The organism is Adhaeribacter rhizoryzae (genome assembly GCF_008629685.1).
Classification (GTDB): Bacteria; Bacteroidota; Bacteroidia; order Cytophagales; family Hymenobacteraceae; genus Adhaeribacter; species Adhaeribacter rhizoryzae.
This window is the reverse complement of the sequence record NZ_VWSF01000002.1, coordinates 115,343-230,685: the sequence shown is the minus strand read 5'-3', so window position 1 is coordinate 230,685 and position 115,343 is coordinate 115,343. Positions and strand designations below refer to the sequence as shown.

The following is a 115,343-nucleotide window of genomic DNA, read 5'->3' as shown; positions in this document are numbered from 1 at the left end:
TTTTATTTGGCTATTTCCCCACACCTCAGAAAAAACGCAGCACCGGCTCGTCGGGTATTATTTTCCCTACATTTGGCGAAGCCCGCGAACAAGGCTTTTACCTGCGCCAGGGTGGTTATTATTTAGCTTTAAACGAATATATTGGCATAAGTATTCTGGGCGATATTTATTCTTACGGCAGTTGGGCGGCGCACGTTCAATCTACTTATAACAAACGCTACGCGTATCAGGGCAATTTCAGTATTGATTTTAGTGCCACCCGCTTCGCCGATGGCGGTAGTGTTCGTACGGATACTAACCCGATTGTAGGTCAGGGCCGCTTTCCGCGCCAGGAACCCCGCAGCTTTTTTATCCGGTGGTCGCATTCGCCGGCTCCCAAGCAGGGTGGTAAACTATCGGCCAGCGTGCAGGCCGGTACCAGCTTTTACAACCGCCAGAATTACAGTACCCCCAGCAATAATTTATCGGCCACGTTTAACTCATCGGTGCAGTACCAGTACGCTAACCCCAACTCGCCGGTAACTTTTACGGCTTCGATGCTGCACAACCAAAATACACTTACCAAAGTCCATAACTTTACCTTACCCGAGGCAACTTTAAGTGTAAACCGGCAATACCCGTTCCGGCTGTTCAATAAAAATGCTGCGGGCGGAAACTTTTTGCAGGATATTTCGCTGGCGTATAATTTAACGGCCCGAAACCAGATTACAAATGCCATCCAGAGCGGTACCTTACCGGGCGTTAATTTAATTGGTGGCGAGCAACGCGATACCTCGCTGGCTTTAAATGGCCGCAATATTCCTACTATTCTGCGCAATGCGCAGGTGGGTATGCGCCACTCGTTCCCGATTGCCATGAACAGCATCCGGATTCTGAAACACCTAAACTTATCGCCGAGCTTGTACTACAACGCTACCAGCTACCTGAAACAACTAAAATATACCTATGTAGAAAGCTCCAACGCCGTACGCATAGATACCATAAACCGGTTTAGCGTGGCCAGCGAATACGGCGCTGGTGCCAGTTTATCGACGCGCATTTACGGGATGGCTATTATTAAAGGTAAACGCCTGGAAGCTATCCGGCACCAGATTCAGCCGTCTATCTCGTACAACTACACGCCTAACCTGAGTACCGCCTACGGCCAGTATGTGCAGTTGAGCGATGTGGTAAACAGCACAACCGGCATGGTGCCCTACCAATATTTATCCAGGTATAACGGTTTTATGAATGCGCCCTCGGGCTCGGGTTTGCAAAGCGCCTTATATTTTACCATTCAGAACAACGTAGAAGCCAAAGTTAAAGCCAAAACCGATACCGCCGAAACCTTTGAAAAGGTGAGTATTATTGATAATTTCAGTTTTACCGGCGGGTATAATTTTGCGGCCGATTCATTTAAAGTGCAGCCCATTAACGCGCAATTCCGGACCGTACTGTTTAAACGCCTGAATATTTTTACCAGCGCCAACTTAGATCCGTACCAGGTAAATGCCGCCGGCCGCCGCCTCGATCGGTTGTTAATAAACGAAAGCAGTTTTCGGTTTGCCCGCTTAACTAATGCTAACCTGAACCTGGATATTGACCTGAATCCGGATGCGGTAAAAAGCAAAAAGGAAGCAACGCGTACTAACCGGCCTTCGCTGGAAACCGATGTTAATTTGCAGGATCAATACATCGACTTTAAAATTCCGTGGACTTTCCGGATAAATTATACCGCCAGTTATTTTGCCCAGGCCAACGGAACCTCGCAAACCACGCAATCGCTGGGCTTCGATGGCTCGCTTAACTTAACCGATAAATGGAAGGTTACTTATAACTCAGGTTACGATTTCTTAAATAAAGCTTTAACCTACACCAGCCTAAATATTCACCGCGATTTACACTGCTGGGAAATGAGTATTGGCTGGATTCCGTTTGGCGTTTACCAATCTTACTCCATAAATATTAACGCCCGCTCCGCGTTGCTACGCGACCTAAAACTTAGCCGTAACCGGAGCTGGTATAACCGGTAAGCTTAATTTATTAGGTTTAGTATTAAGTTTAGCAATTAGTGGCACGAAGTTTTTAAAACTCAAAAGCCCCATAAAAAAGCGGTTTACTTTACGAAACCTGTTTTTTTATGGGGCTTTTTGGTTAATAATACTAATATTACTTGGATATTGCGCTTAAAATATTGTAGTTATCCTGAGCTTGTCGAAGGATCTATAACAGCATTATATTACCATTATTATTTAGGTAGTGCGCTTAAAATCTAGCGGTCCTGTTGTGCCTGTCGAAATAGCTAAATCTACTTTTTATTTGGTTGTAATAGATCCTTCGACAAGCTCAGGATGACCCAGTAGCCAACACTTAAGCGCAGGGCTGTTTAATAATAGTATAATGACTAACGTTATGCAAAACGAAGGTCAGGTTGAAAAAAGCCTATAAAAAGGCAAATTATTGCTATTCAGGAGAAAACCTGTTATAAAGACACGAACTAGTTTTCTCCTGAATGACACCAGTGGATTGCTCAAAAATATTTTTTTAATATTTGCGTATCAACAATTAAATATTTGGCCTTTAATTACCTTAAGGCCGACGGGCGGGCCTGATATTCCGACTGTAATAAACATCGGCCGGAATATGATGGCCCGCATATACCCGTTCTAATATTTTGTAAAGCGTGGGATCATAAGCCTGCAAATCGTCCGGCGACTGTACCCGTGTATCTCCATCGTAAAATTCGTAGTTCGACCAAAACCACCACTGACTACCTTCGGCCCAATATTCGGCTACGGTGTTTATGGCGTATTGGCCTTTGTAGAGGCCTTTGGCTTTAGCGGCCTGGTAGGCTGGTTCAATTTCGGCAAAAAGGGCTGGATCGGCAGTACGGAGCGCGCCCATAATATTGTGGCTGAACTCGTGTACCAGAATATTTTCGCCGTAATAACGGGTATTGGGGTAGCCCAGCAAATTTTCTTCGGCACAGGACGTAACGGTTCCACCCATGCCGCGCGCGCGTTTATTCCAATATTCCCGGTCGGTCATGCTGGCAATACCGCCGGGTTTATCATAATTTTCGCGTTCGGCTGGGGTCAGGCGTTTGTCATCGCGGGTTGGTTTTTTCCAATCGCTGCGTTCTGGTAAATCTGTTTCCATTTCGGTTTCGGCCATAATGAGTACCCGCGCTTTTCGCTCCATTAAAGCCGTCCGAATATCCATGCGCTTTACCAGCATATAATTTACAATATCGCGTGCCATAAGCAGCGCAGCATCGGGCACTTTCTCCGACGAAATAATTGGTATACCAAAAGCATCGGTATATTTTTTATAAAAAGCATCAAAACCAAACGCAGTGAGCGGGGCCGTAATCATGGCATGCTCGTAACTTGGCACCAAAGCTTTGGTTACTGATTTTTCGGGCTGGATAATTATTGGTTTATCTTCCGGGGTTAGGTTGCTGGCAGTTGGGGTTTTGGTCCCGGAACAAGCCAGACACAACATGCTTATGCTACTAATCGCCAATGCTTTTGTTAATTTCATCTTTAGTTGTTGCATTAAATTTTCACTGCTGCACACGGAAACAATGCGGGTATAAATTAAAAATTAGAAATTAAACCTTAATATTACGCCGTTATTTAACCAGCAAGCTTTGCTATCAATAACGGCATTTTTATTTTTAAATATTAAAGAAATATTAAGTACTTGAAAATCCTTTTTTTCTCTTTTTACCAGTATAACAGGTACTAAATAATTTATTATTTCTAATTCATAATTTCAAAAAGCATGTCTGTACAAAAACGGGACATCAAAATTATTACCACCCACCAATTGCAAGCCATGAAAGAGCGGGGCGAAAAAATATCGATGCTCACGGCTTACGATTATTCCATGGCCGCTATTCTGGACGGGGCCGGTGTAGATGTGTTATTGGTGGGCGATTCGGCGTCTAACGTAATGGCCGGCCACGAAACCACCCTGCCCATTACCCTGGACCAAATGATTTACCATGCTTCTTCGGTGGTGCGGGCGGTAAAACGGGCCTTTGTGGTAGTAGATTTGCCTTTTGGCTCTTACCAGGGTAATTCTTCTGAAGCCTTACGTTCAGCCATCCGGATAATGAAAGAATCGGGTGCGCACGGCGTTAAGATGGAAGGCGGCAGCGAAATAAAAGAATCGGTTATTAGAATATTAAGTGCCGGTGTGCCGGTAATGGGCCATTTGGGTTTAACGCCGCAATCGATCTATAAATTTGGCACCTATACGGTGCGGGCCAAAGAAGAGCAGGAAGCAAATAAATTGGTAGAAGATGCCATGTTGCTGCAGGAAATAGGTTGCTTTTCTATTGTACTCGAAAAAATACCGTCGGCTTTGGCTCAGAAAGTAGCTTCTTCGTTGCAAATTCCAATAATTGGCATTGGTGCCGGCCCTTACGTTGATGGCCAGGTACTGGTAACCCATGATTTATTAGGTATTACCAAAGAATTTAAGCCCCGGTTTCTGCGCCGCTACGCCGACCTGCATGAAATAATGACCAACGCTGTTACCAACTACGTGCACGACGTAAAAACCAAAGATTTCCCAACCGACGAAGAGGCTTATTAATTGTTAATTGTTAATTGTTGATGGTTGATTGTTAAAACTCACTTGAAAAATTGCTTGTAGCTAATAGTTACCGGCTAAAACGAATGAAAAATAGTTTTGCAATCCAGAACAGGCATGTAGTTTATGAAGATAATCACTTGCTGGTTATAAATAAGCCGGCGGGTATTTTGGTGCAGGGCGATGAAACCGGCGACAAGCCTTTATCGGAGTTAGCCAAAGAATATTTAAAAGAAAAATACCACAAACCCGGCAATGTTTTTATGGGCGTGGTGCACCGCCTGGACCGGCCGGTTAGCGGGCTGGTATTACTAGCCAAAACTTCCAAGGCCTTAACCCGGATGAACGAACTGTTCCGGACCGATAAAATTAAGAAAACCTACCTGGCTATTACTGGCCAAAAACCGCCCCAGGATGTAGCCCGCTTGGTGCATTGGTTGGTAAAGGATGAAGCCCGCAATATTACCAAAGCCTTTCCTAACGGTAATAAAGGTGGTTTACAATCGGAATTAAGTTACCAGTTGCTGGGGCAAGAACAGGAATATTATTTATTACAAGTAAACCCCGTAACCGGTCGGCCGCACCAAATACGCGTGCAACTGGCTTCGCAAGGCTGTCCGCTCCTCGGCGATCTTAAGTACGGTGCCAAAACGCCGCTACCCGATAAAAGCATTGGCCTGCACGCTTACCAATTGCAGTTCGAACATCCTACCCAAAAAACTTTAGTGCAATTAACAGCGCCGTTACCCGAAAATGCTATCTGGCAGCCGTTCCGGAAGTTGGCGGCTGGTTTAGGCTAAAAAGATGATATCCATCAGTTTTACAGAATTTTTAAAGAATACTTGCAACGATTAAGTCTGTATATAGTAATTTTGTGAACTAAATAACCTAATCGCTGTTTTAATCTCAGCCTTAGTTTGTTTAACCCGGATTATTTAAAATCATAAAAATACTAACTGCCAATGCCTGTCCTAATATTTTTTGTTGCCCACTGGTACCTCTCCCTTTTTGTGCAAACCTTTTACCTGCACCGCTACGCCGCCCATAAAATGTTTACTATGAATAGATTTTGGGAGCGTTTCTTTTTCCTGCTGACCTACATTGCCCAGGGTTCTTCATTTTTATCGCCGCGGGCTTACGCTGTTTTGCACCGCATGCACCACGCTTTCAGCGATACCGAACGTGATCCGCATTCGCCGCATTTCTCTAATAATGCGTTTACCATGATGTGGAAGACCAAAGATATTTACAACGATGTACTAAACCGTCGGGTAGAGCCGGAAGCCCGTTTTGAAGGCAATTACCCGCTTTGGACAGCCGTTGAGAATTTTGGCGATACCTGGATGTCGCGGGTGTTATGGGGTACCGCTTATGTATTGTTTTACATTGCTTTTGCTACCCAGTGGTGGATGTTCTTGCTATTACCTTTTCACTTCCTGATGGGCCCGCTACACGGGGCTATTGTAAACTGGAGCGGCCACAAATACGGTTACCAGAACTTCGATAACCACGATAAATCGCGTAATTCTTTGTTTTTCGATTTTTTAACCGGTGGCGAATTATTTCAGAACAATCACCATAAATTGCCTAACCGGGTTAACTTTGGCGTAAAATGGTGGGAAGTAGACCCTACTTACCCTGTAATCTGGACGCTGGATAAACTCCGGATTATTCGCCTGAAAAAAGTACGGGCCTAAGTTCATAAATAGATATTATTTAAAAGTCTCCCGTTAACCGGGAGACTTTTTTGTTTTATACAATCTGAAAGCCGCATATTTGTTTTCTGAAAATAATTGAATAGAGCTTTACGCTACAAGATGCCGGACCAGCATAAATTAGAAAGTCTGTATTATTTGCTAACAGCCTTTATTTGTTTGGCAGCCCGATTTTATCTTTTGCCCCAGATAGGCCTTACCGATTATGATTCTATCCGGAGCTGGCAAATTGTGCAGGAACTGGGCCAGGGTAATTTTAAACATTTATTTCACCACGCTAGTCCCGGTTTTTTCTTGTTATACGCCGTTTTTACACCTTTTCTGAAAGGCGTACTAGGGTATATTTTGCTGAACAGCCTTTTTAATGTGGGCGCGGTATTGTTGCTTATTCGGTTTATGCGGCAACATTTAGCTGTTCCTTTGCCCGAGGCTTTCCTGACCGGTTTAATATTTGGCCTGTCGGTTTTTGCGGTAAGCACCGGCCGTAATTTTGCCACCGAATCTATTAGTATATTTTTATTTATGCTGATGCTGGAGCAATATTACCGGCGTTTGCACCATAAATCAGCGCACGCTTTTCTAAAGGCTGCCGCCTGGTTAGCATTAGGTTTAACCATTAATTACAAGTTATTGCTGGTGTTTCCCATTATTTTACTGATAGAGCTGTTTCAGCGAGACAAAGTATTATCTCCTAAATTACTGCTGAAGCTAGCCCTGATTATTCTGGCCCCGTTTGTACTTTTTGGCTTAATAGCTGTTTTGGTAAATAAACCGTTTTATCAGTTTCCGGCCACTATCGTAAGCATTAACCATTTTACGCGCCCCACTCCGGCTTTACGCACCGGCAGGTTTAACCTGGATTGGGAATATTACGGCCGCTACTTATTAGATTTTGAATGGCCGGTATTGCTGCCCGCGCTATTTTTATTTCCGTTTTTGTACCGGCAGCAACTATTTTCTTTTAAGGGCCAAAAGCTTAATATTTATCAGTTTTTATTTATTATTAGTTATCTGTACTTGCTTGGGATGCAACTGCTGGTGAAAGCGCCGCGCGGGTTAATGTTTGTGTATGGCTTATTCTACGCCCTCACTTACCTGGTTTTAAACTATATTATTCCTAAGCGGTGGGTAATTCTAGTCATCTTATTTTCCGGCATAAGTTACCAGGTATATCAACTGAATAAAAATATTTACCTGTACGCTCCTACCAACTATCCGGCGGTGGTAAAATATTTAGAAGAAAATAATATTGCTAAAGTTGTTACTACGGTTGGGTTAAATATTGTGCCGCATACAACCGGTAAAGCAATTGAGACAAAGATTATATTTTCGGAAAAAGAATTACCGGCGTTAAAGCAGGCCGGCTTTACGCATGTTTTGTTAGATGATTATTACAAAATTACCAACGTGCAGCAATTTGCGGGTTTAGAAAAAATTAAGACCGAAAAAGATTGGCCCGAACCTACCTTGCTATCGCCGTTGCTTTACCTCGATCATTCTGAATTTACCGGTTTAAGCTATACCCAAACACTGGCTAACCAGAGAAAAGCCCAAAAATCTTCTGTTCAACTTCGGCTGATTAAAATTCCTTAAACTCTCCTATTATTAAATACCTCAAATTAATTTACTTATTCAAAAAAAATAACTAGTTTTGCAGGCTCAAAAAAGACGGACGGGTTCCGTCGCGTAACAAAAGTTATTTAATATGCCTGTTAAAATCAGACTGGCCCGCAGAGGCCGCAAAAAAGCTGCTATGTACGATATCGTAGTAGCCGACTCAAGAGCACCACGTGATGGTCGCTTTATTCAGAAATTAGGTACTTACAACCCTAACACCAACCCTGCTTCTATTCTTTTTGATGAGCAGAAGGCTTTTGAATGGGTAATGAAAGGTGCCCAGCCAACCGATACCGTTAAGGCTATGTTGTCTTACAGAGGCATTTTGTACAAGAAACACTTACAAATTGGTGTAGCCAAAGGTGCCATTACCCAAGAGCAAGCCGATACCAAGTTTAACGACTGGAAAGAAGAAAAAGACTCTAAAATCCAGGGCAAACGCGATCAGTTAAGCCAGCAGCGTTCTGATGCTGCCAAAGCTGCTTTTGCCGCCGAACAAAAAGTAAACGAAGCCCGCGCCGAAGCTTTACGCAAACGCGCTGAAGAAGCTGCAAAAGCGGCTGCTCCTGCCGAAGAAGCACCTGCTGCTGACGCTGGTGAAGCGGCTGCTCCTGCTGAAGAAGCCCAGGCTTAATAAAATTACGAGCCATGAATATTGACGCTTGCTACCATTTAGGCTACATCGTCAGGACGCATGGCGTAAAAGGCCAGGTAGTTGCCTTTTTTGACGTAGACTACCCGGAAGATTACGAAGAATTGGAATCAGTTTTTCTGCAATTAAGCGGAAAACTGGTTCCTTTTTTTATTGATGCCCTCGACATACAACCCAACGGCCGCATTATTATCAAGTTCGAAGATGTGGATTCGATTGTGGAAGCCGAAAAGCTGAAAAATATTGCCTTATACCTGCCCCTCGACCAACTACCCGAACTCGACGAAGACCAATTTTATTTTCACGAAGTTATTGGGTATACCGTGGTAGATGAACAGCTGGGCGAGTTGGGTACCATCCGGGAAATTTACGAAATGCCTTACCAAGACCTCATGGCCATGGATTATCAGGGCGTAGAAGTATTAATTCCGGTTCAGGACGAATTAATTTTACGGGCTGATAAAGCGGCACAGAAACTTTTTGTAAACCTGCCCGAAGGCCTCGTAGATATTTACACCAACCCTACTGGTCCGGAGGCCGACGAGGATCGCGACAGTGACGAGGAAGAAAAAGATGCGGTTTGATATTATCAGCGTTCAGCCGGATTTACTTGTTAGTCCTTTTAGTCATTCAATTTTAAAGCGGGCTCAGAACAAAGGATTGGTAGAGATTCACATCCACGATCTCCGCAAATTTGCCATAAACAAATACGGCCAGGTAGATGATTACGCTTTTGGTGGCGGCGCCGGCATGGTCATGATGATTGAGCCCATTGCCAAATGCATCGACAATTTACAGGCCGAGCGCGCTTATGATGCGGTTATTTACATGACCCCCGACGGCGAAACCTTGCGGCAACCTTTGGTAAATCGCTTATCGTTGCTGCAAAACGTTATAATTTTGTGTGGGCACTACAAAGGTGTAGATGAACGCGTCCGGCAGAAATATATTACCCACGAGATCAGCATTGGCGATTACGTATTATCGGGTGGCGAACTAGGAGCCGCCGTATTGACCGATGCCATTATTCGTATAATTCCGGGTGTACTAAACGACGAGTCTTCGGCTCTGACCGATTCCTTTCAGGATGGTTTGCTGGCCCCACCGGTTTATACCCGCCCCGCCGAGTACGAAGGCCTGAAGGTGCCCGATATTTTACTTTCGGGCCATACGCCCAAAGTAGAGCAATGGCGTTTTGAACAAGCCGTAGAACGCACCCGCCAGCGCCGGCCCGATTTACTGCAAGAATAGCAATATATTGCCTTAATAAAGGTTTCTTTAAGGTACTGCTTTCTTATACTAATTAGCAGACTAATAACTGTAGGCTAAATACTTACACAAAAAAAATCAGACCTGCTATTTTTCTACAAAAAAAGTTTATATCTTTGCACTCCGAATTTTTGAGAAGAAGATACTATAGCAATAATTACAATAGCCATGAGCAATATTTTAGATGTATTAAACAACGAATATCGTGAACAGCGTGCCAATATTCCGAATTTTGCGGCTGGCGACACGGTAAACATTCACGTAAAAATCCGTGAAGGTAACAAAGAAAGAATTCAGCAATTTCAAGGCGTTGTAATTCAGCGTAAAAACCCAAATACTGCCGGTGAAACTTTCACCGTACGTAAAGTTTCTAACCAAATTGGTTTAGAGCGTATCTTCCCTTTGCTTTCGCCAAACATCGAAAAAATTGAACTGGTACGTCGTGGTAAAGTAAGACGGGCCCGTTTGTATTACTTAAGAGGTCTTTCTGGTAAAGCTTCGCGTATTAAAGAGCGTCGCAACAAACCAGCTTAATTTATTTAATTTTTCCTTATCTATTATTTAAAGCCAATCCTTTCCGGGTTGGCTTTTTTGTTTGCGGCGCAGTTTACATTCATTTATTTCTTTACCCCAATATTTAACCCTAAGTCATCAAATTTTAGGGAAGCGCCGATTAAGTTCTGTTTTATTTGTGCCCAAAGCTGCTCCGGAACAGAATAAACCTGGCTTTAACAGAAATAATTATTTAAATATGGGGTTTGGCAGTGAGGGCTAAATAATTTGTTTTGTGCCGCATCCGTTACTACGTATTGGCTTATGAAATATTTACTGGTACTCCTTTTATCGCTACTAATAATCCCGAAAGGCTTTGCGCAAACCTACTGGCAACAGGAAGTAAACTATACCATTGCGGTTTCGCTTAACGATGAACAGCACACCTTAACGGCCACCGAAGAAATAGAATATATTAACCATTCGCCGCATGCGCTAACTTTTATTTATTTCCACCTGTGGCCCAACGCTTATAAAAACAACACCACCGCCTTTGCCAAACAGCAGCTCGTTAATAAAAAACGTGATTTCCAGTTTGCACCCGATAGTGCCCGCGGCTACATAGATGGGCTGGATTTTAAGATAAACGGGCAAACCGCAAAGTTTGAAATTGATGAGAAAAATATTGACATCGGCAAACTCATCCTGAACCAGCCATTAACGAGTGGTCAGCGCATCCGGATTTCTACACCTTTTCGGGTGAAACTGCCTAATTCTTTTTCACGGCTCGGGCATGTGGGGCAATCGTACCAAATTACGCAGTGGTTTCCCAAACCGGCGGTTTACGACCACAAAGGCTGGCACCAAATGCCCTACTTAGACCAAGGTGAATTTTATGCGGAATTTGGTCGCTTTGATGTAAGTATTACCTTGCCAGCCAATTATTTAGTGGCAGCAACGGGTGTACTGCAAAACACTGCTGAATTAAGAAAACTGGATAGTCTTTCGGCCATAACTGCCGATAAAAGAATATTCCGGCAAACCGAGGATATTTTTCCATCTTCATCCGCAAAAACTAAAACCCTGCGCTATACCGCCACAAATATTCATGATTTTGCCTGGTTTGCCGATAAACGGTTTAATGTGCTGAAAGGCGAAGTGGAACTGCCGCATTCTAAACGTAAAGTTACTACCTGGCTATTTTTCCTGAATAAAAATGCTTCGGACTGGGTAAAGAGCCTTAAGGATATTAACGAGGCAGTGCACTATTATTCGTTGTGGGTAGGCGATTGCCCGTACGAGCAGGCCACCGCCGTAGATGGCGCTTTAAGTGCCGGGGTAGGCATGGAATACCCGATGGTAACCGTTACCGACCCCAGCGCTATTATTCACGAAGTAGGCCACAACTGGTTTTACGGCATTTTGGGTACCAACGAGCGGCAGCACCCCTGGCTCGACGAAGGCATTAATTCTTATTACGAGTTCCGGATGGGCCAGCTAACCAACCATAATTACAGCCAACTGGAGCCCTTGCTTACCCGCGACCGCATTAAAAAATACCGTTTACAAAATATTCACAGCACCGGCTTAAACCTGCTTTTGTACCAGATTGCCGCTAGTCGCGGATTAGATCAGCCTATAGAAGAGCCAGCGGCTTCTTACACGTATGCCAATTACGGCAGTATTGTGTACATGAAAACCGGCGTTATGCTGCAATATTTGGCTAATTACCTTACGCACGACAGGTTCGATAAAGCGTTTCAGACATATTTCCGGCGCTGGCAATTTAAACACCCGTACCCCAAAGATTTACAGGCCGTTTTCGAAGAAGTTACCGGCGAAAAGCTGGACTGGTTCTTTAAAGATCTTATCCAAAGTACCCAAACCGTAGATGCTGCCTTAACGCACTTACGCCAAAGCCAAAATACGCTACAGGTAAGCGTAGAAAATAAAACCAATTTATTGGCGCCAGTACCGGTATCTACCCGCAACACCAATGGCCAAATACTAGAAGTAAAATGGACCAAACCCGGCCAACGAACACAGGAACTAACCTTTAACAGCCAAGCAGTACACGATGTAGTTATAGACCCCGGCTATTTTTTACCCGAACTAAACCGCTCCAACAACCGGCTGGCAGTAAATAGCATACTTAAGAAAGTAGAACCCATTCGGCTGCAGTTTTTGGCGGGCGTAGAACAGTTCGATCGGAAGCAAATCTATTTTGTACCGGCCTTAGGGGCCAATACCTACGACCGCATTATGCTGGGCGGGGCGCTATATAACAGCTCGCTTTTTCAGAAGAAAATTAATTATTTATTCATGCCCTTATACAGCGTAGGCCAAAAAGAACTACGGGGCATTGGCAATATTAATATCCGGTTTTTACCCAAAACTTTAGCCCAGTCGGTTGTAGTAGGCCTGAATGCCCAACGGTTTGAACGATTTCAGAAACTGGAACCATCGGTAGCTATTAATTTTCCGAAACCGGCCGCCGGTGCTAGCCAGCAGCAACTACAACTGGGCTACACGGCTATTGCGCACAAAGAAGCTTTGGTAAACCCTGAAGAGAATGGGGTTTTGTTACCCATTTACCAGAACAAGGTAAAGTATAATATTCCGTGGGCCCGTTATACCTACCAGAAAAAGAATGCCTTGCAAACAGTTGGCGCCGAATTGCATTTTGATTTATTACCAACCGATACTACTACCGGTACTACCCTCTCGGGGAATAATGTGCTGGTCGGAAAACTATCCTTGGAATATGAGCGCTACTATTCAACTAAAAAACGCTTTGGGGTTAGGGTATTTGGAGGTAATTTTTTCGGGAACGCAAGCGCTATTCCTCCGCTTTTTCAGTTAGGAATGAGTAGTAGCCTCGATTACACAAAAGAAACTATTTTCTTAGACCGTTCGCAGCGCAATGATAATTTAGCGGCTTTTGTGCGGCAAACCGATGGAAAGGATGGCGCCTTCCGTAATTTTATTCCAATTTTTTCAAGTCGTTGGCTTACCGCCGTCAACCTGAATGCCGATATACCCGTGGTGCCGCTAACCGCTTACCTGGATTTGGGAACAGCTTACGGGGCAAAAGAGCTGCTTTACGGAACCGGATTAAGTGTATCTTTGGCAAAAAATTTCCTGCAGATTTACTTCCCGGTTGCCGGTAGCAATTATGCGCAAAATATTCCCGAAAGCTTCGAAAATTTTAAAAATAATATCCGGTTCCAGTTACAACTCAACACGCTTAATCCTTTCCGGCAAGTGGCCGAAATGGTGCGTTAACCAATATTTATATAGTTATGGTTTGGTTGGCCTGCTCCTGCTAGCCTCCTGCAAAACCGATTACGAAAACCTACCAACTTTCTCGGCGCACAAACAATTACAAGTAGTAATATTAACGCCGGCGGGTAGTAATCATCCGCAGGAATACGACAGTAAAACCAAAACATTTGTAAGTACGCAGGAGGCTGGCCTGCCCGCAAAAATCAACTTTTTACCTTTGCCCGGAAACTTAGGCTTTATTCCTTCTACGGCTATAAAGCACTCCGGAAACAACGAAAACGAACCATTAGCAGCCCTGGTACTCGCCGAAAGTGTACCATCGGGCACCGTAATGGAAGTAATACCGCTGGGTACTTTAGCTTTAAATATTGCCGGTGAAGCGCGATACATAATAATAGCTACTCCGTCCCGGCCCACTGACCAAATATTAGCCGCTACCGATTTTAATGAATTTGTAACAAAATATCCGGCTGCCAAAGAAATTATTCAGAAATGGTTTTTGTACCACAATCCTAACCAGAAAACCCGTTTATTGGGCTGGAAAAACGATAATGAAACTGAAGACTTAATCAGGCGCTGGCTGAAATAATAAACATGATACATGCAGTTGCCGCATTACCGGTGGTTTCTTTCTGAAGCTTAACTATAATCCGGTTTATATATTTTTCTGAATTCGGCTTAAGTTCAGAATAAAACGTATCTTAAAAATTCTTTCAGCTAATATTTTAAATGTTGGGGTAGTCCGGGTTTTTCTATAATTTAATATTTTCCCGGGGGTTTAAACAATAAGGTTGGGTTTCTACCCTAAATTTAGATATCATTCAAAAAGCACAACATATTTCAGCTACGCTTGTTAAATAGCTATGAAGGTTACCGTTTGTAGAAAAGAGCATTTTAATGCCGCGCATCGCTTGTATAATCCGGCCTGGAGCAAGTCTAAGAACAACGATTTTTTTGGAAAGTGCAGCAATCCTAATTTTCACGGGCACAATTACGAACTGATAGTAAAACTTACCGGCAGCATTAATCCCGAGACCGGGTATGTGTACGACATGAAGGTTCTGAGCGAACTAATAAAGAAGGAAATTCTTCGTAAATTTGATCATCGTAACCTAAACCTCGACACCGAAGAATTTAAAGATTTAAACCCTACGGCCGAAAATATTGCTATGGTTATCTGGGACCGGCTGCGCGGCCATATTGCACCGGAATACGCCTTATCTGTAACCTTATTTGAAACTGAACGCAATTTTGTAGAATATAATGGATAAATATAATTTAGATGCAGAGGATTTAGAACACGAAAATTCCTCGTTACACACGCCTCTGCGCGAAGATGCTTTTACCATGACAGACAGTTTAAAAATTGAACTGATTGAAAAGCATTTTAAAGAAATAATGCACATACTAGGTTTAGACCTAACCGACGATAGCCTGAAAGGCACCCCGCACCGGGTTGCTAAAATGTATGTAAACGAAGTATTTAGGGGCTTAAACCCCGAAAATAAACCCCACGCCAAGCTCTTCGAGAACCGGTTTGCTTACAACCAAATGCTGGTTGAACGAAATATTACGCTTTATTCTTACTGCGAGCATCATTTTGTACCCATTATTGGCAAAGCCCATGTAGCGTATATTCCGGATAAACACGTGGTTGGCTTATCTAAATTAAACCGCATTGTGCAATATTACGCCAAACGGCCGCAAGTGCAGGAGCGCCTAACCATGCAAATTGCCGATGAATTAAAATCGATGCTTTTTACCGAAAATGTGGCTGTTTATATTGAGGCCGATCATTTGTGCGTAATGAGCCGGGGCGTAAACGATGTAAGCAGCAGCACCATTACTACCGAATATTCCGGATTATTTCAGCAGGAACAATACCGCAACGAGTTTTTAACCTACATTCGGAAATAAACCGTTTTAAATAATATTTTACGGGTTTATACCTTTTACCGGGCTGCACGTAAAAAATCCTTTTGTATTTACTAATTGGCTCATTAATTCCAAAGTAGCAACATGTCGGGAAAAATACTAATAACAGGTGGTACTGGTTTAATTGGCAGCCGCCTCTCCGAATTGCTGATTGACCAGGGCTATGAGGTAGCTCATTTAAGCCGGCAAGCCAATCCGTATGCGCATTATAAAACGTTTCGCTGGGATTTAGACCAGGAATATATTGATGACAACGTGCTGGGCTACGCCGATTACATTATTAACCTGGCCGGCGCCAGTGTGGCCGATGGCAAATGGACTCCGCAGCGGAAAAAAGAAATTCTGGAAAGCCGGGTTAAAGGCATTAACCTTTTACAAAAATGTCTGAGCCAAACCAATCATCGTGTTAAAGCTTTTATTTCTGCTTCGGCCATTGGCATCTACGGCGATACCGGCAACCACCTGGTTATAGAAGAAAGCAAACACGGTACCGATTTTTTAGCTTCTGTTACAGATCAATGGGAAAACGCTGCTAACCAATTGCAAGAACTTCTTATCCGGACTTGTATATTCCGGATTGGCATTGTACTCAGCAACAAAGGCGGTGCGTTGCCCCAAATGGCTAAGCCGGTTAAATTAATGGCAGGTGCCCCTTTGGGCTCCGGCAAGCAATATATTTCCTGGATTCATATCGACGATTTATGCCATTTATTTATTCAGGCCATTGAAGATACCCGATACAAGGGCGTATTTAATGCGGTGGCCCCTAGCCCGGTAACCAACGAAGAGTTTACCAAAGCCCTGGCCGAAGTAATGCACAAACCCCTGACTGGCTTAAAGGTACCGGCTTTTGGTTTAAAAATGATGTTGGGCGAAATGAGCGAGGTAGTTTTGGAAGGACAACGCGTAAGCTGCGATAAAATATTAAAAATGGGCTTTACCTTCGAATACAACACGGTATACCAAGCTTTAGAATCGTTTTACTCACCCCAAAAATCTAAATAAGAGAACAAAAATTTATCAGGTTACTAAAACAAAAGCCTTCCTAATTTCTTAGGAAGGCTTTTGTTTAATCCTTGGTGTTACGCAAAGTATTCTTCTAAACAGTGATTAGCGTACGTAATCCACTACGAAACTATTAAGCAGGCAGCCAAATAGTTTCCTCCTGAATGACAAGGCTGGGTTGCTGATATCTCTTTTTAAAATTTGCGTACATCAGTTAGTAGCTTAACCGGAAAATTAACTTCTATAAATATTACTGAAGTGGCGTATCGTTTAAATCTTCCAGCAATATATCGGTTTTAATAGAATCTAAAACCGGTGGCGGTGGTGCCGGCCTTGGGGTTGGGCACAGGTAAGTTTTGGTAATCTTAACAGCAGGTTTCGGAAACGGGCCCATTTTATAGCCCAAATCCTTATTCTGATATATTTTCTCCATGTACGTGCCAAAAATAGGCAGCGCAACTTTAGACCCCTCGCCGGTATCGGAAGTACGGAAGTGAATACTGCGGTCCTCGCCGCCTACCCAAACCCCCGATACTAAATCTTTGGTAATGCCCATGTACCAGCCATCGGAATAATTAGAGGTGGTGCCGGTTTTGCCGCCAATCTGGTTGCCGTTTTTCCAAAGTTCGTATTCCCATAAAGCCTGCGAGGTTCCGCCTGGTTCTTCCATACCGCCTTTAAGCATGTGCACCATCAAAAACGCTGTTTCTTCGCTGATAACCCGTTTTTGCTTAGGCGTAAAGTTTTGGATTACGTTACCGTTGCGATCTTCTATGCGGGTTACAAACATGGGTTCGCTATGAAAACCATTATTTACAAAAGTAGCATAAGCCCCTACCATATCGTAAACCGAAACATCGCCACCGGAACCTAATCCAATGGACGGTACTGCCTGTAGCGGACCACTAATGCCCAGCTTTTTGGCATACTCAGCTACTTTTTCCCAACCAACGCGTTCAGTTAATTGGGCAGTTACAGAATTTACCGAACGAGCCATGGCATGCCGCAACGTCATATTCATACCAGTATACGACCGGGTAACATTATCGGGCTGCCAGTTCATGGGTTTACCGTTTTCTACATAATTAATGCTTACCCGCTCGTCGCGGATGCGGTCGCAGGGAGTATACCCATTATCAATAGCGGTTAAATAAACAAAAGGCTTAAACGTAGAACCCGGTTGCCGGCGGGCCTGTCGCACGTGGTCGTACTTAAAATATTTAAAATTAATGCCGCCTACCCAAGCCTTTATATGGCCGGTAAAGGGGTCCATGCTCATCATACCAGCATGCAGAAAATGCTTGTAATGCCGCAGCGAATCGAGTGGGCTAAGCGTAGTATCTTTTTCGCCTTGCCAGGTAAATACCCGCATTTTGCGCGGGGTATTCATTAATTCATCAATTTTTTGCTGATCATCGCCGTATACCCGCTTTAACTTTTTGTAATATTCGGTACGCTTGGCAATATTTTGAATAAAGTTCGGAATTTCATTATGCTTTTCGTCGGCCCAGGGATTTTTACCTTTCCAATGACGGTAAAATTTAGCCTGCAGACTTTTCATTTTTTCCTGTACTGCCTCTTCGGCCAAAGCTTGCATCCGCGAATCAATGGTGGTATAAATTTTCAGGCCGCTGCTGTATACATCGTATTTATCGAAACCAGCTTTCTCGTTTTCTTTTTCGCACCACTTTTTTACAAATTCATTTACTGCGCCTCTAAAATAGGTTGCCGGCCCATCGTAATGGTTTTCGACGTGGTATTTTAGAGCAATGGGTAACTGGCTAAGCGAATCGGCTTCGGTTTTACTAATAATATTGTACTTGGCTAATTTAGCAATTACAAAATTCCGTTTTTCCAGCGCAGCTTCGGGCCTAAACCGAGGACTGTAACGCGTGGGCGCATTTACCAAACCAACCAACATAGCGGCTTCTTCGGTTTTAAGACTATCCGGCGACACGTTAAAAAAAGTTTTAGCAGCTACCTTCACCCCAAAAGCATTCGACCCAAACTCCACTGTATTTAAATACATGGTCAGGATTTCTTCTTTGGTGTACTGGCGCTCTAACCTAATGGCGGTAAGCCACTCTTTTGTTTTGGCAATAACGGTACTAACTACCGGTATATACCCCAGCAGACCTTTGGTTTCTTTGCGGCGGGTTTTGTATAAATTTTTGGCTAATTGTTGCGTTAGGGTACTACCGCCCCGCTTATCGCCTTGCAGGGTAAAGTAAAAAACAGAGCCCAATGCTTTGGGATCAATGCCGGCGTGTTCGTAAAACCTTACGTCTTCGGTAGCCACCAATGCTTTTATGAGCATGGGCGATATTTTCTGGTAAGTAACCGGACTGCGGTTTTCGGTGAAATATTTACCAATTAATACCCCATCGGCCGTATATAACTCCGAGGCTAATTCGGTGCTGGGGTTTTCCAGTTTCTCGGTGCTGGGGGTATCGCCGAAAAGAAAAAGAAAGTTAGTGGAAACACAAAAGATATAGATAAAAACGGCCGCTAGTCCTACCGCAAATATTCGCCACATACTCCGGATAAAGGTCCGGTACCTTGTTTGTTTTTTTACCTGTGCTTTTACGGACATTCCTGCAAACTAAACCTGGAAGAACCAACCCGGCGGGCGGCTCTTTAAAACTTTACAAATATAACTTATGAGAATTATTTTAAGTTAAGATGCGCTTAAATAAAATAGTTCCCATTACATTATCTAATCCTAATAACTTAATATTTGAACTTAATAATTAAGTTATCTCTAATATTTTTAAGCCAAAACATCCTTTCTAAACGTAAAAAAGTTAAAAATATTCTTTCCTTTACCATTTGTGACGAAACGATACCATTTATTTGAATTTGAAGATCAGCCTTGGTTTCCGGACTTTCTGCGGCAAAACATGATGGATTTTTTACGGTTCTCCATCAGCAAACTGGGAGTTTACGAACCTGTTGTACCTTTATTAGCTGAGTTATTCCATAAAAGTAAGCAGCCCAGCATTTTAGATTTGTGTTCGGGTGGTGGTGGCGGCATACAAGGCATACAACAACTGCTGGCCAACCACCTGCAACAGCCGGTTAATATTACCTTAAGCGATAAATTCCCGAATATTCCGGCTTTTGAATTAATAGAAAAAGAATCTGGTGGTACCATTAATTTTATTGCGCAGCCCGTCGATGCGACCAATGTGCCGGAGGAGTTAACCGGTTGCCGTACTATTTTTTCCGCTTTTCACCATTTTAACCCAACTGTAGCACGTTCCATTTTAACCGATGCTGCCCAAAAGCGTGTACCCATTGGCATTTTTGAAGGTGCCGGCAAAAGTTACCTCGAAATTATTGCCGCGCTGCTGTTTTTTCCAGTAATATTTTTTTTTATTACTCCGTTTATGCGCCCGTTCCGGTGGAGCCGTTTATTTTTTACGTACTTAGTGCCGCTTATTCCAATTTGTACCCTCTGGGACGGCTGCGTATCTATTTTGCGGCTATATACCCCGCAGCACCTACAGCAACTTACCGCCAGTATACCGGCCAATAATTATACCTGGCAAACCGGCAAGTTGAAACACAAATCCGGCCTCAAAATTATTTACCTCATAGGATATCCTGTTTAACAGTTATTAGTAATTAGTTATCAGAAAACAGTTATCAGTAAACAGTTATCAGTAAACAGTTATCAGTAAACAGTTATCAGTTATCAGTTAACAATCAGCAGTAAACAGTTATTAGTTACGCTCAATTGTGAGTTATGAAAGAAATTCCAGAAATTAAATTAAAAACAAATCCAGACACTGAAGAAGCAAAGAAGGCCGTCGGTTATCAATGGAATGATGAGGCTGGAACACGCCATAAGCTTGGCGGGAAACCAGACGGATTGAATATAGAAGATTATCCAAACTGTAAAGATTGTGGTGAAAGAATGACTTTCTATGCACAAATTGATTCTATTGGGGACAAGTATGATTTAGCTGATTGCTGTGCGATCCATGTGTTTGTTTGCTTTGATTGTTTTACTACAGAAAGTCAATTAAATCAAATATGATGCAATTGATAACCAAAGAACATGTTAGAATATTTGATAAGTACCTTGGTGACGATGATGGGTTCGCCCGTTGTAGCACAAGTCATGAAAAAGAATACTTCCAGAAAGGAGAATGGGAATTAATTGTGAGCATTTTACAAGATTTAGCGTTGGTGAATAATGAGTTAGCATCTAAACAGTGTGAAGAAGAACTAAACATAAGACTAAATAAGCATGTTGAATTTGACGCAATTGAAGTATTAAAAAGAAAAACAAATGCTTAACCCAAGCTAAAGCGCATTAATATCTGCCAGAGCAGCGTCCTATTATAAGTAATTGATTATCAGCTAACAATAAGTTGTAGTACTTACTTGGCTCTGATTAGAGGAATTTATGCTGCCTGAAAATTCAAACTGATGAAAGCTTTAAAGCTTCTTCATCCCACATTATTTTAAAAATCGCTAATATTGATAACTGTTTACTGATAACTGATAACTGTTTACTGTATATGCGTGATGCGCTAAAATTAATGCGAATACCCTTTTCGGTGTACCTGATGCCGGTATTCTGGTTTGCTTTGAGCGTGGTTACGGATTACTCGGTAGCAAAAGCAGTAGCGGTTTTTGTAATTATTCACTTATTCGTGTACCCGGCCAGCAACGGTTACAACTGTTACTTCGATCGCGATGAAAGCAGCATTGGCGGCCTAAAACACCCACCCAAGGTTAATAAAAGCCTTTTCTGGCTGGTTTCGTTGTTCGATGGATTGGCTATTCTGGGAGCTTTGTTTATTTCGGTGCCTTTTGCTGTTTGCATTACAGTTTACCTGCTGGTTTCCAAAGCTTATAGTTACGATAAAATTCGCTTAAAAAAATATCCTTTCATCAGCACGCTGGTAGTAATATTCTTTCAGGGCGCTTTTACTTTTTTAATGGTGCAGTTGGGCATTGGCGTTAATGTGGCACAAATTACCAGTTCTACTAATTTAATATTTGCGACTGTTAGCTCTTTATTTTTATGTGGCTCTTACCCGCTTACCCAGGTTTACCAGCACACCGAAGATGCCCGCCGGGGCGATAAAACAATCAGTTTATTATTAGGCATACAAGGCACTTTTTTGTTTTCCGGCATTAGTTTATTGCTGGGTACCGGCTTATTAATTTTCGCTTATTTAAACACCCACCAGGAGATTAATATTCTTATATTTTTGCTTTGTACCGGTCCGGTTGTTTTTTTCTTTAACCGATGGTTCTGGCGCGTAAGACAAAACCGGGCTGAGGCTAATTTCGAAAATACCATGCTGATGAATAAAATCTCCTCGCTTTCCATCAGCCTGGCTTTTATGCTGATGATAATATTTTAGGCTTCTTACAAAAACTAATAACTAATTGGTATTGCGCAATATTATCTATATATCATGTATAAAGAATATTATCTATATATCATTTATAAGGCTATGGTCTCCACTATTGTCATTCAGGAGGAAACTATTTAGCAAGGAGCCAAATAGTTTCCTCCTGAATGACATGTATGGGATACTTAAACCTTTAATATTAAAGTTTTCACTATGGCGCGGAAGTTACTTCCGTGCCTTTCAAATTGAGCACGGAAGTAACTTCCGCGCTAGAAAAAGTGACACGGATGGGTTTCTTAAACATACAATATTTAAACTTTTGCCTGAACATCAGCAACCAACCAGATAAAAATTGAATAAAAAAGCCCGGCTACATTGCTGTAACCGGGCCTCTCATATATTATAATTAATATTGTAAAATATTAGCTATTCATCGAAATCAGGAATTCATCGTTGTCTTTGGTTCCTTTCATACGGTCTTTCAGGAATTCCATGGCTTCTACGGAGTTCATATCCGACATAAACTTGCGCAGAATCCAAACGCGGTTCAGCTCGTCTTTGTCCATTAATAAATCTTCGCGACGGGTACCGGAAGCTGGCACATCAATAGCCGGATAAATACGACGGTTAGCCAATTTACGATCCAGTTGTAATTCCATGTTACCGGTACCTTTAAACTCTTCAAAGATTACCTCATCCATTTTAGAACCGGTATCAATCAGGGCGGTGGCAATAATGGTTAAAGAACCACCATTTTCTACGTTACGAGCCGCCCCAAAGAAACGCTTCGGTTTGTGCAACGCATTGGCATCTACCCCACCCGATAATATTTTACCGGAACTAGGTACTACGGTGTTATAAGCCCGTGCTAAACGCGTTATTGAATCTAATAAAATTACCACATCGTGCCCGCACTCTACCATGCGCTTGGCTTTATCTAATACAATGCTGGATATTTTAACGTGGCGCTCGGCGGTTTCGTCGAAGGTAGAAGCAATTACTTCGGCCTTCACGTTCCGCGACATATCGGTTACTTCTTCCGGACGCTCATCAATTAATAAAATCATGAGGTAAACTTCCGGGTGATTCTCAGAAATAGCGTTGGCAATTTCCTGCAATAATACGGTTTTACCGGTTTTAGGCTGTGCCACAATCATACCACGCTGGCCTTTACCAATTGGGGCAAATAAATCCAGAATACGGGTAGATAAAAGTGAAGATTTGGTACTCAGGTTTAAGCGCTCTTCCGGGAATAATGGCGTTAAGTGCTGGAACGGAATCCGGTCGCGAATCTCTTCGGTGGTCCGGCCGTTTACCGATTCTACTTTTAATAAAGCAAAATATTTTTCACCTTCTTTCGGCGGGCGAATCTGGCCTTTTACGGTATCGCCGGTTTTTAAAGCAAATAATTTAATCTGCGAAGGCGATACATAAATATCATCGGGACTGGCCAAATAATTATAATAGGTAGAACGCAGGAAGCCGTAGCCATCTTGCATTAACTCCAATACACCTTCGTTTATAATTATGCCGTCAAATTCTTTAAAAGTAGCAGCATTAGGACCTCCGGATGGGCCACTGGCATTGCTTTGGTTGGTATTATTTTGGGGCTGATTAGGCCGGCGCTGCTGAAAATTGGGGTCCCGGTTTTCGCGTGGTGCCTGGGTTTGCTCGCGGGGTTGCTGATTTTGCTCCCGGCCATTTTCCCGGGGTTGCGGTTGGGCTTCTCTGGGTTGCTGTGGCGGCTGGGGCTCCCGTACTTGTTGCGGCTCCCGTGGCGGTTGTGGTTCCCGGTTTGGCTGCGGCTCCCGCGCGGGTGGCGTTTCTCTTGCCGGCACTTGTTGGGTTTGCTGGCCTTCGCGGGGCTCCCGCAGTTCCCGAGCACGTGGCTCGCGGGGCGGACGGGCTTCGTTCGTATCTCTGCGTTGCTCCTGCTGTCGGCGAACCGGCGGGCGGCTGGGCGCTTCGGCTGGAGTATCTGGCGTAATTACAACTTTCGCGAGTTCGGCAATCCGGGGTTCATCGTTAAACACAACCGAAGTTTGTACGGGTGCGGTTACTGGTTCGGGCGCAGCTTCTACGGGTTCGGGCTTACGAGCAGGAGAACGGTATTTTTTGGGCAGTTTTTCGGGGGGAGTAATCGCCTGCTGATCCAGGATTTTGTAAATTAAATCTTGTTTGCTGAGCTTGTTGAAATTGGTTACACCAAGCTCTTCAGCAATTTCTTTAAGTTCTGAAAGCAATCTGTCTTTCAATTCTTCAATATTGTACATACAGAAATTAGGTAGTTATAAATTATTTGCTTCACAGGATTGCAGGAGGCAACAGGAGTGAATGTTTCAGGAAAAAGTGGTTATAGTTCTTTAGGATGAACCAGGAAAGACGGTTCGTTCATTAATAGCACTACAATGTTATAGTAATGCAACCTAATTACCAAATAATACGCTTACTTTTATCTAAAATGTTTCAATTTTTTATTTAATATTTTCAGCGTGCAGCGGCACTATATAAAAAAGTATATTTTTGCACGCTTAAAAGTGTTATACCATGTTACAGATAGCGGTAATACGAGAACAAACCGACCAGGTTATTGCGGGCCTGCTGAAGAAAAACTATAAAAATGCGGCAGCAGAGGTGGCTGCTGTTCTGGATCTGGACCAACGCCGGCGCGCGATTCAGGCCGAGCACGATGAAGTACAGGCCCGGGCCAACGCCTTGGCCCGCGAAATTGGCGGCCTGATGAAAAGCGGCGACAAAGCCGGCGCCGAAACCCTGAAGTCCGAAACGGCTGAATTAAAGAATAAAGCCAAACAACACCAGGAAGAACTCTCCTCGCTTGAGGAAAGCTTACAGGCTGCCCTCGTAAAATTACCCAATACGCCCCACGCCAGCGTACCCGAAGGCAAAACACCCGAAGACAACGAGGTAGTATTGGAACACGGCTCAATTCCCAATTTACCCGAAGCCGCGCTGCCCCACTGGGAGTTGATTAAAAAATACGATATTATCGACTTTGAACTGGGCAATAAAATTACCGGGGCTGGCTTTCCGGTTTACAAAAACAAAGGGGCCCGTTTGCAAAGAGCTTTAATTAATTTTTTCCTGGATGAAGCCACCAAAGCGGGTTACGCCGAGGTGCAACCACCTATTTTGGTAAACGAAGCATCGGGCTATGGCACCGGCCAGTTACCCGATAAAGACGGGCAGATGTACCACGCCACCGCCGATAATTATTACCTGATACCAACCGCCGAGGTACCAATTACAAATATGTACCGCGACGAAATAATTCCGCGCGAGCAGCTACCCATTAAAAATGCCGGTTATACGCCGTGCTTTCGGCGCGAAGCTGGTTCGTGGGGCGCAGATGTGCGCGGCCTGAACCGCTTGCACCAGTTCGATAAAGTAGAAATTGTGCAGATTCAGGAGCCGGAAAAATCGTATGAGGCGCTGGAACAAATGAGCCAGCACATACAAGGCTTGCTGCAAAAACTGGAATTACCTTACCGGGTATTACGGTTGTGCGGCGGCGACATGAGCTTTACCTCGGCTATAACCTACGACATGGAGGTTTATTCGGCGGCCCAAAAACGCTGGCTGGAAGTTAGCTCCTGCAGCAATTTCGAAACCTACCAGGCCAACCGTTTAAAGTTGCGTTACAAAGGCGAAAACGGTAAAACACAGTTATTGCATACCTTGAACGGCAGTGCACTGGCTTTGCCCCGTATTGTAGCCGCTATTCTGGAAAACAACCAAACCCCAGAGGGCATTAACCTGCCCCAAGTGTTGCATTCTTACTGCGGATTTGATAGGATATAATTTAAAAAATATTCATAGTCATCTTAAAATAAAAACGCCGCTGGCACAAACCAGCGGCGTTTTTATTTTAAAATATTTTATAACAGTACCCCTGAACTAAATATTTTCAAAAATCAGGGCAAAGTAAACTCAAACTTAATTTCGCGCATACATTTAAAGTGGCCCTGCGGACAAGCTGCATAACCAATTTTAGAACAAGGCCGGCATAAAATATTCCGGTTTTCCAGCACCGTAAAATCGGTGCGGTACGGGTACATGCCAAATTCGGGTACGGTATTGCCCCAAATGCTGAATATTTTTTTCTTGAAAGCGGCCGCAATGTGCATCAGCCCGGTATCGTGGCTAAAAACTACTTCGGCTTGCCGCACCAAAGAGGCCGATTGGTTTAAATTATATTTCCCGCAGGCGTTGTAGATCGTTGTTCGTCTTTCGTTATTCGTTGTTCGGTTTTGAAAATATCTCTGGATTTCTTCGCCGGTGGTAGCATCTTCTTTGCCGCCTAGTAATATAATAGGCCGGTTAATTTTTTCGCAGAGTTCTAGCAGGCGCTCCAGGGGTAAGCGCTTGGTGGCGTGCTGGGCGCCAATGGCAAACGCTACGTAACCTTTTTGGTGACTTTCCGGCAACGAACTTAAATCAACTTCATCCGCAGCCGGAATAAAATAATCTAACCCCAGGCCATCGTTCTTAATGCCTAATTTAGCGGCCGCAGCCAAGTACCTATCTACAATGTGAACTTTGGGCAGCCGGTTTATTTTTAAGTTTACCAGCAGCCACTTCCAAATATTTAATTTATCGAAGCCTTTGGCCGGTACGCTTAGTTTAGCCCTAATTAAACGGGTACGCAAGTTATTGTGTAAATCTACAATGTAGTCAAATTTCTCGGCCTTTAACTCGGCTACTAAATCGTTCAGCTTTTCGGGCAGGTAATGTATTTTATCTATGTAAGGATTGTGCGCAACGATGGCTTTAAACTGCGGTTTGGTACAATAATGTACCTGCGCGCCGGGCACTTGTTGTTTTATTGCCCGGACAACGGGCGTGGTTAATACAATATCGCCAATAGAAGAAAAACGCAGAATTAATATTTTCATCAGGAAGCCAATATTTCCGCCGCCCGTTTTTTGCGGGCCTCAAAATGACGGGCAACTTCTTCCGCGGAAAAAGCATTAAACGTCATTTCGCGGGTTAAGCCCCCTTTGCGGCCCATAAGAACACCGTAGCGCATGTCGTCGTAGCCGGCGGTGCTGTGGGCATCGGGGTTTAAACTTAATTTCACCTCTTTCGATAAGGCGTATTCTACCCAGCGCCAATCCAGATCCAAGCGCCACGGGTTCGAATTTATTTCGATGATTACACCATGTTCGGCGCAGGCATCTATTACGGCTTTGTGGTCGATGGGGTAACCTTCGCGGCGCAGCAGCAAGCGCCCGGTAGGATGGCCCAATATAGTAGTATAAGGGTTTTCGATGGCGCCTATTAACCGGTTGGTAGCTTTGGTAATATCCATTTTTAAATTGCTGTGGATAGAGGCCACCACAAAATCGAAACTCGCCAGCACCTCATTATCATAATCCAAAGATCCGTCGGCTAAAATATCCGATTCAATACCTTTGAAAATAATAAACGGGGCTAGTTGGCGGTTCAGCTTATCTATTTCGCGGTGCTGCTCCTTCACCCGGAATTCCTGCAGGCCGTTGGCATAAAAAGCCGATTTGGAATGGTCGCAGATTCCTAAATAATCAAAACCTTTATCGCGGCAAAATATTGCCATTTGCTCCAGGGTGTGCACACCATCGCTGTAAGTACTGTGGTTGTGCAGAATACCCCGCAAATCATCTTCGGTTACTAGTTCGGGCAAAGCGTTTTCGCGGGCCAGCAATATTTCGTTGTTGCCTTCGCGCATTTCGGGCTGCACATACGCCAGGCCAGCTCTTTCGTAAATGGCTTTCTCCGTGGTAAACTGCTCTTTCCGGGTTAGCTGCACCAGGCATTCCGCGTCGTTAAACAAAGAAAATATATGCGCTTCTGAGCCGGTTTGTAAAAATAATTCGTTTGCAAAACATGCCTCGGCTACTATTTTAATTTCTACCGCTAAACCAGCCGTATTTTCCTGGCCGCGCCAGTTAAAAGGCCCGGAGCGCTGTTCGTCGGGTGCTAATTCGGGTACGGCGGCTAAAGCCTCGAATACCTGTTGCGGGTTAGCGTGGGCAACTACTAACAACAACGTTTGAATAATTTCCAGGCGTCGGCGTACTTCGCCGGCAACTTCTACCAGATTGGTATTTAGCTGAGTACGCAGGTAATCGCGCAGGTGCAAAGCCATTGGCTCTATTTGGGCATACAACACTTTACCTTTACTTTCCTGGTTGTAGAGTAAGGCGTTTTTTATGGTTTCCTGGGTTTTGGCGCCAAATCCTTTTAAGGCCGATATCTGGTTATTTTCGCAAGCCTCCAGCAAGCCTTCGGTGGTGGTGATGCTCAAATCCTTCCAGATAGACCGGATTTTTTTAGGGCCAATACCTTTAATGCGCAGCATATCAATAACACCGGGCGGGGTAGCGGCCACAAATTTATCCAGGTCGGCAAAAGAACCGGTTTGAGAGATTTCTACAATTTTGCCCGCCAGTGTTTTACCAATGCCATCAATGCGTTCCAGTTGCTCGGCGGTTAAGCCTATAAGCGGTGATTCCAATCGTTCGAGTACGGCTACGGCATTGGTATAGCTTCTTATTTTAAAAGGGTTTTCGTCGTGCAGTTCCATTAGCGAAGTAGCCAACCGGAAGGCCCGCACTATATCTTTATTTTCCAAGGATTCAGCTTAACTGTTTTTGCAAATATAGCTAATTCTGGCGTATGCGTTTATGTTGGTTAAGCATACTAACTTTCACGCGCCAGGTAGTTAAATCGGATTAAATTGCAGAAAATTTTACAATAATTGTATATTAGCAACAGAAGTAAACTTAAACCGGTTATACTTTAACTTATTCATGCGCATAAAATATATTACCGCCTCCGTTTTAGCCCTATTTTGTTTAATGAGTACCACCTGCCTCCGCACCACCGAAGAGTTTGCTTTGGTTTACAATAAAACCTGGCTACACGCCGTAGAAGAAGATAGCGCCGATGTAGAGGCTTACCGCCCCAATACTTATGCTTTTCCGCCGTCTCGCGGTCGTACGGGTTTTAGCATGAGCCCCGATGGTACTTTCCGGCTGTTTGCCATTGCCCCAACCGATGGTTTAGAAGAACACCCGGGGCGCTGGAAAAAAATTGAGAAAGATAAACTGCACATTAGTTTCCCCAACGAACCAACCGAAGGCTTCGATTTAATATTTATTGCGCAATCGGCAGAATTCCTTAAAATTAAAAAGGTACCTACCAAAGCTCCTTAATTATCGGCATATTTGCCGCCGCAAAAATTAACATTCATTTACTTACAAATTTATTTACAACATGCAATACTGGTTAGTTAAATCAGAACCGGAGGCTTATTCGTGGGCTGATTTAGTGAAAGACGGCAAAACTTCCTGGACGGGCGTCCGGAATTTTCAGGCCCGGAATAATCTAGGCCAAATGAAGAAAGATGATTTAGTACTTTTTTACCACAGTGTTTCGGAAAAAGCGGTGGTGGGCATAGCCCGGGTGGCACAAGAAGCTTACCCCGATAGCACCAGCGACGATGCCCGTTGGCTTACCGTAGATCTGGCTCCCGATACCCAATTTAAACAAGCTGTTACCCTCGACCAAATAAAAAAAGATACGCGTTTAGAAAATATTGCCTTGTTAAAGCAATCCCGGTTGTCGGTAATGCCGTTAAAACCGGAAGAATTTGAATTAATACTGGGAATAGGCAACTAAGCGTTACACCTAAAAGACAACTTTGGTCTTTTGTTAAAAATAAGTTTTGGGTCCGGGCATGAAAAAATTAGCACTAAAAAAATTAACAACCATGCTTACGCTGGGGTTGCTTTTGTTGCTTTCTTTTAGCAGCCAGGGCCAGGAACTAGACCCAACTGACCACGAACCCGATCAGTCAGTTCGGTTAGAATTAGAGGAAAAATCGTTCGAAAAAAATATTTATGTTTTTCCGTTACCCGATAGTTCGCTGCTGCTGTACAAGCAGCCTAACTTTGGTTCTTTTAAAGAAGAACATTCTTTTCAGCGATATTCCAAAGACCTGAAATTACTCTGGACGAGTGACTTGGAACTGGAAGATCAGCCCGATTTTCATCAGTTATACGCGGCCGGTAATTTTATTTATTTGTTGTACCTCGAAAATATACCCCGGAAGTTTTTTATTTTAAAGTTAAATCTGAAAACCGGCACGAACCAGCGTAATAACTATAATTTAAGAAAGCACGAAGAACTGGATGCAGACGTTAAACTCGACCATTTTAAAGTATTAAATAATAATATTTTTATTTCGGCGCAAACTTCCCGCAACTCGCTGGTTATTCATATAAACGAGGCTACCCAGGATATTAAAACCATTCCGGCCCTCTACGACCAGGAAGACGCCCTGGAAGATTTTCACATGGATACGATTAGTAACCGGGCCGAATTTATTTTATCGGAAACCAACGGTATTAAAGGCCGGCTGCAGGTGAAACGTTTTACCTCCAGCGGCAATTTATTTAGCAATACTTTGCTGCAACCGCCGTTTGGCCGCAACCTGGTATCGGCTCAAATAACGCCCGGCGACAGTACCCAAAAGTTAATTATTGGCACTTACAGCCACCGCGATACTCGCTACTCCCAAGGCTTCTTTTCAACACATTTGGCCGCGCCCGATAGCATTCAGTACGTTGATTTTATTAATACAAAGCATTTCTTTGATTTTCTCAGCAAAAGAGCTAACCGCAAAATATTCCAGAAAGCCGAGCGGTATAAAAGCCAGGACAAAGATTTGCGCCACCGGTACCGCCTGTTGTTTCACAATTTAGTGGAGCAGGATAATGTGTATTATTTATTTGCCGAAGTTTTTCAGCCCCAGGGCGGCACCAATAATTTGTACCGCTGGCCGGGCTATTACAACCGCATTTACAGCTTCGACCGTTACTTTCCGTACCCGAATGCCTTTGGCCGCAACGTCCCCAATGCCAGCGAATACCGCTACTCACACGCCGTACTTTGTGCTTTCGATAAAAACGGAAAATTATTATGGGATAACAGCTTTGTGTTAAAAGATGTGGTGCGTAACAGTTTAGGCCAGACCACCCATTATGCCTTTGCCGGCGATAAAGTAGCCATGGCTTACATGCACGAAGAAGAAATCCGTTACAAAGTTTTTACCCGCGACAGCACCTCGGCCAATGATTTAAAAGTACCGCTGGCCGGCAATAATCCGCAGGAAAAAGTTACTTCGGTAGAAGACGGTGGTTTTGTGCATTGGTACGGCCCGCATTTTTTAGCTTTTGGCTATGGGCGCATAAAACCACAAAAAGGGGCTGCCCGCGAAGTTTTTTTCCTGAACAAAGTTTCCTTTTAAACCTCTAACTGTTTTCACTTGTGTTTTTAATAGCCAACTAATATGCTGTATTAGAAAGAATACCGGCTGGAAACCTAAATAATATACGCCATAGGCCGGGTTAATTTTTAATTTAAATTTTGCCCCTGCTTTCTAATATTTATATTTGCGCAAGAAAACCGCCATGCAGAAAAGACTTATCGTAAGCGATCAATTGTTGGATATTATGCTCCAGCGGCTGGCCCACCAGCTAATTGAAAACCATGTTGACTTTTCTGAATCGGTGATATTGGGCCTGCAACCCCGCGGTATTTACCTGGCCGAACGTTTAGAACAAAAATTAAATGCAATACTGGGCTTTCCGGTTCGGACCGGAGCACTAGATATTACTTTTCACCGCGATGATTTCCGGCGGCGCGAAAATCCTTTAACGGCCAATGCTACCAGAATAAATTTCCATATTGAGAACCAGAATGTTATTCTGGTAGATGATGTGCTGTATACAGGCAGGTCGGTGCGGGCCGCGCTGGATGCCATGATAGCCTACGGTCGTCCGGCTAAGGTTGAGTTGTTGGTATTAATTGATCGGCGGTACACCCGTCATTTACCCATCGAGGCCATGTACGTGGGCAAATACGTTAACTCGTTGCCTTCCGAAAAAGTGCTGGTAGAATGGAAAGCCCCGGATAATCCCGAAGATAACGTCTGGCTTATTACTAAAAACGAAGAATTGTAAGCATGCAACAATTAAGTGTTCGGCATTTACTCGGAATTAAAGATTTAACCCCGGCCGATATTGCCTTAATATTTGAGACGGCCGATAACTTTAAAGAAGTACTCAGCCGGACCATTAAAAAAGTACCTTCGCTGCGCGATATTACCATTGCCAACGTCTTCTTCGAAAACTCTACCCGTACCCGGCTTTCTTTTGAGCTGGCCGAAAAAAGATTATCGGCCGATGTGATTAATTTCTCGGCGAGTGGCAGTTCGGTAAAAAAAGGCGAAACGCTGCTGGATACGGTTAATAATATTCTGGCCATGAAGGTAGATATGATTGTGATGCGCCACGCCAGTGCCGGCGCGCCGCACTTTTTATCGCGCCACATTAAAGCCAATATTGTAAATGCCGGCGATGGCACCCACGAACATCCCACCCAGGCTTTGCTCGATTCTTTTTCTATCAGAGAAAGATACGGCGAAGTAGCCGGAAAAAAAGTAGCTATTATTGGCGATATTCTGCATTCACGGGTAGCATTGTCTAATATTTTTGCCTTAAAAAAATTAGGGGCCGAAGTAATGGTTTGCGGGCCGATAACTTTGCTGCCGCGCTATATTTCGGAATTGGGTGTAAAGGTAGAACTGGATGTAAGAAAAGCGCTGGCCTGGTGCGATGTAGCCAACGTACTGCGGATTCAGTTGGAACGCCAACAAATGAAATATTTCCCCTCCCTGCGGGAATACACGTTGTACTACGGCATCGACAAAAAATTATTAGATAGCCTGAATAAAGAAATTACCATTATGCACCCGGGCCCTATTAACCGAGGCGTAGAACTCAGCAGCGATGCCGCCGACTCGCATCATTCTATTATTCTGAACCAGGTAGAAAACGGCGTTGCCATCCGGATGGCAGTTTTATATTTACTGGCTTCGCAGGTAGCGTAGGTTAAACAGCTTCTCTACTCCTGATTAATTTTCTTAAAGACATTTTTTAGAGCTACTGAATTCCTAGGCTCAGGTATATTATTTACTTCGGCAAACTTACTCCTACCTTGCTGGTAGCAGGCGCCCGTGTTGTGCTTCTTAATACTTAATTCCAATATTTTTAACTATTGAAGTATCTGCTGCCAGTTCAGCAATGGCCTTGCCCTAACTACCCGGTATTCATAAACCCTTTTGTAAGGCATATATTTTAATAACGAATACCCCGTAAATCAATTAGATAAATATTATCTATTGTAATGTAAAAACACCTCACAGGTTTTAAAAACCTGTGAGGTGTTTAATGTTAGCGGGTTTACTCTACTAATACTCTCCTTATTTTATTATACCAGAAAGGAAGAAGGCTCTTTCATAGCTGCTAATCGAAATCACCCCTTATCAGCTGTCATTCCGCAGGAATCTTCTGTATAGAAAGCGTTACAGGTAAATTCCAGACTTAATTTAGTACCTGTTTGTCCAACTTATGCAGAAGATTCTTTTGGAATTCTTAGAATTCTATAGAATGACTACTATGGAAAGCCTTTTGCCAAGCTGCTATGGAACAGTATATTTACTATTTGGCATAATACTCTCCTTATTTTATTAGTTCGAGTATAATTATTTTAAAATATAATAAACAAAAGAGCCGCCGGAGAAATCTCCGGCGGCTCTTTACTTGCTTAATCCTTTAATTACTGCGGATTATTTTCTAAGTTATTCTACTACGAGTTCAACCTGTGCTCTTCGGTTCAGGGCTCTACCTGCAGCAGTTTCGTTATCACCACGTGGTCTCGATTCACCGTAACCAACTGTTGTTACACGGTCTTTGGCAAGTCGGCCTCTGGCAGTTAAGTAACGGGCTACAGCAGCGGCTCTTCTTTCAGATAAGCCTTGGTTGTATTCGTCGGTACCGGTAGCATCAGCGTGACCAGAAACGTTTACAGTAAATTCTGGGTTAGCTTTCAGGAAGCGAACAACTTGGTCTAAGGTTCTGAAAGAAACTTTTCTTAATACTGCTTTGTCGAATTCGAACTGGATGTAAGTAGTATCTTTCAGGGTACCGCGGCCAACACCACGTGGGATTGGTTTACGCACTGGGCAACCAGTAGAGTCTACCTGAGTTCCAGCTGGGGTATCAGGGCATTTGTCTAAAGCATCAGATATACCATCACCATCAGCATCAAGTGGGCAACCAGTAGCATCTACCTGGGTTCCGGCTGGCGTACCTGGGCATTTATCGTTTTGGTCAGCAACACCGTCGCCGTCAGCATCTGGGCAACCTTGTAAAGCAGCAGTACCTGGTTGGTCTGGGCACTGATCCTGTGCATCAGCAACACCGTCACCGTCTTTATCTGGGCAACCATTCAGGTTAGCAACACCAGCTACATCTGGGCAATTATCTTGGTAATCTGGCACACCGTCTTTATCAGTATCAACCGGACAACCATTTTCATCAACTTTTACACCAGATGGCGTATCAGGACATTTGTCTTTTCTGTCTGGCACACCGTCCATGTCGGTATCTTTTGCTTTACCCAATGAGAAGGTTAAACCAAAGTTGTGCTGTAAGAAACGATCTGGACGCTTATCGTCAGGACGTTTGAAACCATCGTACTGGTCGGTGAAGGTATAAATTTGACCGGTTTGGATAAAAGCACCTAGTCTTTCGGTAATACGTAAACCAATACCAGCTGCACCAAAAGCAACACCGTGGCTTAAATCGCCGTCGGTACCGCGGTTAGCCGGCTGGCCATCGCCGAACATGCCGTGTGCACCTTTACCAGAGATATCTGAGAATGCACCACCGTAACCTAACATCAGGTAAGGCTGAAGAAAGGCATCTTCTTTCAGAATTTTGCCATTATTCATTTTTAACTTGAAAGCACCGATAACGTTACGTGTTTCGCCGTTAAAATACATGTTGCCAGGTCTGCCGGCCGCATAATTACCACCTTGTACGTTGTTGTTGTAGTCAATGCGGGCACCGCTGAACTGGGCCACAAAGTCAAAAGAAGGGCTTATGTAACGGGAAACGCTGAAACCGCCACCAGTACGACCCTGGCCGAACTCGAACCACTCAGTACCCAGGTTACCTTTGTACTGGTAAACGCTGGCAAAGCCCGAGAGGGCCCATTTATTGTCGGCATTCTGTGCCTGGACAGAGGTAGCCAAAAAGGCACTTAGCAAAAATGCCATTGCTACCATTTTGTTTAGAACTTTCTTCATAGTTTGTAGTTTAGTGTGAAAACTGAAAAAAAATTAAATTTAGAATTATATATTAAGTTTTGGGTATATACATCATTTACAAAAAAATGTTGCCTTTAAATCTTAATTTCATTTCATGGTTTTTATGTACGGGTAAAAAAGCAGTAAGATTTAATAATATTATGCCTTTTCTGTTTTAATTTTTAAAAACCGGATTTATAGTTCTGTTTTTTATACGCTGCTCCAATTAATTCTGCGGCGAAATATCTATTAACGGCCGCAAATATAGAAAGATAATATTTACTCAATAAGCTTTCTGTTAAGTTCTTCTAAAATTACAACTGTTAAAAAAGCGCATTCAATTTTACACTTTATACGCCCCGCCACTTGAAAATGAGTTAATTACGAGGTCTGTAAAAATCTTTTACTGATTACTCAATTCGCTTATAATAGGTTTGTTTAACTCAAAATCGTACAATGTTATGTGGCGCAGGTTGTAATAAGCCGACCAAAAACTCCGGAGCGCGCTTATATAACTGCGGGTAGCTTTATCTCTTTCTTCGGTGGCTACATTTAAATCCAAGATGCTAATTTGCCCGTCGAGGTAGCGGTCTTTGGTTAAATTGTAGCGTTTTTCGGCTATTTCATCGGTTCTTTTGGCTACGGCCATTTGGTTGCGCAGTACTTTAAAACGTTTTACATTCAGGTAAATATCCTGGTCAAAATTTATGCGTTGCTGCTCTACGTTGGCTTTAACCAGTTCCAGGTTAGCTTTAGCCGTTCCTAATCGTGAATCGGAACGCCCCCAGTCCATTACCGGAATATTAAAGCCAATCCGCAGGCGTTGCTGTTCGGAGAGTTGCTGGTACACATCCGGAATATTTTTGGCTTGCTGGGTTAAACCAAAAGAAGCAAATAAACTAGCGGTAGCGCCGGTTTCGCCTTTAGCCCGGGCCATAGTCATATCGGCTTCTACTAATTCGCGCTTAAACCCAATCATGCGCTGCCGGTATTTGTGGGCTTGTTCCAGGGCAAATTTTTCATCAACGGCAAATTCCGGAATTTCCGCAGGCGGCACCAGCGTAATGGGGTCATCGTCGGTTAAACCCAAAAATATTTTTAAGCGCAAGGTACTGGCTTCCACATCCAAGGTGGTTTGTTCCAGATTTTGCCGCGAATTCATTAAACTAAGCTCAATTTGCAGCAATTCGTTTTCGGGCATGGTGCCTTTACTAAACCGCTCCTCGGCATTTTTATACAATATTTGGTTGGTACTTACATTTTTCTCGGCAATCTGGTAGCTAATCTGGCTAAGCAATAAATTAAAAAAATGACTTGTGGCTTCTTCCGCAATACCCTCCATGCGTTCCCAATATTCACGCCGGGCTTCTTCGTAGCGGAGCGGTTGTACTTTGTTTTCCCACTTCAGCCAGCGGTAGCCAAAAAAAGGCTGATTAAAGGTAATGGTAGCCGGCACTGCTGTATAGCGGCGCGGAATTCGTTCACTGCCTTCTATAAAATCATCGAAGCGGTTAATATTGCTGTTAATGGAAATATAGCCGCCGGTAAACCAAACCTCCTGCCCCAGCGATAAAGCCAAGGCCGATGCCGCACTGTGGTTAGGTTGCGGAATAATGCTACCATTGGGTTGCAACACCGGCACAATGTTCTTGTTATATTCCGGCAAATACCCATTTAAGTTTAATTGGGGGAAAAAATTAGCTTTAAATGTTTTGTATTGCCATTGCCGGTTTTCGAACAGCACAGAAGTATACCGGTAACTGGGCGAATTTTCTTTGGCCATCCGGACTACTTCGGGCAAGGTAAAAAGCCTTATTTGGGGCTTTACCTGAGCCAACCCAGGTACCGCCCCAAAAAGCATCAACAGGAATAGAAAGAAATTAAAAAATATTTTCATGCCCCTTAGCTGCAAAGCTTTCCGGCTTGCTACTTATAGTTAAGTATTATTTATGTATCAATATTAAAGACTAAATCTGTAGAAAATCTGTAGCTGATTTTTTTTATAGAAACCAGGTAAAGTATTATAATTAGCAGGTAAGACGTTGGCAACAGCAATAAAATAAAAAACAGGTATAGCTGCTAGCCATACCTGTTCTCCAGTTTTTAAATAATCAATAAATTATTACTATGCTTGCATGATGCGCTCAATATCTTCGGGCTCCAGCGGAATATTTTGCATTAAATCTACGGGGCCGTTAGAAGTTACTAAAATATCGTTCTCCAGCCGAATGCCCAGGCCTTCTTCCCGGATGTAAATACCAGGTTCGCAGGTAAATACCATGCCGGGCTCAAACGTCCGGTATTTATTGCCTACATCGTGTACATCCAGGCCCAAGTGGTGCGAAGTGCCGTGCATGAAATATTTCTTGTACAGCGGTTTATCCGGGTCCTGGTTTTTCACGTCGCTTTCGTTCAGCAAGCCTAATTTTATCAGTTCGTTTTGCATGACCGCACCTACAAAAGAATGGTACTGATCTAGCGTATTGCCGGGTACCAGCATGTTGCGGGCCGTTTTTAGTACGTGCAGCACCGAATTATAAACTTCTTTCTGGCGCGGCGTAAATTTGCCGTTAACGGGTACGCTGCGCGTTAAGTCGGCGGCGTAGTTGGCGTACTCAGCGCCAAAATCCATTAGCACCACATCGCCATCTTTACATTCGCGGAAGTTATCTACGTAGTGCAAAATGCAGGCATTGGCCCCGGAAGCAATAATAGAACCGTAAGCCGGTCCGCGCGACCGATTGCGAATAAACTCGTGCACAATTTCGGCTTCTATTTCGTACTCCATTACGCCCGGCTTAATAAATTTAAGCAGCCGTAAAAAAGCTTGCTCAGTAATAATACAGGCCTTTTTAATTAATTCTATTTCAATATCGGATTTAATGGCCCGCAAGTGGTGCATAATGGGCGCACTCCGCTGGTACTGGTGCAGCGGGTACGTTTCGCGGCACCATTTTAAAAAGCGGGCATCGCGGGTTTCTACTTCTATTACCGCCCGCAAATGCTCGTTGGTGTTCAGGTACACGTTTTCAGCTTCGGCCATTAGCGCATTAAAAACCTGCTTAAATTCAGAAGTCCAGAAAATAGTTTTAATACCCGATACTTCGCGGGCCTGTTCTTTGGTTAATTTATAGCCTTCCCAGGTTAAAATATGATCGTTGGTTTCGCGCACGAAAAGAATTTCCTGATGCTTCACCTCTTTTGCCTCCGGAAACAACAGCAAAATACTTTCTTCCTGGTCTATGCCGCTTAAGTAAAACAAATCGCTGTTTTGCCGGAAAGCCATGGTTCCGTCGGCGTTGGTGGGCATAATGTCATTCGACTGGAAAACAGCCAAAGAGCAAGGCTTTAGGCGGCTGCAAAACTTTTTGCGGTTCTGTACAAATAAATCCGCGTCGATAGATTGGTATTTCATAGTAAGAAAAGAATTAGTAGGAAATTAGCCGACCGAATAAGCAAATGGCCGGCCAACTAAACACAGGTAAAACTAATTAACTAAATAAATATTACAGCAACTTTCAGAAATAAATATTTGACAATCGCTATAAATATTAAATATCGAGTCTTACGCTTAATTTTACCCCTTTAAACCCTAAACTACCATGAAAATAGGCCTGGATGCCAAAAGAGCTTTTAATAATACCTCCGGCCTAGGCAACTACAGCCGTTTTGTTATTTCGGGTTTGGCAGAACGTTTTCCGGCAGATGAATATTTTTTGTTTACACCCCGAGTTGCCGAAACTTTCCGGCAATTTCATTCAGCCACTAACCAGGTAAAAGTAATAACACCCACCAACTGGCACAAAGCGCTACCGGCTTTATGGCGTACCTTTGGGCTAGGCGCTGATTTAAGAAAACAAAATATTGGACTGTACCACGGCCTGAGCAACGAATTACCGGCCGGCTTACCAGCCAGCTTAAAACAGGTAGTTACCATTCATGATTTAATATTTATCCGGTACCCCGAGTTGTATAAACCCATCGACCGGCAAGTGTACCATTACAAATTCCGGTACGCCTGCCACCGGGCCGATAAAATAATTGCCATTAGTGAGCAGACCCAGCAGGATATTATCCAGCATTATAAAATTCCGGAAGATAAAATTGAGGTCATTTACCAGGATTGTAACCCCATATTCCACCAATTATTACCCGCCGAAAACCTGCAAGAAATAAGACAAAAATACAACCTTCCCGCTACTTTTATATTATGCGTGGGTACTTTAGAACCGCGTAAAAATCAGTTGCAACTGCTCCGGGCCTGGCACCGGGCCGGTCTTGCTGCCGATTTACCCGTGGTATTTATTGGCCGCGCCACCGCTTACAAACAAGAACTGGAGGCTTTTATTCAAGAAAATAACCTTAGGAATAAACTAATATTTCTGCCTTATATCCCGACTGAAGAATTACCAGCGATTTACCAGTTGGCCTATTTATTTGTGTACCCCTCGGTTTTCGAAGGTTTTGGTATTCCCATTTTAGAAGCGTTGAACAGCGGCGTGCCGGTTATTACCTCTACGGGTTCGTGCTTTAGTGAAGCCGGTGGCGAGGCCGCTCTTTACGCCAACCCAAATAATATTGACCAACTCGCCGATTTATTAACGCAAGCGGCTCAAAACCAGCAACTGCGCACCACTATGATCCAAAAAGGATTGGAACAAGCTTTGCGTTTCCGACCCGAAAAAACCATTACCCCAATTCACCAACTTTACGTAGACCTGCTCGCGGGCAAATAAGCCGGTTAAAACGGTTTTCTCTTTAATATTTCGTACCTTTGCCCTCCCAAATTTATATTGCATGCCTGATTATCAACTGCATACTTTGCCTAACGGCATTCGTATTATACATAAACAAGTTACCCATACCAAAATTGCCCACAGCGGCTTTATGCTGGATATTGGCAGCCGCGACGAAAAGCCGGAAGAACTGGGTATTGCCCATTTCTGGGAGCACATGGCGTTTAAAGGCACCAAAAAACGCAAATCATTTCATATTCTTAACCGCCTCGAAACCGTAGGCGGCGAACTGAACGCTTATACCACCAAAGAAAAGCTTTGTTTTTACGCTTCGGTATTGGATAACCATTTCGAAAAAGCCTTTGATTTACTCACCGATATTACCTTTAACTCCGTTTTTCCGGGCAAAGAAATAGAAAAAGAGCGCGGCGTTATTCTGGAGGAAATGGCTATGTACCTCGATACGCCCGAAGACGCCGTAATAGATGAGTTCGACAATGTAATATTTCAAAACCATAGCCTGGGCAATAATATATTAGGTACCCGCGAAAGCGTATCGGGCTTTAAAAAAGCTGATTTTCTGAAGTTTATTCAGGACAACATGAGCACCGACCGGCTGGTTTTCTGTTCGGTAAGCAGTTTACCTTTCGATAAAGTGCAGAAGCTAGGGCAGAAATTTTTAGCGCCTTTGCCCCGCATTGAGAGTAGCCGCGATCGGCAGCCATTTAGCCTGTACCAACCCAACCGTATAAACCTGGAAAAACCCATTACCCAGGCCCATTGCATGATTGGCTGCCCCGCCTATTCGCTCTCCGACGAGAAACGGATTCCGTTTTTTATGCTCTCCAATATTTTAGGGGGCCCCGGCATGAACTCCCGGTTAAACCTGGCAGTGCGCGAAAAGCACGGATTGGTCTATACCATCGATGCCAATTACACCACTTATATTGATACCGGCTTGTTTGGCATTTACTTTGGCACCGAAAAAAAACAGCTAAACCGCACTACCTCGCTGGTTTTAAAGGAGCTTAAAATATTACGCGAAAAGCCTTTAGGCACGGTACAACTGCACACCGCTAAAGAACAGCTCATGGGGCAATTGGCGATGGCCGAAGAAAGCAATATTGGCCTCATGATGATGCTGGGCAAAAGCATTCTGGACCTGGACAAAGTAGAAAGCCTGAACGAAATATTCGATCAAATCCGGGGCATCACTGCCCGCCAGCTCCAGGAGATTGCCAACGAGATTTTACACGAAGACAACTTAAGTTACCTGAATTATATACCGGCTAATTAATCGTTTATAAATACCTGTTATGGATTTTCTGTCGAAAGAGCTGCAGGATTATGTATTGCGGCACACCAGCCCGGAACCGGAATTGTTGCAGCAACTAAATCGCGAAACTTATTTAAAAGTGTTAATGCCTCGGATGCTTTCGGGGCATTACCAGGGCCGCGTATTATCTATGCTGTCGCACATGATTAAACCCAAGCAAATATTAGAGATTGGCACGTATACCGGTTACTCGGGTTTGTGTTTGGCCGAAGGCCTGACACCGGACGGACAATTGCACACCATAGATATTAACGACGAACTCGAAGACCTGGTCCGGAAGTACGTAGCGGCAGCGGGCCTGGAAAACCAAATTAACTATTACCTGGGCAATGCCCTCGAAATTATTCCTACTTTAAATATTCAGTTCGACCTGGTATTTATTGATGCCGATAAAATTAATTACAGCCGCTACTACGACTTGGTTCTGGAGAAAACCAATCCGGGTGGTTATATTCTGGCCGATAATGTTTTGTGGAGCGGCAAGGTGGTGCAGGAACCCGGCAAAAAAATAGATAAAGATACCCAGGCCATTCTGGATTTTAACCTAAAAATACAGCAGGACGACCGCGTGGAAAATGTACTTTTGCCGCTCCGCGATGGCTTGTTGCTAATGCGCAAAAAATAAGACAATAAATTTTATAAGGCGCTCGTTCAGAAATATATAAGAAAACCAAAGCCCTTTTCCAGGGCTGAGGTTTCACTCTCATTTCTTTTCTTTTTAGCATATTTCAACGGCTTTGCTAAAACAACTACATTTGCAACTTATTCATTCTATGCAATTTGCTCTATCAACCTTAAAGAGTTGCTTTGGATAACTTGTGGATAAATTGTAGATAAGTAATCTTCCGAAAAATTCCTGGTTCGGCACTAAATCTGCTATTTTGTCTTTCGGTTCTGCCTGTTTTCTGTTCCGGCTCAGGCAAAACCGGCGGCCCGATTGCTTTTAAATTCATTTTCAGTAATTATAATTTATTCACTTAAAGCCTGTTATTATGCGAAAAGGTACCATTTTGTTCCTCCTAAGCTGTATCAGCTTGCTGACCAATGCCCAAAACATTATTGTTCCTTCGGATATTTATTTTGCGGATCAGCACCTGCGGGTTAATAACCGGGGTCAACAGGAAATACAAAGGCAGGTAGATGCCTTAACCAAATACCCGACTTACTTTCAGGCCAAAGTAGACCGGGCCGATACGTATTTCCCGATTATTGAGCGCATTTTCCGGGAAGAAGGCTTACCCGATGATTTTAAATATTTAGCCTTGCAGGAAAGCGGCCTGGTTTCGGATGCAGTTTCGACCTCCAACGCCGTAGGTTTCTGGCAGTTTAAAAAAGAAGCCGCCTCGGACCAAAAGTTACAGATAAACCAGGAGGTAGACGAACGGAAGCATATTATAGAATCTACGCGCAGTGCGGCGCGCTATTTGGTAAAGCACAACAATGTTTATTATAAAAACTGGCACAACACCTTGTTATCTTATAACCTGGGTTTAACCGGTGCCAAAGGCTACGCCAAACCTAATGATTTCAACAAGAAAGAAATGGAAGTTACGGAAAGAACGCACCCGTATATTCTTACTTTTTTGGCGCACAAAGTAGCTTTCAGTAATTACGTGGGCCGCAACCCGGCTCCCGGCATTTTATTACAGGAAATGACCGCATCGGCAGGTAAAAGCTTCCGCGAAATTGCGATGGAAACCCAAACCGACGAAGCCGAACTCCAGAAATACAATAAGTGGTTGCACGGCCGGGCTATTCCTTACGATAAAACCTATACCATACTCATTCCGGTAACCAACCCCGATCAGCAGTCGGTAATATATGCTTCTAACCGTACCGGCAACCGTAACAGCGTTGTGGAGCAAACCGGTAAGCGCGAATTCCGAAAACAAAATAACCTGAAAGTAATTATTGCCCGCACTGGCGATACCAAAGATAAACTGGCCGCCGAAGCCGATATGCCCGCCCGGCGCTTCCTGATGTACAACGATATGTACAGTTTCGACCCGATTGTACCCGGCGAAGCCTATTATTTGGAGACCAAACACAGCAAAGCCGATGTGCCGTACCACGTGGTAAAGCAAGGTGAAACCATTCACCAGGTAGCGCAGCAACACGGCGTAAAAGTACGCTCGCTTTTGTTCTACAACCGTTTAAAAGCCACCGAAACCTTAGCCGAAGGCCGTTTGTTGTGGATGCAGCGCCGCCGTCCGGCTAATACGCCGGTTGAGTTCCAGAAAACGTACCCCGATAATGCCCCAGCTCCGGCTCAACCTGGAATTCTGGCCCAAAACGACGATCCGGCAAAAGCTAATACCGAAAACAAATCTGCTGATTCAAACCGCGACGAAGAAAAGTCGATAGCTTCGGCCTTGGAAAAACGCTTGAATAAATGGTTTGGCGTGAAAAAGAAACCGGCAAAAGTACAGGAAGTGGAAGTACCCGCTACACCTGAACCAGTAGCCGAACCCCAGGTAGCAACCAGACCAGCACCTGCGGCAACACCAACGGCAGAAACCAGCAATAATGAGGCTGCAACTACCATTGCGACTCCGGGCCCAGCCGAGCCATCGCTAGATGAAGCCATTGCCCAGACCAACGAAGAAGCCGATGAAACCGGTGATTCTTTATCTGCTAATATCGATAAGCAAATTGAGCCGGTAAATAAGCCAACCGTGCCTTTGGTTTATAGCAGAACCAAAACGCCTGCCCCGGTAGCCGAAACAACTTCACCCGCAAATAATACCCCTATGGCTGCCGATTCGAATGCGACCACAGAAACTACTGCGGTGGAAACGCCGGCTACCAAACCAGCCGTAAGATTAAAAGAACCCGTAGCTGCCGCGCCTACTAAAACTACCGCTTCGACCTCCATTTACAAAGAACCAGCGAAGGCTCCAGCGCAGCCGGTACAAAACCCGGGTGTACACGTAGTAGCGAAAGGCGAAACCTTGTATGCTATTTCCAGAATGTACCAAGTTTCTTTAGAGGATCTGAAAACCTGGAATAACTTGGGTGAAATGCCATTAGCGATTGGCCAGAACCTGAAATTGGTTGCCCCGCCGGTAACTTCAACCAGCTATTCAACGGTACCGGTAAATAAACCGCAGGCACAAGCTGCTGCAGCTCCCATTGCCAGCAATAGCAGCTACGCCAACGGTCCGGTTTCCCACACCGTTTCGGCCGGCGAATCGATGTACCAGATTTCCCGTCGCTATGGTGTTACCATTAAAGAAATAATGGAGTGGAATAACAAACCCGATTTTAACGTAAAACCAGGTGAGCGTCTGGTCATTAAAACTGCCGCCGCTACCCGTAATTAAAAATCCACAGTAGCTTAAAACAAAAAGGCCGAATATTCAAATATTTGGCCTTCTTGTTTGTAGGTGATACTAATATACAGTTGGAAGCTTATTTTTGATTATTCTGAATCATTAGTATTTATGTCATATTGAAAAAATCTATTGTATAAAGGGCTATACAGGTAAGTATCGAAATATCAATGATTACCTATTTGCCTTTCTAAGCAATAGATTCTTCCGGAATGACATGGTTTTTTCTATATAATAGTAGCTGAACAATGCTATTTAGCACTATTTCTAAAGTTAACAATTAACAAATTCACTTGTTTTTACCTTTTAATTAACATAGCTGCAAATTATTGGTCTTCCGGCGGCGTTGTTAAAGCAGTAGCCGATTGTAGGCCGGTAGCCACCTGGGGAATAATGCCTAATCGTTCGTAAATAGGCCGTACCAATTTGCGTAAGTTGGGCAACTGAATGGCAAACGGAATAATACTGAGGAAGCACATAATACCACAGCCTAAAAAAGTATAAGCCACCCCAATTTTATCGGCTACCGCCCCGGCGATTAAACTGCCAAAGGGTGCCATGCCCATAAAGGCCATCGAATAAAAACTCATAACCCGGCCCCGTTTGTCATCATCCACAATGGTTTGCAAAATGGTGTTGTTGGCGGCCATCTGTACAATCATGCCCAAGCCGGTCATAAATATAAATATTAAGGCCAGCCACAAACTTTGGGTAAACGAAAAACAAATCAACCCCAAACTCATGAGTAAGGTAGCGCCAATTATTATTTTACCCAGGCCCAAAACGGAGGAGCGCTGCGCCAGGTACAAAGCGCCCAGCAAAGCCCCAATGCCCGAAGCGCCCATTAAATAACCCAGCGTATTAGCGCCACCGTGCAATATATCGCGGGCAAAAACGGGCATCAGCACACTAAAAGGCATGCCGAACAAACTGATTAAAGCAATTAACAAAATAATGGCCCGGATAGGCGGAAAACCAAAGGCATAACCAAATCCTTCTTTTAACGAACGCCAAATTTGGGCATCTTTTTTAGACTGTACGAACGGTGTTACTTTTATTAATAGCAAAGACAAAATAACGGCCACGTAACTAATGGCATTTATTAAGAAACACATACCCTCACCTACCGCCGCAATTAATATTCCCGCTATTGAAGGCCCCACCAAACGCGCCATATTAAACATCGAAGAATTTAAAGCAATAGCATTGCTCACGTCTTCACGTTTTGGAATTAAACTTACCACAAAAGCTTGCCGGGCGCTTACATCAAAAGCGTTCACAATACCCAGAAACACACTTAAGCCAATCAGCCAACCCGTAGTGGCTCTTTCGGTTAGTACCAGGGTTGCCAGCACGGAGGCTTGCACCATTGATAAAGCTTGCGTAAATATTAAAATGCGATGGCGATTAAAACGGTCGGATAACACACCGGCAAACGGACCGAGTAAAAAAGATGGAATCTGGCTGGCGAAACCCAGAATACCTAATAAAAAAACCGAATCGGTGAGGCGGTACACCAGCCAACTCATGGCAATTTGCTGCATCCAGGTACCAATCAGCGAAATACCCTGCCCGCTGAAAAACAACCGGTAATTTTTGTATTGCAAAGCCCGGAACATTTCCGATAAAGGCACCTGGCGGCGGGTAGTGGTATTGGGAAGGGTGGAACTCATCCGGAATATATTCTTGTTAAACAATTACCTGTAGCGTAGTAAATACGGTGCTAAAACAAATCTGGTAGCATAAAATTTTATTATCGTTGTAAGCCAGATACAAACATTATTTAGCTTGGGCCTAAGCCTAATTTTTATTAATTTTAATATCCGGAAGCTTGCCCCAAGGCCGGCTCTAATTGCCCCAAAAGCAATTCATCATTCATAATTTTTAATTCTTAATTTAAGAAGCGTGCCTGATTTCTCGCATTTACACTGCCATACCCAATATTCTTTACTCGACGGCCAAGCCAGCATTAGCGCCCTGATGAAAAAAGCCCAGGCCGATGGCATGAAAGCCGTCGCCATGACCGACCACGGCAATATGTTCGGGGCTTTTAACTTTGTAGCCGAAGCGAATAAATACAACGTGAAGCCGATTGTAGGCTGCGAATTTTATTTGGTAGAAGACCGCTTTAAAAAGCAGTTCAGCAAAGAGGTTAAAGACAATCGCTTCCACCAGTTGCTGCTGGCCAAAGACCAGGACGGCTATAAAAACCTGGCTAAACTGTGCTCGCTCAGCTACATCGAGGGTTTGTACAGCAAGTGGCCCCGCATCGATAAAGAACTTTTACAGAAATATTCAAAAGGTTTAATTGCCACTTCTTGCTGCATCGGGGCTGAAGTGCCGCAAGCCATTCTTTGGAAAACCGAGGAAGAAGCCGAAGAAATATTCCGCTGGTGGCTCGATTTATTTGGCGAAGATTATTACATCGAAATTCAGCGCCACGGCCTGCAAAATATTGACAACACCGGCAAAAGTCAGGAAGACATAAACCAGGTGCTGCTGAAATGGGCCAAGAAATACAATGTAAAAACCATTGCCACCAACGACTCGCACTACGTGGAGCAGGATGATTGGAGCCCGCACGATATTTTATTGTGCGTAAATACCGGCGAAGACCAGAGTATGCCCGTTGGCGATTTCTCTACCAAATATTATCGCTTCCTGACCGACAGCAACGAGGTAATTTACGACACCCTGGATAATGTCCGAAGTAAATATTCTAATTATGCTTCGGTGCGCAGTGCTTTAAATAAGATTGATGAAATGGGTACTAAAACCCGTTTTGGTTTCCCCAACGACCAGTTTTATTTTAAGAACCAAGCCGAGATGAATAAATTATTCATCGACGTACCCGAAGCCATTGACAACACGAACGAAATCATTGATAAAATAACGCCGCCCAAACTGCAGCGCGATATTTTATTACCCAACTTCCCCATTCCGGCCGAACACGCCGGGCCCGATGCATTCCTCCGCCACCTAACTTTTGAGGGCGCGAAAAAACGCTACGTCGACATAACCCCTGAAATTGAGGAGCGCTTAAATTACGAGCTGCAGATCATTGAAACCATGGGTTTTGCGGGGTACTTCCTCATTGTGCAGGATTTCATTAACAAAGGCCGCAGCATGGGCGTAGCCGTTGGTCCGGGCCGGGGTTCGGCGGCGGGTTCGGCGGTTGCCTATTGCGTGGGTATCACCAACATCGACCCAATTAAATATTCTTTGCTCTTTGAGCGATTCCTGAATCCGGAGCGGGTAAGTATGCCCGATATTGATATTGACTTCGACGACGAAAATCGCCAGCGGGTAATCGACTACGTGGTTGATAAATACGGCAAAACGCAGGTAGCCCAGATTATTACCTTTGGTACCATGGCGGCCAAATCCAGTATTAAAGACGTGGCGCGGGCCCTGGAACTGCCTTTATCCGACGCCAACGAACTGGCCAAAATGGTACCGGATGCGCCGGGCACTACCTTAGCCAAAGCCTTTGAAGAAAGCCCCGAACTAAAATCCATCCGCGACGGCAACGACTTACGGGCCAAAACCCTGAAGCTGGCCGAAAAGCTGGAAGGCTCGGTTCGGAACACGGGTATTCACGCGGCCGGCGTAATTATTGCCCCCGACGATATTACCAATTACATTCCGGTTTCAACCTCCAAAGATTCTGATTTATTAGTTACCCAGTTCGACGGTAAGGTAATTGAATCGGCGGGCATGCTGAAGATGGACTTTCTGGGCCTCAAAACCCTGACCATTATTAAAGATGCTTTAGTTTTAATTAAGCGGAACCACGGCGTTGATATCGACATTGATGAGATTCCGATGGACGACGAGAAAACGTACGAACTCTACCAGCGCGGCGATACCATCGGCACGTTCCAGTTTGAATCTGAGGGGATGCGCATGTACCTGAAGGATTTGAAGCCGACGAATATAGAAGATTTAATTGCCATGAACGCCCTTTACCGGCCCGGCCCGATGCAGTTCATCCCGAACTTTATTAACCGGAAGCACGGCCGCGAAGAGGTAGATTACCCGCACGAACTCCTGGAACCCATCCTGAATTATTCGCAGGGTATTATGGTGTACCAGGAGCAGATTATGCAAACCGCGCAAATTCTGGCCGGTTACTCACTTGGTGGCGCCGACTTGCTGCGCCGCGCGATGGGTAAGAAGGACATGAAAAAGATGGCCCAGGAGCGCGAAAAGTTTATCAAGGGGGCCAAGGAAATTCATAAAATACCGGAGAAGAAAGCCTCCGAGGTATTTGATGTAATGGAGAAATTTGCCCAGTACGGGTTTAACCGCTCCCACTCCGCCGCCTACTCGGTGGTTGCTTACCAGACCGGTTACTTAAAAGCCCATTACCCCGCCGAATACATGGCCTCCGTGCTGACGCACAACATGAACGACATTAAAAAAGTGACGTTCTTTATTGAGGAAGCGCGCAAGCAAGGCGTACAGGTGCTGGGGCCGGACGTAAACGAATCGATCTATAAATTTAACGTCAACCAGGAAGGCGCTATCCGTTTTGGTTTGGGTGCGATAAAAGGCACCGGTGAAGCAGCCGTGGAAGCTATTCTGGAAGAACGCGAGAAAAATGGCCCTTACCAGGATATTTTTGATTTTGCCAAACGAGTAAACCTGCGGGCGGTAAACAAGAAAACCTTCGAGAGTATGGCCCAGGCCGGTGCTTTTGATTCTTTCGAAAAATACCACCGCGCGCAATATTTAGATTTAGCCGAAGGCGAAACCCAAAACCTAATTGAAAAAGCCGTCCGGTTTGGTAACAACCACCAGGCCGAAGCCAGTGCCGCCCAGCAATCGCTGTTTGGCGGGGGCGCGGCCGTAGCTGCCCCGCTGCCCAAAGTACCCGAAGTAGCCCCCTGGACGCCCACCGAAAAACTGCGGCGCGAAAAAGAAGTAGTAGGCTTTTATATTTCCGGTCACCCGCTAGATCAGTTCAGCCTGGAAATTGATTCGTACTGCACCTGCTCTTTAGATAAAGTTACGGAATACAAGGGCAAGGACGTAAACGTAGCGGGGATTGTGTCGAATGTGGTAATCCGGACTTCTGCCAAAAACGGCAACCCTTTTGCCTTGTTTACGCTCGAAGATTACGACTCTACCCTGAACATGGCTTTGTTTGGCGAAGACTTTGTAAAGTTTGCCCAGTACCTGCGCGAAGGCATGTTTGTGTTTATCAAAGGCAAAGTGCAGTTGCGTTACAAAACCGAAGACCAATGGGAATTAAAACCGGTAAATATTCAGTTACTGGGCGATTTAACCGATAAAATGGCCAACGGTGTGCGCCTGGATATCGATATTCAAACCCTAAACGACCTGCTGATTGACCGGATTGAGGAAGCCGCCCAAACATCGCCGGGCGGCAAAAAACTCGAACTAATGCTGATCGACCCGACCGAAAGGCTCTCCATCGAAATGTTCTCCCGCAAGTACCGCATCGACCCGAAAACCTTTATTCAAAAAATTAAAGAGAACAATATCGGGACTTGTAAGTTGTTGTAAATTTTGACTTTGCTGCCAGTAAGTGTCAGGTGAAAAACACCTGACACGGCGGCTATCAATATAGCACACTATGGCGCGGAAGTTACTTCCGTGACTTATTAGAGTAGCTTATTTTTTGTTATTGAAGAATTAGCTGGAGATATTATAAAAAATTCAGCTTGAGATTATTGAAAGTCACGAAAATAACATCCGCGCCAAAGTGGAAAAAACACCTAACACTGCGGGTAGTCACCTTTATCCAATACTCCTTATTTTCTTATAAATGGCAATTGCAAGTTGCTCACATGAAGTATTTTCTTTAGATAAATAACCTATTGTAGGTCTTAGCCCAGGAATTTCTGTGTTATCTAACCTAAAAGGTAATATATACTCTTCATTCTCTTGAAATGCTCTAGCTTGTGCACTTTGCCTCTCATGATTTGTCCAAAGCTTATCTTTGTAGTTTCTAGAGATAAATATTACACAAAATTTAGATTTAACTCTGTAAACCTGATCTAAATGTTCATATAGATTTTTACCCCAAAGGTTTACTTGTTCATACTCATCATAAAAGATTTTAACCCCATTATCTTTAAGTTTTGCCGCAACACATTTAACAAAGTCTCTATCTTCCCCTGCAAAAGACAAAGCGACTTCAAACTCATAAAAATTTGATAAATCAATATCCGGATTAATCTTTGAAGTGTAAGGCGCATTACTATGAAGGATTAAACCTGCCGGGCGATTAGTAGATGGATCAGCAGCAACTCTTACTTGCATATCCCCTGTTTCAATTCCACCATGTTTTGGTAATTGAATTGTAATGCTTTTACCATCCGTTTTACTATTCTCTTCTGTAACAGGCATCCATGGAGTAAAATAAGGTTTTCCTATTTCACGAAATCTAAATTCGTAATTGTATTTCACACTATATTATTTTCTGCGGTATTAGGTGTTATCTCCTGACACAATTTAATTGTTTTTTTATTTACTATGATAACAAAAAAATATATGCCGCAAGTTTAGCGACAGCGTAACTTGTGGCTTTTATACAGCCAGTTTGTAACTGGCGCAAGTTGTAAACTTGCCAACAATTCTACTCCAAGTTACCGCTGCGCTCAAACTTGAAGTATACAGATAGAATATTCTCCCATATAATGAAGATTTATCTTCTCCTTAGGCTGTGCCCCACAGAACGAAAGTAGAACCTGAGTCTAAACTTATTCTGGAGGTTCGTAAGGCCCAGATCTTATAAATTATTCTTGCTTAAGTTTAAACTTAGTTCAAAGATTTATAATTTACATTTAGAACAAGTATCTGAATAAATTTTCCTGATTATATCATTTGCACTTCCTGAAGTTTGTATATGAAAGCTTTTATTCTGCTGATGCTCTTTTGCTTCACTTTTAGCCATGTAGGTGCCCAGATAACGGATGTTTCAAAAGTAAAATACATAAGCGTCATATATCTACTCGGCAGCGCAATTCCTTTAAAAGGAGCCATAATAACTACTGGCGATTCTACCATTCAATTCATTGATAAATCTTTTTTAAAGAATAAAAATTTAATAGCGCCCAATGCAATACAGGTTATAAGAAGTGCTTCTATAAGCAGGATAGAAGTAAAAAGAAAAAATAGTGCAGGCCGCGGAGCCTTACGCGGTACATTGGGCGGCGCTGCTTTTGGAGCTATTTTTGGCTATGGGATTGCTGGCAAAGGCCAGTTTTTCTCCCGCGGCGAATTGGCCAGAGTAGGAACAGTTGTATTTACTATTCCCGGTGCTATAGCAGGTACCATTGTGGAGGCAAATAAAAAAACTAAAATTAAGATAAATGGTATTGCGGCAGTGTATGCGCTTAACAGAGAAAATTTAAAAAAATATACCTTAACTGGTAATTAAATTTTCATTCTCTCCGTGGTCAGTACTGATTAACCGGATGTAGTTTGTAACTTCAACCCACATGCCGCAAGTTTAGCGACAGCGTAACTTGTGGCTTTTATCCAGCCAGTTTGTAACTGGCGCAAGTTGAAAACTTGCCAATATTTCTACTCCAAGTTACCGCTTCGCTCAAACTTGAAGTATACAGATAGAATATTCTTCCATTACCCTTTAATTTTTTCCCTAGCTGGTTCCAATGTATATTCCGTGGTATCAAACTCCAGGTAAACGCTTACGCCTGCTCCTTTTTCGGAAGTAACATCCATGTTTCCTTTCAGCGCATTTACCCGCGAGCGCAAGCTGTTCATACCCATACCATCGCCGGAAGAATTATTACTATTTAGGCCTACGCCATTGTCTTCAATTGTGATAGAAAGCATCTTATTCTGGAGGCTTAACTGTACAATAGCTTCAGTAGCTTTGGCATGTTTAATGGTATTATTCAACAGTTCCTGCACAATGCGGTAAACCGATAACTCAAAACTGGCCGAGAACCGGCCAAGTTCGCCCCAAGAATCGTATTGCACCACCAAAAGTTTATCGTTGCTGATATTGGTACAAAAGCGGCGCAAAGCTTTATCTAAGCCATGTTGTATTAATACTTCGGGCATTAAGTTGTGCGCTGTTTTCCGTACCGAAACCGAAGCTTCGTCCAGCAAGTCTACTACCTGGTGGTAACCTTTGTGTTGGATAATTTCCTGGGCCTGCAACACCAAAGAATTCATGTGCATTTTAGCGGCAGCCAGCATACCGGCTACTTCATCGTGCAGGTCGCGGGCAATGCGGGTCCGTTCTTTTTCTTCGCCCTGCATTAAGGCTTGTAACACCTGAATTTCTTTTTCCTGCTGAACTGCTTTTAATTGTTTGTCGTAAATCTTACGCTTGTAATTAAAATACAGGTAAAGCAACGTAGCCACCAATAAAGCAATTAAAAAGGCGCCTATGCTGTAAATAATATATTGCCGGCTTTTTTGTAGTTGCAGTTGCTTTTGCGCCAGCTCCTTATCTTTTTGCACCGACTGATATTTTACCTCCAGTTCATTTATAATTTTTACCTGCTTCTCGCCCAAAATACTGTCCTGGTATTGCTGAGCTAAGGTTTGGTATTTATAAGCCGGTTTATAATCGCCGGTGGCGGCATAAAGCTTATGCAAAGAGGTATAAATAGAAGCCGAAATATCGGTTGCTTTTATCTTTTCCGATTGTTCTATGGCTTCCAAGTAAAAAGTTTTGGCTTTATCATAATTGCCAGTTTCGAGGTATAAATCGCCTAATCTTTTTTTAATATCGGCTACATCATAGGGCGTTGCCAACTTTAAGGCGTAGTGCAAACCTTTCAGGCCAAACGCTATGGCTTTGGCAAATTGTTTCTCTCGTTTATAATGGTCAGCAAAATTTATATAAACAAGCTGCAGCCCGTAATCATCCTGAATCAGTTCGGCAATTTTTAAGGCCTGGTTATTTATTTTAATGGATTTTTGAAATTGCTTTAAGTCGTTTAGCACCGTACCCTGATTTATAAGCGCCCGGCACAAAGTCAAAGAATCTTTTACCTGCGCTGCCGCCTTTTCTGATTGCGTAAAATAATCATAAGCTTTCTCGTATTGCTGCATCTGCTGAAATATACCGCCCGCATTGCCGTAAGCCATAGATAATGCATCTAGCTGCGCTGATTGTTTAAAAAAGTTAATGGCAAACTGGTAATAAGTTAAGGCGCTGTCCAGTTTACTTTGGTACCGGTATAGGTTACCCATGTTAGTATAACAGGCTCCAATACCCCGCTGGAAATTTATTTCCTGATAAAGTTTTAAAGCTTCCTGGTACCGCAATAATGCCGGCTGATATTCACTGCGGTCGGAGTAAACAATGCCGCTGTAGTGCAAAGCTTTGGCCTGGCCCAGCACATAATTTATTTTTTTACTTACCTGGTTGGCTTCGGCGTAAATTTTTAAAGCGGCCTTTGGGTTAATGCTTTCCAGTACATAACCCGAATCCAGCAATTGCTTCACCAAATTGCTGTCGGGCTGCGGGCTATTACTAATTTTGGCAAACGTAAACGCCGGCAACAAGAATAACAGCATCAATAAAACAGCCAGTAAGCGGCCATTTTGGGGGAGGAAAATATTTAAAGTATAACTCGCCTTCATATAAATAAATATCAATTCAGACTTCTAAATGGAAGATAAAACTTTCTTTCTAATTCTTATAAATTGTTTCGTAAAGTCGGTTTGGCTAATCAATCAGTAGTTAATTTATGGCTTATAAATTAATCACTGTGGCAGGTGTTATCAGTTAACACGGCAGAAACTTCCTAAAATTTAATATTTTATTTTAGTATGTTCATATAACTGATGTTAAGTAAACATAAAAAATGGAGGTTTAAGTAACCCACATCTGTCATTCAGGAGGAACCTATGTAGTAGGCAGCCAAATAGTTTCCTCCTGAATGACAGATGTAGATACCATATAAAATAAGCTATATACAAGCAAATATTGCGTAACATCAGATAAAATTATGGAATTAACAGAAATCGGAAATATCCGGCTCTACAATCAGCAAATTAGCGGTACCCCATTTACCTCTGCCCAGGAAATTGTTAGTTGGCTGGGGGCTATACAAGCCCAGGATTTTGCGATGGGTAATTGGGCCATTGGCGTTCGGCTACCCAATTCCACCGAAGCTCAGATAGAAGCCGCCCTAAACGAAGGTAAAATTCTCCGGACGCATATTTTGAGACCCACCTGGCATTTTGTTTCAGCGGAAGATATTTACCCGCTGCTGGCCTTATCGGCGCCCCAAATTAAAAGCGTCATGAAACCGTGGCTTAAAAAGTTAGAATTAACAGATGCCCTGATTGCTAAAAGCAATGCTGTCCTGGAAAAAGCCCTAGCCCAAGCCGAATGTTTAACCCGCGAAGCTTTAGCCGCTGAATTGCGCCAATCCGGAATTATTACCGATAATAATCGGGCTTCGCTTTTATTAATGCACGCTGAGCAGGACGCTATTATTTGCAGCGGCCCGGTTCAAAAAAACAAACAAACTTACGCGCTGCTGGCCAAACGAGTACCCCAAAAACAAAGCTTAACCCGCGCCGAAACGCTGGCTAAACTGGCAAATACTTATTTTTTAAGCCATGGCCCGGCCACTGTACAAGACTTTGCCTGGTGGTCTGGTTTACCTATAACTGATGCCCGAAAGGCTTTAGAAGCCGTAAAAGCTAATTTTATTGCCGAAACCATAAATGCTGGTACGTATTGGTTTAGTCCGGCCGTGGCCAATTTCACCAGCAAACCAACCTGCCCCTATTTTTTACCTGCTTTCGACGAATTTATTATTAGCTACAAAGACCGGACAGCGGTGTTACTATCCGAATATCATAAAAAAGCTATTTCGAATAATGGTTTATTCCGGCCCATGGTGGTAACGGACGGCAAAGTAACTGGCTTATGGAAACGGACTATTAATAAAGATACGGCAATAATAGAAACCGAATTCTTTGACAAACCAACTACTAATAATATTTCGCTACTACAGCAAGCCGCCCAAAAGTACAGTAGTTTTCTGCAGAAGAATCCGGATATTCAATTTTAATTAAGTAAGTAAAACAAGAGGCATAATAAGAATATTTCGGCAAAAGCAATATTTAACCACTTCTCCCAAATCAGTTGTTTACCGCTATTCAAATTATTACTTTTCTGGTTCAACGTTTTAATCAATAATTCCGCAACAGTTACAAAGCCATGGGCAAATTTCACGATTCTATTAAGCCGGCGCACCAGGCATTTATACAGCAGCAGCATATCTTTTTTGTCGGTACGGCTCCTATAAATCCGGATGGGCACGTTAATTTATCGCCGAAAGGTTTGGACTGTTTCCGGGTACTATCCGAAAGCCAGGTGGGTTATATGGATTTAATTAGCAGCGGCAACGAAACTTCGGCGCACACTTTAGAAAATGGCCGCATTACCTTTATGTTTTGCTCGTTTGCCGGCGCTCCGCTTATTTTAAGGCTGTACGGCAAAGGTAAAACCGTGCTACCGGGTTCTGAAGAATGGAAAACTTTTGCCCCGCATTTTAAAATTTACCCGAGCACCCGCCAACTTATTATTGCCGACATTAATCTGGTGCAAACCTCCTGTGGCTTTGGCGTACCCTTGTTCAGTTACGAAGGCGAACGCGATATTCATTTCGACTGGGCCCGGAAAAAAGGCCCGGCTGGCTTGCAGGCCTATGTGCAGGAAAAGAACCTGGTAAGCCTGGATGGTTTACCCACCAGCTTGGGCCTGCAGGATTAAATTCACAATTAACTGTTTATCAATTATTAACATCATTAACACCTAAAGAACATAATACTTAAAAACCGAATGCAAGCTTAATTGGCGAGGATTTTGTTAAGTTTGTATTGTACTGCTAAGGGCGTATATTGGCGTTTACGAAAGGCAAAATTTAGACAACAATACGGCTAAATATTCTGGAGTTCATGCTAAACCACTAAACCGCGCGTTTATCTAGCTAAGTGTATTGGCAGTAGTTTTATATAAAGGCTGGAAAATAATCAGGGGTTTGGTAAAAGCCGGTAACACGACAGAATGGCAGTAAACAGCAATTGGCGGCGTATTTGTATAAATTGTAAATATTAAAAGTAAAATGGTAAAACTAATTAAAACAAAAGGTAAAAAGGCAGGTTTAGTAGTAATATTGTTAGCAATAAGTGCCAGTTTGGTTTGGGCGCAAAGTTTTTCCCGGCAAGGTATTTCGTTTGTTTTGCTGGATAAAACCGGCAAACCTTTAACCGATGCCGTAATTAATAACTTCCAGTACCGGATTTATTCGTTGCGCGATCCTAAGACGGTAACCGACCCGCACCTGAGTTTTGAAAAAGATACCAATCTGTTTACTTTTACCGAATCGGCAGTATCGCCGGGCATTAGCCTGGCTTTTATTAGCCCTACCGATACCATGTATGTGCAGGTGTTTGGCCGCTCTAAGCCCGACAAAGTAATAGATGGCGTTACGGTACAAAAAGGTAGTTATGTGTTAACGTCTAATGAGTTTTCTGGTAATAAACGCCTAAAGGTTGAAAACTGGAGTGACTTTCTGGAAGACGAAGAACCCGTAGATAAACAGGACATGAATAAGTTTTCTCATATTCTGCGTGACAAAAAACCCATTTCTATCGTAAAACATAATCATTAATTTAAATCTTAAGCTTTTAGGCTTAGGCTTTTTATATTTAGTAATACAAACTTTAAACTTTAAATGTCATGGGACACAAAGCAATCGAAATAACCGATGCTAATTTCGAAGAAATAATAAATTCTGATAAACCAGTTTTAGTTGACTTTTGGGCTGAGTGGTGCGGACCTTGCCGCATGGTTGGTCCGGTAGTAGAAGAACTGGCCGGCGACTACGAAGGCCGGGTGGTAGTGGGTAAAGTTGACGTTGATGCCAACCCCCAAACTTCTGCTAAATTCGGTATCCGCAGCATCCCTACCTTGTTAGTTTTCAAAAACGGCCAGGTAGTAGATAAGCAAGTAGGTGCCGTTCCTAAAAATGCTTTAGCGCAAAAACTGGAAGCCCAATTAGCTTAATTATTTCTGTAAATTATAAAAGCCCCTATTGCTTATGCAAAAGGGGCTTTTTTATGTTTATTTTAGTACAACTAACCGCTGTAGCAACCGCACAAGGTTTTTTCGCTGGTACAAATTTCGTTAAAGCCGTCTTCAATCTGCTTCATCAGCACTTCCAGGCGGTTGTTGTAATCCGTTATATTTTCGAGCTTCTCGCTTTTCAGGCCTTCTTTCAATAAATTATTTAATTCTTCGGTTTGCTTGCCTAAATCGTTATTCTTTTGGGTAAAGCGCGCTACAAAAGCGGGTACCGCATCGGGCGCAAAGCTGCTTTTAATATTATTATCGATGCAATATTTCTTTTTCAAAAACTCGGTTACTTTCGCGTCGGCGAGTTTGCGTAGGTCTTCGGTCTTTTTTAAAGCTTCCTGGGCTTTGGTAGCTTCGTAGCGTTTGTTAAAACTCAACACGGCTTCTTTTACCAGTTCCCGGCATTTAATACATTTGGTGGTGCCCACTTTTTCTACCAAAGTGTTCCGGAAAGCCAGATTCTCGTCGGTACCGGCCAGGGTAGCTAGTTTATTTACATCTTTCTCGAACAGCTCTTTGTACTGCATGTCTTCGAGTTGGTTAATGTACCGGGTAATGGCTTCGCCCTCGATGGTAGTGGCTAAATATTCTTTGTTAGGTAGCTCCACCGCGTTCAGTTTAGCCAGGTAAGCTTCGCGTTTAGCGGCATTCAGGTTATTTTTTATTTCGGTGTCTAGTTCCAGTAAGGTTAGCACCAGTTCTTTCGAATTTTTCAGGTTGTGGTCGCCTTCCAGGTACAAATCGGCGCTGGACGCCACGGCCTGGTACTCGGGTTTAAATACGGTCTGGAAAGTACTGTTTTTGGCGAACTCTTTTTCGCGCTGCCGCTGCAAACTTTTGAGGCTGCGGTAACTCTGGATAATGGAGAACAAGGTTTTGGAGTTGGCTTCCGAAATATTATTGCGGTAGTTAAGCTTGTAATGGTTCAGGTTTTGCTTTAGTTCGGCAAAGGTACGCAGGTACTCTATGTAAAACATTTCCTGCTTAAAGGTTTCGTCTTTTACCAGGCCGGCATCGTGCGCATTGGTTATTTTTTGCTTGCGCTTTTCAATCAGTTCGGTATTAATTTCGTTGCCGCTGAGTACATCGGTTTTGTACAACGATTTATAATTGGCAATAATCAGAAAAGGATAATCTTTATAATTTACCAGTTCTTCTATTTTCCGGCGATCGAGGTTAGCGTGGCCGCCGCCCAAATATTCGGCAAAACGCGCCATGCGCAAAGTTGGCTGTTTGGCATCGGGTGGCACCAGCACGTACATACGCACCGAGTGCAAGCGCGTATCAAAATCCTGGCCTTCGTACAAACGAATGGTAGAACTAAAGCGGTATTCTTTCTTTTTAGAAGTAGAACCCAATAAATTACCAAACTCCCCTACTAGCGACAACAGCGCCCCGGACGGATTGGTTAACTTCGAAATATTGAGCAACTGCGACGACACAATATTAAACATGTCGCCGGTTTCGTCGTTGGTAATGGCTTTGGCCTGAATGGTGGCTTCAATATTTTTGCTTTCGTCGGAAACCGGCAGCTTATCTATAATCCGGATAACCTCAATATTATCGCTTACCTCGGTGGTATATTCTTTTTTATCGGTGCCAATGTTAAAATTATACAGCGGGTAAATAACGTTTTCGTTGCCAAATATTTTAATATTTTTTAGCTGCGCCGAAATAAACATGTACTCCAGATCTTTGCGGTAGTTCTTTTTGTCACGGCCAGCCCCACTTTCCAGTTCGTTTACCACCCGGGTAAATTTGCTGCCGTTAAACAAATAAATGTCCGTAGAAAGGTACTGCCACTCATCCGAAAAAGTGAATTTATCCGTGAAAGTGTACGCCAGTCGGGTTTGCACCGCATTTTGGGCTCTTGCTACATACCCAAGTAGTACAAAAAGGAAAAACAGGGTAAATTTTTTGAATTGCATATTTTAAATACCGATAGCTATATTACCATCTGAAGCAATGCAAAAATATGGTATATTTTAGATTATATAAAGAAAAACAGAATAATTAATTACATAAAAAAAACCAGATACCGGCAAACCGCCCACACACCTGGTTTTAGGGTTTCTGTATAGTATTTTATTTATATATCAGCACCTCGCTTTTGCCGTCGGCTTTAATATAGCCCCGGTACATACCCGCCGAATTAAAAGGCATGGCAAAGTTACCGTTCCGGTCCAGGGCAATCACGCCGCCTTCGCCGCCCAGTTTTACCAGTTTCTTCATTACCACCTCTTCGGCCGCACTTTTTACCGATAAACCTTTGTACGCCATTAAAGCGGCAATATCGTGCGCCACCACCGACCGGATAAAATATTCGCCGTGGCCGGTAGCCGATACAGCACAGGTAGCATTGTCGGCGTAAGTGCCGGCTCCAATAATAGGAGCATCGCCTACCCGACCGTAACGCTTATTCGTCATGCCGCCCGTAGAGGTAGCCGCCGCCAGGTTCCCAAACTGATCGAGGGCAACGGCCCCCACGGTACCAAACTTTTCGCCCTCGGTAAATATTAGTTCGGCCAGCGCATTTGCTTCTTTTGTTTTGGGTGTACGAATATTGCCGCTGCCGCCCGAGTGGTCTAATTTTGTTTTTTCTTCGTTCCGGATTTTTTCCAGTTGCTGGTAGCGCGTTTCGGTGCGAAAATAAGTGGGGTCTACTAGCTCCAAGCCTTTTTCTTTCGCAAACTGCTCGGCGCCTTTGCCAATCATCATTACGTGCTCCGATTTTTCCATAACGGCCCGGGCTGCCGTAATGGGGTTTTTAATAGTTGTTACGCTGGCCACCGCACCGGCTTTTAAGGTTTTGCCATCCATAATAGCCGCATCCAGTTCGTTCTTACCTTCGTTTGTAAAAACCGCGCCTTTACCGGCATTAAACAGCGGCGAATCTTCCATTACCCGAATAGCAGCTTCCACGGCATCCAAACTGGTACCGCCTTTCTTTAAAATTGCGTAGCCGGCTTGTAAAGCCTGATTCAAAGCTTCGTTGTAAGCTTTTTCCTTTTCCGGCGTCATGTTCTGTTTGGTAATGGTACCGGCCCCACCGTGAATAACCAGGGTTATTTTATTTTTATCAAGGGTAGCAGTTGCATTCGGTTTGGTTTGCCCGGTTGCTACTAAACTAACCAGATAACAGATAAAGAGCAGGCAATTTTTAAGGAGAGTCATAAAGTAAGTGCCAGGGTAAAAAAATTATATAAAGACAAGAATATTACCACCCCTACCCCTCCTAAAACAGGAGGGGAGCTTTCTGTATAACTTAAAATTCTTTTATTAAGAGGTTTGGTTATATTATTTAAGCGCCGAAATATTACCGCCGACTGCCAGTTTCTGCTGATATTGCTTTTTACCCGCGTCTAAAAAGCCGGCAAATTCCTGCACATTCAGGTTATAAGCCATGGGTTGCACCAGGGGTTTTTCAGTGGCCGGGTCCATTAAAATATAAAAAGGCTGGGCATTATTCTGGAAACGGGTAATCTGGTAATCGGCATTTTTCTTGCCAATCGTGCGCTTTTCTTTTTTGTCGTAGGTCGATACGTACCACTCGTCTTGCGGCAGTTCAGCTTTATCATCTACGTACAAGGCTACTACCACATAATCGTTTTGCAAGCGTTTGAGCACCTCCGGGTCCGACCACACATTGGCTTCCATTTCGCGGCAGTTCACGCAGGCATGGCCCGTAAAATCAATAAAAATGGGTTTGTTTTGGGCAATAGCGCAGCGCTTAGCTTGTTCTAAATCGAAGTAGCCCTGCAGGCCGTGGGGCAAATGCAGGAAATCGGCGTATTTAGGTTCCTCGCACAACTCATTTGCCGGCGCGTTTGCCACAGTCCCGCCCTGGTTGTTCTGCCGGATTATAGCATTTAAATCAAAATCGTGCGACGACTGCGGCGGCAGATAACCGGCTAAACTTTTTAGCGGCGCCCCGAACAAACCCGGAATTAAATATACCACAAACGAGAAAACCAGAATAACCAGCAAAATGCGCGGCACACTAATAAATTTCAGGTCGGAGTCGTGCGAGAATTTAAGTTTGCCCAGCAGGTAAAAACCCATCAGCGAGAATATAACAATCCAGGCGGCAATGAAAATATCCCGGTCCAGAATGCCCCAATGGTAAGCCTGGTCGGCCATGCTTAAAAATTTAAGCGCCAGCGCCAGTTCTAAAAAGCCCAGGCAAACTTTAATGCTGTTAAGCCAGCCACCCGAACGGGGTAAACTTTTAAGCCACGACGGGAAAGCCGCAAACAAGGTAAACGGCAACGCAAAGGCAGTGGAGTACGCCAGCATCCCCGCAATGGGTTTTAAAGTTTCGCCGCCCGCCGAGGACACCAATATGCTGCCCACCAACGGCCCGGTGCAAGAAAACGACACCAGCACCAGGGTAAATGCCATAAAAAACACCCCGTACCAGCCACCTTTATCGGCCTGGGCATCGGCTTTATTCACCAATGAACTGGGCAGCGTAATCTCGAACATACCCAGGAAGGACATGCCAAACAACAGAAAAATCAGGAAAAACAAAATATTGGGCAGCCAGTGCGTAGAAATAAAATTTGCAGCTTCGGGCCCTGCCAGTTTCGAAAAAATAGTACCAATAAGGGTATAAATAACCACAATGGACAAGCCGTAGATAAAAGCTTTAAATATTGCCTGCGCCCGGTTGCTGCTATTGCCGGTAAAGAAAGAAACGGTCATGGGCACCATCGGGAACACACAGGGCGTAAGCAAAGCCAGCAAACCGGTTAAAAAGGCCAGCATCATAAAGCTACTCAGGTCAGAACCGGCATTTGGCACGCTGCCTACGGCCATCAGGGGCGCTGTTTCGGCAGTAGCAGGCAGGTTCGTGTCGGCCGGAGATACGGCTAAAGCTCTGGCTTTACGCGCCGAGTCGGTCCGCGACGAATCTACTTCGGCAATCAAACCCTGAAACGTGGGGTCATCCATCAGAATACCCGTTTCTTCGGCGGGGCGGGGTGTTTGTGCACTTACCGCCGGTGCTTCTGCTGGCGTAGTAGCGCCCACTGCAGGTGCTGCCGGCTCGGGCTGGGCAACACCACTCACGCTTATCTGATTAAACGCAAATGTATCGTCGAAAGGAATACACTTGCCATCTACATCGGAACAAACCTGGTATTCGTAAGCACCTTTAATATTTAAATTAGGGCTTAAAACCTTAATGCGCTGCCGGAACTGGGCATTTTTAATAAAGTAGGTATATTCGCCGTCAAATATTTTATCGTACTTCTTTTTGGGGTTAATGGGTTTTATTTTACCTACCAGGGCGTACGAAGGATCTTTCTGAAACGTGAAAGTAGTAACCATTGGCCCCAGATCCGGATCAAAATCGCTGGAATACAAATACCAGTCGGGCATGATATTTACATTAAACACCAGCTCTACTTCTTCGCCTACTTTTACTTCTTTGCTGCTGACATCGTAGCTCCAGCGGGCAGGCTTCAGGATCTGCGCTTGCCCGACCTGTTGCCCAAACACCAGTACCAAGAATAATATTATAATTTTTATAGACTTCATTCTTAATGCTAACCTTATAAATACGTACTTATTATTTACAAAATTAACATATTTAGTCGCACAAACTTTAAAAAAGGTAAATTGGCCGGCTTAGCACTTTTGCTTCCGGTTAATTCCGTTGAAGGTTTATAATATCTATAACTTATTTTGGCTATTTACTTATAATAGTACCATGGGTAAAATAGGGCAAAACTTCTGTGCCTTGCTTTGATAATAGCGCCTTACTTTTATCTTTGAGGCAGATTACACAAAGCTTACCTGCGTTTGTAAGCAAAAACTATGATCCTAAACATCTTATTAACCATTTTTCTGGTATTCCTGAATGGTTTTTTTGTGGCCGCCGAATTTGCCATTGTTAAAGTACGGGCTTCGCAAGTAGAACTCCGGGCCCAGGCCGGCAGCCAGTTAGCCAAAGTGGCCTTAGTCATGATTAATAACCTGGATGCTTATTTATCGGCTACGCAGTTAGGTATTACCCTGGCCAGTTTGGGATTAGGCTGGATTGGCGAAAGCGTGGTATCTGAGATTATTATTAATATTATGCATGCCTTTGGGTTTGCCGGCGGCGAAGAGCTAGCCCATAAAATTGCCTTACCTGTTTCATTTGCGGTTATTACTATTCTGCACATTGTTTTCGGCGAATTAGCGCCCAAATCGCTGGCTATTCAGCGGCCCGAGTCTACTAGTTTGGCTTTATCGTTGCCTTTGCGGTTTTTCTACATAATTTTTTCACCGGCTATCTGGTTCCTGAATGGTTTTTCAAACCTAATATTAAGAGGCATTGGCATTACACCCATGCACGGCGCCGAAGTACACAGTTCCGAAGAATTGCGGTTAATTTTTGAACAAAGTAAAGAAAGCGGCGCCATGCAGGATTCGCAGCACGAACTTATTGAGAACGTGTTTGAGTTTAACGACCGCATGGTAAAGCAAATAATGGTGCCCCGCACCAAACTGGCCGCCCTGGATATTGATTCTTCCGAAGATAAAATCCTGGATATGGTTTTTAAGGAAGGTTATTCCCGGATTCCGGTTTACAAAGAAACCATCGATAATATTGTGGGCATTTTGTACGTCAAAGATTTACTCATTGTCATTCGGAGGGGCGAGCCCATTAACCTCGAAAAATTAATTCGTCCGGCTTATTTTGTGCCCGAAACCAAAAAGATTAACCGTTTGCTGCAACATTTCCAACGCAGCCACCTGCACATGGCCATTGTATCCGACGAATTTGGCGGCGTATCGGGTATTGTTACCATGGAAGATATTATGGAAGAACTCGTGGGTGAAATCCAGGACGAGTACGATGAGGAAGTACCTATTGTCGAAAAAATTTCGGAGTTCCAGTTTAAGGTAAACACGGCGGCTTCTATTCTGGATGTAAATGATTACCTGCCCTACCCGTTGCCCGAAGGCGAAGATTACGAAACCGTGGGTGGCTTAATAAACGTAATTTACGGCACTATTCCGGAAATTAACGATACCGCTGTTTACAACGAATACGAGTTTAAGGTACTGGAAAAATCGCAGCGCAATATTGAACGCGTTTTACTAACAGTTACCGAAGATAAAAAGGACGATGTGTTGTAATCTACGCAACACTAACACTTCCACGAAAATTATTTATTCTTGCTCTGGCCGCGCCTTATGACCGGCCAGTTGCTTTTATAAATATTCCGTCGCTTATAGATATTGTCGCTTATAATTATTAACCGATATTAAGCAATATTTGTTTGCATAACGTTTTTAAGGAGGCTATGGTGTCCACTCGTGTCATTCAGGAGGAACCTATTTAGCTGCCCACTACATAGTTTCCTCCTGAATGACAATAGTGGATTACTTGAACTCCATTTTGTTGGCTCTTTCTTGCGTAACAGCAGTTATTTAAAATCACCCAGCGTCTTTTAAGGCAGCATCATCTAATCCAAAATTGTCATTCAGGAGGAAACTATTTAGCAGAAAGCCACATAGTTTCCTCCCGGAATACTTGTATTCCCGGAATGACAATAATTGTCTGCTTTAGAATATCTCTTTCAATTAAAGCTTTGTCTGGTTACTGCGGAAGTTATTCAAATATTATATAAGCCGCTATTGTAAAATATAGCCGCAACATTCCTTAACCGGGATGAAATAAATTATTCCCGTTTGCTCTAATTCTTAAAAGGGCGACGGGCTGATAGAAGACCAGCCACCATCAATAATTAAACTTTGGCCGGTAATCTGGCGGGCTTTATCCGATACCAGAAACAACGCCGCCTGCGCAATATCGGCGGGGTAAGCGGGCCGGCCCAGTGGGGTTAACCTAGACCAGGTTTGCTCATAATCACCGTCCTGAGCCGTTCTTTCGGTGAGGGTGGCCCCTGGGGCAAGCGCATTAACCGTTATTTTATACGGCGATAGTTCAATTACCAGGTTTTTGGCCAGCATTTGCAGGGCCGCTTTGGTCATGGCGTACGCCGCCAGGTTTTTGTGCGCCTGGTAACCCGTTACCGATGACATAAACAAAATACTGCCTCCGCCTTGTTGCTTAATAAATTGCCGGGACGCGGCCTGGGCCAGAAAAAAGCTGCCGCCAATATTGGTTTCGGTTACTTTGTGCAGGGCTTCGGGGGTGTAACTTAAAAAATCGCCAAACAAGGTAATACCCGCATTGGCAATGGCAATGGTTAACTGTCCAAACTCCCGCACTGCCGTATCTACCATTTCCTGAATAAAACTTAGGTCAGCGGCATTGCCGGCCATACCATAACACCGGCCACCGGCATCCTGGTTAATCATTTCGGTAGCGCGGGCAGTTAAAGTAGCATCAACATCGTTCAAAATAACCGATGCCCCTTTATGAGCGAGTTGCCGGCATATTTCATAACCTATACCTTGTCCGGCGCCGGTTACAATAGCAACCTGGTTCTGGAATTCGTCTGTTAGCATAAATTGTGGTGGTGGATAAATATTGCCTTTGTAAAGCAATATTGGTTTTCTATTTTTTGCTGCGGTGTAAGTTATAGAAAATTACGGAAGTATCGGTAATGGCTTTTACTTTCTTGTTTTGGGCATTTACCGGGTACAATACGCCATCGGCTTGGAGCTTTTCTAAGGCTTGCTGGTAGTTTGCCTTAATATAATTGGTACCAATGCTGTGCTCTTCGTAAATAGCTTGCAGCGTTTTATAATGAAACTGGCTGCGGCTTTGCGCCAGCGCTGCTACCAGGTTATCGAGAGTATAATTGCTTAAATATCGGAAAAACCCGGGCAGCAAAGGCACCGGCGGCTTGTTGGTCGCCGCAAATAAGGGCACCCCATCTTCCTGATAATCGCTGTAAGCTTGCATCATTTCTTTCATGCCCAAATACCCCGGCAGCGATTTAGTTAAAAGCATCAAATATTGGCTAGCCGAATTTTTACCCGGTGCCAGAATATTGAACCGGAATATATAAAACCCGGCTTCCTGCAAAATTGCTGCCAGGGCCTGCATAAACAAAACTTCCCGCTTTCTGGCACTGGGCTCATGGCGGCTAATATTTATTACCTCGCTTAACCGATTGCCCCAAAATGTGTTTTCCCAGCTACCGGGTTCCGGCGAAAGCAATGCCTGGTATATTTTATTAAAGTTTGCGACTAAGAGAACATCTGTTTCAGAACTTTGCTGCGCGCGGAGTAAAAATTGCCGGGTTAACCCTTGCCGGCTGGGGTCCAGAAATATTAAAGCTGGCTGATTGTTAGTACTAATATTTTCAATTTGCTCCTGGAAAGCTGCTTCGGTTAGTACCACGGGGGCTTCCGGCAGTTCGGGGTAAAAAGGTAATTGCGCCAGATTAGCTGTTAATTTATCCGCAAAGGCTCCCGTAGGGTTAATAAAAAAGGTTTTTACCAACGGCGGCGCATCATCTGCAGCCTGAATATTTTCCAGAATATTTAAGGGTGCTGCTGGTTGGCCCGCTGGCGTAACACCTTCGCCGGCATTTCCATCGATAAATAACAACGATTTAACCGATTGGCTACCCGGCCCGTTTACCTGAATATTGTACCAGGTTTTAAAATACGCCGGCAATATGCTGTCCTTTATTTCGGAAGTAGTGCGCTTTTGTTTAAAAAAAATATCCGGTTCTGCCGCCGTCATTTATGCTTACTATGCTAATCGGGGTACAAGTTATAACAATCGCTGCGTTTAAGAAAGGCTTCATGCGCCAACCTTTGTTTCTGGTGCTTAACGCAAATATTTTTTCTAAAACATACCTTTCGGGACTGCTATAACTGTTTAATCTTTAATTTCGTTGTTCAAATATTTACCCGCAGGTAATCTGCTGAACATTAACCTGTGATAATGGGTTATATTAGTAGTTTAGTTGCTTTAAAATTTAAGAACATGAACACTGGAGAAATAAAATATAATAAGCTAACCCCCGAAGAAGAACGGGTTATTCTGCGCAAAGGCACCGAATATCCGTTTACCGGCAAGTTTAACAAACACAAAGAACCCGGTACGTACGTATGCCGCCAGTGCAACACGCCACTTTACCGTTCCGCCGATAAATTCGACTCACACTGTGGCTGGCCTAGCTTCGATGACGAAATACCTGGCGCCGTAAAACGGGTACTGGATGCCGATGGACACCGGGAAGAAATTGTTTGCGCCAACTGTGGCGGTCACCTGGGTCACGTTTTTGAAGGCGAACGCTTTACGCCCAAAAATACCCGCCACTGCGTAAACTCCGTTTCCTTAGATTTTATTCCTGATGCGAAGTAGGTAGCATTGTAAAACCAAAATAAAAAGGATGGCTTTGTGGCCATCCTTTTTATTTTTATAATAATAAATATTGAAGCTGCCCATAAGGTTGTAAAAATGCTAAGCTGATTAAAATCATTAGTTAAGTTAACTATCATCATTCTCCTCCCAAACCGGTTCCTGTAATTTTGCTGTACCAAGTAAACCAATTTGATGTTTTTCTAAATATTACCAGAAAACAGAAATTTTTGGTCTTGATCACCGAAACAGCCATAATTAATTCGGGCCAAAACATGAGCTTAGCAAACGAATACCTGATTCAAAAATACAACGTACCGGCTCCGCGGTATACCAGCTATCCTACCGTTCCGTATTGGGACACCGACCGACCCGCCGCGAGCAAATGGTTTGAGGTGGTTAAACGTACTTTTACCGAATCGAACCAGCAGAAAGGCATTAGCTTGTATATTCATTTGCCGTTTTGCGAAGTGCTGTGTACGTATTGCGGCTGTAATACCCGTATTACCAAAAACCACGGCGTAGAAGCTGGTTATATTAAATCGTTGTTGCTGGAATGGGAACAATATTTAAATAATTTTACGGAAAAACCAATAATAAGGGAGTTGCATTTAGGTGGCGGTACCCCTACTTTTTTCAGCCCCGAAAACTTAAAAATATTACTCGAAGGAATATTTGCCCACGCTGAGATTCATCCGGAGCGGGAATTTAGCTTTGAAGGGCACCCAAACAACACCACTACCGCCCATTTGCAGGCACTATATGACCTGGGTTTCCGGCGGGTGAGTTACGGTATACAGGATTTCGACGAAAAAGTGCAGCGCACCATTAACCGCATCCAGCCCTTTGCCAACGTAGAAAGAGCCACTTCAGAAGCCCGGCGCATTGGCTATGAATCGGTAAATTTCGATTTAATTTACGGCTTGCCTTACCAGACGTTAAGCAGCGTATCGGATACCATTGACAAAGTAAATTTATTGCGCCCCGACCGCATTGCTTTTTACTCGTACGCGCACGTACCCTGGCTAAAACCCGGCCAGCGCAGCTACACCGATAAAGATTTACCCGATAGCGCCGCCAAACGCGCTTTGTACGAACTGGGCCTGGAAAAATTTAAAGCTTTAGGCTACACCGATATTGGCATGGACCATTTTGCATTGCCTAACGACCCCTTATTTGCAGCTTTTCAGAACAAAACCCTGCACCGCAATTTTATGGGTTATACCACCTGCCATACCGATTTATTAATTGGCCTGGGTTGCTCGTCTATCAGCGATGCCAAATACGCTTACCTGCAAAATCAGAAAAAAGTAGAAGATTATAACCTGAACCTGCAAACCAACGAGTTGCCTATTTTAAAAGGCCATTTTTTAACCGATGAAGATTTACTGGTAAAAGAAGCTATTCTGGCCATTGCCTGCAAAGGCGAATTAACTTTTACCGACGAACTGCGGGCTACTTTACCCGCCGATGCCTGGATTACCTTACACAACATGGAAACAGAAGGTTTGCTGCAACTACACAACAACGGTTTAATTGTAACAGATTTAGGTAAAGCTTTTATCCGCAATATTTGTATGGTTTTCGACCGCCGCTTTCAGGTACAGGCTCTGGCTGGTCAGCAGGTATTTAGTAAGGCCATTTAGGTTAACTTTGCTAATGCTATCCTTCCATGAGCGCCTATCTGCATCCGGGTAGGCGTTTTATTTTCAATACCATCCGAGGACAGGTATAATGGTACCAACGTTTTTCCTTCTGTCTGGTATTATACCATTATAAAACCAAATTTGCGCTTAAGTACACATTATTGTCATCCTGAGCTTATCGAAGGATCTATTAAAACTATGAAAAAGTTGATTCAGCTATTTCAACAGGCGCAACATGACTGCAATACTTTAAGTGCAATACCCCAATAATAACAATATTATTTGCTCACTAAAAACAACAACCCCGGACTTATATAAGTCCGGGGCTATATATCAGAACTAAAACTTTGCTGTTTACGCAGTTTGTTTTTCCAGGTTGAATAAAGCCTGTAAACCCTCGAGCAGCGTTTCTGACTCACCCCGCTGACAGGCGGCTTTTAATTCCAGAACCGGCAGCTTTACAATTTTTTGCAGAATATTGCGGGTTACTTCTTCCAGTAAATCTTTCTCTACTGCGCCCAGGTTTTTAACATAACGCGCTACTTCTTGCTGCCGGATTTGCTCCAAGGTATTTTTAAACTGTTGTACGGCCGGCGAAATAGCCATTTCTTTGGTCCAGGTATTAAATTCCGCCATGGCTTCGGCTATTATTACCTCAACCTGGGGCACAGCGGCCAGACGTTTTTCCAGGGCCACGGTGGCGCGGTTCCGGATGCTATCAATATTATGCACCGAAGCGCCGGGTAATTGGGCAATGGCACTGTCGATGCTCCGTGGCATAGATAAATCGATAAAGCTTTTGGCGGCAGACATTTCCTGGCTGGCTACAGCTGCCGCGCCAATAAAGAAGCAATCGCCGGGTACCGACGAAATTACCACATCGGCCGCTTTAATCTCATCCCAAACATTTTCCCAAGGAGCCGCTACCTGATTGCATTCCTGCGCCAAGGCTTCGGCTTTGTTGTAAGTCCGGTTAGTAATAACTACATTCTTCAGGTTAGTCTTGACAAAATTGCGGCAAACCGTAGCGCCAATATCGCCGAGGCCAATCATGAGTACCCGCGGATTCTGATTATTTTTGGTTAATTCTTCTACCAGTTCCACGGTAGCATACGCCACCGAAGCAGCACCGTCGCGGAAGGAAGTTTCGTTGGCCACGCGTTTATTCGCAAAAAAGATGGTGTGGAGCAATCGGTGCAGAAAAGGTCCGGCCATCTCGGCATCGGCGGCCCACTGGTACGCATGTTTTACCTGGTTCATTATTTGCATATCGCCGGCCACCTGCGACTCCAAACCCAGCGTAACCCGGAACAAGTGCTGCACTGCCAGATTAGCTTCGGTTATGTGCCGAAAATAAGGTGTTATTTTTTTTACCCCGATAAAGCCTTTTTGCATAGCCAGTAATTTCAACATTTCCTGGTTGTAGTCTTTATCGGCTACATAATATATTTCGGTACGGTTACAGGTAGATAGCACCAGCGCTTCGCGTACCGGGGTAAATTCTTTTATTCCCTCCAATAAATTCCGACAGGCGCTTTCGTTCAGCGAAACCATTTCCCGGATGTCTATCGGGGCATTTTTATAAGATAATGTCAGGACTTTAAACTGATTCGGCATATCTGTAATTATTCGTTACAAATTTCTGCCAAAACCGGGCCCAAAAACATGATCCAGGTCAACTTTCGGGCAGATGTTTATCACTTCCGTCGCAGAAAATAAATTTTAAAACAACCACATTGCCAAATGCTATGTAATATTGAAGGAATATTTAACAACATGTCGTTTTTATACATCAAAGCCCTGCATATTATTTTTGTGGTTACCTGGTTTGCCGGTTTGTTTTACATGCCCCGGCTGCTTATTTATTTTGCCGAAGCCCAGGACAAGCCCGAGCCCGAAAAATCAATTCTGCAAAACCAGTATAAACTCATGCAGCGGCGCCTGTGGTATGGTATTACGTGGCCGTCGGCGGTAGTTACCTTAATCATGGGCCTGAGCACCTGGTACCTTTATGGCGCTACGCCGGGTTGGCTGCACCTGAAATTTTTATTTGTGCTGGGCTTGTATGGCTATCATATTTATACCCACCGTATTTTTAAGCAACAGCAACAAGGCGTGGTTTCCTGGTCGTCTACCAATTTGCGTATCTGGAACGAAGTAGCCACTATTTTCCTGTTTGCTATTGTGTTTTTGGTTATCCTGAAAAATGGGTTGGGTATGGCTTATGGGTTAATTGGTTTGGCTGCTTTAATATTTGTTTTGTTGCTGGCTATTCGGGTGTATAAAATTATACGGGAAAAGAGTTAAGCGCCTCCAGATTGGATTGTTTGTATTTTGAAAGATTCCATCTTTCAAGGCCAAGGTGCTATCTATTATTTCGAGTCTAAGTAGCCTCCTGCCCGGCGGGGCCCGTTTGGTCATTCGGGCTGCTCATCTTTCCTTTCCTCCTCCGTCGGAATGCTGCGCACCGGAAACCTGAAAGGCCCTCATCGCCCAAACTGATGTAGTTTGCTTCGTAGCTTCCTGCTAACCGTTGAATTTGAGGAATATTTTTGTACAATTTAGATTATATCCCACCTCGGCCTGTGCCCTCACAGGCCGGAAGATTATCGGTAGCGATTTAGTTTTTTATTATTGCGGGTTAATATGCATTAATATGCTTGCGATTGAACAAGAGTAATACCTTAGGAACAAAAGCTTAGGCGTGTTAATAGCACTAAGGATTACTATCTTAGTTATGCGTAGAGTTAGCGCAGCGCTCTACGCATTTTGCGGAAAGCCAATCTCTGATTGGCGTTACTGAATAACTACTAACTGCGTCTAAGCTATTTTCTGGGGTTATATTATCAATGCAGAAGACGCATCAGTTCTGCGCAATTCATACACTACTATTTATTATCTGCCTTTTAGAGCGAATTTATTAAACCAGTACTTATTTAAATACGCCAATCAGAGATTGGCTTTACAGAAAATGCGTAGAGCGCTGCGCTAACTCTACGCATAACATAATTGAAATAAATAGCTATTAATTTCGCAGGCGAGCGAGCTTGTCTGAGTTTAAGATAACTATTTTGCCGCCGTTGATATCAATCAGTTTTTCGTCTTTGAAATCGGCGAGGGTGCGGATAACGGTTTCTTTGGAGGCACCCACAATATTGGCTAAATCTTCGCGCGAAATGGTTACCTGAAAATTTTTGCCTTTGTCTTGCTGGTATTGTTTTTCGACGAGCAGCAACGACTCGGCCACGCGTTTGCGTACCGAATTATAAGCCAGTTTTAAGAGGCGCTCTTCTTTGTCGGCGAGGTTATCCGATAATATTTTAATGAATTTGTTCGCGACATTGCGGTTGTTATAGAGCAGCGAAAAAAAGTCTTCTTTTGGAATCAGGCAAATTTCGGAATCTTCCAGCGCCACCGCCGATTCGCGGTATGGCTGGTCTTCGAGTAAATCTACGTACCCAATAAAGTCGCCGGCTTTGTACAGGCTGGTTATATATTCGCGGCCTTCGGCATTGGTTTTATAAGTTTTAACTTTGCCTTTGTTCAGAAAAAACAAAGCATTTGGGTAATTGCCCTCGGCAAAAAGCGGTTGCTTTTTCCGGACTTGCGATATTTTTCGTTCGTCGGCCAGTAATTTATTCAGTTCTTCCAGGCCGCGGGCTTCCTGAATAAAATTGTTTAGACCTTCGGCATTCTTCTGAAAATCGGCTTTTAATATCTGACTTTTTTTCAGCCGCATTTCAATGGCATCCAGCAGCTCCAGGTCGTCGAAAGGTTTTATTAAATAATCATCTGCGCCCAGGTTCATGCCTTTTCTAAAATCTTCTTTTTCGGATTTGGCCGTTAAAAATATAAACGGAATGCCAGAAGTAGCCGGATTCTTGCTTAGCATGTGCAGTACGCCGTAGCCGTCCAGTTGGGGCATCATAATATCGCAGATAATCAAGTCGGGCAGCTCCGCTTTGGCTAATTCTACCCCTACTTTGCCGTTCTCGGCCTCCAGTACGGTATAATTGGCTAAGGTTAATATTTCGGCAATATTTTCGCGAATGTCCTGGCTATCTTCTATCAGCAATATTTTGGTGGTCATGGTTCTAGGCGTTTTGCGGTATGGTTATGGTAAAAGTGGTGCCCTGGTTCAACTCGCTGGTATAATCGAGCGTCCCCTGCATTATATCTACGTATCTTTTTACAATATTAAGCCCCAGCCCGGTTCCCTGAATATTGGTTACGTTTTGGGCCCGGAAAAAAGGCGTAAACAAATGCGTTTTATCGGCGTCCGGAATACCAATTCCCTGGTCTTTAACTTGCAACGTAAAGGTTTTATCAGTTAGCTTGGTATGCAGGAAAATATCTTTGCCTTCTCCCGAATATTTACTGGCGTTGGAAAGTAAGTTAAATAAAATATTCTTTAATAAATTTTTATCCAGGTTAACAATAGTTTTATCGCCGGTATGCTCGTAATAAATGCGCTGACCCGCCTTCACTACGCCTTGCATTTCTTCGGTTATATCTGTGGTGAAGGTTACCAAATCAAACGCCGAAGGTACGTTGTAAATTTTTCCTTCTTCGATGCGGCTGATAGACAGAAAATCGTTGAGGATAGAAGTTAAATTACTCACCGCCGATTTAATGCGTTCTACATGCTTCAGGCGCTTATCATCATCTTCGGTGGTTTTATATTTAGATATTAACGAAGCCGAGGAAAGCACGGTACTCAAAGGTGTGCGAAACTCGTGGGAGGCAATGGTTACAAACCGCGATTTTAGCTCGTGTAAATCTTTTTCTTTCTGTAGAGCCTTCCGGATTTCTACCTGTGCCTGGTAGAGTGTTTTGTTGGTATGTTCCAGTTTTTGGATCGCTTCGCCTAGTTCGCGGGTACGCTCGGCCACCCGTTCCTCCAGTTCGGCGTTTAATTTACGAATTTCGGCCAGGTTTTTACTGTGCTCAATGCTATACCGGATAGACCGCTCCAGATCGTATTGGTTAAAAGTGCCTTTCACTAAATAATCCGAAACGCCTGCGCGCATTGCTTTTTCGTCGGTTTCACGATCGCTCTGGCCGGTTAATAAAATAAAGGGCGCATCTACGCCTTGTTCAATGGCTTTGGTGATAAGTTCCAGCCCATTTTCGGCGCCTAATCTAAAATCGACCAAATAAATATTGTGCTTTCTCTCATTGATAATGGCCAAGGCCTCCTCAAAAGAAGCAACCCATTCGAGTTGATAATGCCGCCCCGGAATATCCTGAATAATATCCTGGGTTATAATATAATCATCTTCATCATCATCGACCAGCAATATTTGGATCTTATCAGACATGTCGATTTCGTTAATCGTTATTCGTTAATCGTTGTTCGGTTTTCACGATTGGCAATAATTGTTTCGAATTTCCTTTAAATTTATTTCTTAACCGCTAATTCCTAACCGCTAATCACTTAACTACATCTTCGGCAGTTCTACTATCTCGAACCAATATTTGGTAACGGTTTTCATCACATCAACCAGGGCGGAGAAAGTAACCGGTTTGGTGATAAACGAGCTGACGCCCAAATCGTAGGTTTTCAGAATATCTTCTTCAGCTTTGGAGGTGGTGAGTACCACTACCGGAATGGCCCGCAAATGGGCATCGGCTTTAATTTCTTTTAAAGCTTCACGGCCATCTTTTTTGGGCATATTTAAATCGAGTAATATTAAGCCGGGAGTCGGGAATTTTTCCTTATCGGCGTATTTCCCGTGGTTTTTCAGGTAGTCTACTAATTCCTGACCGTTTTCTACGAACTCCATTTTATTCGTTAACCGGCTTTCTTCCAAGGCTTCTTTTACCAGCATCCGGTCTTCCGGGTCATCATCGGCAATTAATATCACTATGGTTTTCTTATTTTTTGCGATCATACAACTAGATGGTTTTTTCCTGGGGTTGTTTAAGGGCCAGGGTTATAATAAAACGAGTACCCACGCCCGGTTGGCTCTTAGCGGTAATATCGCCGCCGTGCCGAATAGCAATTTTCCGGCAAATGGCTAAACCAATGCCTGAACCTTCGTACTTATGGCCTTCCAGCCGCTGAAATATATTAAAAATACGGTCTAAGTATTTCTCGTCGAAGCCAATGCCGTTATCTTCTACATAAATATCGGTTACCTCGTCGCCGGGGGTGGCTGTTAAGTGGGCTTTCTTCTGAATGTGCTTTGCGTAAATATTAATAATTGGTTTTTCATTTTCTTTCCGGAACTTAATGGCATTACTCACCAGGTTCTGAAATAATTGCCGCATTTGGGTGGGTTCGGCTTCTATAACCGGCAGCGGCGATCGGATAATTTCAGCCTGGGTCCGTTCAATGGCAATTTCCAAATCCGATAGCACTTCGGTCAGCACCATATCTAAGTCTACGGGCACAAAGGGTTTGGCTTTGGTGGTAACCCTAGAGAAGGAAAGCAAATCGTTGATTAAATTTTGCATCCGCGAAGCCGCATTCATCATGCGGTCGAGGTAATCTTTGCCTTGCTCGCTTAAGTTCGGCTGGTCTTTGGTCTTTAGCCGGTCGCCGAAGGCCTGAATTTTGCGCAAGGGCTCCTGTAAATCGTGCGACGACACGTAGGCAAAATCCTGAAGTTCCAGGTTACTTCGTTCCAGTTCGGCGGCGTAGCGCCGCAAGCGTTCTTCGTTCAGTTTTTGCTGGGTTATGTCGTGCACAAAACCGGTGTAAACGGTGCGGTCGGCTAGCTTAACTTCGCTAATGCTTAAGAAAAACGGGAATACCGTACCATCCTTGCGCTTACCGGTAACTTCGCGGCCAATGCCAATTATGCGGCGCTGGCCACTTTGGTGGTAATGGTTCATGTAGCCATCGTGGCTGCTGCGGTCGGGCTCGGGCATTAATACGTTTACGCTTTTGCCCAGCAACTCGCTGGCCTCATAGCCAAACAACCGCGCGGCCGATGGGTTTACCATTTCCATAATGCCGCGCTTATCTATGGTAATAATTCCGTCTACGGCGGCGTGAATAATGGCATTAATTTTATTTTCGCTTTCGCGGAGGGCATCTTCGGCTTTTTTCAGACCGGTTATGTCGTGAATAATGCCGGTAAATATTTTCTTGTTTTTGAGTTTTACTTCGCTAATGCTCAACAGAAACGGAAAAACCGTACCGTCTTTTTTCCGGCCCAGTACTTCCCGGCCCTTGCCAATTATTTGTGGAATGCCAGTACGATGATAATTCTGAATATAAGAATCGTGCTGGCTATGATCCGGCTCCGGCATTAATATTTTAACGTTTTGCCCAATTACTTCTACCGGATCGTAGCCAAATATACGGGCTGCCGCCGGGTTCACGGTTTCAATTATACCTTTGTCGTCGATGGTAATAATACCATCTATAGCGGTATCTATAATGGCTTGCAGCCGCGATTGGGTTTCAAAATCTTCCTGTTCTAAATTATGCGCCACACTTATGCTTTTGGGTAAAAATAGATACTTCTCAGTAGTCAATCAAGGTAATTAGCCTTAATCTTCTGTTTAATGACAAACATCATCCGCTCACCTGCCCGCAGTCATTATTCCGGGTGGCGGGCTTTCTTAATTTTGTCAAGTAAGTAAAAGCCATCTTATCTGGTAAATAAACAATTTACTTTTTTATTTATTCCGGGTTGATGGCTGTGTAGCATTTAAGGATGGCTTTGCTTTAGTTTATGAAAAATATTTTAGTCCCAACCGATTTTTCTCAGAATGCAACTGATGCCGCGCATTATGCCGCTGCCTTAGCTCATATTACCGGTGCCCGCTTGTTATTATTTCATGCTTACCACGTAAGTGTAGCGCTGGCCGACGCCGCAGATTTATCGATTGACCTGGATTTAGAGAATTTCGAAAATTTAAACCAAACCCAGATTGATAAGCTGGCTTATGATTTGCATTTAACGCATGGCATTTCGGTTACCCGCATTATGCGGCCTGGTTTTGCGGCCGATGAAATTCCGGCAATTGCCCAACGCTTAAAAGCTGACTTGGTGGTGATGGGCCTACGGGGCAAAGGGCAGGCGGCAGGTTCTAAGGTAGGCCAGATTACGGCGGCTATAATACAGGAAAGCAACGTACCGGTATTATGCGTGCCGGCTGGTTTTAATTTTAATTCGCCATTTAACTTTCGTTACCAGCTTTACGCCACGGCTACGCAACCCGAATTTAATATTAAGCAAAAGCTACATAATTTATTTGGCACAATACCGGAAGTAACCTCTGAACCCCTAACCAACCAAAACCCAAAACCTGTTCTGCCGGCAATTACAGTACCGCAGCCCGATTTCCCCGGTACCAGCTTCGAGGCCGGTAAAATGCTTTTAGTAGCAGATAATCCGGTTTTAGATTACCCCGATGCTGGCTGGTTGGTTATTAGCGCCGATAAAAATACCTGCCAGCAAATTGCCGTAAGCAACTTTTTAGCGAGTTACGTAGAAGGTCAGTTACAAATGCCGGTTTTGGTTTTGCCGGATGCATCTTAAGCTATAGCAATTGTAAGCCGGTAAAAACAAGAGCGCCTGTTATTAAATAACAGGCGCTCTTGTTTTTAAAGCCGGTTTAAATTAAATTATTAAAACCAGATTTTATTCTTTTTATTTTTAGTAGTGGCAGTAACATCTTTAACGTACAGAAACTTACTTGAGTGCGAATACCCTTCATTCCAACCTTCACCGGCCGGAATGGTGTAATTATCGGCGTCAGCAAATAATAGGTTCTTCTTTTTAGTTTCGTTTTTGTTGATACTAGCTGCGTACATTTCTAATTTATTTTATTATTGTTTTATCTTATTAGTAGTAAAATAAGCTATACGAGTAATTGCGAATTTAGATACTTACTAAACAACTCTGATTCGCTGTACAATAATACAAAAAATATTTAATATTATTGTCATTACGTATAAAAAACAATAACTATTTTAGAAAAGTTTCATTAAAAACGAATATTCTTTACAAATTTTTAATTAAACATTTACTTTATTAATTAAACATAACATGCTATCAATCAATTGTTTATACAAATAACATTATTATAATAATTATTTGTAATATCCGGAGGGAATAAAAGTAAATTGTTTACTAAAATCCTGAAGTTCATCTTGTAAGCTCACAGCAGGGTAAGCAGAGAGCGCACTTAGCTTATTATTTGGGTTGATAAACAAGGTGCGGGATTTACGATCTTGCAAGATAAAAAGCATTTCCAGTTCCGGGTAAACATCCTTAAGGGTATTGGCTACTTCCATTACACTTAAATTTTTATCTACTAAGTTAAACACGCCCGGTGCCAGGTTAATATTTACCAAAGCTGCCAGATCGCGGCCTACTTTATCTATGTGCACAAAAGCCCGTTGCTGCAATCCGCTGCCTTGTATGGTAATACGGTTGGTAAAATGGGCATCGAACATAAATTTGTTAATGACCGCATCGAAACGCAGGCTACGGTTATAACCGTACACGTTGCCGCACCGGATTATGTAGGTTTGCATACGGTCGGATAAGCGGCTAATCATTTTTTCGCCGTTGTGTTTCGAGATGCCGTAATACGTGCGCGGCTGCGGTGGCGTATCTTCTTCTATCTGCTCTTCGGTGCCACCGTAAACGGAAGTGGAACTTAAATAAATTACCTTTTGCACTTTGCTGTTTTCCAGGGCGTAACTTAGTTCGGCTGAGCCCCAATGGTTTACCTGCTCAAACAAGTGCGGGTCGTCGTTAGAGAAAGTAGTAAGCACCTTAGCGGCCAAATGGTACACCACATCGGCTTCGGCAATAACCTTGCGCAGTTTATACGAATCCAGAATATCGCCCAGCACAAATTTAATGCGCTTATCAGGTAATTTATTATGACCTAGAAAGAGATTGTAATTTTTCCGGCTCAGGTTATCGTAAATAATTATTTCAGATACTTCCGGATTTTGGAGGAGTTGGTGGGTAAGTTCGGTGCCGATATAGCCGGCACCGCCCGTTATCAATATTTTCATGTATTATTATCTGGTAATCAATTGGGTATGCAAGCCGCACTCGGTTTTATTGGTACCAAACCAGCGGCCACTGCGGTCGTCGAGCAGGGCATTTACATCTATTTTACGGGTGCACGGCTCGCAGCCAATGCTCATATACCCTTCGCCTTCCAGCGGATGTTTGGGTAATTTAAACTCCCGGATATAATCGTAAACCATTTTGCTCGACCAGCCCAGCATCGGATGAAAGCGGATAACGCCATTGGGTGCTTTTTCTTCGCGTTTCATTTGGGCCCGCACCTTGCTCTGGTCGCCGCGTACGCCGCTAATCCACACATCAAAACTAGCCAAAATAGGCTCTAATGGCTGAATTTTATTTAAGTAGCAGCAGTAATCCGGATCAGAGGTAAACAGCAATTGCCCATTGGCATCGCGCTGTTGGTTACGGGGCACCGCCGAGTACAAATCGGTAATGTTAAGCCCCAGCAAATCCGTTACCTGCTTCCGGAAACTTAAAGTTTCGGGGAAATGGTAGCCGGTGTTTAGAAAATAAACCGGTGTTTCGGGGGCTACCCGGCTAAGAATATGCAATAAAGGCATACTGTTGGTTTGCAGGGACGAGGAGGCAAATATTTTTAAGCCCCGTTCTTTGTACGCATCTAAATCCTGCTTAATTTCTGCTACGAGCGTTTCGAAATTATTCATCTTATTAATTATTAGCCGCTTTATGATTGGTAAAGCGATTTATCTATATCGGCCAAAAACTATTTTATTAGCGACTGGCCTTTTATTATCAGTATTTCGGTACCGATGGGTCGATCTCATCGGACCAGGCCAGGATACCACCTTTTAAATTATATAAATTGGTAAAACCGTACCGGGCTTCCAGGGCTGCAATGGCGTTGCCGCTGCGGGCACCGCTTCTACAATGTACCACCACCTGCTTATCGCGATTAATTTTATCTACGTTGGCTTCTACCTGACCCAGCGGAATTAATTCGCCTTGCAGGTTGGCAATCTGGTATTCGTGCGGCTCACGCACATCTATCAGTTGGAAATCGGCTTTTTCGTCTATCAGTTTTTTCAGGTCCTGAACGGTAACTTCTTTCATTTTTTGTGAGTTAATTTTTTAATAATAGGCACCACTTTGCTTAAAATAAAGCATAAAAAAAGCCTCCCCGCATACGGAGAGGCTCTATTCCTATATAAATGGCAGTATTTTATATTACAACAACCATAAGCCTTCCGTACACAGCGTAGCCATGCAACAGCAACAGGTTGCGGGCATAACGGGTGTAAGCAAAAGGTTCTGGGTCTGTATCATTTGTTATTTATTAGTACAAAGCTAAACACTAAGTTCTAATTAAAAAAATAAGTATGGCATTATTTAGTTCAACAAATATTATGCTGAAAATATTCTGTTAGCTGCTATCTTTTCTATTGATAGCGAATTAGCTAAAAGGTATACCATTCTGAGCAAAATAAGTTTAAAATTCTTAAGTATACCGGTTAAATATTTTAGATTTATCGCTGCTGTGCTTTGTTAATTTACTTTACAAATAAAGCCGCCATTTAGCAAAGAAGGTTTATTATACAAAAAAGGTTCGCCGTTGGGCATAGTTAGGGTGCCGCCGCTGCCCGCTACAATGGCCTGGCCGGCGGCGGTATCCCACTCCATGGTAGGGCCGTGGCGGTAATAAATATGGGCTTTGCCTTCGGCTACGTAGCAAAATTTAAGCGAGCTGCCCGCCGAAATAGATTTTACGACCGGATATTTTTCTAAAACGGCTTGTTCGTCGGGCGAAGCATGGGAGCGGCTGCCAATGGCAATCCATTCGGGCGCATCGGCCTGAACTTTTAAACTGCTTGTTTCGCCGGCGGCTGTTCGTTTAAAGCTGCCTTTCTCAGGACCACCGTAATACAAATCACCGGTTACGGGCACGTAAATAACGCCCAATACTGGGGTATTTTTATGAATAAGGGCAATGTTAACGGTAAATTCGCCGTTCCGGTGAATAAATTCTTTGGTGCCATCCAGCGGGTCTACACACCAGAAATATTCCCAGGCTTGGCGTTCTTCGTACGGGATAGCGGCGCCTTCTTCCGATAATATTGGAATTTCGGGGGTAAGTTGCTCCAGCCCTTGCTGGATAATCAGGTGCGAAGCTTCATCGGCTAAGGTCAGCGGCGATTCATCGGTTTTTAATTTTACGAGCCCGGCTTCCTGCGGATTATTATACACTACCAGGATGGCTTCGCCGGCATCTACGGCTATTTGAAAGAGTTTTTCCAGGTCTATTTCCATGAACATAAATTAGGTAGCTTTAACTAATACTACCACGCGTGAGTTTGTTTATTTGCATAAATATTCAAACTTATTTAAATATTTTTTAAATATCCAACTTAACCTCTTAATTTTGGCCTCCAAAACGAAGACGTCGGTATGGCCGAACATATTTACCCTATTTTTGACCAAACCCTTACCCGCCAGGATAAGGAAGCGTTGCTGAAGCAGCGGGCCGTGGTGGTATGGATGGCTGGCTTATCGGGTTCCGGCAAAAGCACGTTGGCCAAAGGCCTGGAACGTGAATTGCACGCCCAAGGCTTTTTAACCCAACTACTGGACGGCGACAACCTGCGGAGCGGCATTAATAATAATCTGGGCTTTTCCGAAGCCGATCGCCTCGAAAATATTCGTCGCTCGGCTGAAACCGCCAAATTATTTTTAAACGCCGGTATGGTTACCATTTGCTCGCTCATTAGCCCCACCGCAGAAATCCGGAATTTGGCCCGCAATATTATTGGCGAAGCCGATTTTTGCGAAGTTTATATAAACGCACCTTTTGCTGTTTGTGCCGAACGGGATGTAAAGGGCTTGTACAAAAAAGCTTTAAACGGCGAAATTAAGAACTTTACCGGCCTGGATGCGCCTTTTGAAGCACCAACCCAACCCGCGCTCGAAATCCGGACTGACCTGGAAGATTATTCATCCAGCCTGCAGAAATTACTGGATATGTTGCTGCCCCGGATCAAACCGCATTGTTGTTAATTCCGGCTTTACCGGAGTTTTCTTTCCGGCATACAAAATCATTTAGTTTAATATTTAATAAAATTTTTCCTGGGCCGTGGGCTTAGGACAATGGATTAAACAAACATGTCTTATTCTTATAAATTAAGTTATTTAAAGCAACTGGAAGCCGAATCTATTTACATTATGCGGGAAGCGGTGGCCCAGTTCGAAAAACCAGTTCTTTTATTTTCGGGTGGTAAAGACTCTATTGTAATGGCGCATTTGGCCCGTAAGGCTTTCTGGCCGGCTAAATTGCCTTTCCCCATGTTGCACGTAGATACCGGCCATAATTTCCCCGAAACCATCGAGTTCCGCGATTATCTGGTAAATAAAATTGGGGCCCGCTTAATTGTGCGCACCGTACAGGATTCTATCGACCAGGGTTTAGCCGAAGAAGAGAAAGGCCCGAACCCGAGCCGTAATGGTTTGCAAACCGTAACCCTGCTAAGCGCTATCGAAGAATTTAAGTTTGATGTGGCGTTTGGCGGTGCCCGCCGCGACGAAGAAAAGGCCCGCGCCAAAGAACGTTTCTTCTCGCACCGCGATGAATTTAGCCAATGGGACCCTAAAAACCAGCGCCCCGAATTGTGGCATTTGTACAACGGCCGCAAAAATCCCGGCGAACACTTCCGGGTGTTTCCGCTGAGTAACTGGACCGAGTTGGATATCTGGCAATATATTGCCGAAGAAGAACTGGAACTACCTTCTATTTACTTCTCGCACCAGCGCGAAATTGTCAACCGCCAGGGTGTTTTATTAGCTAAATCCGAATTTATTACCTTACTCAAAGGCGAGCAATACGAAGAAAAAACCATTCGTTTCCGGACCGTAGGCGACATGAGTTGTACTGGCGCCGTAGAATCGCCGGCCAGTAATCTGGAAGATATTATTGCCGAAGTAGCCGCCGCCCGCGTAACCGAACGTGCCGCCCGCGCCGACGACCAACGCTCCGAAGCGGCTATGGAAGACCGGAAAAAACAGGGATATTTTTAATTGTTAAATTGTTGAATTGTTAATTGTTGAATTGTTAGCTAATTGATTGTTAAATAATTACAATCAACAACCAGCAATCAGCAACCAAAATATAATGGAAATAAAAGAACAAAAAAGAGAAGCCGATTTATTGCGTTTTATCACCTGCGGCAGCGTAGACGATGGCAAAAGCACCTTAATTGGCCGTTTACTCTACGATACCAAAACTATTTTTGAAGACCAGCTGCAAAATATTGAAAGAACCAGCCAACAGCGGGGTGAAGAATACGTAAACCTGGCTTTGTTAACCGATGGCTTACGGGCCGAACGTGAGCAGGGCATTACCATTGATGTGGCTTACCGTTATTTTGCCACCCCTACCCGTAAATTTATCATGGCCGATACGCCGGGCCACATCCAGTACACCCGCAACATGGTAACCGGGGCTTCTACGGCTAACCTGGCTATTGTGCTGGTAGATGCCCGCAAAGGAGTAATCGAACAAACCTGCCGCCATACTTTTATTGCGTCGCTCCTGAAAATAGACCATATTATTTTGTGCGTAAACAAAATGGACCTGGTGGGCTTCAGCGAAGAAGTATTTAACAAGATTAAAGCCGATTTCGAAACGTTTATTTCACGCCTAGATATTGCCGATGTAAGCTACATTCCGGTGAGCGCGTTGCAGGGCGATAATATTGTAAACCGCTCCGAAAGTATGCCGTGGTACGAAGGTCCTACCCTGCTGTACACCTTAGAAAACGTGCATTTGGGCAGCGATCTTAATCTGGTAGATGCCCGTTTCCCGGTGCAGTATGTATCGCGGCCGCAAACTACCGAGTACCACGATTTCCGGGGTTATGCCGGCCGCGTAGAAGGTGGCGTTTTTAAACCCGGCGACGAAGTAATGGTATTGCCATCGGGTTTTACCAGCAAAATCAGCGCTATCGAAACCTTTGATGGGCCCGTAGCAGAAGCTTTTCCGCCCATGTCGGTTACCATAACCCTGAATGATGAGATAGATATTAGCCGCGGCGACATGATTGTAAAGCCAAACAATCAGCCCCAAACCTCGCAGGATATAGAACTCATGATTTGCTGGATGCACGAAAAGCCGCTGGTAAAAGGCAAAAAATATATTATTAGGCATACCACCCGCGAAGCCAAATGTTTGGTAAAAGATATTCGGTACAAAATGAATATTAATACGCTGCACAAAATTGAAGACGACCTGAATATTGGCCTGAACGATATTGCCCGGATTGTAATCCGGAGTACTGTGCCTTTGTTCTTTGATGATTACCGCCGCAACGCCGCTACCGGCAGCCTGATTTTGATAGATGAATTTACTAACGAAACTTTAGCGGCCGGTATAATCTTATAATTTTAATCTTATCTAATTCTTATAAAGGAGCACTGTTTTAGAACGGAGCTCCTTTTTTATGGCAATAATTTAACACACCCGAATAAAAATACTTTTTCTAAAAATTATGAGAATTTAAATAAAACAAAACTTTAATATAACTAAAAAAAGAAAATACATAAAATCAGCTTATACAATTAGTCCAAATTAAAACTTCTGCTTAGTTTAGGCAGTAGTAAGAGAACAAAAACAGCATAATGCAGCTAATAAAAGAGGTTTTACTAATTGACGACGACGAAATCAGTAATTTCCTTACTAGCTCTCTTTTAAAAAGAAGTGGCTTGGCTCAAAATATTTCTATTTGCCTGGACGGGAATGAAGCCATTCGTTTGTTACAGCAGCGATCCGGAGAAAAAAATATGTTTCCGGAGTTAATTCTGCTGGATATTAATATGCCCGATATGAACGGCTTCGAATTTTTAGAAGCATTCCGGGCTTTAAGAACTTCCGCGCAACAGCCGGTTATTGCCATCCTAACTACTTCGCAAAATTACCAGGATGTAGAGCGTCTGAAAAACTTTCCGGAAGTAGAAGTGTTCCTGAACAAACCTCTTTACGAAGAAGACCTGCAATTTCTGCTTTCGGAATATTTTACCAAGTAACCAATTTGTCAGGCGCTTTAATGCCCTCAATGCCAGTTCTAAGAATTGTGGCTTTAAAATAAAGCTTAAAATTTGTCAGAATATCTGAGCCACCAGCCGCTATTTTTCCGCAGAAACTATTATCTTCAAACGCAGAAAAAAGCGGGAGGAATTGCATGCGCGTTTTACATACGTCGGATTGGCATTTAGGTAAAAGGTTAGAACAATGTGAGCGAACCGATGAGCATCAGCATTTTTTAGATTGGCTGGTACAAACCATTCAGGAGCAACAAGTTGAACTTTTAATAATTGCGGGCGATATTTTTGATACGGGTTCTCCGTCTAATGCAGCTTTAAAACAATATTACGATTTTTTGTGGCACCTGCGGGGCTCCTGCTGCCGCGATATTGTAATTATTGGGGGTAACCACGACTCGGTTTCTACACTTAATGCGCCCCAAGCTTTGCTCCGCTATTTTAATGTGCACGTAATTGGTGGTGCTACGCCCAATATTCAGGAAGAAATAATACCTATTTCCGATGCCACTGGTATTACCCAACTGGTAGTGTGTGCCGTTCCTTTCCTGCGCGACAAAGATATTCGGTTATCGGTGCCCGGCGAAACCTACGAAGAACAGGAAGCCCGCCTGAAACGCGGCATTTGCGCCCACTACGAAGATCTGGTTACCCATATTCAGCCCTACAAAGAGCAAGGGGTGCCGGTTATTGCCATGGGACATTTATTTGCCGCCGGCAGCTCCGCCTCCGATAGCGAAAAGGAAATTCATGTGGGTAACCTGGGCCAGATTTGTGGCGACCAGTTTCCGGTGGAGTTTGATTACGTGGCTTTAGGTCATTTGCACCGGCCACAAAAAGTAAATGGTTTCCAGCACATTCGTTATTCCGGCTCGCCCATTCCGCTTAGCTTCAGCGAAGTAGAAGACAAAAAAACAATTATTATACTGGATTTTGCCGATGGCCAGCTTACCCGCCTCGAAGAAGTACAAGTGCCGGTTTGTCGTAAACTGGTGCGGTTCCGGGGCGATTTAGATAAAATTAAGCGCCACCTTACTACTTTCGATAACAGCGATTATACCTTACCGGCCTGGATAGAAATTCAGGTAGAAACCGAGAACTTTATTCATGACCTGGAGAACCAATTATCTGATTGTTTGGGTGGTAAAAACCATTTACAATTTTTCACCCGGCAAGTGCGCTTAACCCCGGCTCAGGCATTGGAAACCACTTTGCCGGAAATGCAGCAATTACACGAACTGCAACCCAAAGATGTATTCCGAAAAAAATGCGAAACTGCTTTCCCCACCGGCAACCAAAACGACTACAACGATCTGCTCAATACCTTCGATGAATTATTAGAATTAATGCACCAACAAGAGTAAATTTTTGCTTTGAAAATTGCGATTGCCGGCGCAGGTTTAACTAAGAATAACTTGAGCCAATAACAGGAACAAAGTGTTCAACTAACAATCGGGAATTTCCTCTTTAAATACATACCAAAAAAAGCTGGCGCACGAACAGGTATAATTTCACTTTCTACTAAATGAAAATATTAGGCATCCGGTTTCAGAATCTGAACTCCCTGAAGGGGGTACACGAAATTCGTTTCGACCAAAGCCCTTTTGCAGAATCGGGTTTGTTTGCCATAACCGGAGCTACCGGCGCTGGCAAAACCACTATTCTGGATGCCATTACTGTGGCCCTGTACGGCAAAGTACACCGCCACGACCGCGATGCTTTCGAAATAATGACCCGCCACACCTCAGAGTGCTACTCCGAAGTAGAATTTGAGGTAAAAAACAAAGCTTACCGGGCCAAATGGTGGTTGCGCCGTAGTCGCGGTAAAGTAGAAGGCAAGCTTCAGGATGTAAAAATGGAGCTGAGTGAAGTTCAAACAAATGAAATTCTGGAGTCGAAATTAACTGAAACTAAAAGCCGGATTATAGAAATAACGGGTTTAGATTACAGCCAGTTTTTACGGTCGGTGATGCTTTCGCAGGGTGATTTTACCCGCTTTTTAAAAGCCAGCGAAAGCGAGCGCAGCGAGTTACTCGAAAAAATTACCGACACTGGCATTTATTCCGAAATATCGGTCTGGGCATTTGAGAAAGCCAAAACTGAGAAAAAAGAACTCGAAAATTTGCGGGTAAAACTGAACGATGTAATTTTATTAACCACCGAAGAAGAAACCCATTACCAGGATCAGCTACGGGAACTCCACCAACAGGAAAAAGCGCTGCGCCAGATTAAATACACCATTGATACCCAGGTAAACTGGCTGCAAAATTTACAAAAACTAGCACTACAGAAGCAGGAAGTCACCAACCATCTGGCCGAACAACAAGCGCTGAGCATCAGTCAGCAACCACAGTTTCAGCGGTTACAACAGCACCAGCAGGCTTTGGTTTACAAGCCGGCGTTGGCCCAGCTAGAAACCACCCAGAACTATTATAAAAATATTGCCCAAACCCTCGCAAGCTTAAACCAGCAATTGCCAGCGCTGCAAACCGAAGCCCGGGAAGCAGCCAACCAGTTAAACCAAGCCGAAGAAAATGCTAAAGTCGCCGCTGGTAATCTGCAACAAGCGCAGCCAATTCTGGAAAAGGTAATCAGGCTGGATGCGAATATTAAACACCAGCGGGAAGCTTACGAGCACGCTTTAACTGCTCATAATAAGTTAAATACCGAAGTTAATACCGCAACCGAACAAACTGCTAAAAAGCAAACCGATCTGAATAAATTAAACGGGCAAATTCTGGACTTGCAGCACTGGTTAGGCGAACACGAAGGCGAGGCTTGCCTGGAACGCGAACTGGATAACTTCCGGCATTTTATTCAGGATTTAAAAGCTGTTTACCAGGATATTGGGAAAAAAGAACTGGAAAAAGCAAACCTGGAAAAACAAAACCAGACTGAGGAGAAAAACCTGGATGTTATTCAGGAAAATATTACCCGCTACCAACGTACCGTTACCGCAACCGAAACAGACCGCCAAAACCTACACGCGCAGTTAAAACAAATATTAGCCGGTAAAACCCTGGAGGAACTGGAAGCTACAGCCAGTAGTTTACCCACCCTGATTAGCCTGTGCGAGCAGCAAGCCCAACTGGCCGAGCAGTTTACCCAACTACAAACCCGTGAAGTTGAATTAACTAAACTAATAGCGCAAAATAGCCAGAACCTCGAAAATGCCCGCGCCGAACATTTGCTTTTCCAAAAACAGCAGGCAGAAGCGGAAGCTCATTTAAAAGATTTGCAAGCGCTGGTAGAACTGGAAATCCGGATTCAGAAATACGAAAAAGACCGGGAATTATTAAAATCCGGCGAAGCCTGCCCTTTGTGTGGCTCCGACCAGCACCCCTTTGTGCAGCACCAATACCAAACCCGGTTAACCGAAGCCGAAGAAAAACGCAATGCTTACCAGCAATATGTAACTGACTTTACGGCGCAGGTAAATCGCCAGGTTACGCAAATTACCACGCTCGAAACCCGGATGGCCGCTGATACAGAACAGGTTAAAAATTTAAAAACCGAGACAGCCAATATTTTACAGAAGTTTGAGCAGCATAACAACCAATTACCCAAACCTCTGGATATTAGCAATTTAATTTTAATCAGGAGGGTTTGCCAAAACAAGCAGCAGGAATACGAAAAATGCCGCCGTACTATTGGGCAAATTCGGGAGTTGGAAAACCAATTGAAAACACTGGAGCAGAAAATCGTACAAAACCGGGAAGCTGCGTTCCGGGCCGAAAACGAATTAGGCCAGGTAGCCGAAAAAATTAAAGGCACTCAAAGTTTAATCCGTCGTATAGCCGATGAACTCATTGACCTGCGCGAACAGGAAAAGCATTTTACCGCCGATGCCAGTTCTTTCCTCTCGGAGTTTAATTTAACCTTCGATTTTAACCAGCGCGAATATTTAGAAAAAGAATTAACCGCCAGGGCAGCGGCTTATAGCAAAAACAATAATTTGCTTCGCGATTTGCAACTTACCCAAAAGCAAACCGAAACCGACCTGCAAAAAACACTCGAAATATTAAGCGAGAAGAAAAACACCTTGGTTGCCCAACAAAAGGAACTGGAACACCAACTAACAACGCTGCAAAATTTAGAAACCGAACGCAAAGCTTTATTTGGTGATAAACAACCCACCGCTGAACGCGAAAGATTACAACAGGAAGCCAATCAGCAAACAGAATTGGTAAATACCTGGCGCGTAACTTTAAACCAGAAGCAAGAAGCCTTAAACCTGAACCAGAAACAGCAAGCCGAACGCCAACAGGAAGGAGAACGTTTGCAAGCCGAATTTGACCAGCTAACCCGGAATCTTACCGCCCAAATTCAAGCCAAAGGCATTAGTTCCGTAGAAGCGTTGGTAGAGTTGTTTTTATCGGAGGAAGAAGCCCAGCAGATTGCGACCCGCCAGCAGCAACTGGAAAACAGCCTGGCTTCGGCAACCCAATTATTACAGCACACCGAAATAAATTTACAGAAAGAAATTGCGCGGGCATTAACCACCGAAAACGAAGAAACCCTAACTACCCAAACACTACAAATAGAAAGTGAAATAAACCTGCATAACCGCGATATTGGCCGCTTAGAAGAGCTTTTGAAAAAAGACACCGAACTAAAAGCCCGCCACCAGGAGCTAGCCCGGCAAATAGAAGTGCAGCAAAAAGAATATTTGCGTTGGGATAAATTAGCCAATTTAATCGGCTCGGCCGATGGCAAAAAATTCAGCAAGTTTGCCCAGGGGCTTACGCTGGCTCGCCTGGTTATGCTGGCCAACCGGCATTTGCTTAAAATAAACCAGCGCTACAAAATATTAAAAAGCCCGGAACAAGACTTGGAGTTACAAATTATAGACACTTACCAGGCAGATGCCGTTCGGCCCATGACTACTTTATCGGGCGGCGAAAGTTTCCTGGTAAGTTTAGCGCTGGCACTGGGCTTATCTGATTTAGCGGGCCGGCAAGCCCAGATTGGCTCGCTGTTTATAGACGAAGGCTTTGGCACCTTGGATGCCGAAACACTAGATACCGCTATTTCTTCGCTCGAAAACCTGCAAGCCAGCGGCAAAATGATTGGTATTATATCGCACGTAGAAGCACTGAAAGAACGCATCAGCACCCAAATTCAGGTAATTAAAATGACGGGCGGCACCAGCAAACTCCAAATAGTAGGCCATGCTACCGATGCTTACAATTAAAAAGTAGTATTATTTACTGAGGTCGCTAAAATATTATTGTAAGCAATTCATTGTCTAAGTAATCCAACGCTGTCATTCAGGAGGAGCCTATTTGGCAGGTAACTAAATAGTTTCCTCCTGAATGACAGAACTGGATTACTTAAATCTCTTTATAAACATTAAAGTAACATCAGTTATTTATTCAGGATCATCTTCATTTGGTACAGGTCGAACCCTGGAGCCCAAAAATCTTTTTCGGTTTTTTCCAGTACAAACCCCATTTTCTGGTAAAACTGATAAACCAATTGGGTGGTTCTTACACAAACAATATTTATAGCCGGGTTATTTTGGAGCAGATTTATCCGGTGTTGCGTTAGCTCTTTGCCAATTCCTCTTCCCTGAAAATCAGGATGAATAATATCCCAGGATAAGCGGGATTCGTGGTTATGGGGAAAATAATTTATACCGCCTGAGCCAATAATTTGCCCGTTGTTTTCCACTACAAAGTAATCTTCCCGGTAATAATCCAGGTAATTAATAAAATCAGCTTCTTCTGGTGGTGCAAAATATTGTGGGGTATTCAGCCGGAGCAGGTTTAGGAGTTCGTTTTTGTCTTCTCCAGAATATTCCCGAATCATGTAGTAGTTTTGCAGAAGCGTAGGCAATAAATATTAAATTTATATCTTAATAAACAGTAAATATTACCTTACGGCTCGTGAATAATGAGCAGGGGGAGTTTGCTTTGGTAGGTAAGCTGCTCCGAAAAACTTTGGCTGAATAAATTGTGAAAGAATCCGCGCCTTTTCTTCAGAATCGTTAGCAAATCAGCATTTTTATCGGCCAGGTACTTTTTCATACCTTCTACTTCATCCGGGTGAACGACCTCGTGGAAGTCCAGTTCAAAATCTGGTAGTTCTTGTCTTAAACGCTCCCGGTACTGGTTGGCTTTAGAATTTTCAGGACTGGTTTCGGCGCTCACGTGTACAATCTCGACCCGGGCCCCAAATAATTGTGCAAATTGCAATACCTGTTGCAGCGCTACGGCGTCTTCCTTTTCGTAGTTAGAGGCATATACCAGATGCTGAAAAGGTGCCGGTTGTGCTTTTAACGGTATAGTAAGTACCGGACATTTTACCCGTTCTATAACCGCAGAGGTATTGCTGCCAATTAATATTTCTTCTAAAGAATTGCCGCCGCCCGTAGAACCAATCACTACCAAATCGTAGCCTTGGGTATCGGTGAGGCGTTTTACTTCATCGCCCAGCAACGATTCTTTAATCAGGTAATCGGTTTGAATATTATAGGACCGGTGTTTTTCGTTTAAATAATGGCTCAACGCGTGCAGTTTTTCCTGGGCATACCGCCGCTGTTCTCCCAAAACTTCGGTAGCCACCATAGCCGTTTCGGTGGTATCTAATATAGGCAGGTGCAGCACGTGTAAAAGGGTGATAGAGGCCCCGGTACGTCCGGCAATAATGGCGGCAAATTCAACGGCATTGGTAGCTGCTTTCGAGAAATCAGTAGGGCAAATTATTTTTTTCATAGCTAGGAGGCTTAGGCCCGGAAGGTAAATTTACACTTGGTTCTATTATTAAATATACGCATTGCTGTTAATTTATTGTTATATTTTAACCATCAGCTTTGCGCAAACAGGTTGCGGTTCAGGGTTTTAATCTTCTCCCAGGTCCAGTTTTTCGCCGGCAATATGTTTGTATAAGCTTTATTAAAATAAGCAACTACCTTGTTTTCGAAATCATGGGCGGCCAAGCCGGAAGCATAAATAGGGCGCTCCGTTGAGTTGGCATATCGCTCTACGCGGGTTAGTTGGTTACCAGCCAAGCGCAAAATAGGCCCGGTATCAGTAATATTTTCGGCTGTCCAGGTTAAGCCAGCAGCTGTTTCGGCATTATTCAGGTCGGTAACCAGCGGTGCAAGCAAAAGCCGGGGTAAGGTTGGCCGCGATTGAATATCAACCCAAGTAGTATATTTATATTCCAGTTCGTAACGATTGCCCTGGTACTGCGCCAGCACTATATCGAACCCAGCCGTTACGCTAAAAAGCGCATAATAATGTACCGGCTCCGGGGTTTGCACGCACACCAAACCAATAGCCGGATATTTTTTTATGACAGTAGCTGAGCTCTGCACTTGGGCATAATCTTGTAATACCTGGCGGTACTCGGGTCCCCAAACGGCTTGCTCGGTTTCTGGCTGTTGCAATACGCGGGCAAATTCCCGCAGAAAATAATGAAACTTGGGTAACGAGGCAATTACTTCATTTTCTTCGGTTTCGCCGGCACCAAATGGTGGGTAAAAAAGCTCTTTTTCTTTGGCGTTTATCCAGCAAACTAATTTTAAGGCGTGGTCGGCACCAGTTTTATTTAAATCAAGCTCCCGAAAATCGCCGATTAGAGCGGCCTGACGTAGAACAGATTCGTAGGTTAAAGCCATTTCGGGGTTAAGTAATGCCCAGACGCCCACAAAACCGTCAACATCAAAATGGTTAGTCGTTACAAATTCGTAATTCAGGTTCAGGTTAGCGGCTCGCAACGCATTTAAAACAATATCGGCGCTGGTATCGCCTTCCAGTTCGGGTGGTGTAGGGGCGCCGCGCCAATGCGATAATACCAAGCCGTTCGGATGCAGGCTATCCACAATAATGGCTTTTTGGTGTTTTACCTGGTTAAAAGGTATAAAAGTACGCTGCATGTTGTTTAGGGGCTGATGAACTGCGGCAAGTTAGAAGTTTTAAGCCAACCTTTAAAATATTGCGGCGGTTACTAAATTAAACACAAGGACCAAAATAAGAAGGCATAAAATAATAGGTAAATTTTTATCACCCCTTCCCCTCCTAAAACAAGAGAGCAACTTCCAGCATCTTTTCTTATTTATAATTTAATTTGTTAAGCGACTTAAGTGGCTGATTATTTTAATATTTGCTGTAGTTATTACCCCATGTTATTCAGCAATATCAGTAACAAAACCTGGGTTAAAGTTAATGACGTTTGCCGCGACGGTTTTTCAGGACATCTACATTTTTGTTTCGTATCCAGCGCAAGTATTTTTGCAGGGGCTCGGCTTGCTGCAGCGCACTAATGCTCCGGAAATTGCGGGCGAGTTCCTGGTTGGTAAAATTAAGATGAATGGTGCTGTGGCAGGGTTGGCATAAATCTACGGTTTCGGAATGTTTACCGCCCTCCTGCTTGGGTAGCAAATGATGCTTGGTCACAAAACTTACCTCGCGGTTACACAACCCGCAAATAGCCGCATCTTTCTTTTTCTTGCCCATATTTGCTATAACCGCAATAAAATATTCCTGGTTTCTCTTTAAAACAAACGCGTAATCGCTGCCAGCGACTTTGCCGTATACCGGCTTATTTATACGTAACTTTGCGCTGAGTAATTAAAATTGTAAAAACGCTTTAAGCAAAAAATATATGTCTTCTGTTAATGATAGCTTGCCTTTACAACCCAATGGTGAGAATTCTATTGTGCCCAAAAAAGTAATCCGGGAAGGTTGGCTGTTGTTTATTCTGGCGGCTATCCAGTTTACCCACATCATGGATTTTGTAATTATGATGCCCTTAGGGCCGCAACTCATGCGGGTTTTTACTATTTCACCCAAAGAATTCGGTTTTTTGGTTTCGGCTTACACCTTTAGTGCGGCGCTTTCGGGTTTTATCAGCACTTTGTTTATCGATAAGTTCGACCGTAAAAATGCTTTGCTGGCCTTATATATTGGCTTTATTTTAGGTACTTTTTGCTGCGCTATTGCGCCCAATTATAGCTTATTACTCCTGGCGCGTATTTTGGCAGGTGCTTTTGGCGGGGTCATTGGGGCTTTGGTTTTTGCCATTATCGGCGATGCTATTCCGGAAAAACGCCGGGGTGCGGCTACGGGCAAAGTAATGGCAGCGTTTTCGGTAGCTTCTATTGCTGGCATTCCGGTAGGTTTATATCTGGCCAGCCGGCTTAACTGGCACGCGCCTTTCTTTTTACTTACCGGCCTGAGTTTCCTGGTGCTGCTTATAGCTTTTCTGGTACTACCTCCTATGAGAGGCCATTTAACCAGTGCTATTAAAAGTAATCCGCTGGCTGTTGTAGGCGAAATATTACGGAATAAAAACCTGCTTTGGGCCTTATTGCTGATGGTAATGCTAACGCTGGCCGGCTTTACGGTGGTGCCTTTTATTAGTCCTTACTTAGTATCGAACGTGGGCTTTGCCGAAAATGAACTGGCTTACATGTATATGTTTGGCGGGCTGGCTTCGGTAGTTACCTCGCAGATCGCCGGCCGCCTGGCCGATAAATTTGGGAAGCAACGTGTTTTTATGTACACTGCTATTTTTTCAATTATTCCCATATTATTATTAACCAATTTAAAGCCGGCGCCTCATTTTCTGGTTTTAATAATTACCACTACCTTTTTTATTGGGTTTGGTGCCCGCTTTGTGCCGGCAGTAGCGCTTACAACGTCTAGCGTGGCGCCTAAACTAAGGGGCAGTTTTATGAGTTTTAATTCTTCTATTCAGCAGTTATCTTCGGGGGCTTCGGCTTTTTTATCCGGATTAATTATTCAGAAAACGGCAGCGGGTACCTTGGTGCATTTTAATACTATTGGCATTATTGCTTCGGTAGCTACGCTGTTGTGTATTTTTATTATTAGGCAGTTGAAGGTAGTGAGCTGATGAAATATTGGGGTTTTAAATAATTTTTTGTATTGCGGTTATAAGTTTCTTTTTTGAAAGATTTCATCTTTCAAGGCGGAGGTGCTAACTGTTAGTTACTGTTTAAGTTTGCTCCCGGCCGCGAGGCCCCGTTTGGTCATTCGGGCTGCTCATCTTTCCTTTGCTCGTACCTCGCAATGCTGCGCACCGGAAATCTGAAAGGCCCTCATCGCCCAAACTGATGTAGTTTGCTTCGTAGCTGCTGGCTTTCTGTTGTCAAATAATTTATTGGCGGAAGTATTAAGCGGAGCATCGCCTGTATCCGAACTTTAAGTAAAACCTTCGACTTGACTCAGGCCAGCGGCGAAGAAGCAATTTGATAAAGTTTGCTGATCCAAAATATATGCTGTTATAGCCCTATAAAAAAGAAAGAGCGGCTACTTGGGCAACCGCTCTTTCTTTTTTTTTAGAAGATTAATCTGCAACAAGTTAATTTATTCTTTAGGAGTTTGCTTCAAAGATTGAAACCAGGGGATAACCGACATGAGCATAGGTTCGATGCTGCTGCCGTGGGTACCGCCTTGGATGGGAATAAATTCCAAATTCTTGGCGCCGGCAGCAATAAACGTGTCGTAAGCGTTTTTGGAATTCTGGTAAAATACTACCGCATCGGCCGTGCCCTGGTATATTTTGGTTGGGCTTTGCGGCACCCAATTAGTTACAATGCTATTATCAACCAGCGCTTTTTTAAAGATTAACTCGCCGTCTTCCTTTTTCAGGTTAGCGAAAAATTCCGCATTAAATAACTTTTCGGGCTCTTTGGGTAAAGCACGGTTAATGGCACCGGCACTAGCTACACCATTAAATAACTTAGGCATTTCCGTAGCATAAGGTTCTTTAAATAATTCGGTTAAAGGCCTATTCCAGGCATTAGCTGAGTTAAAAGCTTGCAAAATAAACGCCAGGTAAGAAGGATTCGGATAAGGCTTACCCGATTTTACCTCGGCCAGCATATCTACCAAATCGTAACCACCCGCCCCAGAAGCCGAAGCCGTAACGGTTAAATTATGTTTCGGATTGGTTTCAATCTCTTTCTGAGCTGCCAGTGTTACGTAGCCACCTTCGGAATAACCCACCAAAAATAGCTGCTCGTTTAGCTGCAATTGGTTCTTTTTGGCGTATGATTGTGCTGCTTTAATCAGGTCTATTACCGCTGAAGCGGAATATTGCTGGTTATAGTACGGGTGGAAAATATCTTTGCTCGCGCCATAACCAATATAATCCGGAATAACCGTTAAGTAGCCCGCCGAAGCAAATAATTCAAAACCCGAGAAAGTAGCCGGAAAGTTAGTTGGTGCAGCCTGCTGCTCGAAAGTAGTACCATGTTGCCCCGACAAAATAGGCATAGCGCCGGTTACATTTTTAGGCACACACATTAAACCGGAAGCTTGTATGTCTTTGCCCTGGTAAGTAGTCAGGTAGGTTACCTGGTATACCTGAACATCGTTTTTAATATTATTTTTAATACCGGGAAAACCCCGGTTGTCGGCCATGGCCTGCAAAATAGCCTGGGGCAATTCGGTTACGAGTTTGGCCGATACCAGATAGTCTTTTTCCGGCGTTGGCGCAACGGCTTTGGCTTCTTCGTGCTGGCAGCCGGTACTTATAAAAAGCCACAACAACAGCAACCACGATGCTAATATATTTTTCTTCACGATAGTCGGTTTCTAAAATTCAATTTAATCTTATAAGGTAAAACCGAATACCGGATTATAAGTTCCCGTGAAAATCCAACAACCTAATCTTTTTAAAATATAGCAAACAGCTTAGAAAAAAGCGCTTTAAAGCAATATTAATTACCAGCAGCTAACGTTGATTGTGCACCAAATTTACCCGCTTCTACTTTGGCTTTACCTTTGGGTAATATGGTTAGCTTAAAAATATTATCGTAATCCCGATCAGTAATTTCTTTGATTGGTTTTTTAGCGCCAAAAGCTTCTATAATGGGCAGTAGCGTGTTAGAATGGCCCACCACCACTACCGTTTTACCTTTGTGTTCCGACAATATTTTATCGCGGAGCAAGGTATAATCATGCGATTCGTAAAACTGAAGCGGACGGCCTTGGGCCAGTGGCGCTAAGGTTTGCTGGTTGCGCTTGTAAGGCGTTGAAAAAAATGCATCTACCGGCACATCTTCTAAATAGGCTTTTAGGGCCTGGGCACGTTTTTGCCCAACTTCCGTTAAGTCCGGGTCCTGTTCGCTGGGGTTGCGGGTCTCTTTTTCGGCGTGCCTTACCAGGTAAATTGTAGTACTACCAGCTTGATTATAAATCAGTTGGTTCCTATTTTTCTCTTTACCAAACTGGCGGGCATCCAGATTAATGTACCCCGCTACTACTAAAATAAAAAGGAGCAAATAACGACCCATAAAACTTAACTTATAGATTTGGGATATAATATAATAATTATACCGTTTAAATCACAAGCTTTATTCTTTAATTTTTTTATATAAGGTTAGTTACTTAAAGCAATAATTCAAAAAACAGTCTTCTTTCTGCCGCAGGCGCATAAGTTAAGTCACTAGCTTCGGAAACCATCTGCCTTAAAAACAGCTAGTTGAATAATTTCTTACCGGAAAGGTTTCAACATTATACCCAGTAGTATGGGTACCTTAAAAATATCACCAAGTAAGTTTCACAGCTTATTGCTAACCCGAACCAGGTACAGCTTTCTTTCTATTTAATTAGTGCCCAAAATATTCTTACGGCTGTTCTCCAAAAACGCCATTGTGTTTACAGCCCGAACCAGACTTTATAAAATTCTGGCTGTTTTACCTGAACGAAGAACCAGGCCAAAATATTCCGGATTTAGCTATTACCAACAAACAATAATTGCTGGAGGCACAACATTATCCTTTCTTAAAAAAGCTCAATATTACTGCTATAAACGCAGATGCCGGCAGCTAGAATTAGCCGACCATAATCAGGATATTATTATATCTAACAATTTTTCGGGGATTATTTAAAAGCATAAACCTTACGGTACCAGAAGAAGTAAATACAATTGGTTTAAAGCAGGTGCGAGAAAGATTAAATTGCTTCCGCCGAAAATATTCCGGAACAGTAATTTTTAATCCTGCATAGCCACGTAGTAGATAGTTTGTAAAAAAGTAAGAGAATATGCCAAAAAAATCATTTTCAGAATTAATCAACAGTCCGGGCATGCCTGTATTAGTAGATTTTTACGCTGATTGGTGCGGTCCGTGCAAAACCATGAGCCCGATTATACAACAAGTGGCCAGCGAAAATGCCGGCAAAATAAAAGTGATTAAAGTGGATGTAGATAAAAACCAGGCAGTAGCGCAGCAGTTTCGGGTGCAGGGCATTCCTACACTCATGCTATTCCAGGGTGGTAAAGTGCTTTGGCGGCAATCAGGAGTAGTGCCGGCGCACCAACTTAACCAGGTTTTGCGGCAATATACCAGCAACGGCGCTACTTCTTAAAGCTTTATTATTAAAATACCAGGGTAAAAACGGTTTGGCTGGGGGCAGTACTGCTTACCCGCAAGCTACCTTTGTGCAGACGCATAATTTGCCGCGATAAACTTAACCCAATGCCGGAACCGTGGCGCTTGGTGGTATAAAAAGGCACAAAAATCTGATCCAATATTTCTTCCGGTATGCCTTTGCCGTTGTCTTTAACATCTACTTTAACCCGGTTGTTTTCCTGCGGATCGGTGTAGGCTTTTATTTCTACCTGCGGAGCGGGGCACTCCTGACAAGCTTCCAGCGCATTTTTTACCAGGTTAATAATTACCTGTTCCAGCATATCGCCATCGGCCTGCAGTAACAGCGGGGCATCCGGTAACTGCAATTGCAAAATTACCCCGTTCTCTCTAAAATTGCGCTGTACCAACTGCTGAATACCTTTTAATAATTCGTTTAGGTTTAAAGGCTGTAAGCGCGGATTGGGAATGCGGGTAAGTTTGCGGTATTTTTCAACGAAGTGCAGCAAGCCAGCGCTGCGTTTTTCAATGGTTTCCAAACCAGTTCGGATGTCCTGCACGATTTCTTCATCGGGTTCTTCGTTGTTTTCCCGGTTTATTAGTTCGGCTTCTACCAGCGTGCCCAAACTGTTAGTAAGTGAAATAACCGGCGTAATAGAATTCATAATTTCGTGCGATAATACTCGTATTAGCTTTTGCCAGGCATCGAGTTCTTTTTCTTCCATTTCGGAACGAATATTTTGCAGCGAAATAATCTTGAGCGCTTGCCCTTGCAGCCGGAAAGTACTGGCTTTTACCGTCAGCAATAATTGTTCGTCCGAGCGGTTTAACACTACCAGTTTGCTTTCTTCATTTTCCAGCGTTTCCATGGCTTCGGTCAGTTCGGGGCTAACCCGCTGTAAACCATGAATGCGGGTAAGGTGCGGCACTTGCAGCAAATCTTTAGCTGCCTGGTTCATCAGGTTTACTTCGCCGGCTTCGTTAAAGGTAATAATGCCAATGCGCATGTGCGCCACCAAATTTTGCAAGTACAAGTGGTTGGCTTCTTTATCGGCTTTAATGCGCTGAAAAGCTGCAATGGTATTATTTAGTTCCTGGTACAAATCAGCAAAAGAACCGGTTCTGGTTTCGTTCGGAAAGCGCTGGGTAAAATCTTCGTACCGGATAGCCGAGAAGAACCGGACCAGTTCACGGTTAGTCTTTTCGAGATAATGAAATAAATCGAACAGCAAAGCCAGCAAAACCAGGAAAAGGCAAAAGGCAGTTATATACCAGTGCCGGTACAACAGCACGTACCAAAAGCCGCCGGTTATCGCCAGTAGCAGCATAAACCGCAACAAAACCCGGAGCCGAAATTTATTATAAGCCATATTTTTCGATGCGGCGGTACAAAGCAGTGCGGGTAATGCCCAGTTCGCGGGCCGCGTGGGTAATATTGCCGGCGTGCTTGCTCAATATTTTCTGCACCATCATGCGCTCCAGCATTTCTAAGGTATAATCTTCCATTAAGGCCGGCTGAGCCGGTGTTGGTTGCATAAAATTAAAATCGGCGGGAAGCAGCGTACTTTGGTCGCTTAGAATTACGGCGCGCTCTATGGCATGGTCCAGTTCCCGAATATTGCCGGGCCAGTGGTATTCGGCTAGTTTTTTAAGCGTGGCCTTATCTAAACCCAGGTTGCCTTTCTGGTATTTGCGGCTGTAAAGGTTTAGAAAATGCTCGGCTAACAGTGGAATATCTTCTTTGCGCTCGCGTAAGGGTGGCAAATGCAGCTCAACGGTATTAATGCGGTATAATAAATCTTGCCGAAACCGCCCTTGGGGTACCATTTCGTACAGCGGCATATTGGTAGCGCAAACCAACCTAATATCAATATTTTTAGGTTTGTTCGTACCCAGTCGGGTAATTTGCCGGCTTTGCAGCGCCGTTAATAATTTCGATTGCAAGGCTAGACTCAGGTTACCAATCTCATCCAGAAACAAGGTGCCGCCCGAGGCTACTTCAAAACGACCGGCGCGGTCGTCTTTGGCATCGGTAAAAGCACCTTTGGCGTGGCCAAATAATTCACTTTCGAACAAAGTTTCACTTACGGCTCCTAAATCTACACTCACAAAGGCTTCATCGGCTCTTCTGGATTTACGGTGCAAGGCGCGGGCCGCCAGTTCTTTACCCGTGCCGTTCTCCCCTAATATTAATACGTTGGCATCAGTCGAGCCTACTTTTTCAATGGTTTGGTAAACCTTTTGCATGGGCGCCGATACGCCAATAAAATCGCTGTAATGGGCATTCAGGGCTTGGTTTAAGTGTCGTTGCTTATCTACCAAGGTTTTTACTTCCTGCGTAGATTTGCGCAGGCGGCAGGCGGCCGTGAGGGTAGCTAATAATTTTTCGTTTTGCCAGGGCTTTAGCACAAAATCGGTGGCACCTTCTTTTAATGCCCGCACCGCCAGTTCCACATCGCCGTAAGCCGTAATCAAAATCACCACTGCGGCCGGGTCAATTTCCAGAATCCGCGAAAGCCAGGTAAAGCCTTCTTTGGAATTTGTAGCGCCGGCGGTGTAATTCATGTCCAGCATAATTACATCGTAGTTGTCGTTTTGCAGGTGATACGGAATTTTATTCGGGTTGGGCTCGGTGCGGACAAACGTAAAATGCTGTTTCAGAAAGATGCGGCCCGCCGTCAGAATATCTTCTTCGTCGTCGACAATCAGGATGCGGCAATCAAGTTTATTATTCATTTATTTCGGACGGAATAGGAAAAGCAGCCTTAAATTTTTTCCGGTTCTTAAATATTTATACCAATATTAAGCGATAGTAACAGGTTTCACAAGGGCTAGTTGGCTGCGTTGTTACAAGCCTTATGCCAAGCCTCTTTAAAGGCAATATTTTAGCTTTGCAGTCAATTTTGGGTTAATATTATTAAAACCGCGCCCGATAAGTGTACTTTATCAGACAGCAAATGTACGGAACCGAACAGTTAATAATTGTTAAACCGGGCAAAACGGTTCATTTTACAACGCAAACCCGCTTAACCTAAATATGGCATTCTTCTTGGTTTTGCCTGCGCGCCGCTTTTCGCCAATGCTAATTCTATGTACTACCCAAAGAAACTATGCTGAAAAACTACTTTAAAATTGCCTGGCGTAACCTGCGCCGGAATAAAATTTATTCTTCTATTAATATTCTGGGGCTGGCAACGGGTATTTCGGCCTGTATTCTTATATTTTTATACGTGCAGCACGAGCTCACCTACGAGCGCTATTTTACCAACGCCGACCGGATTGTGCGCGTGGTAAGCAGCATCCGGATGCAGGGGCAGCACGATAAATTTGCTTACACGCCTTTTAAACTGGCCCAAACCATTGGCGATAATTACCCCGAAGCCGAAGTAGTTACCAAAATATTGCCTGTGAGCAAGCAAACCCTCTGGATTAACGAGAAAGCTTTTAACCAGGAAAACCTGGCCTTTGCCGATAGCAATTTTTTTAAAGTTTTTAATTATACTTTTTTACACGGCAACCCCGAAACGGCGCTGAAAGCCCCGAAAACCATGGTACTCACGGAAGCGCTGGCCATTAAATTTTTCGGCAGCGCCGAAGCCGCGATGGGGCAAATATTACAGTTCAGCAAAAACGCGCACCAGGTTATCGGCGTAGTAGCCAATCCGCAGCACTCGCATTTGCAAGCCGAAGGTTTTTTATCGGCGATTACGCTGGGCAAAGGCTCTGCCGAAATAAACGGTGTTACTTCTATTTCTAACTGGCTGGCGCTTAACTGGTATACTTACGTGTTGCTGAAAGATAAAAACCAAATTAATGCCCTCCAGCAGCAATTATTCCGGTTAAGTAAAAATATTATTAACCCCTGGATTAAAGAAAACGAACTAACCGCCAGCGAAACTTTTTATTTGCAACCTATCCGGGATATTCACCTGAACCCCGAATGGAAAGACCAGGTAGCAGCTTACGGACAAGAGGCTTACGTGTATATTTTCAGCTTTGTGGCGGTCTTTTTACTGCTGATTGCCTGCATTAACTACATGAACCTGGCTACAGCCCGCTCGGCCAAACGGGCCCGCGAAGTAGGTTTACGCAAAGTAGTAGGCGCTTACCGCTCGCAAATTATCCGGCAGTTTATTGGCGAATCTATTCTGATTACCTTGTTTGCGGTGCTGCTGGCTCTGGCGCTGGTAGAAATATTGCTGCCGCACTTTAACGCCCTTACAAACAAAAATTTTTCTTACACTTATTTTACCGAAGGCTCTTTTGGCTTGGTGCTGCTGGCGATTGTGTTGTTTGTGGGGCTGGTAGCGGGCAGTTATCCGGCCTTTTTCCTGTCGTCGTTTAAACCCGTAGAAGTACTCAAATCCGATAAAAGTCCGCAGGGCAGCAATGCGTTGTTCCGGAAGTTTCTGGTGGTTACGCAGTTTACCATTTCCCTGATTTTAATTATTGGTACACTGGTGGTTTACAGCCAAATGCAATACATCAAAAATTCTAATCTGGGTTTCCGGAAAGAGCAGGTGCTGGTAATTGATATTCCGGTCGGCGATACTACGTTAATTAGGCAGTTGCCCCAGGTAAAACAAGAAATGCTAAGTAACCCGGCGGTGCAAAAAGTAGCCGTTATTTCTACCATTCCGGGCGGGCCAATTAGCGACCTGATAACTTTAATTGAGAAAGACGGCAAGCAGGAAGAACGAACTTCTTTTGTACTGCCCGGCGACTACGATTTTCTGGAGTTGCTGAACATAAAAATATTGGAAGGCCGTAACTTTTCGCGCGAAATGGCAACCGATTTAAAAGGCGGGGTTTTGGTGAACCAGGCCATGGTCCGGAAGATGGGCTGGCAAGATAGCCCAATCGGCAAAAAAATTCTTTTCGCCGATTGGGATGCCAAGGTAATTGGCGTTGTAAACGATTTTAATTTTACTTCGCTCCACACCACCATCGAGCCCTTAATTATTGCCTTAGCCCCTACCTCGCCGGGTTATTTACTGGTGCAGGTAAATACAACTAACTTGCCGGCTACTTTAAACTTTGTGCAGGAAAAATGGAAATATTTCGACCCGAAACACCCGATAGAATATTTTTTCCTGGACGAGTATTTTAACCAGCAATACCACACCGAAGAAAAAATGCTGCTGATTTTCGGGTACTTTGCGGCGCTTACTATTATTATTGCCTGCCTGGGTTTATTTGGGCTTACTTCTTTTACCGCCGAGCAGCGCACCCGCGAAATTGGCATCCGGAAAGTACTGGGCAGTTCGGTTACCGATATTATTATGCTGCTTTCCAAAGACTTTGCCTGGCTCGTAATTATTGCCATTGGGTTAGCTACGCCCATTGCCTGGTACGGCATGCACCGCTGGCTCCAGGATTTTGCTTACCGTACGCCGCTTAGTTTCTGGACCTTTTTACTGGCGGGCTTTTTTGCCATGCTTATTGCCATGCTCACGGTAAGTATTCAGGCTGCTAAAGCGGCTACGGCCAACCCCATTAAAGCTTTACGCTCGGAATAATTGCGGCAACCTTTAATTCTCTGCTTAATGTTAATATAAAGCTATTGCGTGCGATATATTAGGGCATTAGGCGGGGCAAATAATATTTAAAGCTTTGGCCTGATTTATGTCTTTTCAGGCTTATTCAAATATATTATCAATCTTTAACCAGAACCGTTTATATACAATTCACTTTAAAATACTTATGAGAAAAATATGGCTGTTGCTGCTGGCTTTGAGTTTGCGGCAAGTTTCTTTTGCTTCGGATGAATTAGCTAAAAACAAAGTTTACCAGTTTAACCTGAATTTAACCCAGGTGCAAAACGATCGCATACAAGTTACCCTGAAAGCACCCGAAATAAAAGAATCCGAAATTATTTACAATATGCCCAAAATGGTACCCGGCACTTACGCCGTGTATAACTTCGGCAAATATATTTCGGATTTTAAGGCGCTCGATAAAAAAGGCCGCGCTTTGCCGGTTACTAAACTCGACGAGAACCGCTGGAAAATAAGCAAAGCCAAAAACCTGGACCAGATTACCTACTGGGCCGGCGATACTTTTGATAATACCAAAAAAGAAGATATTGTTTTTGAACCGGCCGGCACCAACATCGAAGAAAACAAAAACTTTTTGCTCAACACACACGGGTTTATTGGCTACTTCGATGGCCTGAAGCGTGTACCCTACGAACTAACCATTACCAAACCCCAGGGATTTTACGGTTCTACGCCCTTAAAAGCCGTTAAAACCACCCCAACCGCCGATACTTACCGCATCGATTCTTACATGGATGTGGTAGATTCGCCGCTGATGTACAACGTGCCCGATACCGCCATGATGCAGATTGGCGGCGCCGAAGTATTGGTATCGGTGTATACTGCCAAAAAAGATGTGCAATCGGGTATAATTGCCGAAAATATTAAAGAAATACTGGAAGCCCAGAAAAATTACCTGGGCGGCAAACTACCCGTCGAAAAATACGCTTTCCTGATTTACGTAGACGATGCTTACAACACCACCGGTTCTTACGGCGCTTTGGAGCACTCTTATTCTTCGGTTTATTATTTGCCGCCTTTTAATTCGCAGCAAATTGCCAACCAAATCAGAGGCATTGCGGCCCATGAGTTTTTTCACATTGTAACGCCTTTAAATATTCATTCTGAAGAAATCGGCGACTTCGACTACATCAATCCCCAAATGTCGAAGCACTTGTGGTTGTACGAAGGCGTAACGGAATATTTTGCTTCGCACGTGCAGGCAAATCAAAAGTTAATCAGTCCCGAAGAATATTTAACCAAGCTGCGCGCCTACATTGCCGGTTCGCTTAAATACAACGATACGCTGCCGTTTACAGTAATGAGCAAAGGGGCTCTGGATAAACACGAAAACCAGTACGGCAACGTGTACCAGAAAGGTGCATTAATTGGCATGGCGCTGGATATTAAACTCCGGGAATTATCGGGCGGGAAATACGGAATTCGCAACCTGATGAACGACCTGGCCAAAACCTACGGCAAAGACCAATCCTTTAAAGACGAAGAACTCTTCGATAAGATTACCGAGCTCACTTACCCGCCAATACGCGACTTTTTCCGGCAGTATGTAGAAGGCGCAACACCATTGCCTTACACCGAAATATTCAAAACCGTTGGGGTAACCTACGCGCCCCAGGGCACCGAAATGGTAAATACTTTTGGCCGGGTAGAAACCGCCCTGAACAAAGAAGGCCGCATGGTAATTGCCGGCACCAGCAACATGAACGATTTCGGTAAAGAAATGGGCTACCAAGCCGGCGATGTAATTATGGCTATAAATGGCCAGGAAGTAACGGCTACCACCGCTCCTAAAATTATTGCGCAGCAAGTTACCAATGCGCCCGTGGGAGCCAACCTGGAAGTAACCGTTAGCCGAAAAGACAAAAAAGGCAACGCAGTTACGCAAAAATTAACCGGCACTATTACCCAAACACCCGTTGAAACCCAACATTTATTGCGCCTCGATCCGGCCGCTACCGACCAGCAAAAACAGCTCCGGGAAGCCTGGCTTTACAGCGGATTATAGCCTAATTTTTTCGTATAACAAAAAGAAGAAAATCTGGCTTGTTCTCCAAAAAATGAGAATAGCCGGATTTTCTGCTTTTTATTATTTAGCAAAGGCTTTGACGTTGTTTTAAGCGCTAAAAAAAAGAAAATTTAACAATAATTTAAACCAATACATTTGTTACTTTTTAAACCTATTTACGCCATTTAACATTAATAAAATGCTTTAAAACACCATAGAAAGCATCTTATTTAAATATTCCTATCACAAAAGTATGTTACTTTTTAGCCAACACTGTCCTTTTATTAAGATAATGAAGGTGTTATGTTTGTCTTAATAAAATCTGCGAATACATGATTACTTCCGAAATTTTAAACAAAACCCTGGCCTGGCTTTACAATAAGGAGCAAGAAGTACCCGGCAACATGTGGGATATTACTGGTTACTTAGACTCGATTGGCGAACAACACCAGAGCGAAGCCATTGGCTTAGAACTAGCCGAACGCGGTTACCTGCGCACGTATTACCGTTACGAATCGCAGAATGTTTTTAACGCAGCCATTAACACCATCGGCATTCAGCAGGTTGCGCCTGAGGAAGTATTTACCTTAACGCAGATTGTGCTAAATACGCTTAACTGCGAACCGCACCGGTTTCATGATATAGCAGACCTACCCGGTTTAGAAACAAAAGCCTGGTTACAACTGGTTGAATTTACCCGTTATTTATTAAAACAAAACTGGATTGAAGCCAAAGTTTTGAACGATAAATTACTGGTTAAATTAACCATTGAAGGTCGGTTATATTTGAAGAGCTACGAATTTATTGCCTAAGGATAAACTTTTACACTAACGCCATAAGGTTTTAAAGAGCGTTCGCGCTACACCTTAATATAAAATAAAGCTTTTTTAGTGTCTGTTTCGGAAGCAGCCACTAAAAATTAAAAGCTAAACAGCAGAAACAGCCTGTAACAAGGCTAAGAGATTAAATAAAAAAGCCTCTAATATTTAGGAGAGCCAACTCCGGGCCAACAATACTTAAGCCTGGTGTAATTAACAATTAAAAAGGGATTTAATAATAGAATAAGTAGTTTTTTGTTTGTGTGTTCAACTTTAAAATAAAAGCACGCTTAAGCGTGCTTTTATTTTGCTCTTTACTTTTTGCAATTCCAAAACTGCCCGCCTTTACAGCTTTTTATTCTTCCGTTCTACTATAATTTATTTAAATATTTAGCAATAAACATCCTTGCGGCTACTTCCCGCCAGATAATTGCTTTATCATATCATTCAGAATATCTTTACCATACCCAATGCGGTGGGCATAATCTAAGCAAAGCGCATATTCGCGATCGTGAATTTTTCCGTCTTCGAGCATCATTTGCACTAAAGTTTGCAGTTCCATTGTTTTCTGCATACCCTCCGACGGGATTATAAAGCTTAACACGCTCAAATTATCGGCAATGGGCATTACATCTTCAGGGGCCAGCCCTAATTTATTTCCTATATCCAGCAGAAACCGGCCTTCATCATTTTCTAAAATGCCATCGGCGGCAGCCAGCAAAATTAAATTCTGAAAAAAGGCCAGCTTTTTTTGCTGGGTATCGAGCAAACTTTCTATTGAGCGTTCTTCCTGCATACTAATCTAAATTAATGGTGGTTAAATTTGTTCAACGGGGTACTCCCCCGAAAGTTGTTAGGCATTACCAGATCGCCGTTAGGGCTTTCTAAAATTCGAATAAACGGCGTTTGGGCGCTTCTTTTTTGTTTTTCTTGTTCCGCCGATTGCGGTCATTGTCATCGTTCCGGTTGCCCCCGCCAAAAATGCCAAACCTTTTCTTTTCTACTTTTTCTTTTACCAAAATATAGCGCAAAGTAAAGCCACCATCAAACGCAAACCAATCAGAATGGCTGGCATGAATGGCCGGTTTAATATCCAGCGATATTACCAACGGAAAAATAGGCAGTTTCAGTTCGGTACCCAAAATAACATCGGCCCCGTAAAATCCGCCGTATTCTTTAACCGTGCCTACGTGTGCCCCGGCACCTATGTAATAATTAAAACCCTTACCTATAAGCGGATAATGTTTTTCTACCAGCAAAGTAAAATCGGCTTCGCGGCTACCCACCCCGGCAATTCCTTCTAAGGTAACTTCTTCTAATATTTTCTGCTGCAGCGATACCCCAAAGTCGTTCCGGCCCAGGCGGGCGCCAATATTTGTGCGGTATTTTTGCGCAAAAGCTGAAAAACTGGTAAGCAAAAGTAAAAAGAGTAATATGGTATTTTTTTTCATAATAGATTGTTGGTAAAAATATTGGGTAAACAACGTTAAAACAGCCAACCACCCGCATTAGGTTAACCGGTTCGTTATATGGAAAATCAATATTAAGGGTTGCCCAAAATTATGCTTCTTGCTTGGTTAATAATTACCCATTAAACCTTACTTACGCGCGAAACTAAATATTATTATAGCCTACTGGCGCTACCGCAATTAAAAGCTGCTGCTAATAGCTGGCTAAACTTACTGTTTTTTGAGCTGGTTGGTCTCATTTGGCTAGCTTTCAAATTTTGTACCTGATTTTTACCAGCATCATCTATCGGCAAATAATTTTGTTTGGCTAAATAAAAAATTACCAGAATTTGCCTTGCTTTATTAAAGTAAACAGAAAGAGAAAATGACCTGATTATATTTAAGAGAGCAGCAGATAATTTACCAACCAGGCTAATATTTATAGCTATACAGGATTACGTTCCGGAACTTACCAATGGGCTGCAACTGGTGCCGCTGTACAAAAGTCCGGCCCGCTTCGTAAACCTGGCAAGAACTCCGGAACGGTACTTTTTCGCAGTATTTTATATGCTGGTTGTATAGCGTAGTATCAACAGCTACCAGTAAAGGCTTGTTATTTAACTTGCTTTTCAAATTTGAGCTTGCCTGGCCCGTAATTAAGCTGAATATTTCCTTTGCCTGCGCTGGTGCCGTGCGCGACATTTGACTAGCCATTAAAGGCAAATTTGAAGTAAGTGATAACTGAATGGTTTTGGTCTGAAAATCTTCTGGCACGGACATTTCCAGATCAGTTTCTTCGGTACCAATGTAGTAAAAAGGGATGGGCAGAATGGCCTGGAAGTCGGAGACCTGAATACCCTCTGCCAAATAGAGTTCCTTTTTAAGGGTAGGGTCTGTTAATTCATTCGCTATCACATTCCGGTGATAATAAGCAAAGGCATCTAAAGTATCCGAAAGGGCCAAAAGGGCTAAAGTATAAGCCACGAACCTAACTATCTTGCCTGACTTGCTTTGTAAAAGTTGATCATAGTAGTAAATAACCAACAAATTAATAAACCAGAAAAATACCCAACCAAACCTATCCAGCGCTCTAAAGTGCGTTACACTTTCTGTTATTTTTTTTAGATACCGGAAAATATTTAAATAATTACGCACTGGAAGGTCACTGCTAAATAAATTAAAGTAATCGCCCAACGATATAAAAAGTGAGCCGAATGATGCCACTCCAAACAACAAAAGAAAGCTGCGGGTAAACTCGTGGTTAGCAACTGACGGGAAAAAAGCAGCTTTAAAAAAAAGCCTAAAAACCCCCATAATCAACAACAGCGCCCCCACATACAGGGCAAAGGAACCCAAATAGGCGTACGGCTCCCAGTTTCCCGAAGGCTCCGGGGTAAACAAATAATTAAATTTTAAATGGTTATGAGCATAGGCCGTGTACAAGTCGGATAAGTGTAATTTATTGCCAACAAAACTATAACCTGTTGCTTTATCGGGCCGAAGCTCATAATATCCATCTGTTAAACGTATTATGCTATAAGTTACGCATAACGGAATAAGTACTGCAGCTATACTCCAGGCTATTAAAAAACGATAGTTCTCGTTCCGGAAAAATGCTTGCAGCACCCAAGCCGCACAAAAATATCCTACCAAAACCAGCACCAAAGGCAGGTAATACAAATGAATAAAAGAAACAATAATTAGAGCCGGTACAAACCAAAATAGTTCTTTAATTATGTTTTTACCAGTATAAAAATGCCTATAACTACGCAACAGAAACAGAATACCCAGCAGCAATACAAAAGAAAAACTGAGACTAAAATGCCCGCCCAACCGGAACAATTGGGGCTGTAACCAAGGTAAAATTAAGCTAAAGAAAATTATACATGCCCGATCCTGAATAAGACAAGTAAGTATTTGAAACAGCAAAAAAGTGCTTAATAATATGCCGCTCACTAAAAACAAATGATAAACAAATAGTCCATCTGCCGAAACATCAAATATATAATTGGAGAATAACTTTACGGCAATCGCAAATACCGGCGAGTTATCGGTGTACAAAATATATTCCCCAAAAGGGTAATTAAAATGCTCGAATTTAAGCAGGCCCAGGGCAAATGGCTGTTGCAAATAGGCCTGGAAAGTAAAGTAATTCTTAAGCCAATCAATATTTCTTGCGGCTAATAAAAATTTGTTGTGTTGGAGCAAAAGCGGGCTAAAAACTATTAAAATCAGAATGGTCTGCACTAAAAGCAAAAAAGTTATATTAAACCAACGTTGCCCGCTTTTTAACATATTAAGTAGAAGCTAAATTTTACCCGAAATTACAACCTCCTGTTTAACCAATATCATGCTGCCCGCATATTATTACACGGTAGGCCTGGCATAATGAAAATAAAAGCTAAAGCAACTAATAAAACCGCTCCTGCAACTAGTATGCTTTATTCCGGAATAGCCAAGTTGAGTATAGTTTGTGCCAAGCAGGTGCAAACGTAATATTACCAGGCCGGGTATTAATAAGTAACCAGATTTATGCGCACCGCTAGTAGCATATATTTAATTAAATAAATAGCTGATATTTGCAGGTAATTTGTTTTCTGAGAATAGATGTTGGCGCACCAGTTAGATATTGTATTGCCTTGTTATAACCCGGGTAAAAATTGGGTCGCTACGGTTATTGCCAGCCTGACTTATTTACAACAGTGCCTCCCCGACACCGAACTATTTATTTACCTGGTAAACGATGGCTCTACCACGGGCATTACCCCGACCGATATTGACCAGCTCCGCCAATCACTGAAAAACTTTACTTACCTGGCTTATACGCCAAACCAGGGTAAAGGCCATGCTTTACGCACGGGTGTAGCGGCCGCGGGCCACCAATATTGCATTTATACCGATATTGATTTCCCGTACTACGAAAAGGATTTTTTACAGATTTACCAGGCTTTGCGCAGCGGCCAAGCCGACCTGGTGGCAGGCGTAAGAGACAAGGCCTATTATAGCAATATTCCGGATGTTCGCTCCCGCGTATCTAAATTATTCCGGTTTGTGCTTACAAAAACAATAAAGCTACCGCTTTACGATACCCAATGCGGCCTTAAAGGATTTAACCAGAGGGGGCGCGAGCTGTTTTTGAAAACCGTTACCAAGCGCTATCTCTTCGATTTTGAATTTATATTGCTGGCTGCCAAAGCCCACCTTAGCGTAAGCTCCGTACAGGTAACGTTAAAACCCAATATTACCTTTGGCGCTTTAAGTTTCCGCATTTTGGCCACCGAAAGTATAAGTTATTTAAAGTTGATGCTGAGCAAAAGAAAAGTACCTGCATCCGGCTAATTCCTAACCATGGCTTGTAATAGAAAAACTTAATTTATAAAAATAATATTTCAGCCTTAAAACATTTTGGGGCATCCGAGAACCAGGATAGTTGAAGTAAGCTAACCTTAAAACTTATCCTTACCTCTCCAAAGAGGAGATTGTGCCATACTATTATAAGCGAGGAAGAGCTTAGATATTTTATTTAAGGTATCAGGCCAGCACAGCTTAATGCCTGGCAAGCACTCGAATAATAAATTAAGCGTACCGAATAACGATTAACGAACAACGATTAACGAAAATCAACCTGCTTCCCGCTGGTGCTCCTGGTCCGAAACGGTGGCGGCTTCCAGAATGCGGCGGATGCGCTCAATGTGGGTTTTCATTTCTTCGGCACGGTCGCGTTGTAGCGTAGCCCACTTGGCATTGCCTGTTTCCTGGTTGGCCATACTCATTAACATGTTGCGGCGTTCTTCCAGGGTGCGCATGGCTACATAAAGGGTTTCTTCTAAATTATTGTTCATGCTGGAGAGCAAGCTTTGGTCGGTGTAGGCGTGGCCGGTATGGCATCGGAATCGCTGCACATTATCTTTCTCACGGGTTAATTCCCACAGCGTACCACCGCAATCAGGGCAGGTATAAGGCACCCGTTTGCCAAGTTTATCCATGTCGCCAATATTGGCATTTTCGCTATTTATCATAATCCGTTGGGCAATTTGAGCTTCTAATAAAATATCGGGTTGTACCGTTACCGAGTCGGGTGCGGGCTGGTGTACCAATTGCGTTAAAAGTTGTCCCATTTGGGCAATGGGTGCCGTATGGGTTACCGGCATATGGCGCAAAATATTCCGGGGCAAATCAGAATACTCCGCATCGGTTGGGTCCTGCACTACTGTAAAGCCCCCGCAGCGCTGTACGGCATTCATGCCTACCAGGCCGTCGCTCAAAAATCCGGTTAAAATTACGCCAATGGTTTGAGCCCCGTGAAAAGCCGCCGCTGACCGGAATAGCGGGTCGATGGAAGGCCGGAACTGGTTTTCGCGTGGTCCTCTGGCCACCAGAATATGTTTTTTATCGATGAGCAAATGATGATCAGGCGGAGCCATGTAAATGGCATTGTACTCGATGTGGGTATTATGTTCGGCCACTACGCAGCTTAACTTGGTGTGGCTCGCTAATCGTTTTAACAAATATTGGATGTTGGAATCGGCAGACAAGTGCTGCACAATAAAAACAGCGGCGGGTAAATCAGCAGGAAAGGGTTCAACTAACCGGCACAAAGCTTCCATGCCGCCGGCCGACGTACCAATTACAATAATATTATGACCAGTTATCTGCACGTTTTCAGGTTTCAGGTTTAGTGGCTTCAGAATATTTGTTTACGGATGTTGTTTTATTCCGGCTGTATTTAATAACAGCTAGCAGATTAGTACCCGGGTACTGGTTATTTTCATCTCTAACAGTTCATCCGTTTATTACTGAAGCAGTTGCTTTCCCGCGCCGTATTTGGTTAAAACTAACTTACCACTTGGCCACACGTACTTACAACTACTTTGTTTTTTTATAAATAACCCCAAAACATGGCCAGGAAACTAAAACCGGAACCAGTAAAAGCCAAACAAGATATAATTGTAATTGGCTCCTCGGCTGGTGGCGTAAAAGCGCTGACCGAATTAGTAAAAGGTTTGCCACGCGATTTCCTGGGTTCTATTTTTATAGCGCAGCACGTGGCGCCTTATAGCGAAAGCCACCTGCCTGAAATATTAACCAGCATGGGGCCAATACCGGCCGAACACCCCCAAGACGGTCAAGCCATTGAACCGGGCCGGATTTACATTGCCCCACCCGATTTTCACTTGTTGCTGGAAGATGGCAAAGTATTAATAAAGCGGGGGCCAAAAGAAAACCGGTTTCGGCCGTCGGTAGATGCGCTTTTCCGGTCGGCGGCTTACGTGTACGGCCCGCGGGTTATTGGTGTAGTACTTTCGGGTTACCTCGACGATGGCACTTCTGGGTTGTGGTCGGTGAAAAGACTGGGCGGCACCACCATTATACAAGATCCGGAAGATGCTACTTACCCGGACATGCCCACGAATGTACTGGAATTTGTGGAAGTAGACCATATAGTGCCCATTGCCGAATTAGCGGCTTTATTAACGCAACTCACCACCAAACCGGCTACCGGAGAACTAAAAGTAAAAAAAGAAGACCTCGATCGGCTGGAAATAGAACTGGCTATTGCCCGCCACGATAATGCTTTTAGGATGGGAATTATAGAAAAAGGCGAACTCACCCCTTTTACCTGTCCTGATTGCCACGGTGCCCTAACCAAACTAATAGAAGGTAATTTAATCCGGTTCCGGTGCCATACCGGCCACGCCTACACCATAAGTGCATTATTAGCCGAGGTAACCGAAACCGTAGAAAGCGCAATGTTCCAGGCCATGCGGGGGCTGGAAGAAACCAACATGTTGCTGGTGCAATTAGGCAAACATTTTGAGGAGATAAAGAAAAAAGATGTAGCCAAAATATTTTTTGGCAAAGCCGATATTATGGTCAAACAAGCCTGCATTATTCACGATTCCATTTTTCAGCACCAATTATTGAGCGGCGACATCCAGTTTCAGAAGAAGAAACCAAAAAATAATCAGGGTAAATAGTAATAACTAATGGCAAATTGCTTTGTCTGAAGCATGCTGCCCTGTTGGGTTCTTCTGCCGTGTCAGGTGTTATCACCTGACACCATCCCCTTCCCCAGCTCATATATTTGACGCAAGTAAGAACTATGCCTATGATAACCGAACATCCGCAGTTTTTCACAACCACCGTACAGGAATAGAAGCATTTATTAAAACCGGATAAATACAAGAAAAGTGATAAGAGTGTCAGGTGATAACACCTGACACAGCAGAAACTAATGGTAATTAGCGCAAAACACCTGACATGGCAGCATAGCCAATCAAATTGCGCTGCCTGAACCATTCATCAAATAACGCAACAATTAAAATATTGCCTCTTTCAACAGCAAAGCTACTAACCACCAATAAATATATTCTCGCTCAACTATAATGCCGCCGGCAAGAATTAGGAGAGCTAACATTTTTTAATTAGGTTATTTTTTAACAATATTCGGCGTAAAAATTATGCTAATACCTAAATTTATTTAAATTAATCTCGTATTAATCTGGCTTATTGGTATAACTTTTTTTTATAT

General features: G+C 43.6%; 90 protein-coding genes (1 of these 90 cut by a window edge). 52 read left to right on the top strand and 38 right to left on the bottom strand.

Annotated features, from left to right (window positions below; all coding sequences use genetic code 11):
- Window positions 1-2,012 carry the 3' portion of a putative LPS assembly protein LptD gene (locus tag F0145_RS04085; protein WP_150087027.1) on the top strand. 628 nt of this gene lie to the left of the window's left edge, so only the last 2,012 of its 2,640 coding nucleotides appear in the window; its start codon lies beyond the left edge, outside the window; the stop codon is at window positions 2,010-2,012.
- Window positions 2,013-2,568: 556 nt separating this feature from the next.
- Here the strand turns inward: F0145_RS04085 and F0145_RS04080 are convergent.
- A complete protein-coding gene (locus F0145_RS04080; protein WP_223815806.1) occupies window positions 2,569-3,522 on the bottom strand; it encodes a hypothetical protein in 954 nt (317 codons plus the stop codon).
- A 243-nt stretch (window positions 3,523-3,765) separates the two neighbouring features.
- Here F0145_RS04080 and panB point away from each other — a divergent pair, with 243 nt between their 5' ends.
- The 13 genes from panB (at window position 3,766) to F0145_RS04015 (ending at window position 16,551) form a co-directional block, all read left to right on the top strand.
- A complete protein-coding gene (gene panB, locus F0145_RS04075; protein WP_150087026.1) occupies window positions 3,766-4,584 on the top strand; it encodes a 3-methyl-2-oxobutanoate hydroxymethyltransferase in 819 nt (272 codons plus the stop codon).
- 83 nt (window positions 4,585-4,667) lie between these two features.
- The gene (locus F0145_RS04070; RefSeq protein WP_150087025.1) at window positions 4,668-5,381 is read left to right on the top strand and encodes an RluA family pseudouridine synthase; all 714 of its coding nucleotides are present in this window, start codon (window positions 4,668-4,670) and stop codon (window positions 5,379-5,381) included.
- 162 nt (window positions 5,382-5,543) lie between these two features.
- Window positions 5,544-6,278 (top strand): acyl-CoA desaturase, encoded by a 735-nt coding sequence (locus F0145_RS04065; protein WP_150087024.1) that lies wholly within the window; start codon window positions 5,544-5,546, stop codon window positions 6,276-6,278.
- Between the two features lie 96 nt (window positions 6,279-6,374).
- Complete coding sequence (locus F0145_RS04060) at window positions 6,375-7,889, top strand: ArnT family glycosyltransferase (RefSeq protein ID WP_150087023.1); 1,515 nt, start codon at window positions 6,375-6,377, stop codon at window positions 7,887-7,889.
- Window positions 7,890-8,001: 112 nt separating this feature from the next.
- Entirely contained in the window at window positions 8,002-8,547 is a 546-nt protein-coding gene (locus F0145_RS04055) for a 30S ribosomal protein S16 (protein ID WP_150087022.1), read from the top strand.
- Between the two features lie 14 nt (window positions 8,548-8,561).
- A complete protein-coding gene (rimM, locus tag F0145_RS04050) occupies window positions 8,562-9,149 on the top strand; it encodes a ribosome maturation factor RimM (protein ID WP_150087021.1) in 588 nt (195 codons plus the stop codon).
- Window positions 9,139-9,816, top strand: a complete 678-nt coding sequence (gene trmD / locus F0145_RS04045; protein ID WP_150087020.1) for a tRNA (guanosine(37)-N1)-methyltransferase TrmD — start codon at window positions 9,139-9,141, stop codon at window positions 9,814-9,816. The genes rimM and trmD overlap by 11 nt, the downstream gene beginning before the upstream one ends.
- 186 nt (window positions 9,817-10,002) lie before the next feature.
- Window positions 10,003-10,368, top strand: a complete 366-nt coding sequence (rplS, locus tag F0145_RS04040) for a 50S ribosomal protein L19 (RefSeq protein ID WP_146902421.1) — start codon at window positions 10,003-10,005, stop codon at window positions 10,366-10,368.
- A 282-nt stretch (window positions 10,369-10,650) separates the two neighbouring features.
- A complete protein-coding gene (locus tag F0145_RS04035; RefSeq protein WP_150087019.1) occupies window positions 10,651-13,611 on the top strand; it encodes a M1 family metallopeptidase in 2,961 nt (986 codons plus the stop codon).
- A 22-nt stretch (window positions 13,612-13,633) separates the two neighbouring features.
- Window positions 13,634-14,200, top strand: a complete 567-nt coding sequence (locus F0145_RS04030) for an inorganic diphosphatase (RefSeq protein WP_190277464.1) — start codon at window positions 13,634-13,636, stop codon at window positions 14,198-14,200.
- A 274-nt stretch (window positions 14,201-14,474) separates the two neighbouring features.
- Window positions 14,475-14,882, top strand: a complete 408-nt coding sequence (locus F0145_RS04025; RefSeq protein ID WP_150087017.1) for a 6-pyruvoyl trahydropterin synthase family protein — start codon at window positions 14,475-14,477, stop codon at window positions 14,880-14,882.
- Entirely contained in the window at window positions 14,875-15,528 is a 654-nt protein-coding gene (gene folE, locus F0145_RS04020; protein ID WP_150087016.1) for a GTP cyclohydrolase I FolE, read from the top strand. The genes F0145_RS04025 and folE overlap by 8 nt, the downstream gene beginning before the upstream one ends.
- 102 nt (window positions 15,529-15,630) lie before the next feature.
- Complete coding sequence (locus F0145_RS04015; RefSeq protein WP_150087015.1) at window positions 15,631-16,551, top strand: TIGR01777 family oxidoreductase; 921 nt, start codon at window positions 15,631-15,633, stop codon at window positions 16,549-16,551.
- A gap of 250 nt (window positions 16,552-16,801) precedes the next feature.
- Here F0145_RS04015 and F0145_RS04010 read toward each other — a convergent pair whose 3' ends face one another.
- Entirely contained in the window at window positions 16,802-19,144 is a 2,343-nt protein-coding gene (locus F0145_RS04010; RefSeq protein ID WP_150087014.1) for a penicillin-binding protein 1A, read from the bottom strand.
- 238 nt (window positions 19,145-19,382) lie between these two features.
- Between F0145_RS04010 and F0145_RS04005 the strand changes: the two genes are divergently transcribed.
- From F0145_RS04005 to F0145_RS03990, 4 genes are all read left to right on the top strand, one after another.
- Window positions 19,383-20,165 (top strand): class I SAM-dependent methyltransferase, encoded by a 783-nt coding sequence (locus F0145_RS04005; RefSeq protein ID WP_150087013.1) that lies wholly within the window; start codon window positions 19,383-19,385, stop codon window positions 20,163-20,165.
- Window positions 20,166-20,299: 134 nt separating this feature from the next.
- On the top strand, window positions 20,300-20,593 hold the full coding sequence (locus tag F0145_RS04000; RefSeq protein ID WP_150087012.1) for a hypothetical protein: 294 nt from the start codon (window positions 20,300-20,302) through the stop codon (window positions 20,591-20,593).
- Window positions 20,594-20,598: 5 nt separating this feature from the next.
- Window positions 20,599-20,856 carry a hypothetical protein gene (locus F0145_RS03995; RefSeq protein WP_150087011.1) on the top strand — a complete coding sequence of 86 codons (258 nt, stop codon included), beginning with the start codon at window positions 20,599-20,601 and terminating at the stop codon, window positions 20,854-20,856.
- Window positions 20,857-21,080: 224 nt separating this feature from the next.
- A complete protein-coding gene (locus F0145_RS03990; protein ID WP_150087010.1) occupies window positions 21,081-21,935 on the top strand; it encodes a UbiA family prenyltransferase in 855 nt (284 codons plus the stop codon).
- A gap of 413 nt (window positions 21,936-22,348) precedes the next feature.
- On the opposite strand, the gene rho is transcribed toward F0145_RS03990, so the two are convergent.
- The gene (rho, locus tag F0145_RS03985; RefSeq protein WP_150087009.1) at window positions 22,349-24,199 is read right to left on the bottom strand and encodes a transcription termination factor Rho; all 1,851 of its coding nucleotides are present in this window, start codon (window positions 24,197-24,199) and stop codon (window positions 22,349-22,351) included.
- 274 nt (window positions 24,200-24,473) lie between these two features.
- Between rho and serS the strand changes: the two genes are divergently transcribed.
- Entirely contained in the window at window positions 24,474-25,745 is a 1,272-nt protein-coding gene (gene serS, locus F0145_RS03980) for a serine--tRNA ligase (protein WP_150087008.1), read from the top strand.
- A 113-nt stretch (window positions 25,746-25,858) separates the two neighbouring features.
- On the opposite strand, the gene F0145_RS03975 is transcribed toward serS, so the two are convergent.
- Both F0145_RS03975 and polX read right to left on the bottom strand, forming a co-directional pair.
- A complete protein-coding gene (locus F0145_RS03975) occupies window positions 25,859-26,839 on the bottom strand; it encodes a glycosyltransferase family 9 protein (protein ID WP_150087007.1) in 981 nt (326 codons plus the stop codon).
- Window positions 26,839-28,557 (bottom strand): DNA polymerase/3'-5' exonuclease PolX, encoded by a 1,719-nt coding sequence (gene polX, locus F0145_RS03970; protein WP_150087006.1) that lies wholly within the window; start codon window positions 28,555-28,557, stop codon window positions 26,839-26,841. The genes F0145_RS03975 and polX overlap by 1 nt, the downstream gene beginning before the upstream one ends.
- Window positions 28,558-28,735: 178 nt before the next feature.
- On the opposite strand from polX, the gene F0145_RS03965 reads away from it, so the two are divergent.
- The 5 genes from F0145_RS03965 to F0145_RS03945 all read left to right on the top strand — a co-directional run bounded on the left by F0145_RS03965 (window position 28,736) and on the right by F0145_RS03945 (window position 32,880).
- Entirely contained in the window at window positions 28,736-29,140 is a 405-nt protein-coding gene (locus tag F0145_RS03965; protein ID WP_150087005.1) for a hypothetical protein, read from the top strand.
- Between the two features lie 61 nt (window positions 29,141-29,201).
- The gene (locus tag F0145_RS03960) at window positions 29,202-29,606 is read left to right on the top strand and encodes an EVE domain-containing protein (RefSeq protein ID WP_150087004.1); all 405 of its coding nucleotides are present in this window, start codon (window positions 29,202-29,204) and stop codon (window positions 29,604-29,606) included.
- Window positions 29,607-29,664: 58 nt separating this feature from the next.
- A complete protein-coding gene (locus F0145_RS03955) occupies window positions 29,665-31,236 on the top strand; it encodes a hypothetical protein (RefSeq protein WP_150087003.1) in 1,572 nt (523 codons plus the stop codon).
- A gap of 163 nt (window positions 31,237-31,399) precedes the next feature.
- The gene (gene pyrR, locus F0145_RS03950) at window positions 31,400-31,951 is read left to right on the top strand and encodes a bifunctional pyr operon transcriptional regulator/uracil phosphoribosyltransferase PyrR (protein ID WP_150087002.1); all 552 of its coding nucleotides are present in this window, start codon (window positions 31,400-31,402) and stop codon (window positions 31,949-31,951) included.
- A gap of 2 nt (window positions 31,952-31,953) precedes the next feature.
- The gene (locus tag F0145_RS03945) at window positions 31,954-32,880 is read left to right on the top strand and encodes an aspartate carbamoyltransferase catalytic subunit (RefSeq protein ID WP_150087001.1); all 927 of its coding nucleotides are present in this window, start codon (window positions 31,954-31,956) and stop codon (window positions 32,878-32,880) included.
- Between the two features lie 750 nt (window positions 32,881-33,630).
- Here the strand turns inward: F0145_RS03945 and F0145_RS26920 are convergent.
- The 3 genes from F0145_RS26920 to F0145_RS03930 form a co-directional block, all read right to left on the bottom strand.
- Window positions 33,631-35,142 (bottom strand): OmpA family protein, encoded by a 1,512-nt coding sequence (locus F0145_RS26920; RefSeq protein WP_150087000.1) that lies wholly within the window; start codon window positions 35,140-35,142, stop codon window positions 33,631-33,633.
- Between the two features lie 403 nt (window positions 35,143-35,545).
- A complete protein-coding gene (locus F0145_RS03935; RefSeq protein ID WP_150086999.1) occupies window positions 35,546-37,039 on the bottom strand; it encodes a TolC family protein in 1,494 nt (497 codons plus the stop codon).
- Between the two features lie 228 nt (window positions 37,040-37,267).
- Window positions 37,268-38,557, bottom strand: a complete 1,290-nt coding sequence (locus F0145_RS03930) for an aminopeptidase P N-terminal domain-containing protein (protein WP_150086998.1) — start codon at window positions 38,555-38,557, stop codon at window positions 37,268-37,270.
- 187 nt (window positions 38,558-38,744) lie between these two features.
- Here F0145_RS03930 and F0145_RS03925 point away from each other — a divergent pair, with 187 nt between their 5' ends.
- From F0145_RS03925 to F0145_RS03910, 4 genes are all read left to right on the top strand, one after another.
- On the top strand, window positions 38,745-39,878 hold the full coding sequence (locus F0145_RS03925; RefSeq protein ID WP_150086997.1) for a glycosyltransferase family 4 protein: 1,134 nt from the start codon (window positions 38,745-38,747) through the stop codon (window positions 39,876-39,878).
- Between the two features lie 61 nt (window positions 39,879-39,939).
- Window positions 39,940-41,175, top strand: coding sequence for a M16 family metallopeptidase (locus tag F0145_RS03920; RefSeq protein ID WP_150086996.1), 1,236 nt, complete (start codon window positions 39,940-39,942; stop codon window positions 41,173-41,175).
- A gap of 19 nt (window positions 41,176-41,194) precedes the next feature.
- Entirely contained in the window at window positions 41,195-41,839 is a 645-nt protein-coding gene (locus tag F0145_RS03915; RefSeq protein WP_150086995.1) for an O-methyltransferase, read from the top strand.
- 367 nt (window positions 41,840-42,206) lie between these two features.
- Window positions 42,207-44,537, top strand: a complete 2,331-nt coding sequence (locus tag F0145_RS03910) for a LysM peptidoglycan-binding domain-containing protein (RefSeq protein ID WP_150086994.1) — start codon at window positions 42,207-42,209, stop codon at window positions 44,535-44,537.
- A 335-nt stretch (window positions 44,538-44,872) separates the two neighbouring features.
- On the opposite strand, the gene F0145_RS03905 is transcribed toward F0145_RS03910, so the two are convergent.
- Entirely contained in the window at window positions 44,873-46,219 is a 1,347-nt protein-coding gene (locus tag F0145_RS03905; protein WP_223815805.1) for an MFS transporter, read from the bottom strand.
- A 232-nt stretch (window positions 46,220-46,451) separates the two neighbouring features.
- Here F0145_RS03905 and dnaE point away from each other — a divergent pair, with 232 nt between their 5' ends.
- Complete coding sequence (dnaE, locus tag F0145_RS03900; protein WP_150086993.1) at window positions 46,452-50,078, top strand: DNA polymerase III subunit alpha; 3,627 nt, start codon at window positions 46,452-46,454, stop codon at window positions 50,076-50,078.
- A gap of 234 nt (window positions 50,079-50,312) precedes the next feature.
- On the opposite strand, the gene F0145_RS03895 is transcribed toward dnaE, so the two are convergent.
- Window positions 50,313-50,984 (bottom strand): toll/interleukin-1 receptor domain-containing protein, encoded by a 672-nt coding sequence (locus F0145_RS03895; RefSeq protein ID WP_223815804.1) that lies wholly within the window; start codon window positions 50,982-50,984, stop codon window positions 50,313-50,315.
- 439 nt (window positions 50,985-51,423) lie between these two features.
- Here F0145_RS03895 and F0145_RS03890 point away from each other — a divergent pair, with 439 nt between their 5' ends.
- Window positions 51,424-51,957, top strand: a complete 534-nt coding sequence (locus F0145_RS03890) for a hypothetical protein (protein ID WP_150086992.1) — start codon at window positions 51,424-51,426, stop codon at window positions 51,955-51,957.
- Window positions 51,958-52,160: 203 nt separating this feature from the next.
- On the opposite strand, the gene F0145_RS03885 is transcribed toward F0145_RS03890, so the two are convergent.
- Entirely contained in the window at window positions 52,161-54,143 is a 1,983-nt protein-coding gene (locus tag F0145_RS03885) for a tetratricopeptide repeat-containing sensor histidine kinase (RefSeq protein ID WP_150086991.1), read from the bottom strand.
- Between the two features lie 368 nt (window positions 54,144-54,511).
- On the opposite strand from F0145_RS03885, the gene F0145_RS03880 reads away from it, so the two are divergent.
- From F0145_RS03880 to trxA (F0145_RS03865), 4 genes are all read left to right on the top strand, one after another.
- Window positions 54,512-55,588 carry a winged helix DNA-binding domain-containing protein gene (locus F0145_RS03880; protein WP_150086990.1) on the top strand — a complete coding sequence of 359 codons (1,077 nt, stop codon included), beginning with the start codon at window positions 54,512-54,514 and terminating at the stop codon, window positions 55,586-55,588.
- Between the two features lie 149 nt (window positions 55,589-55,737).
- Complete coding sequence (locus F0145_RS03875; RefSeq protein WP_150086989.1) at window positions 55,738-56,292, top strand: pyridoxamine 5'-phosphate oxidase family protein; 555 nt, start codon at window positions 55,738-55,740, stop codon at window positions 56,290-56,292.
- A 352-nt stretch (window positions 56,293-56,644) separates the two neighbouring features.
- Window positions 56,645-57,193 carry a hypothetical protein gene (locus F0145_RS03870; RefSeq protein WP_150086988.1) on the top strand — a complete coding sequence of 183 codons (549 nt, stop codon included), beginning with the start codon at window positions 56,645-56,647 and terminating at the stop codon, window positions 57,191-57,193.
- Between the two features lie 68 nt (window positions 57,194-57,261).
- Window positions 57,262-57,588 carry a thioredoxin gene (gene trxA / locus F0145_RS03865; RefSeq protein ID WP_026461941.1) on the top strand — a complete coding sequence of 109 codons (327 nt, stop codon included), beginning with the start codon at window positions 57,262-57,264 and terminating at the stop codon, window positions 57,586-57,588.
- Between the two features lie 71 nt (window positions 57,589-57,659).
- Here the strand turns inward: trxA (F0145_RS03865) and F0145_RS03860 are convergent, their stop codons facing one another.
- The 3 genes from F0145_RS03860 to F0145_RS03850 form a co-directional block, all read right to left on the bottom strand.
- On the bottom strand, window positions 57,660-59,585 hold the full coding sequence (locus F0145_RS03860) for a hypothetical protein (RefSeq protein ID WP_150086987.1): 1,926 nt from the start codon (window positions 59,583-59,585) through the stop codon (window positions 57,660-57,662).
- A gap of 157 nt (window positions 59,586-59,742) precedes the next feature.
- Entirely contained in the window at window positions 59,743-60,831 is a 1,089-nt protein-coding gene (locus F0145_RS03855) for an isoaspartyl peptidase/L-asparaginase family protein (RefSeq protein WP_150086986.1), read from the bottom strand.
- Window positions 60,832-60,954: 123 nt separating this feature from the next.
- Window positions 60,955-63,198 (bottom strand): protein-disulfide reductase DsbD family protein, encoded by a 2,244-nt coding sequence (locus F0145_RS03850; protein ID WP_150086985.1) that lies wholly within the window; start codon window positions 63,196-63,198, stop codon window positions 60,955-60,957.
- Between the two features lie 279 nt (window positions 63,199-63,477).
- On the opposite strand from F0145_RS03850, the gene F0145_RS03845 reads away from it, so the two are divergent.
- Window positions 63,478-64,788 (top strand): hemolysin family protein, encoded by a 1,311-nt coding sequence (locus tag F0145_RS03845; RefSeq protein ID WP_150086984.1) that lies wholly within the window; start codon window positions 63,478-63,480, stop codon window positions 64,786-64,788.
- Between the two features lie 567 nt (window positions 64,789-65,355).
- On the opposite strand, the gene F0145_RS03840 is transcribed toward F0145_RS03845, so the two are convergent.
- Together F0145_RS03840 and tcmP are read right to left on the bottom strand one after the other, a co-directional pair.
- The gene (locus F0145_RS03840) at window positions 65,356-66,126 is read right to left on the bottom strand and encodes an SDR family NAD(P)-dependent oxidoreductase (protein ID WP_150086983.1); all 771 of its coding nucleotides are present in this window, start codon (window positions 66,124-66,126) and stop codon (window positions 65,356-65,358) included.
- 49 nt (window positions 66,127-66,175) lie between these two features.
- A complete protein-coding gene (gene tcmP, locus F0145_RS03835; protein ID WP_150086982.1) occupies window positions 66,176-67,315 on the bottom strand; it encodes a three-Cys-motif partner protein TcmP in 1,140 nt (379 codons plus the stop codon).
- A gap of 246 nt (window positions 67,316-67,561) precedes the next feature.
- Between tcmP and F0145_RS03830 the strand changes: the two genes are divergently transcribed.
- Both F0145_RS03830 and hemN read left to right on the top strand, forming a co-directional pair.
- Entirely contained in the window at window positions 67,562-67,942 is a 381-nt protein-coding gene (locus tag F0145_RS03830; RefSeq protein WP_150086981.1) for a methionine-R-sulfoxide reductase, read from the top strand.
- Window positions 67,943-68,214: 272 nt separating this feature from the next.
- Window positions 68,215-69,585 (top strand): oxygen-independent coproporphyrinogen III oxidase, encoded by a 1,371-nt coding sequence (gene hemN, locus F0145_RS03825; RefSeq protein WP_150086980.1) that lies wholly within the window; start codon window positions 68,215-68,217, stop codon window positions 69,583-69,585.
- Window positions 69,586-69,939: 354 nt separating this feature from the next.
- On the opposite strand, the gene hemA is transcribed toward hemN, so the two are convergent.
- Window positions 69,940-71,202 carry a glutamyl-tRNA reductase gene (hemA, locus tag F0145_RS03820; protein WP_150086979.1) on the bottom strand — a complete coding sequence of 421 codons (1,263 nt, stop codon included), beginning with the start codon at window positions 71,200-71,202 and terminating at the stop codon, window positions 69,940-69,942.
- Window positions 71,203-71,361: 159 nt separating this feature from the next.
- Here hemA and F0145_RS03815 point away from each other — a divergent pair, with 159 nt between their 5' ends.
- Window positions 71,362-71,892 carry a CopD family protein gene (locus tag F0145_RS03815; RefSeq protein WP_150087209.1) on the top strand — a complete coding sequence of 177 codons (531 nt, stop codon included), beginning with the start codon at window positions 71,362-71,364 and terminating at the stop codon, window positions 71,890-71,892.
- 718 nt (window positions 71,893-72,610) lie between these two features.
- On the opposite strand, the gene F0145_RS03810 is transcribed toward F0145_RS03815, so the two are convergent.
- The 4 genes from F0145_RS03810 to F0145_RS03795 all read right to left on the bottom strand — a co-directional run bounded on the left by F0145_RS03810 (window position 72,611) and on the right by F0145_RS03795 (window position 77,031).
- Window positions 72,611-73,675: a response regulator gene (locus F0145_RS03810; RefSeq protein WP_150086978.1), complete on the bottom strand. Its 1,065-nt coding sequence runs from the start codon at window positions 73,673-73,675 to the stop codon at window positions 72,611-72,613.
- Window positions 73,676-73,679: 4 nt separating this feature from the next.
- On the bottom strand, window positions 73,680-74,906 hold the full coding sequence (locus tag F0145_RS03805; RefSeq protein ID WP_150086977.1) for a hybrid sensor histidine kinase/response regulator: 1,227 nt from the start codon (window positions 74,904-74,906) through the stop codon (window positions 73,680-73,682).
- A 120-nt stretch (window positions 74,907-75,026) separates the two neighbouring features.
- Complete coding sequence (locus F0145_RS03800) at window positions 75,027-75,479, bottom strand: response regulator (RefSeq protein WP_223815803.1); 453 nt, start codon at window positions 75,477-75,479, stop codon at window positions 75,027-75,029.
- Between the two features lie 4 nt (window positions 75,480-75,483).
- Window positions 75,484-77,031: a PAS domain-containing sensor histidine kinase gene (locus tag F0145_RS03795; RefSeq protein ID WP_223815802.1), complete on the bottom strand. Its 1,548-nt coding sequence runs from the start codon at window positions 77,029-77,031 to the stop codon at window positions 75,484-75,486.
- Window positions 77,032-77,273: 242 nt separating this feature from the next.
- Between F0145_RS03795 and F0145_RS03790 the strand changes: the two genes are divergently transcribed.
- The gene (locus F0145_RS03790; protein WP_150086976.1) at window positions 77,274-78,083 is read left to right on the top strand and encodes a universal stress protein; all 810 of its coding nucleotides are present in this window, start codon (window positions 77,274-77,276) and stop codon (window positions 78,081-78,083) included.
- 89 nt (window positions 78,084-78,172) lie between these two features.
- Here the strand turns inward: F0145_RS03790 and F0145_RS03785 are convergent, their stop codons facing one another.
- From F0145_RS03785 to cysQ, 5 genes are all read right to left on the bottom strand, one after another.
- Entirely contained in the window at window positions 78,173-78,358 is a 186-nt protein-coding gene (locus F0145_RS03785) for a hypothetical protein (RefSeq protein WP_150086975.1), read from the bottom strand.
- A 279-nt stretch (window positions 78,359-78,637) separates the two neighbouring features.
- The gene (locus tag F0145_RS03780; protein WP_150086974.1) at window positions 78,638-79,576 is read right to left on the bottom strand and encodes an NAD-dependent epimerase/dehydratase family protein; all 939 of its coding nucleotides are present in this window, start codon (window positions 79,574-79,576) and stop codon (window positions 78,638-78,640) included.
- Between the two features lie 6 nt (window positions 79,577-79,582).
- Window positions 79,583-80,260 carry a phosphoadenylyl-sulfate reductase gene (locus F0145_RS03775; RefSeq protein ID WP_150086973.1) on the bottom strand — a complete coding sequence of 226 codons (678 nt, stop codon included), beginning with the start codon at window positions 80,258-80,260 and terminating at the stop codon, window positions 79,583-79,585.
- A gap of 88 nt (window positions 80,261-80,348) precedes the next feature.
- A complete protein-coding gene (locus F0145_RS03770) occupies window positions 80,349-80,666 on the bottom strand; it encodes a rhodanese-like domain-containing protein (protein WP_150086972.1) in 318 nt (105 codons plus the stop codon).
- A gap of 432 nt (window positions 80,667-81,098) precedes the next feature.
- Window positions 81,099-81,860, bottom strand: coding sequence for a 3'(2'),5'-bisphosphate nucleotidase CysQ (cysQ, locus tag F0145_RS03765; RefSeq protein WP_150086971.1), 762 nt, complete (start codon window positions 81,858-81,860; stop codon window positions 81,099-81,101).
- A 138-nt stretch (window positions 81,861-81,998) separates the two neighbouring features.
- On the opposite strand from cysQ, the gene cysC reads away from it, so the two are divergent.
- The 6 genes from cysC to F0145_RS03735 all read left to right on the top strand — a co-directional run bounded on the left by cysC (window position 81,999) and on the right by F0145_RS03735 (window position 90,831).
- Complete coding sequence (cysC, locus tag F0145_RS03760; protein ID WP_150086970.1) at window positions 81,999-82,604, top strand: adenylyl-sulfate kinase; 606 nt, start codon at window positions 81,999-82,001, stop codon at window positions 82,602-82,604.
- A 105-nt stretch (window positions 82,605-82,709) separates the two neighbouring features.
- Window positions 82,710-83,618, top strand: coding sequence for a sulfate adenylyltransferase subunit CysD (gene cysD, locus F0145_RS03755; protein ID WP_150086969.1), 909 nt, complete (start codon window positions 82,710-82,712; stop codon window positions 83,616-83,618).
- A gap of 46 nt (window positions 83,619-83,664) precedes the next feature.
- Entirely contained in the window at window positions 83,665-84,981 is a 1,317-nt protein-coding gene (cysN, locus tag F0145_RS03750; RefSeq protein WP_223815801.1) for a sulfate adenylyltransferase subunit CysN, read from the top strand.
- A gap of 236 nt (window positions 84,982-85,217) precedes the next feature.
- Window positions 85,218-85,622 (top strand): response regulator, encoded by a 405-nt coding sequence (locus tag F0145_RS03745; protein WP_150086967.1) that lies wholly within the window; start codon window positions 85,218-85,220, stop codon window positions 85,620-85,622.
- Window positions 85,623-85,777: 155 nt separating this feature from the next.
- On the top strand, window positions 85,778-87,001 hold the full coding sequence (locus F0145_RS03740) for an exonuclease SbcCD subunit D C-terminal domain-containing protein (protein WP_150086966.1): 1,224 nt from the start codon (window positions 85,778-85,780) through the stop codon (window positions 86,999-87,001).
- 161 nt (window positions 87,002-87,162) lie between these two features.
- Window positions 87,163-90,831, top strand: a complete 3,669-nt coding sequence (locus F0145_RS03735; RefSeq protein ID WP_150086965.1) for an AAA family ATPase — start codon at window positions 87,163-87,165, stop codon at window positions 90,829-90,831.
- Between the two features lie 173 nt (window positions 90,832-91,004).
- Here F0145_RS03735 and F0145_RS03730 read toward each other — a convergent pair whose 3' ends face one another.
- The 4 genes from F0145_RS03730 to F0145_RS03715 all read right to left on the bottom strand — a co-directional run bounded on the left by F0145_RS03730 (window position 91,005) and on the right by F0145_RS03715 (window position 94,099).
- A complete protein-coding gene (locus tag F0145_RS03730; protein ID WP_223815800.1) occupies window positions 91,005-91,475 on the bottom strand; it encodes a GNAT family N-acetyltransferase in 471 nt (156 codons plus the stop codon).
- A gap of 41 nt (window positions 91,476-91,516) precedes the next feature.
- Window positions 91,517-92,353, bottom strand: coding sequence for a universal stress protein (locus tag F0145_RS03725; RefSeq protein WP_150086964.1), 837 nt, complete (start codon window positions 92,351-92,353; stop codon window positions 91,517-91,519).
- Between the two features lie 92 nt (window positions 92,354-92,445).
- On the bottom strand, window positions 92,446-93,519 hold the full coding sequence (locus F0145_RS03720; RefSeq protein WP_150086963.1) for a DUF6687 family protein: 1,074 nt from the start codon (window positions 93,517-93,519) through the stop codon (window positions 92,446-92,448).
- A gap of 286 nt (window positions 93,520-93,805) precedes the next feature.
- On the bottom strand, window positions 93,806-94,099 hold the full coding sequence (locus F0145_RS03715) for an HNH endonuclease (protein ID WP_150086962.1): 294 nt from the start codon (window positions 94,097-94,099) through the stop codon (window positions 93,806-93,808).
- Between the two features lie 148 nt (window positions 94,100-94,247).
- Here F0145_RS03715 and F0145_RS03710 point away from each other — a divergent pair, with 148 nt between their 5' ends.
- Entirely contained in the window at window positions 94,248-95,498 is a 1,251-nt protein-coding gene (locus F0145_RS03710) for an MFS transporter (protein WP_150086961.1), read from the top strand.
- A 473-nt stretch (window positions 95,499-95,971) separates the two neighbouring features.
- On the opposite strand, the gene F0145_RS03705 is transcribed toward F0145_RS03710, so the two are convergent.
- Window positions 95,972-97,192, bottom strand: coding sequence for a lipase family protein (locus tag F0145_RS03705; RefSeq protein ID WP_150086960.1), 1,221 nt, complete (start codon window positions 97,190-97,192; stop codon window positions 95,972-95,974).
- Between the two features lie 137 nt (window positions 97,193-97,329).
- Window positions 97,330-97,905, bottom strand: coding sequence for a phosphoglycerate mutase family protein (locus F0145_RS03700; RefSeq protein WP_150086959.1), 576 nt, complete (start codon window positions 97,903-97,905; stop codon window positions 97,330-97,332).
- 751 nt (window positions 97,906-98,656) lie between these two features.
- On the opposite strand from F0145_RS03700, the gene trxA (F0145_RS03695) reads away from it, so the two are divergent.
- On the top strand, window positions 98,657-98,980 hold the full coding sequence (gene trxA, locus F0145_RS03695; protein WP_150086958.1) for a thioredoxin: 324 nt from the start codon (window positions 98,657-98,659) through the stop codon (window positions 98,978-98,980).
- Window positions 98,981-98,990: 10 nt separating this feature from the next.
- Here trxA (F0145_RS03695) and F0145_RS03690 read toward each other — a convergent pair whose 3' ends face one another.
- Both F0145_RS03690 and F0145_RS03685 read right to left on the bottom strand, forming a co-directional pair.
- Entirely contained in the window at window positions 98,991-100,352 is a 1,362-nt protein-coding gene (locus F0145_RS03690; protein WP_150086957.1) for a sensor histidine kinase, read from the bottom strand.
- Window positions 100,342-101,718, bottom strand: a complete 1,377-nt coding sequence (locus tag F0145_RS03685; protein ID WP_150086956.1) for a sigma-54-dependent transcriptional regulator — start codon at window positions 101,716-101,718, stop codon at window positions 100,342-100,344. Before F0145_RS03685 ends, F0145_RS03690 begins: the two co-directional genes overlap by 11 nt.
- 374 nt (window positions 101,719-102,092) lie before the next feature.
- On the opposite strand from F0145_RS03685, the gene F0145_RS03680 reads away from it, so the two are divergent.
- From F0145_RS03680 to F0145_RS03670, 3 genes are all read left to right on the top strand, one after another.
- Window positions 102,093-104,501: an ABC transporter permease gene (locus F0145_RS03680; RefSeq protein ID WP_150086955.1), complete on the top strand. Its 2,409-nt coding sequence runs from the start codon at window positions 102,093-102,095 to the stop codon at window positions 104,499-104,501.
- A gap of 184 nt (window positions 104,502-104,685) precedes the next feature.
- Window positions 104,686-106,545: a M61 family metallopeptidase gene (locus F0145_RS03675; protein ID WP_150086954.1), complete on the top strand. Its 1,860-nt coding sequence runs from the start codon at window positions 104,686-104,688 to the stop codon at window positions 106,543-106,545.
- A gap of 332 nt (window positions 106,546-106,877) precedes the next feature.
- The gene (locus tag F0145_RS03670) at window positions 106,878-107,357 is read left to right on the top strand and encodes a hypothetical protein (protein WP_150086953.1); all 480 of its coding nucleotides are present in this window, start codon (window positions 106,878-106,880) and stop codon (window positions 107,355-107,357) included.
- 418 nt (window positions 107,358-107,775) lie between these two features.
- Here the strand turns inward: F0145_RS03670 and F0145_RS03665 are convergent, their stop codons facing one another.
- From F0145_RS03665 to F0145_RS03655, 3 genes are all read right to left on the bottom strand, one after another.
- Window positions 107,776-108,159: a hypothetical protein gene (locus F0145_RS03665; RefSeq protein ID WP_150086952.1), complete on the bottom strand. Its 384-nt coding sequence runs from the start codon at window positions 108,157-108,159 to the stop codon at window positions 107,776-107,778.
- 88 nt (window positions 108,160-108,247) lie between these two features.
- Window positions 108,248-108,814 (bottom strand): hypothetical protein, encoded by a 567-nt coding sequence (locus tag F0145_RS03660; protein WP_150086951.1) that lies wholly within the window; start codon window positions 108,812-108,814, stop codon window positions 108,248-108,250.
- Between the two features lie 429 nt (window positions 108,815-109,243).
- Window positions 109,244-111,019: a hypothetical protein gene (locus F0145_RS03655; protein WP_150086950.1), complete on the bottom strand. Its 1,776-nt coding sequence runs from the start codon at window positions 111,017-111,019 to the stop codon at window positions 109,244-109,246.
- 399 nt (window positions 111,020-111,418) lie between these two features.
- Between F0145_RS03655 and F0145_RS03650 the strand changes: the two genes are divergently transcribed.
- Window positions 111,419-112,150 (top strand): glycosyltransferase family 2 protein, encoded by a 732-nt coding sequence (locus F0145_RS03650; protein WP_150086949.1) that lies wholly within the window; start codon window positions 111,419-111,421, stop codon window positions 112,148-112,150.
- Between the two features lie 281 nt (window positions 112,151-112,431).
- On the opposite strand, the gene F0145_RS03645 is transcribed toward F0145_RS03650, so the two are convergent.
- A complete protein-coding gene (locus F0145_RS03645) occupies window positions 112,432-113,469 on the bottom strand; it encodes a chemotaxis protein CheB (RefSeq protein WP_150086948.1) in 1,038 nt (345 codons plus the stop codon).
- A gap of 240 nt (window positions 113,470-113,709) precedes the next feature.
- On the opposite strand from F0145_RS03645, the gene F0145_RS03640 reads away from it, so the two are divergent.
- The gene (locus F0145_RS03640) at window positions 113,710-114,789 is read left to right on the top strand and encodes a chemotaxis protein CheB (RefSeq protein WP_150086947.1); all 1,080 of its coding nucleotides are present in this window, start codon (window positions 113,710-113,712) and stop codon (window positions 114,787-114,789) included.
- Window positions 114,790-115,343 lie beyond the last annotated feature (554 nt).

Coding starts and splice junctions, on each gene's coding strand:
- F0145_RS03955 (WP_150087003.1), top strand. CDS start 29,665: ATGAAAAAATTAGCACTAAAAAAATTAACAACCATGCTTACGCTGGGG.
- F0145_RS03975 (WP_150087007.1), bottom strand. CDS start 26,839: ATGAAAATATTAATTCTGCGTTTTTCTTCTATTGGCGATATTGTATTA.
- F0145_RS04025 (WP_150087017.1), top strand. CDS start 14,475: ATGAAGGTTACCGTTTGTAGAAAAGAGCATTTTAATGCCGCGCATCGC.
- F0145_RS03685 (WP_150086956.1), bottom strand. CDS start 101,718: ATGAATAATAAACTTGATTGCCGCATCCTGATTGTCGACGACGAAGAA.
- F0145_RS03965 (WP_150087005.1), top strand. CDS start 28,736: ATGCGCATAAAATATATTACCGCCTCCGTTTTAGCCCTATTTTGTTTA.
- F0145_RS03740 (WP_150086966.1), top strand. CDS start 85,778: ATGCGCGTTTTACATACGTCGGATTGGCATTTAGGTAAAAGGTTAGAA.
- cysC (WP_150086970.1), top strand. CDS start 81,999: ATGGCCGAACATATTTACCCTATTTTTGACCAAACCCTTACCCGCCAG.
- F0145_RS03660 (WP_150086951.1), bottom strand. CDS start 108,814: ATGAAAAAAAATACCATATTACTCTTTTTACTTTTGCTTACCAGTTTT.
- F0145_RS03675 (WP_150086954.1), top strand. CDS start 104,686: ATGAGAAAAATATGGCTGTTGCTGCTGGCTTTGAGTTTGCGGCAAGTT.
- F0145_RS03990 (WP_150087010.1), top strand. CDS start 21,081: ATGCGTGATGCGCTAAAATTAATGCGAATACCCTTTTCGGTGTACCTG.
- F0145_RS03665 (WP_150086952.1), bottom strand. CDS start 108,159: ATGCAGGAAGAACGCTCAATAGAAAGTTTGCTCGATACCCAGCAAAAA.
- F0145_RS03640 (WP_150086947.1), top strand. CDS start 113,710: ATGGCCAGGAAACTAAAACCGGAACCAGTAAAAGCCAAACAAGATATA.
- F0145_RS03690 (WP_150086957.1), bottom strand. CDS start 100,352: ATGGCTTATAATAAATTTCGGCTCCGGGTTTTGTTGCGGTTTATGCTG.
- trxA (WP_026461941.1), top strand. CDS start 57,262: ATGGGACACAAAGCAATCGAAATAACCGATGCTAATTTCGAAGAAATA.
- rplS (WP_146902421.1), top strand. CDS start 10,003: ATGAGCAATATTTTAGATGTATTAAACAACGAATATCGTGAACAGCGT.
- F0145_RS03850 (WP_150086985.1), bottom strand. CDS start 63,198: ATGAAGTCTATAAAAATTATAATATTATTCTTGGTACTGGTGTTTGGG.
- tcmP (WP_150086982.1), bottom strand. CDS start 67,315: ATGACGGCGGCAGAACCGGATATTTTTTTTAAACAAAAGCGCACTACT.
- F0145_RS03925 (WP_150086997.1), top strand. CDS start 38,745: ATGAAAATAGGCCTGGATGCCAAAAGAGCTTTTAATAATACCTCCGGC.
- rho (WP_150087009.1), bottom strand. CDS start 24,199: ATGTACAATATTGAAGAATTGAAAGACAGATTGCTTTCAGAACTTAAA.
- F0145_RS04000 (WP_150087012.1), top strand. CDS start 20,300: ATGAAAGAAATTCCAGAAATTAAATTAAAAACAAATCCAGACACTGAA.
- F0145_RS03870 (WP_150086988.1), top strand. CDS start 56,645: ATGGTAAAACTAATTAAAACAAAAGGTAAAAAGGCAGGTTTAGTAGTA.
- hemA (WP_150086979.1), bottom strand. CDS start 71,202: ATGCCGAATCAGTTTAAAGTCCTGACATTATCTTATAAAAATGCCCCG.
- F0145_RS03680 (WP_150086955.1), top strand. CDS start 102,093: ATGCTGAAAAACTACTTTAAAATTGCCTGGCGTAACCTGCGCCGGAAT.
- F0145_RS03815 (WP_150087209.1), top strand. CDS start 71,362: ATGTCGTTTTTATACATCAAAGCCCTGCATATTATTTTTGTGGTTACC.
- F0145_RS03725 (WP_150086964.1), bottom strand. CDS start 92,353: ATGAAAAAAATAATTTGCCCTACTGATTTCTCGAAAGCAGCTACCAAT.
- F0145_RS03960 (WP_150087004.1), top strand. CDS start 29,202: ATGCAATACTGGTTAGTTAAATCAGAACCGGAGGCTTATTCGTGGGCT.
- F0145_RS03790 (WP_150086976.1), top strand. CDS start 77,274: ATGAAAAATATTTTAGTCCCAACCGATTTTTCTCAGAATGCAACTGAT.
- F0145_RS03700 (WP_150086959.1), bottom strand. CDS start 97,905: ATGGGTCGTTATTTGCTCCTTTTTATTTTAGTAGTAGCGGGGTACATT.
- F0145_RS03650 (WP_150086949.1), top strand. CDS start 111,419: ATGTTGGCGCACCAGTTAGATATTGTATTGCCTTGTTATAACCCGGGT.
- F0145_RS03745 (WP_150086967.1), top strand. CDS start 85,218: ATGCAGCTAATAAAAGAGGTTTTACTAATTGACGACGACGAAATCAGT.
- F0145_RS03805 (WP_150086977.1), bottom strand. CDS start 74,906: ATGTCTGATAAGATCCAAATATTGCTGGTCGATGATGATGAAGATGAT.
- F0145_RS04035 (WP_150087019.1), top strand. CDS start 10,651: ATGAAATATTTACTGGTACTCCTTTTATCGCTACTAATAATCCCGAAA.
- cysQ (WP_150086971.1), bottom strand. CDS start 81,860: ATGGAAATAGACCTGGAAAAACTCTTTCAAATAGCCGTAGATGCCGGC.
- F0145_RS03930 (WP_150086998.1), bottom strand. CDS start 38,557: ATGAAATACCAATCTATCGACGCGGATTTATTTGTACAGAACCGCAAA.
- F0145_RS03880 (WP_150086990.1), top strand. CDS start 54,512: ATGGAATTAACAGAAATCGGAAATATCCGGCTCTACAATCAGCAAATT.
- F0145_RS03780 (WP_150086974.1), bottom strand. CDS start 79,576: ATGAAAATATTGATAACGGGCGGTGCCGGCTATATCGGCACCGAACTT.
- F0145_RS03800 (WP_223815803.1), bottom strand. CDS start 75,479: ATGATCGCAAAAAATAAGAAAACCATAGTGATATTAATTGCCGATGAT.
- trmD (WP_150087020.1), top strand. CDS start 9,139: ATGCGGTTTGATATTATCAGCGTTCAGCCGGATTTACTTGTTAGTCCT.
- cysD (WP_150086969.1), top strand. CDS start 82,710: ATGTCTTATTCTTATAAATTAAGTTATTTAAAGCAACTGGAAGCCGAA.
- F0145_RS03845 (WP_150086984.1), top strand. CDS start 63,478: ATGATCCTAAACATCTTATTAACCATTTTTCTGGTATTCCTGAATGGT.
- serS (WP_150087008.1), top strand. CDS start 24,474: ATGTTACAGATAGCGGTAATACGAGAACAAACCGACCAGGTTATTGCG.
- F0145_RS03875 (WP_150086989.1), top strand. CDS start 55,738: ATGGGCAAATTTCACGATTCTATTAAGCCGGCGCACCAGGCATTTATA.
- panB (WP_150087026.1), top strand. CDS start 3,766: ATGTCTGTACAAAAACGGGACATCAAAATTATTACCACCCACCAATTG.
- F0145_RS03855 (WP_150086986.1), bottom strand. CDS start 60,831: ATGACTCTCCTTAAAAATTGCCTGCTCTTTATCTGTTATCTGGTTAGT.
- F0145_RS04080 (WP_223815806.1), bottom strand. CDS start 3,522: ATGAAATTAACAAAAGCATTGGCGATTAGTAGCATAAGCATGTTGTGT.
- rimM (WP_150087021.1), top strand. CDS start 8,562: ATGAATATTGACGCTTGCTACCATTTAGGCTACATCGTCAGGACGCAT.
- F0145_RS03920 (WP_150086996.1), top strand. CDS start 39,940: ATGCCTGATTATCAACTGCATACTTTGCCTAACGGCATTCGTATTATA.
- F0145_RS03915 (WP_150086995.1), top strand. CDS start 41,195: ATGGATTTTCTGTCGAAAGAGCTGCAGGATTATGTATTGCGGCACACC.
- F0145_RS03775 (WP_150086973.1), bottom strand. CDS start 80,260: ATGAATAATTTCGAAACGCTCGTAGCAGAAATTAAGCAGGATTTAGAT.
- F0145_RS03945 (WP_150087001.1), top strand. CDS start 31,954: ATGCAACAATTAAGTGTTCGGCATTTACTCGGAATTAAAGATTTAACC.
- F0145_RS03785 (WP_150086975.1), bottom strand. CDS start 78,358: ATGTACGCAGCTAGTATCAACAAAAACGAAACTAAAAAGAAGAACCTA.
- F0145_RS03890 (WP_150086992.1), top strand. CDS start 51,424: ATGAAAGCTTTTATTCTGCTGATGCTCTTTTGCTTCACTTTTAGCCAT.
- F0145_RS03710 (WP_150086961.1), top strand. CDS start 94,248: ATGTCTTCTGTTAATGATAGCTTGCCTTTACAACCCAATGGTGAGAAT.
- F0145_RS03715 (WP_150086962.1), bottom strand. CDS start 94,099: ATGGGCAAGAAAAAGAAAGATGCGGCTATTTGCGGGTTGTGTAACCGC.
- F0145_RS03720 (WP_150086963.1), bottom strand. CDS start 93,519: ATGCAGCGTACTTTTATACCTTTTAACCAGGTAAAACACCAAAAAGCC.
- folE (WP_150087016.1), top strand. CDS start 14,875: ATGGATAAATATAATTTAGATGCAGAGGATTTAGAACACGAAAATTCC.
- F0145_RS03810 (WP_150086978.1), bottom strand. CDS start 73,675: ATGACCACCAAAATATTGCTGATAGAAGATAGCCAGGACATTCGCGAA.
- hemN (WP_150086980.1), top strand. CDS start 68,215: ATGAGCTTAGCAAACGAATACCTGATTCAAAAATACAACGTACCGGCT.
- F0145_RS04065 (WP_150087024.1), top strand. CDS start 5,544: ATGCCTGTCCTAATATTTTTTGTTGCCCACTGGTACCTCTCCCTTTTT.
- F0145_RS03860 (WP_150086987.1), bottom strand. CDS start 59,585: ATGCAATTCAAAAAATTTACCCTGTTTTTCCTTTTTGTACTACTTGGG.
- F0145_RS04010 (WP_150087014.1), bottom strand. CDS start 19,144: ATGTCCGTAAAAGCACAGGTAAAAAAACAAACAAGGTACCGGACCTTT.
- F0145_RS03830 (WP_150086981.1), top strand. CDS start 67,562: ATGAACACTGGAGAAATAAAATATAATAAGCTAACCCCCGAAGAAGAA.
- F0145_RS26920 (WP_150087000.1), bottom strand. CDS start 35,142: ATGAAGAAAGTTCTAAACAAAATGGTAGCAATGGCATTTTTGCTAAGT.
- F0145_RS04015 (WP_150087015.1), top strand. CDS start 15,631: ATGTCGGGAAAAATACTAATAACAGGTGGTACTGGTTTAATTGGCAGC.
- F0145_RS03770 (WP_150086972.1), bottom strand. CDS start 80,666: ATGAAAGAAGTTACCGTTCAGGACCTGAAAAAACTGATAGACGAAAAA.
- trxA (WP_150086958.1), top strand. CDS start 98,657: ATGCCAAAAAAATCATTTTCAGAATTAATCAACAGTCCGGGCATGCCT.
- F0145_RS03905 (WP_223815805.1), bottom strand. CDS start 46,219: ATGAGTTCCACCCTTCCCAATACCACTACCCGCCGCCAGGTGCCTTTA.
- F0145_RS03670 (WP_150086953.1), top strand. CDS start 106,878: ATGATTACTTCCGAAATTTTAAACAAAACCCTGGCCTGGCTTTACAAT.
- F0145_RS03840 (WP_150086983.1), bottom strand. CDS start 66,126: ATGCTAACAGACGAATTCCAGAACCAGGTTGCTATTGTAACCGGCGCC.
- F0145_RS03935 (WP_150086999.1), bottom strand. CDS start 37,039: ATGAAAATATTTTTTAATTTCTTTCTATTCCTGTTGATGCTTTTTGGG.
- F0145_RS03910 (WP_150086994.1), top strand. CDS start 42,207: ATGCGAAAAGGTACCATTTTGTTCCTCCTAAGCTGTATCAGCTTGCTG.
- F0145_RS03885 (WP_150086991.1), bottom strand. CDS start 54,143: ATGAAGGCGAGTTATACTTTAAATATTTTCCTCCCCCAAAATGGCCGC.
- F0145_RS04070 (WP_150087025.1), top strand. CDS start 4,668: ATGAAAAATAGTTTTGCAATCCAGAACAGGCATGTAGTTTATGAAGAT.
- F0145_RS03735 (WP_150086965.1), top strand. CDS start 87,163: ATGAAAATATTAGGCATCCGGTTTCAGAATCTGAACTCCCTGAAGGGG.
- pyrR (WP_150087002.1), top strand. CDS start 31,400: ATGCAGAAAAGACTTATCGTAAGCGATCAATTGTTGGATATTATGCTC.
- F0145_RS04055 (WP_150087022.1), top strand. CDS start 8,002: ATGCCTGTTAAAATCAGACTGGCCCGCAGAGGCCGCAAAAAAGCTGCT.